This is a genomic window from Paraburkholderia sp. GAS448 (genome assembly GCF_050435685.1).
In the GTDB taxonomy this organism is placed as follows: Bacteria; Pseudomonadota; Gammaproteobacteria; order Burkholderiales; family Burkholderiaceae; genus Paraburkholderia.
This window is the reverse complement of record NZ_JBNDKT010000020.1, coordinates 57,672-158,234: the sequence shown is the minus strand read 5'-3', so window position 1 is coordinate 158,234 and position 100,563 is coordinate 57,672. Positions and strand designations below refer to the sequence as shown.

General features: G+C 59.3%; 87 protein-coding genes and 3 pseudogenes (1 of these 90 cut by a window edge). 61 read left to right on the top strand and 29 right to left on the bottom strand.

Annotation, left to right across the window (positions count from 1 at the left end; translation table 11 throughout):
• The first annotated feature begins 719 nt into the window (after positions 1 to 719).
• Entirely contained in the window at positions 720 to 1,706 is a 987-nt protein-coding gene (locus P3T23_RS30105; RefSeq protein WP_429319736.1) for a SphA family protein, read from the top strand.
• Positions 1,707 to 2,384: 678 nt separating this feature from the next.
• Here P3T23_RS30105 and P3T23_RS30100 read toward each other — a convergent pair.
• The 3 genes from P3T23_RS30100 to P3T23_RS30090 all read right to left on the bottom strand — a co-directional run bounded on the left by P3T23_RS30100 (position 2,385) and on the right by P3T23_RS30090 (position 4,843).
• The gene (locus tag P3T23_RS30100) at positions 2,385 to 2,825 is read right to left on the bottom strand and encodes a MarR family winged helix-turn-helix transcriptional regulator (protein WP_429319735.1); all 441 of its coding nucleotides are present in this window, start codon (positions 2,823 to 2,825) and stop codon (positions 2,385 to 2,387) included.
• Positions 2,826 to 3,142: 317 nt separating this feature from the next.
• Positions 3,143 to 3,511: a LysR substrate-binding domain-containing protein gene (locus P3T23_RS30095; RefSeq protein WP_429319734.1), complete on the bottom strand. Its 369-nt coding sequence runs from the start codon at positions 3,509 to 3,511 to the stop codon at positions 3,143 to 3,145.
• Positions 3,512 to 3,604: 93 nt separating this feature from the next.
• Entirely contained in the window at positions 3,605 to 4,843 is a 1,239-nt protein-coding gene (locus tag P3T23_RS30090) for a CaiB/BaiF CoA transferase family protein (RefSeq protein ID WP_429319733.1), read from the bottom strand.
• Positions 4,844 to 5,939: 1,096 nt separating this feature from the next.
• Here P3T23_RS30090 and P3T23_RS30085 point away from each other — a divergent pair.
• Positions 5,940 to 7,628, top strand: coding sequence for a flavin-containing monooxygenase (locus P3T23_RS30085; protein WP_429319732.1), 1,689 nt, complete (start codon positions 5,940 to 5,942; stop codon positions 7,626 to 7,628).
• Between the two features lie 157 nt (positions 7,629 to 7,785).
• On the opposite strand, the gene P3T23_RS30080 is transcribed toward P3T23_RS30085, so the two are convergent.
• The 7 genes from P3T23_RS30080 to P3T23_RS30050 form a co-directional block, all read right to left on the bottom strand.
• A complete protein-coding gene (locus P3T23_RS30080; RefSeq protein ID WP_429319731.1) occupies positions 7,786 to 8,973 on the bottom strand; it encodes an acetyl-CoA hydrolase/transferase family protein in 1,188 nt (395 codons plus the stop codon).
• A 111-nt stretch (positions 8,974 to 9,084) separates the two neighbouring features.
• On the bottom strand, positions 9,085 to 11,019 hold the full coding sequence (locus tag P3T23_RS30075; protein WP_429319730.1) for a flavin-containing monooxygenase: 1,935 nt from the start codon (positions 11,017 to 11,019) through the stop codon (positions 9,085 to 9,087).
• Between the two features lie 42 nt (positions 11,020 to 11,061).
• Positions 11,062 to 12,210, bottom strand: coding sequence for a thiolase family protein (locus tag P3T23_RS30070; RefSeq protein ID WP_429319729.1), 1,149 nt, complete (start codon positions 12,208 to 12,210; stop codon positions 11,062 to 11,064).
• 5 nt (positions 12,211 to 12,215) lie between these two features.
• Positions 12,216 to 12,665 carry a Zn-ribbon domain-containing OB-fold protein gene (locus P3T23_RS30065; protein WP_429319728.1) on the bottom strand — a complete coding sequence of 150 codons (450 nt, stop codon included), beginning with the start codon at positions 12,663 to 12,665 and terminating at the stop codon, positions 12,216 to 12,218.
• 7 nt (positions 12,666 to 12,672) lie between these two features.
• On the bottom strand, positions 12,673 to 13,173 hold the full coding sequence (locus tag P3T23_RS30060; protein WP_429319727.1) for a MarR family winged helix-turn-helix transcriptional regulator: 501 nt from the start codon (positions 13,171 to 13,173) through the stop codon (positions 12,673 to 12,675).
• A 34-nt stretch (positions 13,174 to 13,207) separates the two neighbouring features.
• On the bottom strand, positions 13,208 to 14,071 hold the full coding sequence (locus P3T23_RS30055; protein WP_429319726.1) for a MaoC/PaaZ C-terminal domain-containing protein: 864 nt from the start codon (positions 14,069 to 14,071) through the stop codon (positions 13,208 to 13,210).
• Positions 14,072 to 14,122: 51 nt separating this feature from the next.
• A complete protein-coding gene (locus tag P3T23_RS30050; RefSeq protein WP_429319725.1) occupies positions 14,123 to 15,022 on the bottom strand; it encodes an SDR family oxidoreductase in 900 nt (299 codons plus the stop codon).
• Between the two features lie 188 nt (positions 15,023 to 15,210).
• Between P3T23_RS30050 and P3T23_RS30045 the strand changes: the two genes are divergently transcribed.
• The 10 genes from P3T23_RS30045 to P3T23_RS30000 all read left to right on the top strand — a co-directional run bounded on the left by P3T23_RS30045 (position 15,211) and on the right by P3T23_RS30000 (position 26,092).
• Entirely contained in the window at positions 15,211 to 16,317 is a 1,107-nt protein-coding gene (locus tag P3T23_RS30045) for an acyl-CoA dehydrogenase family protein (protein ID WP_429319724.1), read from the top strand.
• A 10-nt stretch (positions 16,318 to 16,327) separates the two neighbouring features.
• Positions 16,328 to 17,581 (top strand): acyl-CoA dehydrogenase family protein, encoded by a 1,254-nt coding sequence (locus P3T23_RS30040; RefSeq protein ID WP_429319723.1) that lies wholly within the window; start codon positions 16,328 to 16,330, stop codon positions 17,579 to 17,581.
• Positions 17,574 to 18,167 (top strand): NADPH-dependent FMN reductase, encoded by a 594-nt coding sequence (locus tag P3T23_RS30035; protein WP_429319722.1) that lies wholly within the window; start codon positions 17,574 to 17,576, stop codon positions 18,165 to 18,167. Before P3T23_RS30040 ends, P3T23_RS30035 begins: the two co-directional genes overlap by 8 nt.
• Before the next feature lie 39 nt (positions 18,168 to 18,206).
• Positions 18,207 to 19,382, top strand: a complete 1,176-nt coding sequence (locus P3T23_RS30030) for an acetyl-CoA C-acetyltransferase (RefSeq protein ID WP_429319721.1) — start codon at positions 18,207 to 18,209, stop codon at positions 19,380 to 19,382.
• 31 nt (positions 19,383 to 19,413) lie between these two features.
• Positions 19,414 to 20,388, top strand: coding sequence for a phosphotriesterase family protein (locus tag P3T23_RS30025; RefSeq protein WP_429319720.1), 975 nt, complete (start codon positions 19,414 to 19,416; stop codon positions 20,386 to 20,388).
• 119 nt (positions 20,389 to 20,507) lie between these two features.
• On the top strand, positions 20,508 to 21,608 hold the full coding sequence (locus P3T23_RS30020) for a CaiB/BaiF CoA transferase family protein (protein WP_429319719.1): 1,101 nt from the start codon (positions 20,508 to 20,510) through the stop codon (positions 21,606 to 21,608).
• Positions 21,609 to 21,721: 113 nt separating this feature from the next.
• Positions 21,722 to 22,009: a 2Fe-2S iron-sulfur cluster-binding protein gene (locus tag P3T23_RS30015; RefSeq protein ID WP_429319718.1), complete on the top strand. Its 288-nt coding sequence runs from the start codon at positions 21,722 to 21,724 to the stop codon at positions 22,007 to 22,009.
• A 304-nt stretch (positions 22,010 to 22,313) separates the two neighbouring features.
• Entirely contained in the window at positions 22,314 to 23,441 is a 1,128-nt protein-coding gene (locus P3T23_RS30010; RefSeq protein ID WP_429319717.1) for an MFS transporter, read from the top strand.
• An 84-nt stretch (positions 23,442 to 23,525) separates the two neighbouring features.
• Positions 23,526 to 24,737, top strand: a complete 1,212-nt coding sequence (locus P3T23_RS30005) for an NAD(P)/FAD-dependent oxidoreductase (protein ID WP_429319716.1) — start codon at positions 23,526 to 23,528, stop codon at positions 24,735 to 24,737.
• Positions 24,738 to 24,868: 131 nt separating this feature from the next.
• The gene (locus tag P3T23_RS30000) at positions 24,869 to 26,092 is read left to right on the top strand and encodes a 1-deoxy-D-xylulose-5-phosphate reductoisomerase (RefSeq protein ID WP_429319715.1); all 1,224 of its coding nucleotides are present in this window, start codon (positions 24,869 to 24,871) and stop codon (positions 26,090 to 26,092) included.
• A 24-nt stretch (positions 26,093 to 26,116) separates the two neighbouring features.
• On the opposite strand, the gene P3T23_RS29995 is transcribed toward P3T23_RS30000, so the two are convergent.
• Positions 26,117 to 27,061, bottom strand: a complete 945-nt coding sequence (locus P3T23_RS29995; protein ID WP_429319714.1) for a LysR family transcriptional regulator — start codon at positions 27,059 to 27,061, stop codon at positions 26,117 to 26,119.
• Between the two features lie 306 nt (positions 27,062 to 27,367).
• Here P3T23_RS29995 and P3T23_RS29990 point away from each other — a divergent pair, with 306 nt between their 5' ends.
• From P3T23_RS29990 to P3T23_RS29980, 3 genes are all read left to right on the top strand, one after another.
• Positions 27,368 to 28,375, top strand: coding sequence for a zinc-dependent alcohol dehydrogenase family protein (locus P3T23_RS29990; RefSeq protein WP_429319713.1), 1,008 nt, complete (start codon positions 27,368 to 27,370; stop codon positions 28,373 to 28,375).
• 180 nt (positions 28,376 to 28,555) lie between these two features.
• The gene (locus tag P3T23_RS29985) at positions 28,556 to 29,638 is read left to right on the top strand and encodes a Gfo/Idh/MocA family protein (RefSeq protein WP_429319712.1); all 1,083 of its coding nucleotides are present in this window, start codon (positions 28,556 to 28,558) and stop codon (positions 29,636 to 29,638) included.
• 166 nt (positions 29,639 to 29,804) lie between these two features.
• The gene (locus P3T23_RS29980) at positions 29,805 to 30,356 is read left to right on the top strand and encodes a glutathione peroxidase (RefSeq protein ID WP_429319740.1); all 552 of its coding nucleotides are present in this window, start codon (positions 29,805 to 29,807) and stop codon (positions 30,354 to 30,356) included.
• A 5-nt stretch (positions 30,357 to 30,361) separates the two neighbouring features.
• Here the strand turns inward: P3T23_RS29980 and P3T23_RS29975 are convergent.
• Positions 30,362 to 30,655, bottom strand: a pseudogene (locus P3T23_RS29975) (LysR substrate-binding domain-containing protein); the annotation flags it as partial.
• Between the two features lie 445 nt (positions 30,656 to 31,100).
• Here P3T23_RS29975 and P3T23_RS29970 point away from each other — a divergent pair.
• The 17 genes from P3T23_RS29970 (at position 31,101) to P3T23_RS29890 (ending at position 48,490) form a co-directional block, all read left to right on the top strand.
• Entirely contained in the window at positions 31,101 to 31,829 is a 729-nt protein-coding gene (locus tag P3T23_RS29970) for a dienelactone hydrolase family protein (RefSeq protein WP_429319711.1), read from the top strand.
• A gap of 721 nt (positions 31,830 to 32,550) precedes the next feature.
• The gene (locus P3T23_RS29965; protein ID WP_429319710.1) at positions 32,551 to 33,102 is read left to right on the top strand and encodes a nitroreductase family protein; all 552 of its coding nucleotides are present in this window, start codon (positions 32,551 to 32,553) and stop codon (positions 33,100 to 33,102) included.
• A gap of 88 nt (positions 33,103 to 33,190) precedes the next feature.
• Positions 33,191 to 34,252, top strand: coding sequence for an LLM class flavin-dependent oxidoreductase (locus P3T23_RS29960; RefSeq protein WP_429319709.1), 1,062 nt, complete (start codon positions 33,191 to 33,193; stop codon positions 34,250 to 34,252).
• Between the two features lie 148 nt (positions 34,253 to 34,400).
• The gene (locus tag P3T23_RS29955; protein WP_429319708.1) at positions 34,401 to 35,924 is read left to right on the top strand and encodes a long-chain-fatty-acid--CoA ligase; all 1,524 of its coding nucleotides are present in this window, start codon (positions 34,401 to 34,403) and stop codon (positions 35,922 to 35,924) included.
• A gap of 18 nt (positions 35,925 to 35,942) precedes the next feature.
• Complete coding sequence (locus tag P3T23_RS29950) at positions 35,943 to 36,365, top strand: nuclear transport factor 2 family protein (RefSeq protein WP_429319707.1); 423 nt, start codon at positions 35,943 to 35,945, stop codon at positions 36,363 to 36,365.
• Positions 36,366 to 36,544: 179 nt separating this feature from the next.
• A complete protein-coding gene (locus P3T23_RS29945) occupies positions 36,545 to 37,354 on the top strand; it encodes an enoyl-CoA hydratase/isomerase family protein (protein ID WP_429319706.1) in 810 nt (269 codons plus the stop codon).
• A gap of 28 nt (positions 37,355 to 37,382) precedes the next feature.
• The gene (locus tag P3T23_RS29940) at positions 37,383 to 38,642 is read left to right on the top strand and encodes an acyl-CoA dehydrogenase family protein (RefSeq protein ID WP_429319705.1); all 1,260 of its coding nucleotides are present in this window, start codon (positions 37,383 to 37,385) and stop codon (positions 38,640 to 38,642) included.
• Entirely contained in the window at positions 38,639 to 39,445 is an 807-nt protein-coding gene (locus P3T23_RS29935; RefSeq protein ID WP_429319704.1) for an enoyl-CoA hydratase-related protein, read from the top strand. The genes P3T23_RS29940 and P3T23_RS29935 overlap by 4 nt, the downstream gene beginning before the upstream one ends.
• Before the next feature lie 311 nt (positions 39,446 to 39,756).
• Positions 39,757 to 40,992, top strand: a complete 1,236-nt coding sequence (locus tag P3T23_RS29930; protein ID WP_429319703.1) for an amidohydrolase family protein — start codon at positions 39,757 to 39,759, stop codon at positions 40,990 to 40,992.
• Between the two features lie 50 nt (positions 40,993 to 41,042).
• Positions 41,043 to 42,176 (top strand): amidohydrolase family protein, encoded by a 1,134-nt coding sequence (locus P3T23_RS29925; protein WP_429319702.1) that lies wholly within the window; start codon positions 41,043 to 41,045, stop codon positions 42,174 to 42,176.
• Positions 42,177 to 42,190: 14 nt separating this feature from the next.
• The gene (locus P3T23_RS29920) at positions 42,191 to 42,742 is read left to right on the top strand and encodes an ureidoglycolate lyase (RefSeq protein WP_429319701.1); all 552 of its coding nucleotides are present in this window, start codon (positions 42,191 to 42,193) and stop codon (positions 42,740 to 42,742) included.
• 169 nt (positions 42,743 to 42,911) lie between these two features.
• The gene (locus tag P3T23_RS29915; protein ID WP_429319700.1) at positions 42,912 to 43,382 is read left to right on the top strand and encodes a MaoC family dehydratase; all 471 of its coding nucleotides are present in this window, start codon (positions 42,912 to 42,914) and stop codon (positions 43,380 to 43,382) included.
• Between the two features lie 58 nt (positions 43,383 to 43,440).
• Positions 43,441 to 44,604, top strand: a complete 1,164-nt coding sequence (locus tag P3T23_RS29910) for an acyl-CoA dehydrogenase family protein (RefSeq protein ID WP_429319699.1) — start codon at positions 43,441 to 43,443, stop codon at positions 44,602 to 44,604.
• 12 nt (positions 44,605 to 44,616) lie between these two features.
• On the top strand, positions 44,617 to 45,636 hold the full coding sequence (locus tag P3T23_RS29905; protein WP_429319698.1) for an acyl-CoA dehydrogenase family protein: 1,020 nt from the start codon (positions 44,617 to 44,619) through the stop codon (positions 45,634 to 45,636).
• Between the two features lie 50 nt (positions 45,637 to 45,686).
• The gene (locus P3T23_RS29900; protein ID WP_429319697.1) at positions 45,687 to 46,439 is read left to right on the top strand and encodes an electron transfer flavoprotein subunit beta/FixA family protein; all 753 of its coding nucleotides are present in this window, start codon (positions 45,687 to 45,689) and stop codon (positions 46,437 to 46,439) included.
• A gap of 13 nt (positions 46,440 to 46,452) precedes the next feature.
• Complete coding sequence (locus P3T23_RS29895; RefSeq protein WP_429319696.1) at positions 46,453 to 47,409, top strand: electron transfer flavoprotein subunit alpha/FixB family protein; 957 nt, start codon at positions 46,453 to 46,455, stop codon at positions 47,407 to 47,409.
• Between the two features lie 199 nt (positions 47,410 to 47,608).
• Positions 47,609 to 48,490 carry an IclR family transcriptional regulator domain-containing protein gene (locus tag P3T23_RS29890; RefSeq protein ID WP_429319695.1) on the top strand — a complete coding sequence of 294 codons (882 nt, stop codon included), beginning with the start codon at positions 47,609 to 47,611 and terminating at the stop codon, positions 48,488 to 48,490.
• A gap of 100 nt (positions 48,491 to 48,590) precedes the next feature.
• Here the strand turns inward: P3T23_RS29890 and P3T23_RS29885 are convergent, their stop codons facing one another.
• The gene (locus P3T23_RS29885; protein WP_429319694.1) at positions 48,591 to 49,250 is read right to left on the bottom strand and encodes a TetR/AcrR family transcriptional regulator; all 660 of its coding nucleotides are present in this window, start codon (positions 49,248 to 49,250) and stop codon (positions 48,591 to 48,593) included.
• A gap of 669 nt (positions 49,251 to 49,919) precedes the next feature.
• On the opposite strand from P3T23_RS29885, the gene P3T23_RS29880 reads away from it, so the two are divergent.
• The 4 genes and pseudogenes from P3T23_RS29880 to P3T23_RS29865 all read left to right on the top strand — a co-directional run bounded on the left by P3T23_RS29880 (position 49,920) and on the right by P3T23_RS29865 (position 53,200).
• Positions 49,920 to 50,144, top strand: coding sequence for a hypothetical protein (locus P3T23_RS29880; RefSeq protein ID WP_429319693.1), 225 nt, complete (start codon positions 49,920 to 49,922; stop codon positions 50,142 to 50,144).
• A gap of 421 nt (positions 50,145 to 50,565) precedes the next feature.
• Positions 50,566 to 51,816, top strand: a complete 1,251-nt coding sequence (locus P3T23_RS29875) for a bifunctional 3,4-dihydroxy-2-butanone-4-phosphate synthase/GTP cyclohydrolase II (RefSeq protein ID WP_429319692.1) — start codon at positions 50,566 to 50,568, stop codon at positions 51,814 to 51,816.
• A gap of 679 nt (positions 51,817 to 52,495) precedes the next feature.
• Positions 52,496 to 52,675, top strand: a pseudogene (locus tag P3T23_RS29870) (long-chain fatty acid--CoA ligase); the annotation flags it as partial.
• 81 nt (positions 52,676 to 52,756) lie between these two features.
• Entirely contained in the window at positions 52,757 to 53,200 is a 444-nt protein-coding gene (locus P3T23_RS29865; protein ID WP_429319691.1) for a cupin domain-containing protein, read from the top strand.
• A 190-nt stretch (positions 53,201 to 53,390) separates the two neighbouring features.
• Here P3T23_RS29865 and P3T23_RS29860 read toward each other — a convergent pair whose 3' ends face one another.
• Entirely contained in the window at positions 53,391 to 53,861 is a 471-nt protein-coding gene (locus P3T23_RS29860) for a ribonuclease (protein ID WP_429319690.1), read from the bottom strand.
• 409 nt (positions 53,862 to 54,270) lie between these two features.
• Positions 54,271 to 55,398 carry an aminotransferase class V-fold PLP-dependent enzyme gene (locus P3T23_RS29855; RefSeq protein ID WP_429319689.1) on the bottom strand — a complete coding sequence of 376 codons (1,128 nt, stop codon included), beginning with the start codon at positions 55,396 to 55,398 and terminating at the stop codon, positions 54,271 to 54,273.
• Positions 55,399 to 55,821: 423 nt separating this feature from the next.
• On the opposite strand from P3T23_RS29855, the gene P3T23_RS29850 reads away from it, so the two are divergent.
• A complete protein-coding gene (locus P3T23_RS29850) occupies positions 55,822 to 56,262 on the top strand; it encodes a DUF1772 domain-containing protein (protein ID WP_429319688.1) in 441 nt (146 codons plus the stop codon).
• Positions 56,263 to 56,313: 51 nt separating this feature from the next.
• Positions 56,314 to 56,694, top strand: a complete 381-nt coding sequence (locus P3T23_RS29845; RefSeq protein WP_429319687.1) for a RidA family protein — start codon at positions 56,314 to 56,316, stop codon at positions 56,692 to 56,694.
• Positions 56,695 to 57,107: 413 nt separating this feature from the next.
• Here the strand turns inward: P3T23_RS29845 and P3T23_RS29840 are convergent, their stop codons facing one another.
• The 5 genes from P3T23_RS29840 to P3T23_RS29820 all read right to left on the bottom strand — a co-directional run bounded on the left by P3T23_RS29840 (position 57,108) and on the right by P3T23_RS29820 (position 61,576).
• Positions 57,108 to 57,419 carry a hypothetical protein gene (locus P3T23_RS29840; RefSeq protein ID WP_429319686.1) on the bottom strand — a complete coding sequence of 104 codons (312 nt, stop codon included), beginning with the start codon at positions 57,417 to 57,419 and terminating at the stop codon, positions 57,108 to 57,110.
• Positions 57,420 to 57,634: 215 nt separating this feature from the next.
• Positions 57,635 to 58,771: an MFS transporter gene (locus P3T23_RS29835; protein ID WP_429319685.1), complete on the bottom strand. Its 1,137-nt coding sequence runs from the start codon at positions 58,769 to 58,771 to the stop codon at positions 57,635 to 57,637.
• A gap of 41 nt (positions 58,772 to 58,812) precedes the next feature.
• A complete protein-coding gene (locus tag P3T23_RS29830) occupies positions 58,813 to 59,592 on the bottom strand; it encodes a DeoR/GlpR family DNA-binding transcription regulator (RefSeq protein ID WP_429319684.1) in 780 nt (259 codons plus the stop codon).
• Between the two features lie 620 nt (positions 59,593 to 60,212).
• Entirely contained in the window at positions 60,213 to 60,947 is a 735-nt protein-coding gene (locus P3T23_RS29825; protein ID WP_429319683.1) for an SDR family NAD(P)-dependent oxidoreductase, read from the bottom strand.
• A gap of 497 nt (positions 60,948 to 61,444) precedes the next feature.
• Positions 61,445 to 61,576 carry a hypothetical protein gene (locus tag P3T23_RS29820; RefSeq protein WP_429319682.1) on the bottom strand — a complete coding sequence of 44 codons (132 nt, stop codon included), beginning with the start codon at positions 61,574 to 61,576 and terminating at the stop codon, positions 61,445 to 61,447.
• A 150-nt stretch (positions 61,577 to 61,726) separates the two neighbouring features.
• Between P3T23_RS29820 and P3T23_RS29815 the strand changes: the two genes are divergently transcribed.
• From P3T23_RS29815 to P3T23_RS29805, 3 genes are all read left to right on the top strand, one after another.
• Positions 61,727 to 62,320, top strand: a complete 594-nt coding sequence (locus P3T23_RS29815; RefSeq protein ID WP_429319681.1) for a VOC family protein — start codon at positions 61,727 to 61,729, stop codon at positions 62,318 to 62,320.
• 249 nt (positions 62,321 to 62,569) lie between these two features.
• Positions 62,570 to 63,442 (top strand): crotonase/enoyl-CoA hydratase family protein, encoded by an 873-nt coding sequence (locus P3T23_RS29810; RefSeq protein WP_429319680.1) that lies wholly within the window; start codon positions 62,570 to 62,572, stop codon positions 63,440 to 63,442.
• 650 nt (positions 63,443 to 64,092) lie between these two features.
• A complete protein-coding gene (locus P3T23_RS29805; protein ID WP_429319679.1) occupies positions 64,093 to 65,226 on the top strand; it encodes a serine hydrolase domain-containing protein in 1,134 nt (377 codons plus the stop codon).
• A 734-nt stretch (positions 65,227 to 65,960) separates the two neighbouring features.
• Here the strand turns inward: P3T23_RS29805 and P3T23_RS29800 are convergent.
• The 3 genes from P3T23_RS29800 to P3T23_RS29790 are packed head-to-tail and all read right to left on the bottom strand — an operon-like array spanning position 65,961 to position 68,599.
• Positions 65,961 to 67,190, bottom strand: a complete 1,230-nt coding sequence (locus P3T23_RS29800; protein WP_429319678.1) for an acyl-CoA dehydrogenase family protein — start codon at positions 67,188 to 67,190, stop codon at positions 65,961 to 65,963.
• Between the two features lie 18 nt (positions 67,191 to 67,208).
• On the bottom strand, positions 67,209 to 67,490 hold the full coding sequence (locus P3T23_RS29795; protein WP_429319677.1) for an SDR family oxidoreductase: 282 nt from the start codon (positions 67,488 to 67,490) through the stop codon (positions 67,209 to 67,211).
• Complete coding sequence (locus P3T23_RS29790) at positions 67,487 to 68,599, bottom strand: phosphotransferase family protein (protein ID WP_429319676.1); 1,113 nt, start codon at positions 68,597 to 68,599, stop codon at positions 67,487 to 67,489. The genes P3T23_RS29795 and P3T23_RS29790 overlap by 4 nt, the downstream gene beginning before the upstream one ends.
• Positions 68,600 to 69,511: 912 nt before the next feature.
• Between P3T23_RS29790 and P3T23_RS29785 the strand changes: the two genes are divergently transcribed.
• From P3T23_RS29785 to P3T23_RS29775, 3 genes are all read left to right on the top strand, one after another.
• Positions 69,512 to 70,126 carry a VOC family protein gene (locus P3T23_RS29785; RefSeq protein WP_429319675.1) on the top strand — a complete coding sequence of 205 codons (615 nt, stop codon included), beginning with the start codon at positions 69,512 to 69,514 and terminating at the stop codon, positions 70,124 to 70,126.
• A 42-nt stretch (positions 70,127 to 70,168) separates the two neighbouring features.
• Complete coding sequence (locus P3T23_RS29780) at positions 70,169 to 70,309, top strand: hypothetical protein (RefSeq protein WP_429319674.1); 141 nt, start codon at positions 70,169 to 70,171, stop codon at positions 70,307 to 70,309.
• Positions 70,310 to 70,782: 473 nt separating this feature from the next.
• Positions 70,783 to 71,364: a TetR/AcrR family transcriptional regulator gene (locus P3T23_RS29775; RefSeq protein ID WP_429319673.1), complete on the top strand. Its 582-nt coding sequence runs from the start codon at positions 70,783 to 70,785 to the stop codon at positions 71,362 to 71,364.
• 103 nt (positions 71,365 to 71,467) lie between these two features.
• On the opposite strand, the pseudogene P3T23_RS29770 reads toward P3T23_RS29775, so the two are convergent.
• Positions 71,468 to 71,925, bottom strand: a pseudogene (locus P3T23_RS29770) (AMP-binding enzyme); the annotation flags it as partial.
• A gap of 732 nt (positions 71,926 to 72,657) precedes the next feature.
• Here P3T23_RS29770 and P3T23_RS29765 point away from each other — a divergent pair.
• From P3T23_RS29765 to P3T23_RS29720, 10 genes are all read left to right on the top strand, one after another.
• Entirely contained in the window at positions 72,658 to 73,818 is a 1,161-nt protein-coding gene (locus tag P3T23_RS29765; RefSeq protein ID WP_429319672.1) for an acyl-CoA dehydrogenase family protein, read from the top strand.
• Positions 73,819 to 73,972: 154 nt separating this feature from the next.
• On the top strand, positions 73,973 to 75,223 hold the full coding sequence (locus tag P3T23_RS29760) for an acetyl-CoA hydrolase/transferase C-terminal domain-containing protein (RefSeq protein WP_429319671.1): 1,251 nt from the start codon (positions 73,973 to 73,975) through the stop codon (positions 75,221 to 75,223).
• 24 nt (positions 75,224 to 75,247) lie between these two features.
• Positions 75,248 to 76,444, top strand: a complete 1,197-nt coding sequence (locus P3T23_RS29755; RefSeq protein ID WP_429319670.1) for an acetyl-CoA C-acetyltransferase — start codon at positions 75,248 to 75,250, stop codon at positions 76,442 to 76,444.
• 262 nt (positions 76,445 to 76,706) lie between these two features.
• Positions 76,707 to 76,901, top strand: a complete 195-nt coding sequence (locus P3T23_RS29750; protein ID WP_429319669.1) for a hypothetical protein — start codon at positions 76,707 to 76,709, stop codon at positions 76,899 to 76,901.
• Positions 76,902 to 76,930: 29 nt separating this feature from the next.
• The gene (gene fahA / locus P3T23_RS29745) at positions 76,931 to 78,232 is read left to right on the top strand and encodes a fumarylacetoacetase (protein ID WP_429319668.1); all 1,302 of its coding nucleotides are present in this window, start codon (positions 76,931 to 76,933) and stop codon (positions 78,230 to 78,232) included.
• Positions 78,233 to 78,402: 170 nt separating this feature from the next.
• Entirely contained in the window at positions 78,403 to 79,203 is an 801-nt protein-coding gene (locus tag P3T23_RS29740; protein WP_429319667.1) for an enoyl-CoA hydratase-related protein, read from the top strand.
• Positions 79,204 to 79,233: 30 nt separating this feature from the next.
• Positions 79,234 to 80,556, top strand: a complete 1,323-nt coding sequence (locus tag P3T23_RS29735; RefSeq protein WP_429319666.1) for a TetR/AcrR family transcriptional regulator — start codon at positions 79,234 to 79,236, stop codon at positions 80,554 to 80,556.
• A gap of 387 nt (positions 80,557 to 80,943) precedes the next feature.
• Positions 80,944 to 82,092, top strand: coding sequence for a serine hydrolase domain-containing protein (locus tag P3T23_RS29730; RefSeq protein ID WP_429319665.1), 1,149 nt, complete (start codon positions 80,944 to 80,946; stop codon positions 82,090 to 82,092).
• Between the two features lie 97 nt (positions 82,093 to 82,189).
• Positions 82,190 to 83,083, top strand: a complete 894-nt coding sequence (locus P3T23_RS29725; protein ID WP_429319664.1) for a VOC family protein — start codon at positions 82,190 to 82,192, stop codon at positions 83,081 to 83,083.
• A 1,218-nt stretch (positions 83,084 to 84,301) separates the two neighbouring features.
• Complete coding sequence (locus tag P3T23_RS29720) at positions 84,302 to 85,522, top strand: TetR/AcrR family transcriptional regulator (RefSeq protein ID WP_429319663.1); 1,221 nt, start codon at positions 84,302 to 84,304, stop codon at positions 85,520 to 85,522.
• A 20-nt stretch (positions 85,523 to 85,542) separates the two neighbouring features.
• On the opposite strand, the gene P3T23_RS29715 is transcribed toward P3T23_RS29720, so the two are convergent.
• Positions 85,543 to 85,980, bottom strand: coding sequence for a nuclear transport factor 2 family protein (locus P3T23_RS29715; RefSeq protein ID WP_429319662.1), 438 nt, complete (start codon positions 85,978 to 85,980; stop codon positions 85,543 to 85,545).
• 82 nt (positions 85,981 to 86,062) lie between these two features.
• Complete coding sequence (locus P3T23_RS29710; RefSeq protein ID WP_429319661.1) at positions 86,063 to 86,443, bottom strand: hypothetical protein; 381 nt, start codon at positions 86,441 to 86,443, stop codon at positions 86,063 to 86,065.
• A gap of 967 nt (positions 86,444 to 87,410) precedes the next feature.
• Between P3T23_RS29710 and P3T23_RS29705 the strand changes: the two genes are divergently transcribed.
• From P3T23_RS29705 to P3T23_RS29695, 3 genes are read left to right on the top strand one after another with little or no spacing between them, the layout of a single operon-like run.
• Positions 87,411 to 88,652, top strand: a complete 1,242-nt coding sequence (locus tag P3T23_RS29705) for an acetyl-CoA C-acetyltransferase (RefSeq protein ID WP_429319660.1) — start codon at positions 87,411 to 87,413, stop codon at positions 88,650 to 88,652.
• Between the two features lie 30 nt (positions 88,653 to 88,682).
• Positions 88,683 to 90,797 carry a 3-hydroxyacyl-CoA dehydrogenase NAD-binding domain-containing protein gene (locus P3T23_RS29700; protein WP_429319659.1) on the top strand — a complete coding sequence of 705 codons (2,115 nt, stop codon included), beginning with the start codon at positions 88,683 to 88,685 and terminating at the stop codon, positions 90,795 to 90,797.
• A gap of 50 nt (positions 90,798 to 90,847) precedes the next feature.
• On the top strand, positions 90,848 to 91,822 hold the full coding sequence (locus P3T23_RS29695; protein WP_429319739.1) for an NAD(P)H-dependent flavin oxidoreductase: 975 nt from the start codon (positions 90,848 to 90,850) through the stop codon (positions 91,820 to 91,822).
• 185 nt (positions 91,823 to 92,007) lie between these two features.
• On the opposite strand, the gene P3T23_RS29690 is transcribed toward P3T23_RS29695, so the two are convergent.
• Positions 92,008 to 93,141: a CaiB/BaiF CoA transferase family protein gene (locus tag P3T23_RS29690; RefSeq protein WP_429319658.1), complete on the bottom strand. Its 1,134-nt coding sequence runs from the start codon at positions 93,139 to 93,141 to the stop codon at positions 92,008 to 92,010.
• A gap of 13 nt (positions 93,142 to 93,154) precedes the next feature.
• Positions 93,155 to 93,520, bottom strand: coding sequence for a hypothetical protein (locus P3T23_RS29685; RefSeq protein ID WP_429319741.1), 366 nt, complete (start codon positions 93,518 to 93,520; stop codon positions 93,155 to 93,157).
• Here P3T23_RS29685 and P3T23_RS29680 point away from each other — a divergent pair.
• Positions 93,413 to 94,975 (top strand): fatty acid--CoA ligase, encoded by a 1,563-nt coding sequence (locus P3T23_RS29680; protein ID WP_429319738.1) that lies wholly within the window; start codon positions 93,413 to 93,415, stop codon positions 94,973 to 94,975. The two genes, P3T23_RS29685 and P3T23_RS29680, sit on opposite strands and share 108 nt — an antisense overlap.
• A 431-nt stretch (positions 94,976 to 95,406) precedes the next feature.
• Here P3T23_RS29680 and P3T23_RS29675 read toward each other — a convergent pair whose 3' ends face one another.
• Positions 95,407 to 95,688 carry a hypothetical protein gene (locus P3T23_RS29675; RefSeq protein ID WP_429319657.1) on the bottom strand — a complete coding sequence of 94 codons (282 nt, stop codon included), beginning with the start codon at positions 95,686 to 95,688 and terminating at the stop codon, positions 95,407 to 95,409.
• An 844-nt stretch (positions 95,689 to 96,532) separates the two neighbouring features.
• On the opposite strand from P3T23_RS29675, the gene P3T23_RS29670 reads away from it, so the two are divergent.
• The 3 genes from P3T23_RS29670 to P3T23_RS29660 form a co-directional block, all read left to right on the top strand.
• On the top strand, positions 96,533 to 98,230 hold the full coding sequence (locus P3T23_RS29670; RefSeq protein WP_429319656.1) for a DUF1302 domain-containing protein: 1,698 nt from the start codon (positions 96,533 to 96,535) through the stop codon (positions 98,228 to 98,230).
• A gap of 13 nt (positions 98,231 to 98,243) precedes the next feature.
• On the top strand, positions 98,244 to 99,608 hold the full coding sequence (locus tag P3T23_RS29665) for a DUF1329 domain-containing protein (RefSeq protein WP_429319655.1): 1,365 nt from the start codon (positions 98,244 to 98,246) through the stop codon (positions 99,606 to 99,608).
• Positions 99,609 to 99,778: 170 nt separating this feature from the next.
• On the top strand, positions 99,779 to 100,563 hold the 5' portion of the coding sequence (locus P3T23_RS29660) for a WD40/YVTN/BNR-like repeat-containing protein (protein ID WP_429319654.1). 376 nt of this gene lie beyond the right edge of the window; only the first 785 of its 1,161 coding nucleotides appear in the window; its start codon is at positions 99,779 to 99,781; its stop codon lies off the right edge, out of view.

Genomic DNA, 100,563 nt, shown 5'->3' with positions numbered 1-100,563 from the left:
ATTCTTGCAAATGAAGGGGGTGGTACGGATGAGTGACCTGAAAACGTTGGCCTCCAGCGTCACTTACAGGCGCAGTTGTCTGCGAACTCCAACGCGATCTGAGAATCGTTCTTCGGCATGCTCGACGCGGCGCGGCCTGTGGATCGTCGAACCGGTCGACTAGAGGAGCAAGTGCGCGGCTAACGGACGAGAAGCGGGCAAATAGTCCGCTTTTTTGAACCAGCAAGGACTTGAAGACGAGTTTCACTGTGTGAACCGTCGTGTCACACGCCTTGATTTCCATAATGTGCCATTGTACGGTGGCATACAGAGTGAGGTGACTTGCGATGCGCCGGTGAAGCACTCGTACCCGCACACCTCGGCCAAGCAGGACCAGATGCAGACGTACCGATACGCTGCTGATTTGCCATTCTCGCGATCAACGCGAGCAGGCCAATGCCGCTGCAAAAGTGCAGGGTCTGCGACACGTTCACCGAGGGGTGCCAGTACGTAGTCCAAAGAGAAGCGCCGTCAAACACGGACCGATCATCAACGCGCGGACGTCCGCCTTTCGGCGAGCGCCGCGGCTTAGGCACAAGTGGCTCTAGCGTTGCCTGAAAAAGGGGGGAAAAGCCGATCTACTGGAATTCACACATACCTGCGTATTGGAGACGATTTTTATGAGTAAGTGATTTCGACCAGACTAATAATATTGAGATTAAATTAAAAAGGAGATGGAGATGGAGGTGAAGTGCTTTTACCATGGTTTGCGCGTGAGCCAGTGGATGATTCGAATAATGGCTGCCGTTTTAGCAACGTCGATTCTCGGTTTGGGTGGCGTCGCGAAGGCGTCGGAAGGACTTACCTACGGCGGCCCGCGCGGCGGCACAGACATTAATGGTGCGTACCTGCCACAAGCCAGTGGATTCTATGGAATTGCTCTGCTATGGGGTGCTGCGCCAAATGCGTACTACGGGGATAACGGAGGTCCCGGTACCTTGAAGTTTCACGGAAAAGCTGCTGTCCCGGGACTTGGCCTACTTTACGTTTATCCATTTAAGCTCGCCGGGGGCACTCTGGCAACCAGCGTTTTACAGATATACGCTTTTCAACGCATGTGCGTGAACGGGACGTGTCTGACCAAGAAACAATGGGGCGATCTATACAGCGATATAATCATGTGGAGCAAGCATATCGGTCCCGACCCGTCACCGGGTGCCTTGCCTTATGGATTGACTGTGAAGGCCGCTCTCTCCATGCAGTTTCCTACCGGAGCATATGATCCGCATTCCCCGACGCCATCGGCTGGATTTAATATATATCGGATCATTCCCAACGTGGCGCTAACGTTTTTGACGGGGCCAAACGTACTCGGCGACGGTGTTGAACTCTCGACACAGATATTTTATGGAATGACGACGACTAACGAAGCTACCCATTATGCTTCTGGCGATACAGTCGATATTGACTTTGCGGTGTCGGAGCGGACGGGCCGTTGGCAATATGGCCTCGCAGGAGTCTATGCATGGCAGTTACAGGGGGACAAAAAGAACGGAATGGAGGTGCCTGGTGGTAACAAGATCGGGGTCGTTTCACTGGGACCCGTGGTGGCCTACCGGATTCCTGGCTGGGAGAGCGTGATTAAGGCCAAAGTCCTGCTACCCGTCTATGCGAGGAATACGGCGCACCAGGTGACAGCGGTTGTAACTATTGTGAAGGCTTTCTAGGGTTAGTAACGGTCTGTCTATGTTCGGCAGCTAGCCAGACGGCGGCTCATCACAGCTGCCGCCGCTACGGCGTTCAACAACCTGTGACAACGTCAGCGATGTGATTTTTTTCGATAAACCAGCGCTTTCGGTTCATACCGTGAATCAGACGTCCACGAATCTTGATATGGCGATTTCGCCGTAGTACGTTTGGGGCCAAACGCGAGCGGCCGTTCCGATGTAGAACTGCGCCATTCCAGGAATTATTCGTGGATCAGCGCCGTTGTCGACATCGACGATGTATGCCAAGGCCCGGCTCGGGCTGGAAGTTCTCGACGCGATGCACCGAAATGAAGTATGTCCGCCAGGGGTTGTCTCATGACATTTTCTGCGGGCGGTGAAACCGGTCTTCTCCAGCGCCGCCCGGATCGCAGGATGACAGGTCTTTACGTTGCGGGGCAGACGCTCATCGACGAAGACAGTTCCCGGCTCGCCACCGTACGCAACGCCGCCACCATGGATTTTGTCATACGAGCGCGTGGGTCTGCACATGGTCAGAATGCGGCCGCGAGACCCGTATCGTCAAAATTCGTAATCTATTTATCAAGCGCTGGGGTGAAAGCCCGCGCATGGCGTGCTCACTTGTCGAGATCGGAGAGCGGGACGAAGCGATACGAAAAAGATTGAAAAATCTCCGTATCAGCTTTCACGTGCTTCCGCCAACGAGGTATAAAGGTGGGTCAAGTCTGACAGCACGCGCGCCCGGTCCTCTTTGGAGACCAGTGATTCCAGGCAACTCAGGAGCAGCTGTTCGAAATCGTCTATTGCCTGGCGGCCTTTTTCTGTCAATAAAAGTCGCGTCACCCGTCGATCGTGGGGTTCGATCTCCGCGGTGATCCATTCATTCTCGCGAAGCGACGCAATGTGGCCGGAAATAGTCGCCTTGGTGACCAGGCTGGTGGCCGCGACCTCTCCGGCGTTGCGGGGCCCGTCTTTCAGATACAGCATCAAGCGATACTGGGTGACGCTAATCCGAGCGTCTCGAGCAACGTTGTCGAATTCGCGCGCGATTGCCGCGATTGCGCGAACGGGTGCATACCGCACGGCTGACGAAGACGGCTTTTGAGGTCTTTTGCTCATCGAATATCGGTCATAGCTTTAAAAGTCAGGCATCGTCACGCAGATGCGCAAAATTTGCAAGCGCCGCTCCGATTGCAAGTTCTGATAGTTACACGTGATAGTTTGGCTGTCAATACTATTTGGCTTGCCGAACCAAAATGTTTAGGGTAGTGTCGTTGCGTGCTGGCCCGTCGTCAGTCGACGCAGGCTTCGCGGCGATCTTCCTCCGCCAATGTCGGCAGCACATGGTTTATAGCCGGCGCTATCGGTATTGGACTCGATGTTCGACGTGTAAGCATGGTCGTTCATCGTCCTTGAATTCCGCGAACTCGCTCGACTCACGTGCGTGTGTCGATGCCGCGACCCTGAGTGTGCGCGTGCTGCCGGATCATGCGTGCGAGTTCACGTGCGTGCGATGACTGCTTGTCGAAGCGCGATCGCAACATGCTCAGAGTAAGGGGAATGTTCTCGCGCAACGGCTTCACGACTACGCCTGACCAGCCGTGCCCCGAAACAGAAAATTCGTCGACGAGCGCTATGCCTGCACCCTCGCGCACTAACGTGCACGCGGACTCCGCTCGCATGATCTCCACCGAAGGCTGATATTGCGCGCCCGCGCGATCGAATGCACTCGCCATCAGGCATCCGAACGGAATGGTGCGCGCGTACCCAATCAATAGGTAGCCGGCGATTTGGCGCAGTTCCACCTCATCCTCCGAAGCGACAGGCCTGCACAAGGCCACGATCATCCGCGCCTGCGTCGATCGGCCAGGCTTATCACCTCATTCAAATTCGCATATTCATACGACCTTCCTCGCTCGCAAGCCGGCGATTGCTTTGGGGCCCAGTTCGAGCCATTCGCTCAGCACGGCATCGGTGTGCTCGCCCAACGTGGGAGGAGGGCACCGGTACTCTATGGGTGTTTCCGACATGCGAATCGGATTGGCGACGAGCGGAACGCATCCGGCAAGCGGGTGGTCCATTTCGACGCGCATGCCGCGTGACTGCACGTGCGGGTCGGCAAACACCTGATCGATACGGTTGATCGGTCCGCATGGGACGCCAGCCCCTTCGAGTGCAGTGACCCAGTCCGCGGTTGTCCGCGATAGGGTGAGGCTGCGTAGCTGTGCAATCAATTCGTCGCGGTGCTTCACGCGCTGCGGATTCGTAGCGAAGCGCTCGTCGTCTGCCCACTTGGGCCGCCCAAGCGTGGCGCACAAGTTGGCGAACTGCCTGTCGTTGCCGACGGCGATGATCAGGTACCCGTCCGCAGTCGGAAAGTCCTGATAAGGCACAACGTTCGGATGGGCGTTGCCCATCCGTTGTGGAACATCGTCGCCGACCAGATAGTTGGCTGCCTGATTCGCCAGGGACGCAATCTGCACATCGAGTAAGGCGAGGTCGACGTGCTGCCCTTGTCCGGTACGGTCACGATGCGCCAATGCGGCGAGAACGGCGACGGTCGCGTACATGCCAGTCATGATGTCGGTCAGCGCCACGCCAACTTTCATCGGACCTTCGCCGGGCGAGCCATCCGGCTTGCCTGTGACGCTCATCAGGCCGCCCATCCCCTGGGTCAGAAAGTCGTATCCGGCTCGCGCCGCATAAGGTCCTGATTGCCCGAAACCCGTGATCGAGCAATAGATCAGGCGCGGATTGATTGCCTTCAGGCTTGCGTAATCGAGCCCGTAGCGGCTAAGGCCGCCAACCTTGTAGTTCTCGAGCAGGATGTCGGCCTTGCCGGCCAGCCTGCGGATCAGATCCTGCCCGTCCGGCAGCGCGATGTCGATCGTCACTGACCGCTTGTTGCGGTTCGCGCTGAGATAGTATGCGGACTCGCCGGTCGGCTTGCCGTGCGCATCGCTCAGCCAGGGTGGGCCCCAGGCGCGCGTGTCGTCGCCAGTGCCGGGTCGCTCGACCTTGATGACGTCGGCTCCAAGGTCGGCGAGCAATTGGCTCGACCAGGGACCAGCCAGCACGCGTGAAAGATCGAGCACGCGCACCGCGGACAGAGCACCGCACCGATTCGTCGTTTCCATATGCGATCTGAATGTGGCAATACCAGTTATGGCGCGTGCGAGGATAAGCGCCTGAGTGTCGTGAGTGCCCTCGTCGGTGTTGACGACCTCGAGGTTGACCCGATGCCGGGCGATACTCCTCCATCGACTCGAAATCAGAATTGATAGTCACACGCGATAGTTAGGCTGTCAATACGGTTTGGCTTGCCGAACCAAATCATTTGAGATAGTGTTGTTGCAGGCTGACCCGTCGTCAGTTATCGCGCGGTAGGTGTTCGCCCAGACTATCCTGACTGGATACACTCGAACACACAAAACGCACGACCGATGTCAGTGGTGGAACAGGCAACCGTGCTGGTCGCTCGCGCGATCAATTCCGCAGATGCTCGCGAAGGCGTCGTCGCATTCGCCGAAAATCGCAAGCCGGTTTGGCAGGGGAAATAGAAGCGATGGCGACCGATTCAAGATTCGATGGGCTCACTCGCGCACGCCAACGGCGGCGTATTGTCCAGCCAGGCGACCGCGATTCTCGGCACGGCCGCGACACTCTGAGTGCAATGAGTCCAGTGAGAGGGGGGCATTTGTGCCGCGAGTGAATGTCCCACCGCGGGCGAGAGAACGACTCGATCTTCGGTAAGGTGAACATGCGAGTGAACAGCGATGAAAGGTAGTGCAGCAGAGAGTCGAATTTTTGTCGTACTCGTATGTGTCGGTCTCGCGGGGCTGCCGTTAAGAATATGGGTGTGCAAGGAGATCCCTTCCTCTCTGGTCTGCCTCATCGCACCTATATGTAGCGACGTTCTGCTCTTTTTTGGCAGCGTCGGAGGCATAGGCTTGCTATGTCTAAAAGTTTTTGGTCCGGCCCAGGTCGAACGCACACACGCCTGGGTGTCTCTTGCCGCTGTCGTAGCGGCTTCGATTCTCTTTGTCTGGGGCGTGTGAAAGTACGCCGGGAACACATCAATTGGAAGGTGCCGAATCGGTTTCATGGAAGTTACCGTTATTGGAAGCGCAGTCTCTCTCGCATATTCAGCAGCGGGATTACCGTGGATTCATACGTTGAACCGCTGCAATTCAGCAACGGTAAGGCCGTGATGCGTGTAAAAGGAGCATTGAAATGAGTAGAGCCCTGGTTCGTCGTGACACGGAGGATGTGGTTATGAAGCAAGGCGTTTCTTCGCATGTAGACGCTATTGTGATAGGTGCCGGGATTACTGGTATCTACATGGTCTATAAGCTGCAAAGTATGGGATTTTCGGTGCGGGGATACGAAAAGGGCAGTGATGTCGGAGGCACATGGTATTGGAACCGTTATCCAGGGTGTCGACTCGATACGGAGAGCTTCACCTATGCCTATTTCTTTTTGAATGACATCGTCCCGGACTGGTCGTGGAGCGAGCGATTTGCCGGTCAGGAAGAGCTGCTGCGATACGTTGGCGCTGCAGCAGACAAGATGGATGTCCGCAAGAACATCCAGTTCAACACTGGCGTTGTCGGCGCGACTTACGACGATGCTCGCAATGCATGGAAGGTGCAACTGGATGAAGGGAGTGCTGCGACCTGCACATATCTCATAACCGCGGTCGGCTTGCTATCGGCCACGAGATTGCCTGAATTCGAGGGAATGGACGCTTTCAAGGGGGTCTCGTTCCATACCTCTCGTTGGCCAGCCGATCCCGATGGCGGGGTAGGAGGAGTGCGTTTCAGCTACGAAGGAAAGCGCGTTGGTGTGATCGGGACGGGCGCTACGGGTGTGCAGTTGATCCCCGAGATTGCCAGGACGGCACAAGAGTTGTTCGTCTTCCAGAGATCGCCCAACTGGTGTACCCCTTTGCGTAACTCGCCGCTCTCGAAGGAAGAGATGGAGGAGATTCGTGGGACGCGCAAGGAGTTGCTAGCACACGTAAAGACCACGCCGTTCGGCTTCATCTACTCGCCTGTCGACCGCGACGGTGTGCAGGATGCGCCCGAAGACCGTGAAGCTTTCCTCGAAAAGCTCTATTCGACTCCCGGGTATGGTATTTGGCTTGGAAATTATCGCGATATCATCACCTGCCGCGAGACAAATGATTTCGTTTCCAAATTCGTGGCGAGGAAAATCCGGCAGCGTGTGAAAAACCCCAAGGTTGCCGAGAAGCTCATTCCGAAGCACCCATTTGGAAGTAAGCGTATTCCGATGGAAACCAACTACTACGAGGCGTACAACAGAAAGAACGTACATTTGGTAGACGTCAAGGAAGATCCGATCGAGAGGGTTACGCCAACCGGACTGAAGACCAGGTCCGCCCACTACGATCTCGACATGATTATTTATGCGACCGGCTTCGTTGGAGTTACCGGCGCACTCGAGCGCATTGACTTCAAGGGGAAACAGGGAGTCAGACTAGCCGATGTCTGGGATGTCGGCCCAGTCACCTATTTGGGACTGCAAGTTTCTGGATTCCCGAATCTGTTTACCCTGGCTGGGCCACATAACGGAGCCACCTTCTGCAACGTTGGCGTCTGCGGAAATCTGCAAGTCGAGTGGCTTTGCGAGATGCTGGATTACCTGCGCCAACACAAACTGAACTTCGCGGAGGCCAATGAGGATGCGCAGGAAAAGTGGACTGCGGAGATTTACACCGACTTCGAGAAGACGTTGCTCACGGCATGCGATGATGCCTGGTGGGTCAAAGTCAAGCGTCATCCGGATGGCAGGGTGACGCGGCGAGCGCTGACCTATATCGGTGGCGGACCCACTTACCGGAAGATCTGCGACGAGATAGCGCAGAACGGATATCCCGGCTTTAAACTTGCCCGGATGTGATCAGGCGACGTTGGGTAGTCGACGGTGTTGATCGCTGTTTTTTCGCGATCGCCAGCATCGTTCCAACGCCGCCGTTTTGCGTGCGCATGCAAATTCGGACTGCGGAACTGTGCCGGGCGGCATTTTGCATCTCACCCGGCCAGGTCGCGGAAGCGCATCAACGAGCCAGGCGTGCCGCGATTCCCGCCCACGCCTGCGCAAGTTCATCGCGAAAATGCGGGGCCGAAATCGATATCAGGGCCTCGGCACGAGCGTGCACGGACAGCCCTTTGAGTGAGGCTATACCGTATTCCGTGATGACCCGATCGGCGCCATGTCGGGGAATCGCGCAGAGGCTCTCATTACCCAAATGAGGGACGATCCGGCTGGCCCTGCCATCTGCTGTCGTAGCGGGCAGCGCAATGATGGAGCGACCCCGCGGCGCCAGAATGCCGGCGGAGGCAAACGCGGGCAGTCCACCAACACCGGCAATAAGCCGCCCGCCAGCCATATCGGCGTTGATCTGGCCGAAAAGGTCCACCTCCACTGCCGAGTTGACCGCACAGAAATTCTCGATGTCCATCATCTGGCGAACATCGTGCGTCTCGCTGACCGGCCGGAAATAGAAGGCCTCATCCCTGCCAACGCGATCGTAGAACGACGAACTTCCAAGCGCTACGCCGATCTCGATGCTGTCGCGACCCGAAATGGCGCCGCTATCAAGCAGCTGCAAGACAGGTTCCGACGCCATGCCTGACCAGACGCGTAGTCTCCGATGGTTGCGAAGCGCGGCCAGCACAGCAGCTTGCAGTTTGCCTATGCCAAACTCAAGAACGTCGCCGTCACGGATCTGCGACGCCACCAGGCGCGCATGCTGCATCATCGTGTCATCGACAATCCCTGAATCGAAAGTGACCAGTTCCGATTGCTCCTCGAACGCGCCGTCGCATTCGGCGAAAGGGACGGAAGAGCTGGAGCGGGTGCGGGGCAGGGCGGGGTTGATATGCAATACGCGCCGGCGTGCACTTGCCCAGACAGCGGGATGAAAGTCGCAGCAGATTCCGGTGCTGCACATTCCTCGCTCGTCGGGTGGCGAGACTTGCAATACAGCCAGATCAATATCGGTTGCCTGAAGGTCACGGAACGCGCCGGGGTAGTCCAGCGGCACGAGCTCTACACGGCCTTGCACGATTCCGTCCCGTAACAGCGGACTCATGAAGTAAGCCCGCTGCCGGGCTCGCGGATGAATCCCGAGGTAGTCGCTGCGGTTGACGCTCGGGAAATGAACGCCGACGAAGCGAACGTCTTCGGCCCGCTCGGGAGAGGCCTGCAATGCGCGGAGAAAGCTCAGGCTCTCACCCGCCATGCCAGGTACGTACACGGTGGTATTCGGTCTCAGAGTCCCAACCACCTGGAGAGCGGTGCAAAGCCGACCCATCGTCAGCGGATCCTTTTAAAGGCTACCGATGTGTCGCGCTTATGTCTGCTGGCGTAATTCTGCCAGCACGAATACATAATCTGCGGGATTCATCTCTTTTGTCATGTTCCAATACTCGCACATGGTCCAAGGGGAGTTCTGCGTGATACGTCCCGATCGATTCTTGTACCAGTTGCTGATTCCGGGAAGCGCCCATACTGTACGATCTGTTGCCTCATCGACGCGTTGGTTGTATTCGTCGTGGACGTCGCGGCGAACGTCCATCGCCGACAGGCCGTTCTCGATCAGGTACTGGATTGACCGCATCACGTATCGGACCTGACACTCCGAGTTGAAGATGGCACTGCCGCCGTGAGCCAGATTGGTGTTCGGACCGTAGAGGACGAACAAATTCGGAAAACCCGGCACGGTAATGCCCAGATAGGCGCGCGGATCATCGTCGCCCCAGCGGTCTCGCAGATGTTCTCCGCCCACTCCCACGATGTCGATTCCTGCAAGCATGCGCTGAGCCTGGAACCCGGTCGCGTAGACGATCACATCGGCCGCGTGCCGAACGCCGTCGGATGTAACGACTCCACCGGCTTCAATCTCCTTGATGGGCGTGTCGATGAGGTCGACATTTTTCCGCCTCAGCATCTTGTACCAGTGATTGTCCATCAACAGGCGCTTTCCGAAGATCGGGTATTTTGGAATGACCTTTTTGAGCAACTTCGGATCGTCCCCTACCTCCTTCTCGATGTGACGCACAGCGAATGCACGGAACTCATGATTTTTGGCATTGGTCGACACCGTCGGATTCGGCCACTCCGGATTTACCTGCAGATGCTGGTGGAGGTTGTCGCCAAACCCCCACATCAGCAGGAAGCGATACCAGCGGCTATAGAAAGGGAGTTTTTCGAGAAGCCACTGGACGTTCGGTGTCACCGTGCGGTGGTAGTTCCGGTTCGGAATCATCCATTGTGGGGAGCGCTGAAAGATCGAAAGTCGCTCGACCTGAGACGCGATTGCCGGCCCGACCTGCATGGCGCTCGCTCCGGTACCGATGATGGCCACGCGCTTGCCCGCAACGGAAAGGCCCTCGGGCCACCGCGCGGTATGAAATGAGGGTCCCGCGAATGACTCCGCACCGGGGATCTTCGGAATGCTCGGGAGATTCAACTGTCCGACCGCCGAGATGATGGCGCCGAACGTTTCGGTGCCGAACCGGTTTCCTTTCTGTGAGCGGACTTGCCAGACGTGGGTCGCCTCATCGTAGTGGGCGGAAATCACGCGAGTCGCGAAGCGAATGTCCGACGCGATGCCATATTTGTCGACGCAGCGACGTACGTAGGCCCACAATTCGTCGCGCTTCGAGTAGTACTCGGACCATCCCGCGTGCAGATCGAACGAGTATGAGTAGAAGTGGTTGGGTGTGTCGCAGCCGCAGCCGGGATAGCGATTCTCCAACCAGGTGCCGCCAACGTCCTCGTTCTTCTCGAACAGCGCGAACGGGATGCCGGCCTGACGCAGCCGGATCGCGGCCAGCACACCTGATACCCCGGCCCCGATGATGGCGACACTGAATCGCTGTCGTTGCTCGACTGAGGCTCGAGTCGACCATTGAATCGCGGCCGGATCGCGACCATCGAAGCGCAAGTCCTCGCGCATCATCTGCGTGTAGATGGCTGGCACGGACTGTCCGACCGCGACGCTCATCATGCGTAGAAGCAAGGCATCGTCTGGTTCGCGAAGTGCGCGTTTGGAGATGGGCGGGTGCCGATCTAACAGGCAAATCAGCTTGTCGACGACTTCCTGTCGCAACGGTTGAGGAATCTTTTGTTGCGCGTCGAAGGGTCCATGGATGTATGGCGCACACCGCTCCATCAGGTCGATGTCACCGGTGAACTGCACCAGAACCATGAGAAGGGGAACGATGTCGGCTTCGTCCAGTGCTTTCCGAAGGTCTCTCGTTTCGTCAGGCAGCCCAGCTTCCAAGGCAATCTCCGGTAGAAATGGTTTTGCCACGCCAGGACGCGCTCAAGGATAGGCGCGTTCGAGGATATGCACCGAGGCCGCGCTTCCAATACCGACGACATGCGTGAGGCCGATACGGGCCCCTTGCACTTGTCGGCTGCCGGCCTCTCCGCGCAGGTGACTGACTACCTCACAGATGTTGGCGATGCCTGTGGCGCCGAGAGGGTGGCCCTTCGAAAGAAGCCCACCGGAGACATTGACCGGAATTCTGCCGCCGTTATAGGTAGCCTTGGTCTCGATGAGCGTCGCACCTTCTCCTTCTTTTGCGAGGCCCAGATTTTCGTAGTGGACAATCTCGGCGGTCGCGAAGCAGTCGTGCAGTTCCACCATATCGATGTCTTCCGGTCCCAGCGCCGCCTCTTCATAGGCGTGGCGCGCAGCGAGTCTCGTGCAGGCATTGAAGTCGTGCATGACCAGATCGCGTTCCGAATAAGGATCGCTCGTCAAGGTCGAGGCACGGATCGTGATGGCTCGCGAACGCAGGCCCAGCTCCCGCGCCTTCTTCGCCGAAGCGAGTACCACGGCTGCGGCTCCATCGACGTTGACGGAGCACATCAGCTTCGTGTTTGGATACGAAATCATTTCGGCACCCATGACTTCTTCGAGCGCGGCGGGTTTCTGATACATAGCCTTGGGATTGAACTGCGAGTGGAAGTGGTTCTTCACCGATACCTTCGCAAACTGCTCGAAGGTGGTGCCGTACTTTCTCGCGTGCTCCATGCCCACCTTGGCAAATACGGCCGGCATGGTGCCGGATCCCAACAATCCCTCCACGGGGATTCCGTTCGGCGCGGCCGTGCCTCCCAGCAGTCCTCGCCCCATTTGCTCGACGCCTACGCAAAGCACCAGGTCATAGAGCCCAGCCTTGATCGCGATCCAACCTTCACGCAGCGCGGTGGCCCCGGTTGCGCAGGCATTCGCGCAGTTGACAACCGGAATTCCGGTCTGGCCGATCAGGTGCAAAATGCGCTGCCCTGACATCGCCTTGGCTTCGAGCTGATTGCCGCAGTACAAGGCCTGAATGTCCTTGATCGACAGTCCCGCGTCTTTGAGTGCGAGTAGCGCGCCCTGAGCACCTATACCTGGAACATTCTGCTCCGGGTAGCGGCCGAAGCGGGTCATGTCAGAACCAACGATGCAGACGTCCGTCATGAGCTTTAACTCCCAGTTGATTGAGCGGGAACGAAGAAGTAACTGACATACAGGTTGCCCTCGGCGTCGGTCGCATCCACAGGTCGATACACCAGCTTCACCGGCATATCGAACTTGATCATGCCCGGATCAGGCTCGATGTCCACCAGATTGCCCTTTACAGTCCCGCCGCCGTCGAGATCGACGACAGCAGATATGAACGGAACCCGTATGCCGGGAAAGTTGCGATATACGATGGTCCAGTTGTACAACCGCCCGGTGTCGGACAGCTGAAACGGAGTCAGGTCGTCGCAGAAGCAGTGGCTGCACCTGTCGCGCGCGCCGATAAAAACGGCATTGCAGGAGGAACAGCGCAAGCCCTCGAGGTATGGGGCATCTGTTTCACCGAGCTTCAGGTACGGCACAATCGGTTTGGTTTGCTTCGTGGCGTCCGGAGGGGCAGGCGTCTTGAGCATGGCGAACTCACTTGTCGAGGTCGGAGGGTGGGACGAAGCGATAAGAGGACGATTCAGAATCGGCGTATCGGGTTTCACGTGTTGCGGAAAACGACGTACAAAGGTGGGTCAGGTCTGACAGCACACGCGCCCGGTCGTCTTTCGATATGAGAGATTCCAGGCAGTTGAGCAGCAGCCGTTCGAAATCCGCCAGCGCCTCGCGGCCTGCTTCGGTCAGCAATAGTCTCGTCACCCGTCGATCGTGGGGTTCGATCTCCGCGCTGATCCATTCATTCTCGCGAAGCGAGGCAATCTGACCGGAAATCGTGGCCGTGGTCACCAGGCAGGTGGCCGCGACCTGGCCTGCGCTGCGGGGGCCATCTTTCAGATACAGCATCAAGTGATACTGCGTGATGCTGACCGGAGCGTATCGAGCCACCTTGTCGAATTCGCGCGCGATTGCCGTGATTGCGCGAACCGGCGCAAACTGCGCATCTGATGAAGAAGGCTTTGGGGTTCTTTTACTCATCGAGTATCCGTAAGAGCTTAAAAGGAAGCCGTCGTCACGCGAACGTGCGAAATTTGCAAACGCCGTTGTTCAGCGCGACCACGTCCCGAGCCGGCGCGCGGCAGCGGAACATTGCACTCGTGCCTTCATTCCAGATATCGATGTCGAGCTGCTCGCCAGGGTAGACGGGCGACGTGAAGCGCGCGTCGAACTGCTCGATGCGAGCGTGATCGTGGCCGCAAATCGACGCGATGATCGTCTTGCAGGCGACGCCGTAAGTACACAGGCCATGGAGAATCGGCTGACTGAATCCGCCGCGCAAGGCCATCGCGGGATTGGAGTGCAACGGGTTCCGATCACCGTTGAGGCGATAGAGCAGCGCCTGACCGGGCAGCGTCTGGAACGAAACCACCTGGTCGGGTGCGCGAGCCGGAGGGGAGGGGAGCGCATCCGGTGCATCCCCTACACTGCCGATCCCGCCATCGCCGCGGGCCATTATCGTAGCGCCGGCGGTATAGAGCGGCTGACCGTCTTCGGCGTTTCGTACGCGGGTCTCGACGAAGATGAGCGCGCCCTTCTCCCGTCCTTTATCGACGACCGCCGTAACCCCATAATCGGCCACGATAGTGGCCGCCGCAGGCAGGGGCCGAAACACCTTAAGCCTCTGTTCCGCGTGCAGGACCTTCGAGTAATCGATGCCACTTTCGCGTAGCGCCGAAAACTGCGTCAGTACCGTCGCCATGGTCGGAACGGTGCGTATGACGTCTTCATTTTCGCAGACGTACGGCAGTTCGTCGGGGTTCAGCGGGTCTCGCCCAAACCCTACCGATAAGGCGTACAGGAAGCTTTCGCGGTCGGAGTACGAGAAGCGTGCCGCTTCTGCGCGAATCGCCTGCAACTGTTCAATGGTCACGGCCATGGAGGTCTCGCCGGTCAGTTATCGATGGTCGGCATGCTGCACTACGGGGACTCAGTCCAGATCGGCGCCGTTGATGCCGGCATTCTTTCTGGCGCGCTGAACCATGTCGATCAGCACCGGCCCGATGGCAGCGGGATCTTCCATCTGGTCGACCGTCGGACCGCGGTGCCACCCCTCTGCGACCGCCATGATTCCATTGCCGGATTCGATGACGCGTCCGCTGATGCCGGAGGATTCAGCGCTGGCGAGCCACGTCACGACAGGCGCAATCCAGCGTGGGTCGCGGCGCCGCTTTTCTTCCTCTGTGTATTCGCGAAGGCTTTCGGTGAGGCGTGTATTGGCGACGGGTGCGATCGCATTGACCGTGACGCCGTAACGGCGAAGCTCGCGCGAAGCGATGATCGTGAACGTGGCGATCCCGGCCTTGGCGGAGCCATAGTTCGCCTGGCCAATGTTGCCGTAGATGCCTGACACGGAACTGGTGTTGATGACACGGGCGTCAAGCGGAGCGCCTAGCCGCTTGCTCTCCTCGCGCCACCAGGCAGCAGCGTGACGGGTCGGTGCAAACGTCCCTTTCAGATGGACCTTCACCACTGCGTCCCACTCAGCCTCTTCCATATTCGTGAGCATACGGTCACGCAGAATGCCGGCGTTGTTGACGAGAACATCCAGTCTGCCGAAGCTTTCGACAGCTTTGTCAATGAGGGCTTTTGCACCGTTCCAGTCGCTGACGTCGTTGCCGTCCACAACTGCTTCGCCGCCCGCCGCTCGAATTTCGTTTACAACTTGCTGGGCGGGAGTCGCGTCTGCCCCGACGCCGTCCAGGGCGCCGCCGAGATCATTCACGACGACCTTTGCACCGTGAGCGGCGAGCATCAACGCGTATTCGCGGCCGATGCCCCGGCCTGCTCCTGTGACGATAACGACACGACCTTCGCAAAGTTTCGACATGACGCCAGTCCTCTTTCTGTTGTCCGGTTTCGAGTCTTCATGGTCACACGTGATAGTTCGGGTGTCAATACTATTCGGCACAATACAATTTGTCTTGCCGAACCAAAATAGTTGGAATAGTCTTGACTGCATGCGGACCCCATGTCACTCGACGGGGGCCAGACCGAAAGTTGGCTGCGGGAGACAAGATGGATTTCGATTTCTCAGACGACCAGAAGCAGTTGAAAGATCACGCCCGACGATTTCTCGAGAAGACCAGTTCACGTGACGTCGTTCGAGCCGTATTGGATGCAGGGCACACCCATGACCCGGAACTCTGGGCGGGATTGATCGAGCTGGGTTTCACCGCGACGGCGATTCCGGAGGAGTACGGTGGCTTGGGGCTGGGTTACCTGGAGCTCTGCGTCGTCGCAGAGGAATTGGGCCGCTCACTGGCGCCGGTGCCGTTCTCCTCGTCGGTTTATCTGGCTGCCGAGTTTCTGTTGGCGTCCGGCAGCGAAGCCCAGAAAGAGCGGTGGTTACCCCTGATAGCAAGTGGCGAAGCAGTGGGAACGGTGGCGCTGACCGAAGGCAGCGACGCTGGTGACCTGAAGGTTCACGCGAAGGTATCCAAAGGAAAGCTCTCAGGTGTGAAGATTCCAGTGCCAGACGGGATGATTGCAGATTTTGCGATCGTCTCCGCACCAGGTGACGACGACCACCCGCAGCTTTTTATCGCTGACCTGGCCGCCGAGGGAGTCAGTCGCGAGGCGGTTTCCACGATTGACCCGACCCGGGGGCAGGGACGCTTGAGCTTTGACGAGACGCCGGTCGAGCCTCTGGGGACGGGAGATTCTTCGACGATCGAAAGCGTTTTCGACCGGGCGGCGGTGTTGTTCGCCTTCGAGCAGGTCGGAGGTGCCGACCGCGCGCTCGAAATGGCGCGCGACTACTCGCTCGAACGGCGCGCTTTCGGCCGCCAGATCGGTTCGTTCCAGGCGCTCAAGCACATGATGGCCGACATGTATGTCTCTGCGACGTTGGCGCGCTCCAACGCGTACTACGCCGCTTGGGCGCTGTCCGTCGATTCGGCTGAGTTACCACAGGCGGCTGCATCCGCGCGTGTAAGCGCGACGCAGGCGTTCCGGCACTGCGCGAAGAACAACATCCAGGTACATGGCGGTATGGGCTTCACGTGGGAGAGTGACTGCCATCTGTACTACCGCCGTTCCAACCTGCTGGCGGTCAATCTGCGTGGCCCGATGTACTGGGAGGATCGCTTGATCGAGTGCATCAAAACGTCGGGCGTGATTTAGGAGCGGTGCAATGGATTTCCAGGACAGTCCTGAAGAGTCGCGCCTTCGCACCGAAGCGCGGCAGTGGCTCGATGACAATGCTCCGCATCATCTGGAAGAGGAACTGAAGGCGGCGCCGTTTGGCGACCTCAAGCTCAAGAGCATGGACGTCGTGGCTGCGTCCAAAGCCTGGCAGCGACGCAAGCGCGATGCGGGGTGGGCGTGCCTGCATTGGCCAAAGGAGTACGGGGGCCGTTCAGCGGGCCCGATCGAGCGCATCATCTGGCAACAGGAAGAGGGCGTTTACTCGCGACTCTCGCGACTGTTCGGAATTGGTTTGGGGATGTGCGGCCCTACGTTGATGGCATGGGCCACCGAGGAACAGAAACGGCGCTATCTCCCGCCCATGGCCAGTGGCGATGAAGTCTGGTGCCAACTGTTCTCCGAGCCCGCTGCCGGATCGGATCTCGCTGGTCTGCGGACTCGTGCGGAAAGACAGGGCGATCATTGGGTTATCAATGGTCAGAAAGTCTGGACCAGTCGCGCACATGTGGCCGATTTCGCCATATTGTTGACCCGGACCGACCCGACCGTACCCAAGCACGCCGGCTTGACGATGTTCTTTATCGACATGCGCTCACCAGGCGTCGAATTTCGCCCCATCAAGCAGATCAACGGCGGATCCGGCTTCAGCGAAGTTTTTTTCGACGAGGTTCGCGTCCCGGATGAGCAAAGGTTAGGCGCACCCGGACAAGGCTGGACAGTCTCGCTTACCACGCTGATGAACGAGCGTCTGTCGATCGGTGCAGGCATGTCGACCGGCTTGCCCGAGTTGATTCAGTTCTGCATGTCATACCGGATCGGATCGGGCATGGCGATAGATGACCGGTCGGTTCGCTCGAAACTCGCCGCCTGGGCCGTTCGCGAAAGCGGACTGCGTCACACCGCCGCGCGCAGCATTTCGGCTCTTTCAAAAGGCATTGCGCCGGGACCCGAAAACTCGATCGGCAAGCTGGTCGCCGGCGCAACGATGCAGGACATCGCCACCTTTGCCATCGACCTGCAAGCGCAGTACGGCTTGCTCGACGGCTCCGAGGCCCTGGATACCGGACGCTTTCAGGCCATGCTCCTGCGCTCGGCGGGGACGCGCATTGAAGGCGGAACGGACGAGATATTGAGAAACGTGATAGCGGAGCGCGTCTTGGGCCTGCCGCAGGAAATCCGTGCCGACAAGGGCATCCCCTTCAACAGTATTTCTTCGGGTAAGCGTGACGATCATGCGTGATTTTTCCTCTGGTGGGCCTTTAATCGTCGGGATCGGTGGCACCGCACAAGCGGTCTCCTCCACCGAGCAGGCTCTCGACGTCGCTTTGGATGCTGCCGCTGCAGCAGGTGCGCGCATCGAGCGATTCGGGCACCGGGAGTTGGTGGAGTTGCCGCACTTCTTGACCGTGGCTGAAAAAAGTTGCACTCAGGCGCAGCGGCTGATCGCGGCGGTGCGCGAAGCCGACGGGATCATTCTGGCGAGCCCGGGCTACCACGGCTCCATTTCGGGACTCGTCAAAAACGCGATTGACTATCTGGAATTGACATCGAAGGACGAGCGCCCCTATCTGCACGGACTGCCGGTAGGGTTGATTGTGACGGCATATGGGTGGCAAGCGACGGGGAGTACTTTGGTGGCGCTGCGGTCGATCGTGCATGCGCTGCGCGGCTGGCCTACGCCTTTTGGCTGCACGATCAACACGAGCAAAGGCCCGTTCAAGGATGGAGTCTGTCTTGACGATTCGGTCGCAGACCAACTCGCCACTGTGGGGCGCCAGGTCGTCGAGTTCGTCGGACATCGCCTTCACGGTGGGGCGCTTGCTTGAGCGAATGGCGAACTATCTTCTATTCAGGAGTGAAACGATATGAACGAAGCGTACATCGTGGCCGCAGTGAGGACGCCAGGCGGCAAGAAAGGGGGCCGTCTCAAGGACTGGCATCCCGCCGATCTCGGCGGATTCGTCATCGATGCGCTTCTCGAGCGCAGCGGCATTGATCCGGCTTTGATCGAGGATGTCGTTTTCGGATGTGTGACTCAGGCGGGAGAACAGGCTTCGAATATCGGTCGGCAGTCGGTTCTGGCTTCGTCTCTTCCCCACACCATTCCTGGCACAACTGTTGATCGTGCCTGCGGGTCGTCCCAGCAAGCGCTGCATTTTGCTGCCCAGGCCGTGAAAAGTGGTGTGATGGACGTGGTGTTGGCGGGCGGGGTCGAGAGCATGACGCGCTCGCCGATGGGATTGGCTGCGCATTTCCCATCGACGCACGGCTTCGGCCATTACCAGGGGCCACGATGCCAGGCCAGATATCCGGGAATCAAATTCAGCCAGTTCGACGGGGCCGAACGCATGATTCCCATGTACGAACTGAGCAAGCCAGAGTTCGACGAATTCGCGCTTGTGAGCCATCGCAGCGCCGCTTACGCGACCACGAGCGGAAAGTTCGCAAAGGAGATCGTACCCGTACCGGTACGGGACCCGGAATCTGGAAAGGAGTCCCTGCATGACCGGGACGAGGGAATTCGCTACGACGCCTCGCTGGAGGTGATTGCGAGTGTGAAGCCGATCTCGGAGGGTGGGATCCTGAGCGCCGCGCATGCCAGTCAGCTTTGCGACGGCGCCGCGGCGTTGCTTGTCGTCAATGAGGCGGGGCTGAAGAAAACAGGCCTGACACCTCTGGCTCGCGTGCATCACATGTCGGTATTGGGCGGCGATCCGGTGGTCATGCTCGACGTTCCTGTCGCGGCGACGCAAGCGGCCTTGCGCAAGGCCCGGATGTCGATCGGAGACATCGACCTGTACGAGGTCAACGAAGCGTTCGCGCCGATTCCGCTCGCCTGGGCCAAGACGGTCGGCGCCGATCTTTCGAAGATGAACGTGAACGGAGGGGCGCTCGCCCTGGGACACCCATTGGGAGCATCCGGCTGCAAGCTGATGACAACCCTCATCCACGCCTTGCAGGCGAGAAATGGACGGTACGGGCTGCAAACCATGTGCGAGGGCGGAGGCATGGCAAACGTCACGATTGTGGAACGGCTTTAGCCCCAAATTGAGCAATTAAAGGAGGACCCGCATGGACACAAAAGTGCAGTTGACAGATGGCACTGTTAAGGTGTCGGCCTTGGGAAAGACATTGATCCATGAGCATGTGCTCGTCGGCATGCCGGGATGGAATATGGATCTCAAGGCACCGAAGTTTATCCGCAGCGAGGCGATGGCTCGGGCTATCGATCGCATTCAGGAGCTTCATGCATACGGCTGCAATTCCATGATCGACCCTTGTCCGATGGATATCGGTCGCGACGCGGAGTTCATTGCCGAAGTCGCACAGCGCAGTGGGATCAACATCGTCTGTGCGACGGGTGTCTACAACGAGTTCGAAGGGACGCCCTATACGTTTCGAACCATGCCGGCTGAGGACATCCTCGAACTGTACGTCAAGGAAATCACAGAGGGTATCGGGGACACGGGAATCAAGGCCGGCGTCATCAAGATTGCCACCCATGGTGAGCCGACCGAGTATGAGCGCAAGATGATTTCCGTCGCCACGCAGGCGTCGCTGATCACGGGCGCGCCGATCATTTCTCACACGCAGCTGGCGAGCCACGGACACGATCAGATCGACATCGTCGAATCCTGTCATGGACACGCCAACTGCATGGTCGTTGGCCATTCCGGCGATCGCGACGATCACGGGTACCAGGCGTCGCTTGCCAGGCGCGGTGCGTTTGTCGGCCTCGATCGTTTCGGCCTGGACTTTCTGCTTCCCGACGATGCTCGCATGAAGAACCTGATGCAGCTCGTCGCGGCTGGGTTGCGCGAACACGTTGTCATCTCGCAGGACTATCCGGTTTGCCTTTTGGGGCGTTTCGGGGTGAATCTCGAGCAGATCGCGCCAAATTGGGGAATCACGCACATTTTCAAGTCGATCATTCCGCGGCTGAAGGAAATGGGGCTCACGGACGAGGACGTCGAGACCATTCTGGTCTCCAACCCCAGGCAGTTGTTCGCTAATGCCGCGGCGCAAAAGCAAGCCGCTTCGCACTGATGCGGTCATTCGACGTTTCAGCCATAGACGGCGTGCAACGCACAGCGAAGTCCTTCAATCGGACGACAAGCGAGCGGTCGACACAGGGAGCGAGTGGCATGGCGCAAGAGGAGCAGCAGATGCAAGGCGCAAACGGGCCGCTGTCGGGGATCCGTGTGCTGGAGATCGAGAGCATCGGCCCAGGGCCTTTCACTGGAATGGTCCTCGCGGACCTGGGCGCGAATGTGCTCCGGATCAGACGTCCAGCGTCCACGCAGCGCCGCTTGAATCCCGTGCTCGACAGGGGGCGAGCGGGGTCCATTACCGCCGATCTGAAGTCGGAGGCTGGGCGCGACCAGGTGCTCGCACTCGTTGCACAGGCGGATGCCCTCATCGAAGGTTTTCGTCCCGGCGTCATGGAACGGCTCGGACTAGGGCCCGATGCCTGCTTCGCCCGCAACTCGCGCTTGATTTATGGGCGCGTTACCGGTTGGGGGCGCTCCGGACCACTGGCCCAAAGGGCCGGCCACGACATCAACTACATCGCCATCAGCGGTGCGCTGCATTCGATGGGAACCGCGGAGTCGGGTCCCGTGCCGCCGCTCAATCTCGTCGGTGACTATGGCGGCGGCGGTCTTTTGCTCGCCCTCGGGATCGTGAGCGCGCTACTGGAATCAAGCCGGTCGGGACAAGGGCAGGTCGTCGACGCGGCAATGGTCGACGGCGCTGCCATGTTGATGGCGCCTCTCTATGGCGTGAAATCGGTTGGTGGCTGGGGAGCGGAGCGGGCTGGCAATTTGCTCGACGGCAGCTGCTGGTATTACACGGTGTACCGCTGCCGGGATGGCTGGGTCTCCGTCGGCCCGCTGGAGCCCGAGTTCCGCCGCATTCTGTTGGAAAGACTCGGCCTTGGCGATGAGGTGGAAACGCTGGTGTATGCCTCGGCCGGTGATCCGGCGCCGCGAGCTCGCCTTGCTACGATCTTCGCATCGCGCACGCGCGCCGAATGGTCGGCGATATTCGAGGGAACCGACGCCTGCGTCGCAAGCATTCTGTCGATGGATGAGGCGCCATCCCACCCTCAAGTGCAGGATCGGGACACGCTGCGTTTGATCGACGGCGTAGTCCATCCTGCCCCGGCACCGCGCTTCAGCCGTACACCCAATCCCGAGCCCAAACCCGCCCGCGAGACGCGAGACGAACTTCTCGGTGCGTGGGGAGGCATTGTGCATCAAGAGTGAAGATTGTCGATGATCGGGCTCTGGTGACGACTATCGCCAGGTTTCCAGTTTGACGACTCCGAAAGAGGACCAATTCAATGCCAACAGTTAAATTCATACGCTACGATGGCAGAGTGCAAAACGTCGAAGTCGATGCAGGTTCGACCCTTATGGAGGGCGCCCGGGGCATCGGAGTGGACGGGATTGACGGGGAATGTGGCGGCAATCTCTCATGCGCGACATGCCACGTCTACGTCGACGAAGAGTGGTTCGGCAAACTCCCGCCGGTTGGTGATATCGAAAATGAGCTTCTGGACGCAACGGCGTCACCACGTCGAGCGGGGAGCCGGCTTAGCTGCCAGATCTCCATGAACGAGGCGCTCGACGGACTTCGAGTCTTCATTCCCGAGACGCAATATTGATCCATAGCTGGTCAGCCGATATGGCGACGCGTCGACCTGGCTCCTCGGCAGTACACGGTGCTGCAGCCCGCGCTAGCGGCATCAAACTCGATGTTTCGACGCGCAATCACCGTGCTCGCCGTTCATCGTCACGATAAGTCTACGAGACACTGCCAGACTTCCGGGCTTTTCCGGAAAGTGACGAACGATACAACTAATGAAATTCGGATGGAGGAGCATAGCAATGGGTACGTCATATGAAGCGGCTGCTGGCGCGGAATCGTCGACGATCCGGGCGGCAAGGAGCATCGTCGCGCTTTCAGGATTGGCTCTCGTCATCACCGTACCTTTTGCGATGGTTTCGGCTCTCCCCGAAATGGCGCGCCAGTTCAAAGAAGTCGGTAACGGAACTTTTGTCGCTCAGATGGTGTTGGCACTACCGGTGCTTGCCATGTTGATCGGAGCACCACTCGGCGGTTGGATCGCCGACATGATCGGCATCCGTCGGTGTCTGCTGACAGCATTGCTTGCCTACGTAGCGGCGGGCGCGATCTGCCTCGCGGCCCCCAACCTTCCTGTTCTGATTGTCGCGCGACTATTGCTGGGACTTTGTGGGGCCGCTGCCGCGACCATGTGCACCGCGCTTACCGCCGAGTGGTATCTGGGCATCGAGCGTAACCGCATCCTGGGATACGCCCACTCCGTCGTTCTGATCTACAACATACTGATGCTGGTGTCGGGCGGCTGGCTCGTGGACCATATCAACTGGCGAGCGCCCTCAGTTTTTTATCTGGTCGGCGCACTGACTCTTGGAGCGGCTTATCTTGCAACCCGGGGCCAGAATGGGACCCTGTCGGTTCGTCGAAGTCACGCGAGCGTGGGCTCGAATCAGGTCCGGCTCTGGCCGTTGTACCTGCTGAGCTTTCTTCTCGCGTTTGGCGCGGCAGTGCCGGCGCTGCAAGGGCCATTTCTTCTGAGTGGCGCTGGCGTAACCAGTTCCGCCGCTCGAGGGCTGATCCTTGTTGTGACGATCGTTACGGGCGCATTGGCATCGGCCGCCTATGCGGCGCTGCGCAAACGCCTCCATCATTCGACGTTGATCCTGGTCTCGAGTCTGTCCATGGGAATGGGAATCGCTTTGACCGGGATACGTTCTGGTGACATCGGCTTGATTGTAGTCGGCTACATCATTTGCGGAATCGGTTACGGCCTCTACATTCCCGTCATTTCGGCAATCGTTCTCGATGCTACGCCGCCTGACATGCGTAACCGCGCAGTCGGGCTGATGAACAGCGCGATCATGTTGGCGACAATCGCCAATCCGTTGGTCGTTTCACTGTTGCGGCGTTCTTTCGAACTTCCCAAAGCACTCGTTGTTGTTGGTATTGCGCTCGCCTTTGTCGGGCCAGTGTTCGTTCTGTTCTTCCGTCCGGGCCAACGTGCGGTGGCGTGACGGGGGAACCCATCCAATCGTTCCGAGCCACTCCGGTCTAATCGTCGAGGGATCGGGTTGAGAGAACAGTGTGGAACTCCAGGGATGACTGAGACAATCATCGTAATCGGCGCCGGCCATGGCGGCGCACAATTGGTGGACTCCCTGCGCGCGGGCGGGTTCGGCGGCAATCTGATCGTGATCGGCGACGAAGTCCATCGACCTTATGATCGCCCTTCGACATCCAAGGCACTTCTGAGCGGTAGCGTGGAGCTCGAGCGAACCTTCCTCAAGCGCGAGCAATTCTATGTCGACAATAAAATCAAGCTTAGGCTCGGCACGAGCGTCAGTGAGGTCGATCGCAAGGCTCGTACCGTAAGGCTGTCGACTGGAGAGCGCCTCACGTACGACAAACTGGTGATGGCCACTGGCGCTCGAGCGCGGCGGCTGACTGTGGCAGGTGCCGACCTGGACGGCGTTTTTTATTTGCGCAGTCTCGCAGATTCGCAGGCAATCGCCGGGCGGCTGGGCGCAGGTAAAAGTTTGGCGATTGTCGGGGGCGGCTACGTGGGGCTTGAAGTAGCAGCCAGCGCCACCGAACTCGGCTGCCGAGTGACGGTCATCGAGACGCAAAAGCGGCTGCTCGCCCGCGTCGCCGGGGCCGAAATCGCCGATTTCTATTCCAAAGTGCACCGGGCCGCCGGTGTGGACTTACGCCTCGGCGCCTTGCTCGAAGGTTTCACCGGCGAAGGCTCGGTGAAGTCGGTACGACTCGCTGACGGTACGGATATTGTGGCCGATGTGGTGGTGGTCGGGATTGGCGCCATCCCCAATACGGAGCTCGCGGCCGCGGCGGGACTGGCAGTCGAGAACGGCATCGTCGTCGACGATTGCGGCCGAACGAGTGACCCTGCGATCTTTGCCATCGGCGACGCAACGAATCACCCCAACGATGTAATCGGAAAGCGGCTACGACTCGAATCGGTGCCGGCGGCGGTGGGTCAGGCGCGCGCGGCCGCCAGTGCAATCCTGGGCCAGCCCAAACCCTTTCACGAATTGCCGTGGTTCTGGTCGGATCAGTACGACATCAAGCTACAGATCGCCGGCCTGTCACAGCCGGACGACCAGGTCGTCGTCCGCGGTGACCCTGGAAGCAATCGCTTTGCCGCTTTCTACTTGCGCGAAGACAAGATCGTCGCGGTCAACTCGGTGAACTCTGCGAAAGATTTCGTGGTTGGCAAGAGACTGATTGCCGAGGGTCGCGTACCTGGCGTCGGCAGACTAGCCGATCCTGCGGTGCCACTGGCAGACGCGTGAGGAGCCGACATGGGAGCAACGTGTATGGGGCGGCACATTCGGAAAAGATAAGCTCGCGCCCATGAATCAGCGCCCAGAGACCTCAGAAGGCGTAGTGGGCGATCTTGTTGCAGTCGTGGTGGGTCCTCGGAATGAAAACAAAAAAACGGTTGACACTGCTCGGTTCGACGGGATCGATAGGCGATAGCACGCTTGACGTCGTCGGCCGCCATCCAGATCGCTTTGCTGTGTATGCGCTTGCGGCCCATCGAAACTCGGAGAAGCTCGTCGCTCAATGCTTGAAGTTTCGGCCTGACGTCGCGGTAGTCGGCGATGGCGATACGGCGGCAAGCGTCGAGGCGCAATTGCGCGCAGCCGGTTCGCTGACGCACGTCACCTACGGTCCGCAGGCGCTTCTGGACGTGTCGAAGAGCGCTGGATGTGACACCGTAGTCGCGGCGATCGTTGGTGCGGCAGGTCTCGCACCGACGCTCGCAGCGGCGCGCGCGGGCAAGCGCATTCTGCTCGCAAACAAGGAGGCGCTCGTCATGTCGGGCGCCATCTTCATGGATGCGATGCGCGATAGCGGCGCGACGCTTCTTCCTGTCGACAGCGAGCACAACGCGATCTTCCAGTGCTTGCCGCGTGAGGTCTCGCGGGGCGACGCTTCGCTGCACGGCGGCGTGTCGAAAATCACCCTCACCGCATCGGGAGGGCCGTTCCGCACACGTGATCCGGCGACCCTCGTGGATGTGACGCCCGAAGAGGCATGCAAGCACCCGACCTGGGTCATGGGGCGCAAGATCTCCGTCGATTCGGCAACGATGATGAACAAGGGGCTCGAGGTGATCGAGGCGCATTGGTTGTTCGGTTTGCCGAGCGAGCGCATCGACGTCCTCATCCATCCGCAAAGCGTCATCCATTCGCTCGTGTCCTATGCGGACGGCTCGGTGCTTGCGCAACTCGGCAATCCCGACATGCGCACGCCGATCGCGCATGCCCTCGCTTTTCCCGAGCGCGTCGAGTCGGGTGCCGGGCAACTCGACCTCGCGCAGGTTGCGTCACTTTCGTTTGAAACGCCGGATTACGAGCGCTTTCCTTGTCTTGCTCTTGCGATGCAGGCGCTCGCCACGGGTGGTATTGCGAGCGCGGCATTGAACGCGGCAAACGAAGTGGCCGTCGATGCGTTCCTTGCGCGGCGCATTCGCTTCACCGACATCGCGCTGACAGTCGCCGCGGTTCTCGATGCGCTGCCGAACCGCAGCGCGGACAGCATTGACGACGTGCTCGAGGCCGACGCCGCGGCCCGTCGCGCGGCGCTCGAGTTTATTGCTTCGCGGCTTTCGGGCCGCGGTGAGAACGGCGCGGTGCAGTGAGAGATCGATGACCCTGCAATGCGCTCATCGACCCGATGCGTCCTGGAGCGGGTTGGTGACTACCGGGCCGGGCGGGCGGTGGGTGTCCCGGACCAAATCGAGGAATTTGCGCAGCGCTGCGGACATTTGCCGGCGACTCGGATACCCGATCAAAAATCCCTCGGACGAAGGTGAGAATTCCTCCAGTACCCTCATCAATTGCCCTGAGTGCAGGAACACCTGCACTTGCGCCTCGACGGTATAAGTTATTCCGAGCCCGTCGATCGCAGCACGAACCGCCAACTCCGAGCCATTGATAATCACGTGGCTCCCAACCGGCACGCGTTGGGGCTGTCCGCCCAGAATAAACGACCACTCGTACAGGGGCTGGTCTGGCGCAAGCCGGTAACGAATACACCTGTGATTCACGAGGTCTTCAGGAGTACGTGGGTGCCCATGGTCTGCGAGATAGGCAGGCGCGGCCACGACCGCAACCTTCATCGGCCCCGTCGCCCGCATGGCCACCATGTCTGTAGCAAGGTGCTCCTTGCAGCCAATCATCGCGTCAAACCCCATCGCCACAATATCTGCTGGCGCTTGATCCACGCGCAGCTCGAGATGTACATCGGGATAGGTGGAGAGGAAGCGCTCCCAAACTGGCGCGACAACGAGTGCGGCCGCCGCGTGAGTGGCATAGATCCTGAGCGTGCCGACGGGCCGCTCGCGCTGCCGGTTCAAGTCCTCCAGTGCACCGCCGATCTGGCCAAATGCCGATTGGAGCTGATCGAACAGTCGAATCCCCGCATCCGTCAGCGATACGCTGCGCGTCGTGCGATTGAGGAGGCGCACGCCCAATCGCTCTTCCAGTTGGCGCACGGTTTGACTGAGCGCAGAAGGTGTGACGCCCAGTCGCGATGCTGCAGCGCGGAAGCTGTGCAATTCTGCGACCTGTACGAATGCCGTCAACGCGGCTACTTCTTTCGGAAGCATTGTTAAGTGTCGGTTAATACCGAATGCAAGTTCTGGCTATTTTAATCCGGATTGCTCGCGGCTACATTGACGGCTTGTTCAAAGACATCCTGAAACGCGAGACATGCCTCCAGATCCTGAGACGGTTTTGAGACGCTTGGCGAAGTCCAAAGACAGCCCGGGTTGCTCACGCCCGCAGCTGCGCCGCAAGAGTTGCCGAGTCTGCCTGATAGCCGCTCCAAGAGGTACGGCCTACAAACCACATCGAAAGGTGCCCCCAACGTTGCTTACGCCGCTGTCGAAATGCCCTGGGAGGTTTGATCATCAATGAAAGCGTTCGTCGCACATGGTTTGAATGGTCCGGATTCACTGTCGATCGATGATGTGCCCGCACCCGGCGCGCTTGGGCCCGGGCAGATTCGAGTGAGCATGCGCGCCGCGTCGCTCAACTACCGCGATCTTCTCCTGTTGTCCGGCGCACTTCCCTCAAAGCGGGACCTGATCCCCTGCTCTGATGGAGCCGGCGAGGTAATCGAAATCGGGTCTGACGTTTGGCGCGTGAAGCCTGGCGATCGTGTGGCACTTACCTTTAACCCGGACTGGATCGGTGGCCCATGGCAAGCTTCTCCTGCAAGTGCTGGGCGAGGCGGTGCGGTCGACGGCGTAATGCGCGAGCAGTTGGTCGTCGATCAGCACGAGGCGGTGCCTCTGCCGCAGCATCTGAGCTTTGAGGAAGGTGCGACGTTGCCATTGGCGGGTGTGACTGCGTGGCGCGCGCTGTGCGGTGCTGCGCCGCTGCTGCCGGGCATGACTGTTCTGCTGCAGGGTGGCGGTGGCGTCTCGGTGTTTGCTCTTCAGTTCGCCAAGCTGTTCGGCGCGCGAGTCATCATCACGTCGTCCAGCCGGGAACGGTGTGCTCGCTTAAAGACCATGGGCGCCGATGAGACGGTCGACTACCGCGAGGTCCCTGAATGGAGCGCCGCCGTACGAAAGCTCACCGACGGCGTGGGCGTGGACCTTACGGTCGAGGTTGGCGGCGCAAAGACCATGGACCAATCGCTGGCATCGACGCGGGCAGGGGGGCTGCTCGCGCTGGTTGGCCTGCTGAGCGGTCGGGTCAACAGCGGTTCTCTGCTGGCCTTAACGCATCAAGTGGACGTCACTCAGGTCAGGGCTGGCAGTCGCCAGGATTTGGAGGCGATGAACCGTGCCGTCGCATTCCACAAGCTCCGGCCGGTGATCGACAGCCGTTACAGGTTTCAGCAGCTGCCCGATGCGCTGCGCCGCCTGCAAAGCGGTCAACATCTGGGCAAGATCGTGATCGGATTCGACTAGCGATCAGCGCCTCACGCCTGGTTCCATGCACCCAAGCTCAACGGGACGACAGGTGATTCGTCTTTCTCCCAGCTCAATGCGGTCAAGCCTGCGAGCGAATCTCCTTCGGCACACGTCTACTTTCCGTCACAACGGGAACGGAAAAGAACGAACTCATTTTCTTATACATAGGTTGCAGCCATGACTCAAACAGAAATTCGCGTCGGAATCGTCGGAGCCAACGCCGACGTAAGTTGGGCGAAAGTGTCGCACGTTCCGGCGATTAAAGGGCTGCCTGGCGCAAGGCTTGCAGCTGTGGCGACGCGCAATGAGCAAAGCGCGCGGCAAGCGGCTGAAGCTTTTGGTGCCGACCGCTGGTTTTCCGATCCCTACGCAATGATCCGCGATGACCGGATCGATGTCGTAACGGTCGCCGTGAATGTGCCCGCACATCGCGACCTCGTTCTGGCGGCGTTGGACGCGGGCAAAGCGGTCTACTGCGAAGCACCGCTTGGATGCACCGTCTCGGAGGCTGAAGAGATGGCGCGTGCGGTACGTTCGCAGCATACGGCGATCGGGTTGCAGGGCCAGCTGAATCCATCAGTGCGGCGTGCGGCTCAGTTACTTTCGTCGGGAAAGATTGGGCGGCCGCTCAACGCGAGAGTTGTCTCGACTACCGTGGGTTTCGGGCCGCAAATGCCTTCCACGCACGATCTTTTCAACAAAGCATCGTCTGGCGCCAATCTGCTTACTATCACCGGGGGGCATACACTCGATGTGGTGGAAGCGCTCCTTGGGCAGATCATCGAGGTAGACGCCCGGACGGAAATCGTGTGGCCCGCGGTCAAACTGACAGACACCGGCGAGGAGCGTATGCGTGAAACTGCTGATCACGTCGACGTTCTAGGAAAGACGCGTTCTGGCGCCGTCGTTACGGCGCACATTCACGGTGGCGCAGCGCCGGAGGATGCTCGCTTCAGCTTCGAAATCAAGGGATCGGAGGGATGGCTCAGCCTGACTAGCAACCACCCCTACGGCTTCCAGGCTGGAGATCTCGAACTCAGGTCAAACGTCGCATTCGAGGCGCCCGAGCAGGCCGCGGTCTCAGGTGGGTTCATGGGTGCCGCGATCAATGTGGGAACGGTCTACGCTCATCTCGTCCGCGATATTCGTGAGGGCACCTACAACACTCCCGGTTTTGAACACGCGGTTCACAACACCCGTCTCATCGAGGCTGTAAGGCGGGCTGCAGAACGAGGCGAGCGGCAGAGCCTGACAACCTGAGGCCTTGAACATCTGAGGCGCACTTGCTGATACTGGGTGGAATGCGCGGAGACGGCGCACATTCGTGCTTCGACATGCCGGGATGAGAGCGGTTCAGGAATCCGTTAATCTACCGGCTGGCCAGCGTTTTACGCAGCCGACCCGCCCCTGTTCAAGGAGAAACTCGATGTCACAAACGCTATACGATATTGCGCTGAAATCAATCGATGGTCGGGCGACGAGTCTCGCCGCCTACCGAGGCAAGGTATTGCTGGTGGTCAACGTCGCCTCCAGGTGCGGCCTTACCCCGCAATACAGCGGCCTGGAGAAACTGTATCAGGACAGACACGCACACGGCCTTGAAGTACTCGGATTCCCTGCCAACAACTTCAAAGGCCAGGAACCGGGCACCGATGACGAAATCGCATCTTTTTGTGCCACAAGCTACGACGTGCACTTCCCGCTCTTTTCAAAAGTTTCCGTGGTTGGCGAAGACCAGCATCCGCTGTATGCGCAGTTGGTCCAGGCGCAGCCGCGGGCGACCGGAGAGGGGCCATTTCGGGAGAGGCTCAAAGGGTATGGCGTGCATCCCAAGAATCACGCGGATGTGCTGTGGAACTTCGAGAAATTTCTTATCGGGCGCAACGGCGAAGTAGTCGGTCGCTTCTCGCCAGACGTAACGGCGGAAGATTCGCGTCTGCTTGCTGCCGTTGACGCGGAGTTGACCAAGACAGCCTGATAATTCATCGCTGCCGGGTCGGCAACCAGCGCTTGCGGCACGACTTCCCGCAAGAACTCGACAAATGTCCAGACCTTGGCATCGAGGTATTGCCGCGAGGGATATAGGACGTAGGCCGTCAGCTTCTGAAGGTGATAGCCCGGTAATACACGTACTAATGAGCCGCTGCGCAGGGCAGGTACCGCTGATGACATGGGCAGGGCGCCGACCCCTTTGCCCTCCCGCGGCGCGGCGGAGAGCGCGTGCGCAAGGTTCACGTGAAAGGCCGTCGGCGGAAGCTCGAACGCCTCCGCCTGATCGAGACGCAGAAGTCCTCCCTTATGGGCTAATCCCATTTCTCACGCAAACAGCGGATTGCTCTAACGGCGAAAGCCGTCTCCGATGGTACGCGCCGCCGGTTGTGCAGGCTCGCCTCTTTAGCTTCATTGAGTGAATCGATTCATTCCATGAAATATCAATTCGCCGTACTTGCCGCTTGCCATTCGCCATAGTACGTTGGGGTCTAACGCGACAGACTATAGGGAAAGGTTCTCTGAAGACCTTATGCGCCGACTGTTTTATATGTCGGTGCCGACAGCGTACCCGGGTCTACATTGTTGACCTGTTCGATCGAACTATTCACAGTTCGCTCGGAAGGCTCACTGCCAATGCGTCCTTGAGCGGCGTCGCGGAAAATGCGTCGCAATGGTCGGCATCCAGCCACCGGGACCCACGATTCACTTTTTTGCACTCGAGGCAGAGCGAATGATCGAACGAGAGGAGATGCTGGATACCGACGAAGGAACCATGGGCGTGTTCATAGTCCGCCCGGACGGCGATGGGCCCTTTCCGGCAGTGATTCAAATCATGGACGCATTGGGCATGCGCGAAGAGTTACGCGAACACGCGCGCCGCGTGGCTTCGTGGGGCTATTACGTCCTGTCGCCGGATCTTTTCTATCGATTCGGCCTCAAGGCGCCGCTTTCCACCGATGAAAATGGCATGAAAACGATCACGGGTGCAGTCAAAGCGTTGACGGACCAACGCGCAGTGAGCGATGTCAAGGCGGTGCTCGAGCTTGCGCAGCGGGACAATGCTGCATCGCTCAAAATGATTGGCATTTACGGCTACTGCATGGGCGGCAGGCTCGCACTCATACTCGCCGAGGCCCTTGGTCCGCACGTTGCCGCCAGTGCTTCCGTTCACCCCGGATGGATCAAGGATCAGCCCAAACCGCACCTCGCTCTCGATCACGTGCAGGCCGAGCTTTACTTCGGCATTGCGGACAGCGATCAGATGGCTACGCGAGAAGATATGGCGGCACTCGAGCGACGGCTGGATGCGCGCCGCATCCGATATCAACTCGAGTGGCATCCCGGAGCATTTCACGGATTCATGATGCCCAGTCGATCCGATGTTTATGACGCGGCTGCGGCCAATATCGTATGGCGTCGAATTCAAGCCCTCTTTGCACGGACGCTCGAAGCGGCTTAGCGGATCATGTTGAAGTCGCCTGATAACGCATGATGGCAGGTACCAGGTAGGTGACCAAAGTCCGTCGTTGCATGCACGCACCAAATAGCGTTGCCCTGCCTCTGTCTGGGCGATGCTGCGGGTGCTGCGGTTGAGCAGTCAGTCGGGTACGTAGATGCGTTTCGCCCGACCCATGCCTTCTTCGTCACGGACCTTGAACAAATCCGCTTCGGCCATCCATCGGCGCGTCCGACGAATAAGGCACGTCCTTTCATAAGCGAATGTATCTCGCACGCAAATAACGGAGTAGTGGTCATGGCCAACACGGTGGTTACGGTGAGTGTCTTCGGCGCTCAGGCTCAATCGATCCGGGCGCGCAATTTTTAGTCGACCCCGGGTGGTTACTTGGCCACTTACCTCAGACCTATAAATCGATTGCCCGATATGTTGGACAAATCTATGCCTTGATCAATTTCATCTGGTGAACCGAATTTTTAGGTTCATTAGATGAACCCAAGATTCAAAGAGGTTGATATACGCGTTTAGCCATAGTACGTTTGGGTCTAACGCGAGCGGCTACAGAGAATGGTGTCTTTCCGAGGCGTTGTGCGTCGCCAGCTTTCAATGTTGATACTGGCATCGTGCATTGCTGGCCCGGGTGTGGAGATCGGCACGGCAGTTTGATTGCGTATTTTCAGCGATGGATTCTAAAAACGTTTCGACTATGAACTGGAGGAGATCGATGGAGGCTATCGATGCCATTCAAACACGCGTCTCGGCGTCGAGGTTGGATGCGCCCGGCCCAGGCGAGGAGGATTTGTCGCTCATTCTGCGTTCGGGGATTCGTGCACCGGACCATGGACGCCTGACGCCTTGGCGTTTCGTCATTATCGAAGGTGCCGCCCGCGAGACGCTCGGCAACGCCATGGCGGAGTTGCGCAAGCGCAACTTCGCTGATGCGACCGACGAGAGCCTGGAATCAGAACGGGCGAAAGCTCGACGCGCGCCCATGATTATCGTTGTGGCGGCTCGCGTCGATCGGCAAAGCAAGGTTCCCGAAATTGAACAACTACTCGCGGCAGGCGCTTGTGCCCAAAACATTTGGCTGGCGGCTCATGCTCTCGGCTATGCGGGCATGTGGAAAACCGGAGACGCGGCGTACGACCCATCCGTGAAAAAGGCGATTGGCTTGTCCGAGGATGACCACGTTGTGGCGTTTCTCTACATCGGTTCGGCTGTGGCAAAAACGCCTGTCAGGCCATTGGAAGTAGAGCGATTCGTCACGCGATTGTAGTCGCACTCGAACTATCCAGAGAAACAAACAGGTGAAGGCGCCGATACCAGCGTTGCGGCAAAGCCAAAAATCATGAGGTGTAGAAATTATGGAAGTCGGAATTCTTTGCGTTCTTCAGAACTTCGAGAATCGGATGACGGATACCGAGCTCTATGAGACGGATATGGACATCCTCGTCAGTGCTGAGAAGCTCGGGTTCGATTCGGTCGCTGTCGTCGAACATCATTTTTCGAACTACGGGATGGCCCCGGACAACATGCAGATTTTGAGTTACGTGGCAGCCAAGACGTCGACCATCAAGTTGATGACCGGCGCAGTGATTCTTCCGTGGAACAACCCACTGCGGGTTGTCGAGAAAATGATCCTTCTGGATCATTTGAGCGGGGGGCGCGCACGGTTCGGCATGGGACGAGGGTTGGCGCGCCGCGAATATGAGACTTTCGGTATTCCGATGTCGGAGGCTCGGGACCGCTTTGAAGAGGCCGCACACATGATCCTCGAAGGGTTGGAGACGGGAATCGTCGAAGGCGAGGGTCCTTACTACAAGCAGATGCGTACAGAGGTGCGCCCGGGGCCGTTGAATAGCTTCAAGGATCGCCGGTATTGCGTGGCGATGTCCCCGGAGTCGATTCCGCTGGCCATCGACACCGGCTCGACCATGTTGTCGTTTGCGCAGAAGCCTTGGGCCGAGATGGCGCCACACTTCGATTTCTATCGAAAAGGGTATGCCGAGAAGTGGGACCGTCCGGCGCCCGCACCGATTTGCGTCGACTTTGTGTTTTGTGATGAAAGCGCCGAGCGAGCCGAAGAATTGGCCCGCGAGTACATCGCGAACTACTACAAGACCATCCTGGTTCACTACGAATTCGCCGGCGAACATTTCGACAAGAAGGTCTATGGCAAGTACGCGAAGGACGCCGAAGTCCTCCGGCAGGTTGGATATGATGCTGCCGCCAAAGCTTTCGTAGACGTCAACACTTGGGGGACACCGACCCAGATCCTCGAAAAGCTCGAGCAGCGCAAAAAGGAGATCGGCGACTTCGCCCTGACGATCGAGGTGAGCTATGGCGGCATGCCCAAGGGCGTAGCGCGTCAGAACATGGAGCTCTTTGCCAGGTCTGTATTACCGGAATTGCACAGCTGGCAATAGCGGCACTGGGGGTTTGGTCCTCTGCCGAGCGATCGATTCAAGATCGTCTCCCTGACAACGACCACGACCACCTATGCGCCACCAACATGATCGGCGAAACCGAGCCGACATCGTAGACGGCGGCGCGCAAACGGATCACGAGTTAAACGTGGAAACGCTGAGCGATAAAGTGAGGAAGTGGGCGGCTACTCGGCCGGACCTCGTTTTGGTCTGGGCGGGTGACGTCTCTGTAACAAGCCGACAGCTGGATAGTCGTGCCAACCAGGTGGCCAATGGGTTGCGGCAAGATGGCGTTGCTCGCGAGGGCAGGATTGCGATTCTTTCCAAGAACACGCCGGTTTTCCATGAGCTGCTTGTTGGTGCCGAGCGCGCTGAGGCTGTTCTGGTGTCGATCAATTACCGGCTTAGTGCGAGAGAGATCCTGTTCATTCTCGATGACGCAGGGGTGGAAGTTCTATTCGTCTCGTCTGAATTGGAGCCCGTTTTCCGTCAGATCGCTGCGTTCGCCAAGACGGTCAGGAAATGCATCATCATCGATGCAGCTCAAGGGTACGAGGTGTGGCGGCGCCCTCAGGATGACCGGGATCCGCATCGGCCCGTCGCCAGCGATGCTGTGTCGGTTCAAATGTACACATCCGGAACCACCGGTAGACCTAAGGGCGTGTTGTTGACCCATGCCAATATCGTCGCTGCGCTATCGAGCGCGGCCGCTGCCTGGGGCCCTTGGCACACTCGCGACGTCCTGTTGGTCACAATGCCGCAGTACCACATCGGGGCGAGCATCTGGGGAATGATGGGTCTGTGGCTCGGCGTGCCTGGGGTCTTGATGCGCGAATTCGTTCCAGGCGAGGCCCTGCGGCTCATCCAGATACATCGCGCCACGAAGGCGCAGCTGGCTGCCGTGATGATGCGCATGATGCTTGACGATCCTGCAATGACCGAAGTCGATCTGTCTTCTCTCGAGCTGATCATCTATGGTGCGTCGCCCGCACCACTGGAACTGATCCGGCGCGCGCGCGAAGAGTTCGGTTGCGGCATCGGGCAAGGTTACGGCATGACAGAAGTCGCCGGGTCGTTGACATATCTTGCGCCGCGCGACCACGAAGAGGAAATCGGCGAACGGTTGAAGTCGGCGGGGCGCCCCGTGGAAGGCGTCGAGATCAGGATCGTCGATCCGCAGGGCGCCCCGCTGCCTGAAGGTTCGATCGGGGAAGTGGTTTGCCGGTCCGCGCAGGTTACGCCTGGTTATTGGAGGCTGCCGGATGCCACTGCGCAGTGTTTGCGCGACGGATGGTTTCATACCGGCGACCTGGGTCGTATCGACTCCGACGGCTATCTGTATATCTGCGATCGCCTGAAGGACATGATCGTTTCTGGGGGCGAGAACATCTATCCGGCGGAGGTCGAAGCCGTATTGAGCGCTCATCCGGCCGTCCAGGAGGTTGCAGTATTCGGCGTGCCCGATCAGCGCTGGGGGGAATCGCCCATGGCCGTCGTGGTGCTCAACACGGATGCCACCGCGTCGCCCGAAGGCCTCATCGAGTTCGTACGTGCACGCCTCGCCCGCTACAAGGCCCCTCGATCCATCGAATTTGTGGCTTCGCTCCCGCGCAACGCATCAGGAAAGGTGTTAAAGCGTGAGTTGAGAAAAGCGTACTCGACTGGCAGATAAGAAGTTAGGAGACAAGCAATGACTGATGCATATCAAGCGACGCGGGAAATGCTTGATCGCGAAGCGATTCGAGATCTCGTCGTCTGTTATTACGACGCGGTGTGGAGGGACGACATCGAAACGATTGTCGGCCTCTTTATTGAGCACGGCAGCATCGAGGTCCTCAATGGCCCCCTGGCCGGGCAAGACGTCTGTGGTCACGAACAGCTGCGCGCCTTCTATACGGCCGGCATCTCAAAGATGAGCCCGCGCCCTTTTGGTCATAACCACCTCGTGGAACTGCTCGACGAGGGCCGCGCCAGCGGCCGCTCTTATGTCGAATTGCGAAACTCGAAGGACTATTCCTGGATAAGCGCTGTCGTCTACACCGACAGGTATGTCAAGGTGGGTTCAAGCTGGAAGTTTTTGAAGCGGTGCGCCGAAATGAAGTATGTCGGCTAGGACTGTCTTCTTGCGAAGAAGTTGATCGTCCGGTCGCCGGACTATTACACAATCGACGAAGAACGCGACCAACGAAGCTGAATTCGGTTAGCCATCGAGTTCGACCTTGTCCGTTGACGGTCGTTCGCGAGCCGCTTGCGAACCATGATCATTGAATCCGTACATAACGCAGGTCTTGCATGAACTACACGAAATACGAAGCGCTCGAAGTAGTACGTCGTGGCAACGTTTTGCATATCACGTTGAATCGCCCCGACGCGCTCAATGCGATCGATCGCCAGAGTTTGACTGAGCTATCCACGGTGTTCATCGAAGCATCGATGGACGCCGAGGCGGACGTAGTCGTGCTGACTGGTGCAGGTCGGGCGTTTTCCGCGGGAGGCGACTGGAACTGGATGCTGGAACAGATTCGTGAACCGGACCAGTTCTACGAAGGTTTGGTCAACGCTAAGCGGATGCTTTACAGCGTCATCGATTGCGAGAAGCCCATCGTCTGCCGTCTGAACGGCGACGCCGTTGGCATGGGCTGTACGCTTGCTTTGGCTTGCGACTTCGTCATCGCCGATGATCGTGCTCGCCTCGCTGATCCCCATGTGCGTGTCGGCCTTGTGACGGGAGACGGCGGGGCAACGCTTTGGTCATGCTTCGTCGGCCATATGCGGGCAAAGAAATATCTGTTGACGGGCGACTTCATCGAAGCCGGGAAAGCGGAAGAGATCGGGCTCATCACCGCCGCGGTTCCAGCGGACGAACTCGATGTGTGCGTTGGCTCTTTGGTCAAAAAATTGGCCAGCGGTCCCACGCGCGCGGTGGCCTGGAGCAAGGCGGTCATCAATATCGGCCTGCGACAAGCCTTGTCCGCGTCGCTGGATGCCGCGCTTTCGTATGAGGCGCTGTCCAATCAGACGGCCGACCACAAGGCAGCCGTCGAAGCGTTCCTAAAGGGAGAGAAGCCTGCCTTTGCGAGCGCCGCCCGGTTCGCAGGATGACAACGCCATCGTATCCAAAGGAGTCGCCATGGATTTTGTCGATTCCCCCGAGCAGGCAGAATTTCGGGCCGAAGCACGTGCGTGGCTTGCCGGGAACGCGCCGCAAGATCTCTATGAGGTCCTGAGATCGGCGAGCTTCGGTGATGCCATTCTCGAGTCGCCCGAAATGATCTCGGCATCGAAAGCGTGGCAGAGAAAAAAACAGGCTGCCGGCTGGGCGTGCATTCAGTGGCCCCGCGAATACGGCGGACGCAACGCTACGCCGATCGAGCAGGTGATCTGGCATGAAGAGGAGGGCGTCTATGGCCTGCTGAACAAGATTGTGATGACCGGGCATGGTATCTGTGCGCCTACGCTCATCTCCTGGGCCACCGAAGAGCAGAAGCGGCGATTCCTGCCCAAGCTTGCCTCCGGTGAGGAAATCTGGTGCCAGTTGTTTTCGGAGCCGGCGGCCGGCTCGGACCTGGCGGGGTTGATCACTCGGGCCGAGCGGCGTGAGGGCGGTTGGCTGATCAACGGGCAGAAGGTTTGGACCAGCCATCTGCACTATGCCGACTACGCCATTCTCCTCGCACGAACCGATTCTTCCGTCCCCAAGCACGAAGGGTTGACGATGTTCTTTCTGGCCGTCGATACACCGGGGCTTTCTCACCGGCCAATCAAACAGATTACGGGGCAATCCGGATTCAACGAGGTCTTCCTGACCGACGTCTTTATTCCGGACAGTCAGCGGCTCGGAGCCGTTGGGCAAGGCTGGAAGGTGGCATTGACCACGCTCATGAACGAACGTCTCACCGTCGGCAACGGGGGCATGCCCACCGGATTCAAGGAACTGTTCTCATACTGCTGCACGGCGGAATGGGGTGGTGAGGGGAAGGCAATTGACGATCCGTGGGTACGCTCGAAGCTCGCGAGCTGGGCGGTTCGCACGAGCGGTTTGAGGCACACCGCGTCGCGCAGCATTTCCGCACTCTGCAAGGGCCTGCCTCCCGGTCCGGAGGGGTCGATCGGCAAACTGGTCGCCGGCACGACGATGCAGGAAATCGCGATGTTCGCGATCGATCTGCAGAACGAGGCAGGCCTGATACAGGGGAAGCAGGCGTCGGCTGGCGGTCGCTTTCAAGCCATGCTGCTGCGCTCGGCCGGCACCCGCATCGAAGGAGGAGCGGACGAAATCCTGCGCGGCATTATTGCCGAGCGGGTTCTGGGGCTGCCTCCCGATGTTCGGGCTGATAAAGGCATTCCGTTCAACAAGATTCCACGGGCCGATAGGTCTATTTACGTATGAACGCGATCACGGCGAAATTCGAACAGATCATCGTTGCTGCGCACGATGGCGTGGGAACGATCACGCTCAACAATCCAGCTCTTAAAAACGCGGCAACGCCTGCAATGGTGCGCGAAATCATTGCCGCGCTCGATGCTTTCGAGGCGCCGGACTCCGGGGTTCGTTGCGTGGTCCTGAGCGGATCGGGCAACGCATTCTGTTCGGGTGGGAGCCTGCGTCCCGGTGATAGCGAAAACACCGGGCCGGCCGACGCAGGTTACACGCTAGAGGCAACGCACAATCCGTTGATCCTGCGCCTGCGCGGCTTGATGGTGCCGGTCATTACGGGTGTCAACGGAGCCGCGGTCGGCTTCGGAGCCAGTCTCGCCCTGATGGGCGACCTGGTATTGGCCGCAAGTAGCGCATTCTTTCTTCACGGCTTCCGGAACGTTGGATTGATTCCGGATGGTGGTGCCACCTGGATGCTGCCGCGGGTAATCGGTCGGGCTCGGGCCATGGAGATGTCACTGCTCGGCGAGCGTTTGTCTGCCGCTCAGGCGTTCGAATGGGGCCTCGTCAACCGCGTATACGAAGACGATGAGCTGATCGCTCATGTGCAGCATGTTGCCGCTTCGATTGCGACCGGACCCACGCGTTCATTCGCGATCACGCGTCAGCTGTACTGGGACGGGGCCGAGCGTTGCTTCGAGGAGCAACTCGCCGCAGAGCGGCATGCGCAAAGGGCGGCGGGTGCGACCGAGGATTATCAGGAAGGCTTGGCGGCTTTTCGGCAACGCCGCGCGCCGGTCTTCAAGGGCAGATAGTGCGCGCCGACATTCAATTACGCCCTTAGAAGCATTGCGACCTGATCATCGCAGAACGATGATGATTTAATAAAAGAGGACTACGAATTAGGCTGATTTTATCGGAGGAGAGAAAGAATGGTAAAAGCAATGGCTCTTTGGCGTTAGGGGATCTTTGAGGGCGTGAGGTTTACACATAGGTTCAAAGCGTCTTGACGTTTCATACTCGGACGCGTGAGCTGAGTGTGCCTGTCCGCGCGCTCGGCATTTCTGATTGACGTCATTCGGATGGCGATGTCTTTAATCCAAAAGTGTTTTGGAGGTGAAGTGAGATGAAAATCAAATATGGTGTGGTTAGTTCCGATTCTCACGGGCAGATACATAAAGATGCCTTCACTCAGCGTATGTCGAAGGCGAAGTTCGGCGACCGGATTCCGCAGCTCGTCGAGACGAGCGATAAGGCGCACATGTCAGACCCGGTCGATCGGGTGGTCGAGCGCTGGCGCGTCAACGGGATGATCGTTGAGAAGCGCGGCGTGTCGAACTGCGCGGCGTATATGAACGATCCCATGCGCGCGACGTTCCCGCAGCACTGGGAAGAGGTGCCGAAGGCCATCTATGATCCGATTGAGCGTCTCAAGGTACTGGCTACCGATGGAATCGACGGCGAGGTTCTCTACCCGAATCCACCGATCCAGAACGCGACGTTCTTTCAGGGTGACGCGGAGTTCGAGTTGGCTTGTGTCCAGGCCTACAACGATGCCATGTACGAAGAATGGTACCAGGTCAGCAAGAACTTCATTCCCCTGGCGCTCACCCCTTATCTGGGCGGTCTCGACGTGACCATCGCAGAGGTCCGCCGGGTGGCGAAGATGGGCTACAAGGGGATCCTCATCGTAGCCGAACCGGGCGAGGTGGTCGGCAAGACGCGTGGTTGGAGCGCGAGCTCCAGCTGGGGAATCGACAACGACAACCTGAACTACAAGTTGCCGGCGTTCGCCGATCCGCATTGGTGGCCATTCTGGGAGACGTGCCAGGAATTGGACATGCCGGTTCACTGGCACGCCAATGCCGCACTTTCATTTGGCACGTCGATGTGGAAAGGTTATGCGCGCCCACAAGCCTGGGTGGCCACGGCGCCTTCCTCGTGGTCGGCCCTTTCGCAGTTCATGCCGAATCTCGTTTTCAGCGGCGTGCTCGAACGTTTCCCAAAGCTCAAGTGGGTCCTCGCGGAGTCTGGCATTGGCTGGTTTAACTACACCCTCGAATCCTTGGATCACGAATGGGAGCGCCGTTCGCTCTGGAAGCACGGTATCAAGAATCGGCCTAGCGAACGGCTAAAAGAACAGGTTCACCTCTCTTCCTGGTTCGAGGCTGAGGGCGTGAAGGCGGTACAGATCGACAAGTCGCATCTCATGTGGCAGTCGGACTTTCCGCACAACCCGTCGACCTTTCCGGTTTCCCAGCAGGTTATCGACCGATCGTTTAGGGACATTCCGAAAGAGACCCGTGACCGCGTTCTCTACAAGAATGTATTGGATCTCTATAAGGAAGAAGAAACCCGGTAGCCGGGCTTCTGCGTATTCGACATTGAACGGTTGTGGAGGAGGTGGGGATAATGTCTTTTCAAGTCATCAGTACAAACGAGCACGTGATCGAAGCGCCGGATGTATGGACGCCGCGTATGTCCAAGGCTCAGTGGGGCGATCGGATACCGCATATTCGTATCAAGGACGACGGGACCGAAGTGTGGATGATTGACGGCGTGGAGGTCCCGCTACTCGGATCGGGTTCAGCAGCAGCGTGCATGCCCGATCGCTCGGACGAACCGACCAGATGGCGCGACGTACCGTCCGTCGTCACCAACGTCACGGAACGCGCAGCCTCGATGGAGGCACAGGGTGTTGGATATGCCGTGCTCTATCCGTCCGTCGCCGGCATCGGCGGCGAGACGTTCGGAAGAATTGAGGATCCGGAACTCGAACTGGCCTGCGTTCAGGCCTACAACGACTGGCTCATCGACGAGTGGGGGGGCAATCCGAAGTTCATCCCGCAATGCATTTTGCCGTTGTCCTCGTTCGAGGCCATGCGCGGCGAGCTCATCCGTTCGGTCGAGAAAGGCCACAGGGGCGTCATTTTTCCCGGCATCCCGGACCAGGTCCGCAAGGGCGCGCCCCACATCAACGACTCAGGTTACGACGCTGTCTGGAAGGCATGTGAGGAACTAGGCGTTCCCGTGTGCTTCCACTCCGGCATCGTGCCCTCGATGGAGCTGACGCCGTACGGTGGCTACGCTCCGGCGGTGGCGGCTGCGTTCCGTGCAATTGCGCGCCCCGTGACTGGTGCGGCGATGCTGTCCAACTTTGTCATTTCGAGAGTTTTCGAGCGCTTCCCCGGGCTGAAGGTGGTGTTCGCCGAGAGTGCGATGGGACTGACGTCGTTCACCATTGAAGGCGGCGACTACGGCTTCGGCATGTGGCGCCTCGATGAGCGCTACAGCTATAAGGCCAGGCCGTCGGATCTCTTCCGTAGCAACTGCTTTGTCGTGGGCTGGTACGACCGCGTGAACCTGAAGCAAGTGACGGAATATCTGGGTTCGGACTCGTTGCTATGGACGACGAAGTTCCCGCTCGGGACATCTTCATGGCCCGACGTTCAGAAGCAGGTTGAATCGTCTTTCGCCGCGATTTCGGAGGCGGACAGGGCCAGGGTACTGTGGTCCAATGCCGCTAAGCTATACAAGATAAATTGACTTGGGGTGTTGAGATGGAAGACAACTTAGAGATCGTGCGAGTAAAAGTTCAGCCCCTGACGCGGGACGGAATGAAGCCTTACGGGGACGTGCTGGATCGCGACCATCCGATATTTCCACAGGTCGATGCCGGACATGGCGCGGTGGCAATGGAAATCAACACGCTGGAGCACAACAGCAGTGTCAGGCAGACGCTGGATCAGATGGCGATCCACGGCACTTACACGCAGAGTTTCATTGTGCTCAAGGGTTCGATGATCATGGTGTATGCGCCAGCCCCCTCCGATTTGACTGGCGAAGTCGAGAAGATGGAATTCGATTACAGCCGCGTTGGCGCCTTTGTGTTGGCAGAGGGCGATGTTGCACACATCAACCGAGGCGTGTGGCATGGCGCTTATGTCTTGAGCGGTGGCTGCACGTTCGTCAATGTGACACGCAAGGACCCCGGTGAGGGGACGACTAATGTGGTGGAAGTCGATGATGAGAAGCTCAAGTACAGCAGAGAATACATCGAGCTGGTGAATCTTCGTCGACGCGACAGGAAGCAACTCGTCCTTGAACTGTGACGCGGGTCAGTGACCGAGCAAGGGCTCGCTGGTCGCGTCACAGTACCTCTCGAGACTTGCGGCCCTGGGTTTGCGGGCGCTTTTCTGTTGTGCTCCATTCGCCAGGGATACGACGATGGCGGCGACTGCCTGCCGACGCCGCAGACTATTTGACAACTTTGGAGGAGATATGGCTCATGCGCGAGACGCACGGCAGCTCGGCCGTGGTTTTTACTGGCAGGAGATTAAGGCGGGAGATCGCTTTCGCACTTATCGGCGAACGGTGACCGAGAGCGACCTCGTGAACTTCATCTCGGCAACGGGCATGCTGGAGGCGATCTTCATCGATGCGCAGTACGAGCACGGCGCGATGCGTGGAAGACCCGTGCCTGCCGCATTGACTAGCGGATTGATCGAAGGCCTGCTGTTCCAGACGATGGTGCAGGGAACCGGCCTTGCGTTGCTCGAGTTTTCGCTGAAGACGCATGGGCCGGTGGTGGTCAACGATACGATTTACGGCGTTGTGGAAGTCGAAGAGGTGAAACCCACGTCAAAGAACAATCGAGCCGTTGTGACGAGCCGCGTCGAAGTGTTCAACCAGCGCGACGAACTGGTACTGAGCTACAGCGTGAAGCGCTTGCTGGCTGGCCAGCCGCAATGACGGTACGAACGCATGGCGATTCGATGGATTTGACATTCATGCACACGGGCGTAGCACGATGATCGATCGGTTTTCTCTTACCCGCATTCCCGCCGAGGATGAAGCGCTGCGCGCGCCAGTGCGAAGCTTCCTACGTAACGCACTCGGGGCGCTTGCGCCTGCGACGCGCGCGCGGTCATGGCTGGGATTCGATGCCGGTTTCAGCCGGGCGATGGCGGAGCAGGGCTGGATTGGGTTGACCTTGCCCAAACCTTACGGCGGCGGTGGACGAAGTCCATTTGCCCGCTTCGTGCTCGTTGAGGAGCTGCTGGCGGTCGGTGCGCCAGTTTCGGCGCATTGGATAGCGGACCGCCAGAGTGGGCCTCTGATTGCCCGATACGGCACTCACGAGCAGAAAGCGTTTTATTTGCCGAAAATCTGCGCTGCGCAAGCCTTCTTTTGCATTGGCATGAGCGAGCCCAATGCGGGCTCGGACCTTGCGAGCATTCGCACGCGGGCTGCGCAAACTGCGAATGGATGGCGCCTCACCGGGCGGAAGATCTGGACGACCAATGCAGAAAAGTCGCATTACATGATCGCCCTGGTTCGCACTTCGGGCACTCCGGAGGATCGGCATCGCGGCCTGTCGCAAGTTATCGTCGACCTTTCGTTACCGGGAGTCAGTATCGCTCCTATCGAGGACATTGCGGGGGATCGACATTTTTCCGAAGTCACGTTCGATGACGTCGAGTTGCGTCACGATGCGCTGATTGGCACGGAAGGCGCCGGCTGGGAGCAGGTCACCGCCGAGCTGGCATTCGAGCGAAGCGGCCCGGAGCGAATCTATTCGAGCGTCATCTTGCTCGAGGAATGGCTGCTTGCATTACAGGCTGCAAAGCGTGCGGGCCAAGACGTCTCACGGAGTGAGCGTAGTGCGCTCGGTGCGCTGATCGCGGAACTTGCCACATTGCGTGAGCTGTCGCTGTCGATCACCGGCCGGCTTGCGAAAGGCGAGAGTCCGGCTATCGAAGCCGCTCTTGTGAAGGACCTAGGCACGAGCTTTGAACAATCGATACCGACAGTCATTGGCGATCTGCTCGGCACGCGTCCGCTGCAGGGTATCGAGTCGAGTCTCGCGGACGCACTCGCTTACGTGACGAAGATCGCCCCATCATATTCGCTGCGCGGCGGCACGCGCGAAATCTTGCGCGGCATGATTGCTCGCGGGCTTGGACTTCGCTGAGAGGAGAGACGGATGGATGACATGCTGACCGCCTCTATTGAGCCGGTACTCGAAGAGCGGTGCACGCCGGCACTGGTGCGCGAAATGCTCGGCGCTGGCGCGGATAACGCGCGACGCGACTTATGGCAGGCGTTGGACGAGCTGGGCTTTCTCGATGCGCTGGTGCCGGAGTCGGCCGGTGGATCGGGCGTCTCACTCGATGAGTGCGCAGGTGTGCTATTTGCGTTCGGCCGTCATGCGATGCCGCTGCCCGCTGCACACACGATGATCGCTCGTCGGCTGCTCGCGGCTGCTTCGATGGCGCTCCCCTGCGGTCCGATTGCGTTTGCCGTACTAGATGGTTCAGCGTCCAATACGGCATTTGTCCCGTTTGGTCTCGCTTGCGAATCGGTTCTTGTCGAGATGAGCGACGGATTTAGGCTTATCGACATCGATGACGCAACTGTCCAGCCGCGCACTGAGTGGGGTGGACTTGACGCGACAGTTGTATTCCCTGCTGGCGTTGGGAAACATATGGGCGCGGTGTGCGCGGGCAAGGAACCGAACACGGGCGTCCTGCTCGGGCTCGGTGCACTGGTCACTGCGGCCTTCATGGTCGGCGCCATGACCCGCGTACTCGAGATGACCGTTGATTACGTGAGCGATCGTCAGCAGTTTGGGCGGTCGATCGGAAAATTTCAGGTGGTTCAGCATAACCTGAGCGTGATGGCCGAGCACGTAGCGGCCGCGCAGATCGCCGTGCAGAGCGGCTGTGCATCGGAGTCGTCGTTACGTCGTGCGATTGCGAAAGCGCGAGCGAGTCGCGCCGCGCCGCTTGTCGCGAATACCGCCCACTCGCTGACAGGTGCAATGGGAATCACCGCTGAATACGATCTGCAGCTCTATACGCGAGCTCTGCATTCTCAGCGCTTGCAGTTTGGGTCCGAGGCTTACTGGGACGAGATAGTTGGCACGTACGCGCTAGAGAATTGGTCATCGGCCGTGCCAAGTATCGTCGACCTGACGAGTCTAGCGGCGAGCGGGGCCACCTGAGCGGAATTCGCATCAGGTGGCGAGGACAGCACCCACCATCATATATATCCATGGCAAAAGTCATTGTTTCAGTCAAGAGAGTGGTCGACTACAACGTGAAAGTTCGAGTGAAGTCGGACGGAACGGGTGTCGACGTTGCGAATGTAAAGATGGCGATGAATCCGTTTGACGAGATCGCGGTGGAAGAAGCGGTGCGTCTGAAGGAAGCGGGCTTGGTGACGGAGGCAATCGCCGTGTCGGCAGGTGTTGCGCAAGTGCAAGAGACGCTGCGCACGGCGCTCGCGATCGGCGCGGACCGCGCGATCCTGATCGAATCGAACGAAGAGTTGGAGCCGCTGGCAGTCGCCAAGCTCCTAAAGGCGCTCGTCGACAAGGAGCAGCCGCAACTGGTGATCCTCGGCAAGCAGGCCGTAGACGACGATTCGAACCAGACCGGCCAGATGCTGGCCGCGCTCGCGAATCTGCCACAGGCCACGTTCGCCTCAAAGGTTACGATCGCCGACGGCAAGGCGACGGTAGCGCGCGAAGTGGACGGCGGCGCGGAAACGCTCTCGCTCACGCTGCCCGCAGTGGTCACCACCGACCTGCGCCTCAATGAGCCGCGCTACGTGACACTGCCCAATATGATGAAGGCGAAGAAGAAGCCGCTTGAGACGCTGAAGCCGGAGGACCTCGGCGTCGATGTGACGCCACGGCTGAAGACGCTGAAGGTCACGGAGCCGCGCAAGCGCGCTGCCGGTGTGATCGTGCCCGATGTGGGGACGCTCATCGAAAAGCTGAGAACCGAGGCCAAGGTGCCGTGAGGGGACAACGAACATGACAATTCTGGTAATTGCCGAACACGACAACACGTCGATCAAGGACGCGACGCGCAACACGGTGGCGGCGGCAGCGCTTATCGCGAGTTTTGTGTCGCAGGATATTCAAGTGCTGGTGGCAGGTCACCACGCTGAGGGCGCGGCGCAAGCCGCGGCGAAGATTGCAGGCGTCGCGAAGGTCCTACTCGCCGATGCACCACAGCTCGAGGCCGGTCTGGCGGAAAACGTCGAGGCGACGGTGCTGTCGCTTGTGCAAAACCCGGCGAAAAACTATTCGTACATCCTCGTTCCTGCTACCGCCCACGGCAAGAACGTCGCGCCGCGCATTGCGGCGAAGCTCGACGTCGCGCAGATCAGCGATATCACCGCGGTGGTTTCCGCGGACACGTTCGAGCGCCCGATCTACGCGGGCAATGCGATTGCGACGGTGCAGTCGAGCGATGCGATCAGAGTGATGACGGTCCGGGCGACGGCCTTCGATGCGGTGTTGGCAGAGGGCGGCAGTGCAGCGATCGAGAAGATCGAAGCGGCGGCCGACCGCGGCATCTCGCAGTTCGTGAGCCGGGAGGTAACGAAGCTCGCTCGTCCCGAGCTCACGAGCGCGCAAACGATCGTGTCGGGCGGTCGGGGCCTCGGCAGCGGCGAGAACTTCGCGCTCGTACTCGAGCCTTTGGCGGACAAGCTCGGCGCGGCGCTGGGTGCCTCGCGCGCGGCGGTGGATGCGGGCTTCGTGCCGAACGACTATCAGGTGGGCCAGACGGGCAAGATCGTGGCGCCGCAGCTGTATGTGGCAGTCGGCATCTCGGGTGCGATTCAGCACCTCGCAGGGATGAAGGACTCGAAGGTGATCGTAGCGATCAACAAGGATCCGGAAGCACCGATCTTCAGCGTGGCCGACTATGGACTTGTCGGGGATCTGTTCACGTTCGTACCGGAACTCGTCGCCGAGCTTTAATGTCGGTGGCAGCGGGTCAACACCACTTGTTCGAATACATCAAAGCATTTTATAACGATAATCGTCGTCATTCGTCGCTCGAGTTTGCTTCGCCGGCTCGGTACGGCAAGACCGGATCAAAGCACAGCGAACGGACGACGTAAAATAGGGTGGACTTGAGTTACCCGGTGCGCTGATCTGATCCGACTCGGAGTTAAAAGTGACTTCTTTCAATCCAGTGATCGCTCTCGAACGGGGGTTGGCGGTTCTGACAGTTGTGAACAGACTGCAAAGAGCCAAGGTTGCGGAGGTCCGCGCTCAAACGGGCCTGGACAAAGCAACGGTCATACGTATGCTCGAAACGCTGATTCACGCTGGCTACGTTGTCAAGGACTCGAAGGAGTCGGCCTACTTTCCCAGCGCACGAACCATGCAGCTGAGCTGCGGCTTCAATCTTCCACAACGCATAGCCGAGACCGCGGGTCCCGTCCACTCTCAGTTCCATCGTGCCGTCGGCTGGCCATCGGTCCTGACTATTCGTGATGGCGACTCAATGATCACGATCCATTCCAGTAACGAGGATGGGGTCCTGCAGCTCAATCGTCCCAGCGGGTTCCGTGCGCCGATGCTGATGACGTGCCTTGGCCGGGCATATCTGGCGTATTGCAACGATCAGGAACAGGATCGAATCATCGCGTCGCTTGCGGATATACCAGGCACAGACACTGAACTCGCTCGTGAGCCGTCCAAGCTGAAGGCTCTCCTGGCAAAGATCCGCGCTCAAGGATACGCGGTCAACGATCGAGGATACGGAGAGCGCATGCAACACAACCTGTGGGCTCTGGGCGTTCCTGTTAAAGACAGCAACAACGTCTATGCATCTCTTGCTCTGATCATACCGGGGAACCTTTTTACCCGTAAGGCCGGAATTCACAAGTATCTGCTCACGATGCAAAAGGTAGCCGAGAAACTGGCTGCGATATTTTCAGAGCAGGGATTCAATATGGCGGCTGTTGAGTTGTATAAGACATCGAGCAAAAGAGGTGGGACGCGCAGACTGCCCGATGCACAATCGCTTCCCGGCGTAATCGGCCCGCTGTAAACAGTTCGTTTCCGGGGCCGCTCGTGTCACCATATCGCGTTGGCGGCAACCCTTTGGGCGGTCCCGCAAGTCCTCCGCAACACCGCGCATGTATCTGCTCTTATTGAGGGGCTCTGCTCAATGCTTTCCAAACTGCTTTTGTGGCAACTCTTAAGGCATCCCAACCGGTCTCATTGTCGCCGCGCCGGCGGATAAAGACGACGAGACCATGCAGGTGCGAGACGATGAGCTCTGCGCGCAACGCGCATTCACCGGATGGAAGTGACGGGTTGAGCTCAGCAATAAGACCCGAAAACATATCGATGAGTTCGCTTTGGTTCCCGGCCATCAGCTCGTTCACGAAAGGCTCATGCTCGGCCAGGCTCCAGCAATGAAGCGCAAAGGCACCCGCGTGTCGCTCGGGACCTGTTAGCAGCTCGAATACTTGATCGACGATGCGCTCGAGGCGGTCCTCGGGCGATCGAGCATTGTCTCTTGCCAACTCCCGGTACTCAGCGATGTAGCGGCGAGCCAGTTCCTGGATGGCGCTTCTTAATAGCTCCTCACGCGTGCCGAAGTAATGCTGAAGCGTCCTCAACCGAATCCCTGCGTCGTTCGCAATGCGGCGTTGCGTGAAACCGACGTAGCCTTCCGTGGCAAATACGCTGATCGCCACCTCCAGAATTTCGGGGACGCGTGTGGTGCGATTACCGCGACGTTTGGGCTCAGGAGCAGGATGAGCCCCTCGAATTTCGTCAGATGTCAACTTCAGATCTTTCATCGCAGCTCATCAATGCGGGGTCGCTTCTGGTGGATTTCGGCCTACAACTGCCGAAATTATAAGTCATGTGACTCAAAAATGTTAGTCGTTGATCCTCATCATGTAACCAGATACCGACACAAGATGCCGCGAAAGCAGCTGTATAGCGGGTTTACCCCTAGCAATCTTCGATTGTGTGTTAGTCAAGCAACCACTAATATTTAGTCAAGAGACACATTTATGCTTGGTCGTAGGTACAGGGCTCGGTCGACGACACGGACAGTCCAGCGAGCGATCCCGGGAATGGGGCATCAGGAGGCGGAAATGAGTGCGGGCGGACAGTCGTTGCGTTGGCTCATCGACAAATGGTTTGGTCTCGCGGCGGGAAACGCCTATCGGCTTACGCGATCCCCGTGCGCGGAGTCGTCTTCATGCCGCTATGTCTGCCTGGAGGCAATTCGGACGGGCTGCGCGTTAAAAATCTTCTTCTTCCGCCACGAAGACCGCTCGTGGAGCGTCTTTCCTCCCGCGCCCAAGAGACCGACGCTCACTTTGGACTAAGCGGGCTTCAAAGGACAACAGCAGGCATTGTGGCCTGGCAATCGAAATCGATGCCACGCGACCGCGGGGCGCAGCTTGAGCGCTCGACGTGATTTGCCGAGGCTGCCCACATTCAGGAGGAGGTGACCTATGGACATTCTGAAAATAGCCATTGCCTCGGGGATGCACGTCACGCTTGATGGCCGTATTGGCACGCAGGAATACCGGAGCGTGCACGGCTCATTGCAGGCGTTGCGACGCTTCGCTGAGGCGGTACTGATCACGGCCCCAATCGTTGCTAAACGCCCGGAAATGACCGAAGCGGAGGGCAAAGCCGATTCGTCGAACAGCCAGGGATGTGAGGCCCAACGATGATTGCCGGCGTTATGAGCTATCGCAGCCCGTGCAGCAGGTCGGGGCAGTGTGCTGCACGCGTTGGCGTTCACATCGGGCGCAGACGAGGTGGGCACGGCAATCGCACCGGTGCGCAAGCTGTCGGTTCGCGAAGCACGGCGATCCGGATGAAGACCTGCCCGAATCGGAGGCCCCGCGAGCACAGGAGCCGGAAGCTGGGGAAAGCGCCATGAACCCTCGCCACGCTTCTTTTGCGCTCTTCCGAGCCATCGATGCTGCGCCGCGAGTTGCATGAGAACAGCGTATAGACATGCGTCGGAACAACAAGGCCGCGGAGGCGCAGTCGGCAGCGTTCTTTTATCGTCATCGGGACGGCAATCGACGCGCCACCTGATCGAGAGCGCCGTGCGGGTACAAGTTCGGGTATGGAGGAGAAAAGGACGTGAAGACGGATTCAATCGAAACTGCAATTGCCGCAGTCGCGGCGGGCCGGATGGTCGTTGTCGTGGATGACGAAAACCGTGAGAACGAAGGCGATCTGATTATGGCTGCGCAGGCTGCCACAGAGGCGAACCTTGCCTTCATGGTGCGTCACACGAGCGGAGTGCTTTGTGTGTCGCTGCCGGGAGAACGTTTGGACGCACTTTCGCTTCCGTTGATGGTGGCGAGCAATAGCGATTCAATGAGTACCGCATTCACGGTGAGCACGGACTACCGCATTGGCACAACGACCGGGATTTCAGCGGCCGACCGGGCCATCACCGTTAGGGCGCTTGTCGACGAAAAGGCCATCGCCGGCGATTTTAGCCGGCCGGGGCACATTTTCCCGTTGCGGGCAGCTCGCGGAGGCGTATTGCGACGTGCGGGACATACAGAAGCGGGGGTTGACCTCACGCGACTCGCGGGGATGGCGCCGGGCGGCTTGCTGGCTGAGATCGTCAATGACGATGGAACCATGGCGCGGTTGCCGCAATTGATGGAGTTCGCGCACATGCACTCGCTGCCCATTATCACGATCAAGGATCTCATTGCGTATCGTCGTAGGCGGGAGCGCATCGTCGAGCGCATGTCGGCGGCGCGTTTGCCCACCCGATATGGCGTGTTTACGGTATATGGGTACAGAGAAACCATTTCGGGGGAAGAACATGTTGCGCTTGTCATGGGCGACTTGGCGGGCCGCGAGGCTCCTCTCGTGCGTGTTCATTCGGAATGTCTGACCGGAGAAGTCTTCGGGTCGATCCGATGCGATTGTCGGGCACAACTTGACCTGGCGACGGAGCAAATCGCAGCGGAGGGCCGCGGTGTCGTCGTCTACCTTAAGGGACACGAAGGGCGCGGCATCGGGTTGACCGAGAAACTGCGAGCCTATGCCCTGCAAGATGAGGGCCTCGATACTGTTCAGGCAAATTTGCGACTTGGTCTTCAGGTGGATACGCGAGACTACGCGGTCGGTGCTCAGATCCTGCAGGATCTGGGGGTGACAAAGATGAGGCTGATGACAAACAACCCGCTCAAGTACCAAGGAATTTCCGAGTTCGGATTGAGTATCGAACGGCGTGTGCCCCTTGTCACTACGCCAACCAGTGAAAACGCTTTCTACCTGAAAACCAAACGGGCAGTGCTCGGGCACATGTTGGACTGCGATGGCAAAACAAAAGCTGCGGACGCTTTAGCGGGCTACAAATATCGCTGATCCGTCGCGCTGAGCAGAGCCATAAAGCTCCGATCACTGAACCCAGGCTGATATGCTGCGACCAAGGGTGTGCCCAAATCTCGCCCACAATCAAAGGGCACCACCCAGAAACCCTTGTAAAACCGTGATAGTCCCAACCTTGACCGGCGCGAGACTATTCTTTATAAATCATGGGGTTAGATTAAGTGCCAGACAAGGTGATGGCACTCCTCATCTGGTCGATCCGTCATCTTTCCAGTCCCGGGATATTCGGCCATCTGAGGCCGGTGTTCAGAGCGAACTCGGTCACGTGCCGCATCCAGTCGGTTGCCATTGCGTCAAGCAGACACCGCGCTTCTTCTGGCGTGATCCAGCGAATCCGCTTTCTTGACTCTGGCATGTCGGCAAGTTGAGGTACACGATCAATCCACGCCCACGACCTGACTGCCGCATTCAGCATTCCCCGGATTGTCGCCAGATACGGGTTTCGCGTCGCCGTGCTGACGGGTTGCTCTGACCTCCCTTTTACCTTCATCACGTCGTCGAAGTCAGGCAATTGTTACGCGTATGCGCGCTAGCACACACTTGGAAAGTAGCGACGAGAATACTGTTTGCCTCCAAATCGGTCTTGCACAACGTTGGAAGCCGCAAACGTCGCAGATTGTTTGCAGAGAGGCCTTGGCTCTCGCAATACCCTGACGGCGTCGCGGACCCACAATCCGGCGAGACGCCCGTCGCGTTCGTGGCGAAAAAGGATCCGGCGTTGACCGAGGCGGATGTGGTCGTCCTGGTGAACGATCTGCCGAAAACGCCTGTCGGCAAAGCGCTGCGGCGGCAATTGCGAGACCAGCCAGTTAAATCGACTCTAAAGATTCCGTAGGCCGACGCGCCCCAAGCGGCGCCTTCATTGCCTACAACCGTGGCGGACTGACGAAAATCCCTGATCTGGAGGAGGTTGAAAATGACTCCCAACGGCGCGCCGACAGGCGACCCAATCAAACTTGGTCAATTGCGCATCCGGTACCTGCTCGATGGAACGGCCACAGGCGGCATGGGTATTTTTGAGCTGACCGTGCCGCCCGACTCTCCAGCCCCGCCGCCACATAGCCATACACGTAACGAAGAATGCGTCTATCTCCTGGAGGGCGTGCTTCGGTGCTCGGTCGATGGAACAGTCCGAGACCTAACGCCGGGAGAATGGATGTTTAGCCCAAGAGGATCGGTCCATCACTTCAGCAACCCGCACACTGATACAGCACGCGCCCTGGTCGTCCTTACGCCCGACATCGGAGCGCAGTATTTTCGTGATGTCGGAACAATCATAAATGCCGGTGGGCCGCCCGACCGCGAAAAGCTGATCGGTGTAATGTCGAGGTACGGACTGGTGCCTGCCCAGCTTCTGTGAAATGGCGAACGGTCGTTGCCCGACAGTCGCTTCCGGCTCTCGGTGTCGAGATCGACGGCGTTATACCTTGGAAGCAGTGGCGCGGTCTCGTAACGAACGACCGTAGTCGGTCGGCGACGGCCGATTGCATCTGGCGGCGGCCGACCAGCTTCTGCCGGGAGGCCGACACATATTGCAGTTAATCCCGTCTTTATTCGGCAATGCGCTTAAAACTGGCGTAGTAATCGTCGGTGTAATAGCAGTCGCCGGTCTGCCTGCGCGGTCCGCCACATACGATCCGGCGCTGCCCGCGATCCGTCGAGCCAGGCGTGCGAACCGTGTATGTGTGGTAGTAGCCGCGCGGATGCTTCGGCAGCAAAAGCGCACTGTTACGGAACAGGACGCCGTCGTCGCCAAAAGGGAAGGGGCCGCCCGCTTTGATCAGCCGCAGTGTTTCGGCTGCTTCCCCCGGCAACTGTGTCCTGGTGACGACGCCCAGTGCGCCCGTCTGTTGCGCGCCTGATGCAGCGGGCGTTTCGCTCGCGCCCTGCGCTGGCTGAACCGGCGCCTGGCTCGCGGATGCGCCCGATGCCTCAGTCGCGTTTTGCGATCCCTCCTTACCGCATGCGCCGAGGATCGCGCTCAAGGTGACGACGCAGCAGAATGCCCACGCTCTCTTCACGAAACGGTTCTCCCCTCGTTGACCAGAATTCGACGACCAGGATCGATGTAAAGGTATCGCTAATGGCAGAGCGAATCAATGTTCGGCCAGAAATAGACACTTTTTCCACGACAACCAGGCCGATGTACCGTTTTCGGCGATCCGCACCAAGAGGACCGACTCGCCGTGAAGGGTCGGATCTCGCCATTTCGCGCACCGGTTTGAACATCGGTCCGCGACATTGAGCAAAAGCTACCGTTTAAGGGATGAGGGTGGTCACAAAGATAAGGACTTGCGTTGCGTGCCTTTCCAGCAACGATTCTGGTGCGAACGCGAGCCCTCCTTTTTATGAAATGAGTTCTATAAGTCGCCCCGCCGATGCGGTTGCAATCCAGGGGCGAGCCGTCCGCGCATGCTCCGGAAAGGCAATCTAAAGAATGCTGTCCAACGCCTTGGTGAGCCTGGCGACCGCGCCTTCGACGTCATGCAGTTTGTCCAGGCCGAATAATCCGACGCGGAAGGTCTTGAAATCTTCAGGCTCGTCGCATTGCAGGGGAACGCCGGGCGCGATCTGCAAGCCTGCATCGGCGAATTTCTTGCCGGATCGTATGCCATCATCGTCCGTGTAGCTGACCACGACGCCCGGTGCCTGAAAACCTTCGGCCGCCACGCTTTTGAAACCTTTGCCAGCCAGGAGTGAGCGAATGCGCTCGCCGAGTTCAAGCTGCTCCGTTCTCACCTTGTCAAAGCCGTATGCCTCAGTTTCCTTCATCACGTCGCGCAGCGTCGCGAGACTGTCCGTGGGCATCGTGGCGTGGTACGCGAAGCCGCCGTTCTCGTAGGCTTCCATGATCTGCAGCCATTTGCGAAGATCGCAAGCGAAGCTGGTGCTGGTCGTTGCATCGATTCTTTCGCGGGCGAGAGGGCTGAGCATGACCAGCGCGCAGCAGGGTGACGCGCTCCATCCCTTTTGCGGGGCGCTGATCAGGACGTCGACGCCGTTGGCCTGCATGTCGACCCAGATCGTACCGGAAGCGATGCAATCCAGTACAAACATGCCGCCGACGGCATGCACCGCGTCGGACACTGCGCGCAACCAGGCATCGGGCAGCATCATCCCGGATGCGGTTTCGACATGCGGCGCAAAGACCAGATCCGGCTTGTTTTCCCTGATCGCAGCGACCACTTCTTCGATCGGGGCCGGTGCATATGCGGCCTGCCTTCCTTGTTCGACCGGACGCGCCTTCAACACCATCGATTCGGACGGAATATCGCCCATGTCGAAAATCTGCGACCAGCGGAAACTGAACCAGCCATTGCGGATGACCAGACACTTCTTGTTCGTCGCGAACTGCCGGGCGACGGCTTCCATGCCGAAAGTCCCACTGCCCGGGACGACAACGGCCGACTTCGCGTTGTAGACTTTTTTCAGGGTGTCGGAAATATCGCGCATGACTCGTTGAAAGAGCTGCGACATATGATTGATCGATCGGTCGGTGTAAACCACTGAATATTCAAGGAGTCCCTCGCGGTCGACATGGGGAAGTAAACCCGGCACGCTCGCCTCCGGTAAAAGATGAACAATAGAATCAGGCCAGCAGTATTTATGATTTGATACCGCGGCAACAATGAAAATATGCTTTTTGTCTCGGTGAAAACTGATTCTAACGAAAGCCGCCTGCAGCTTGGGGCCAATTTTTGATTATTACCTGGCGCACGCATGAGGTTGAGCGGCCGCCGAACGAAGCAGAGCGCCGGCGGCAAACGAGAGCGAGATATCGACACGACGCTACCCGCTGGAGCGTCTGGCTCTCTCGACGTAACGGACCTTTCAGGGTGTCCACGGTCCGTGGGTAAGATCAGACATGCGACCTTCGCGAAGGAAAGCGGGCGACCAGACGCAGCCAATCGGCGAAAGGGCATAATGTCCATGCACGTATCAATCACAATGTTCATCGGGCGTCGCCGCGCGGAGGCTTGCATGCTGGTGGTTGCGCAATTTATCGCCACGCTGGCGTGTACTGTCTTTGCAGGCGCGGCGATCTACATCAGCCTCGTCGAGCACCCGGCGCGGATGCAATGTGACACCAGGACGGCTGCAACCGTCTGGGTGCCAGCGTACCAACGCGCGACGCTAATGCAGGCGCCGTTGGCCGTTGTAAGCTGCATTGCCGCTATTGTGGTGTGGCGGCTCGGCGGAAGCGCAAGCTGGCTAGCCGGCGCTTTGTTCATAGGCAGCGTCGTCCCGTTCACCTTGATTATCATCAGGCCCACTAACGCGCAGCTATTGATGCAAGGACGCGATCTCGCGTCGGCTGAAACGCGTGCGTTGCTCGAGACGTGGGGCAGACTTCATGGAGTTCGCAGCGTCTTGAGCCTTGCCGCGTCAATGGTCTTTCTGACGAACGTGCTGTGGGTCTGATGCCAACGCTGCCACGGCTCATGAACACCCGGACTCATGAAGGAGACGAGCATGCCCAGAGAGATCATCCGAACTGATCAGGCGCCCCAGACGCCGCCGAGCTACAGCCAGGCGGTGAGGGCGGCCGGTCTGGTCTTTGTCGCAGGCCAGGGTCCTTTCGATCCCGCCACCGGAGACGTCCCCGGTGAGACCATTCAGGAACAGACCCGTCAATGCCTGCGCAACGTGTCAGCGATTCTTGCTGCGGCAGGCAGTTCGCTGGAAAAGGTCGTCAGCGCCACCTTCATTCTCGCGGAGGAGGCAGACTTCGCGGGAATGAACGAAGAATGGGTAAGGTGGTTTCCCGTTGAGCCCCCTGCGCGACAAGGTGCGAAGCTACCGATCCGACCTAAGGGAATGAAGGTGTCGATCGCAGTTATCGCAGAGGCATGACCCTCCATTGATTTGAAACGTCGAAAGTTTCGGGCAGGTCAAGGTTTGACCTCCGCGACAGGCCGGGGTCGGCCCATGAAGGGACACTCGATTATGCGACCTACATTGTCCACAATCGACCTTCATTTCGCTGGCATACGGCGCTCGTGTCCCGGTTTGCGACGGACTTCTGGCGCTCGAAATTAAGACGCGCCGGTCCTATCAGAGCTGGTCGCCGGAAGTGGTGTGCCTCAAGATCGGTAGATAGAACTCGACCTCGAAACATCGCGAGGATCCGCTTCTATTCGATGTTAAGCGGCTTACGTTTCCCTCCGTGGGTCGTGAGCGGGCGACCCTGGATGCGTTGAACGCGGCATGCCGGAATGGGGCGATCGCCGCGCTCATCGTTGACCCTCTGATTCTCGGAGCGGGCACTATGCCGGTCTATCTAACGCCGCAAGGACGATATTGCGCGCGTGGAGCAGGACGGATTTTTGCTCGTCGGGGGAAACCTCTACGAACCCGAGTCCTCGGAGCAGAAAAATACCCTCAACAGCCAGCAGTGCGTGACGGACTTCAGCAACCTCGCCATATTCCGATCGAAGCGGATCGAGCAGAGCGCGGTAATGGCGTCGCACCGGCTCCAGCATGTCAGGGGCGTGCACCAAGGCGGTTACGAGAAAAGCCGCCTTTTGGGTCGTGGCGTCGTCCTCGTCCAGTGCTTCCTCGATATACGCGAGGACCAATTCGACCGGCCCAGTCGGTCCACTGCCCAGTCGCCGACGTACTGCCTTCTGAAAACGGGCTACTTCTCGTTCTAGCGCCGCGTGTACCAATTCATCCCTGCAAGCCTAAACAGCAGGCGACATTCATTTGGATATTGAAGCGGACCATCCAGTGTCGCCTTCCCCTTGCGAAAAGGACCATAACGCAAATCGAAATCGGTTCTCGACCAGCATTCTTATGACCGGGAAGTTGTCACCATGCGAGCGCAACAAGGAACGAGACAGAGCAGCGCAGCCAATACCCAGAATGCACCGGGTAATCCGACTCGATTGGCGACGAAGCCAACACCCGCCGGACCCACGAGACTTCCGGCATAGCCGGTAATCGTGACCGCCGCCACCGCGAGTGCGGACGGCATCGCTCGTTGCGCGCCTGCTTTGCGGAACAACACAGGTACGACATTGGATGCACCGAGGCCGACCAGCAGGAAGCCGGACAACGCGACCACGGAAACCGGCGTAGTCAACAGGATGACGAAACCCGCCGTCGCGAGAACGCCGCCCCAGAACATCACAGTGCGATCGCCTAGACGCGCCGTTATCGCGTCGCCACTCAAGCGGCCTGCGGTCATCGCTATAGAGAACAGCATATAGCCCACTCCGCCGCGAGCGGCAGCCACTAGCCCTTTTCCGGTAATGAGCAAGGCGCTCCAATCGAGCAGCGCGCCTTCGACCAGAAACGTGATGGCGGTGAGCGCTGCCAGCAACAGGACCACACCGCGCGGCATGACGAACAGAGGGGCGTCATTTTCCTGGGCGGTGTCGAGCAGCCGCGGTCGCGCAGACGTGATTGCGGCAAACATCAGGAAGGCACAGAGCACTGTGCTCGCGAGCGTTCCGATGTGCATTGAAAGTAGAAAAGTCATCAACGTCGAGCCGATAAATCCACCAACACTGAATAACGCGTGAAACCCCGACATCAAATGGCGCGCTTCCATGCGTTCGACTTCGATCGCGTGGATATTCATTGCGACGTCGAGTGAGCCAAGAGACGCACCGAACGCAAGCAGGGCGACAGCTAGCGTAAGCGGTGTACTGACCACGGTCAGTAACGGCAGGATGACCGCCAGTCCGATCCCTCCAATTGCGATGACGGGTTTGCTCCCATATCGTGCGCTGATCGCACCCGTGAATAGCATGGAAATCACCGAGCCGAGGCCGATGCAAAGCAGCAGCATGCCGAGCACGCCGTCATTGGCGCCAAGCCGATGCTTGGCGAATGGCACGAGCGGTGCCCAGCAGGCGACGCCGAATCCGGCCACGAGGAATGCAAGACGGGTGGCAAGCCTGGCTGCCGGCTGATCTGAAGTCATTTCACTCAATATTCTCGGTTGCAGGGTGATTTGCCGCCCGCCTACAGGTCGGCAGGCTTGGCCACCAGCACCTTCGGACCAGCCTTAGACAGGGATGCATGCTCCGCGCGCGGCAGATCGTGTTCGACGACAACGCATTTGATCATTCCGATGGCTGCGACGCGATGAGCTGCCCGGGTGGTGAACTTGTCAGTAGTCACCAGAACCGCGCTGCGCGCGCTAGCAGCAAGGACCGCGCGTTTGAAGGTAGCGTCGGCGAGACTGAAGGCGCTGATACCGCCTTTTGAAGATATGGCGCACGAACCAATGAAGCATCGGTCGATATTCATTTGCAAGACGCTCTGCACAGCACTGGCATCGACGCATCCGCCGACTGCCGGATCGACCGCTCCACCAATCATGATGAGTTGCAGATCAGAGCGGCGAAGCACGGAGGCGGCAATGTCGATGGAATTGGTGGCCACGATGAGTTCACTGTCTTCGGGCAGTACTTCAACGAGGGCGAGATTGGTGCTGCCGCTGTCCAGGAACAGGAGTTCGCCGGGCTGGATCAGCGCCACAGCTGCGCGAGCCAATGCCGCTTTCCTTTCACGCGCCTCATCCATCCGGGCCGCCATGGGAGCGGACGTGGGCGTGATGGGTAATGCGCCTCCGTAGACCCTGCGGCACAGTCCGTCGGCGGCGAGCGCGCGGAGATCGCGGCGGATCGCGTCTTCCGAAATATTGAATTCGACGGCGAGCGTAGCCGCTACAACCGGCTGGCCGTGGGCGAGCCGATGTGCGATCTCGTCGCGTCGTGCGAGGGGAATATTGTCGTTCATGGGCGCATCTTACCGTGCACAATCAAGAATGTAAACGTGCACAATCATGCACTAGTGGGCGACGAGAATTTCATTCGCCCGTGGCACGGTGGGCCCGCCAACCATGTCGGGCACGGCCCGCAGTGCCTGCCGGATGGGAGCCAGTCGACATATCGTTCGGCGGACTCGATCAACGGGAATACGGGGCGCTCCATGCACGTGTCGAGAGGGCAAAGCAGGCTGCACAGCGGCGATTCGAGACTGGTCCGACAGTTGTCATCCTTCCAGAGGAGCTGGTCGGCTTATGGCGACCTGCGATGCGGTACAGGTGACAGGACTATCTGCAGCGCCTGGCAGCGTCGAACAGGACGCTGATTCCTGGTGTTGATCTGGTGGAAACAGGTTCGCTTCCGGGCGGGTCGGTCGGTCGCGAACCCTTCCTGCGCTACACCGATAGTGCAGTGGTCGTCGGAACCGGTGATGGGCGCTTCGACAGCCGTCAACCCGTACCAGCGGGACTGTGGCGCCCGTGGGCCGACGGCGGCGCGTGCGGTCAGCACCGCCTCAACCCTCGCCTGGCAAGGCGGTCCTCAGTGGAGGTTTGCCACAGGTCTGCCAAAGTAGTTGAACCGCCCAGGACCTCATACCGTGACCCCTCCGTCGACCACGAGCATGTGCCCGTGAACATAGGAGGCAAGCGGCGACGCGAGGAAGACCGCGGCACCGGCCATTTCGCTCGGCTCGCCCAATCGTCTGGCAGGGATGGCAGGGAGAATTTGGCCAAGCACCGCGGCGTCCCCGGTCACGTGACTCGCGAGCTTGGTGTGGACGAAGCCCGGCGCGATGCCGTTCACCCTTATTCCTTCCGCCGCCCAGGTGCTCGCGAGGTTTTTCACCAGGCTCGCCGCCGCGCCCTTGGACGCGCTGTAGGCGGGCTGTTCGGGGGCCGTACGTATGGCCGCGGCCGAACCTACGATGATGATCGATCCACAGGTCTCGCGAAGCGCGGACCGAAATGCATTACAGCAATGGATGAGGCTGTCGAGGTTGACGGCCATCACCTTGTTCCAGTTTTTGCGCTCGAACTCTGCGCCGCCAGGCACCAGGATTCCTTGGGCCAGGACAAGGACGTCCAGGCTGCCGTGCTCTGCTGCAGCCTTTACGATTGCGTCCGCATCGCTCACATCCACGCAGCTATACTGCAGGTCTGTGAGATTGGATCCCTCAACCCCCTCATAATCGCTGGCCCGCGCACGCGTGCCCCATACGGCGACATTGGCGCCGCGAAGGCAGAACCCCTGCGCGATGCCGTTGCCTATGCCGCTCGAGCCGCCCACAACCAAAATATTCTTTCCTGTGAAGTTGGTATCGCTCACGGTTCCTCCTTTTATCTCGCTCAGGACGCCAAACGACCGCGCGGAACGGCTTGCAGCCAGGCACGACTCTGTGAAGCCAGCAAGCTGCCCACGAGACCGGATTTGATGAATTCGGCATAGTGCTCAGGCGAGCACGGCCCTCCTTATCGGGTTGGCTATATTCTGCATCATGTCGTCGACATACCTAAGTGTCAACTAAGACGCCATAAAAGTATGTATGTTTGTTCGGTAATCTACAATCAGCGAGCGGGGACTCTGAAATCCGCATGTCATGGATCGGCGTCATCGAGCCGGGTCGGGGGTGATCGGCATAATGAGGTCACTCAGAATGGCCTCGAATCTCGACTTCGAAGGGTCTCAGGAACGCGGTCTTTTGCCCGATTTGGCAACCGCGTTTTCGACCGCTTTCGGTCATCGGTTTGGGCTTGCGGGAGCTCTGGATGCGATAGGCGCCATGACATAGATGGTCGAGGGTGGCAGCACCGGGAATGCGATTGTCAGGGAACGCGTCGCCCCTCGCTGAAGTCGAAATTCGATGTCAGGATCGACGCCGCACGTTCGTACGTGGCGGCAATCAGCCCCGGTGGGACAGATGCTGCGGCGGCTTGAGAGAGTTGAGACATCGTCATGGTCGATACCTTACGCGAAGTATGTCTGACAATGCACATACCCTATAAACATACTGATTGACAATTAAGTATGTTTGATGGAGGATGTCAATGACACGTCTAAACGCGGAGGGTCAGGAGATGATTGGACAAATATCGGAAAGGAAGAACATGAACTTCCCGGTAAAAGGGCTCAGCCACATTGCCCTTGTCGTCAAGGATATGCAGAGGACTGTGGATTTCTATCAAGGCATCCTCGGTTTTCCGCTGATCAAGACGACGGAGCTTCCTGGGCGGGCCGGGCAGCATTTCTTCTTCGATCTGGGCGATGGTCAGGGATCCTTGGCCATCTTCTTTTTCCCGACGGCTAAGGAGCACGCACCTGGCGTGACGGTCACGCGGCGGAATGTCGGAGGGTTTGATGAGGACGGCTTGCCTGATGTCTGTGTCACGGATATCGGCTCGATGAACCACATCTCCTTCAACGTCGAGCCCGATCGGATCCTGGAATGCAAGGCGAAGCTCGAAGCCGCGGGCATTCCTGTCTCCGAGGTCCTGGAGCATTACGACTTCGATGCCCGGGGGAACCCGATCAAGGAGTCGCTGTGGCTGAGTTCGATCTATTTCAAGGATCCGGACGGGATTCAGCTCGAGTTTGGGGCTTGGCACCGCCCCTTCAACGAGAATGACACCGCCCATGTGGCGGCTCGGGCCGACGAAGCCGAGTCCTGGATGGAGCGGATGCAGCAGCGCGAGCTTTCCTGAGATCGAGGCGTCACTTGCTAAGTAACGCGCGCGTAAGTCTGCTTGGGGCGGGGCTTTGGTCGCTAGCCGCTTTAGCATATCTGCCCCTTTCGGTGTTCCAGATCGCCTTGGGCGGGATCGCAAGATGCGACGGTTGGGAGAGTGCGACCCGTTCCGGCTCCACTCTATCGCGACCGTCTACCGCCGCATTCTTGCAGGCGCCGATATCAAAGGCAGCAGTAGCATGACAGACTGCGACCGGAGTGGTTGATGAGCGATTTCGAAACGCTGCTCTATTCGGTTGATGAGGGTATCGCGACCATCGCGCTTAATCGCTCCACCCAGCTGAACGCCCTTAACGCGGTGATGTCACGGGAGCTCATCGCCGCCTTCGATCGAACGGACAGCGACGACGAGGTGAGGGCGGTCATCGTGACTGGCGAAGGACGCGCCTTCTGTGCCGGTGCCGATCTCTCCGGTGGGAGAGATAGCTTCGATGGCGATAAGTTCGCAGCCCTCGCGCCGGAGAACGTGGTCGATGGCGTCTATCGCGACAGCGGCGGCAGGATCACCTTGCGCATCTTTGACAGCCTGAAGCCCGTAATTGCGGCAGTGAATGGACCGGCCGTCGGGTTCGGGGCGAGCCTGAACCTGGCTATGGACTTCCGTCTTGCCTCAGAGGAGGCTCGGTTCGGCTTTGTCTTCGCTCGGCGGGGCATCGTCATGGAGTCGTGTTCCTCCTGGTTTCTGCCAAGAGTGGTGGGCATGCAAACGGCGCTCGAATGGGGCTATTCGGGCCGCGTCTTTTCGGCACAGGAAGCGCACGAGCGTGGGCTTGTGCGTTCGGTCCACGCTCCGGACGACCTGTTGCCCGCGGCTCGTGCCCTGGCACATGAGGTGACGGCCAATTCTGCACCGGTTTCGGTTGCTTTGATGCGGCAGATGCTTTGGCGCATGGTTAGCGCCGACCATCCGATGGAGGCGCATCGGATCGAAAGCCGCGTGCTGATGGAGCTTGGCCGTTCCGCGGATCCCAGAGAGGGCGTCCAATCCTTCCTCGAAAAGCGGCCGGCGCGCTTTCCAGGCAAGATATCGACTGACATGCCCGCTGCTTTTCCTTGGTGGAGAGATCCAAAATTCTGACAGGAGAAGCGGACCATGTGTGGATGCCCCAGAGTATTGCAAGGGGATTCTCCTGACTTTCTTCGGTGCAGCGCTTCTATCGGTCGTGTGTCAGGCCTCTTGCTGTGGCTTGGTGACGCCACGGGCCGGTATGCAGTTCGAACGGTACGAGCCATTTTGTCGGCCAGCTCTACGGCGACCACTATCCGGGGTTTGCGGGTGACGTGACCCCCGGTTTTCATCCAGCGGGAACCAGAGACCGACGGCTGTTGTGATGCGCGAGCGCATACGAAGCACCGGCCTGGACGCGTCCTGGCCGGTGCTTTTCGATTTCGGAGGCAGGGCCGCCGGGGTGGCATAGCCGAGCGAGGAATGCGGCCGTTCGGTGTTGCAGTCGTCGGCTCAGGCCCGGTTCACGGCGCAGGCATGGAGCAGACTGTCCGATGTGAGGCGCGGCGCAGGCGCACAGAACGCTGTTGCTCATCAATATGGCATTAACATTCTGATATGATTTATCAAGTGACATCATAGTATGTTGGATCCAGAGTTGAGACGGCTACGATGGGACGAGTGTCCCGCAATTGACTAACTGGGGTTGCTGGCAAGCTGGAGCCTGGCAGCGACATAAGGTGTCCGCGTTTGTGGCCGCCCGCCAAGATGGAGTGCGTCAAATGACCATGAATCTTTTTGAAATAGAGGGGCGCTGCGCGCCCGAGTTCGAGAAGGTACGCGAAGCGTTCATCCGTAATTTTTCTGAGTTTGGCGAGGTGGGCGCCGACTGTGCGCTCTTCGTCGATGGTGAACTTGTCCTCGACTTATATGGTGGTGCCCGGAACATCGCTGGCGATCCCTGGATGCAGAATACGATCGTTAACGTCTGGTCCTCCACCAAGGGAATCGCAGCCGCAGCTTTTGCGATGTTGGTCGATCGTGGCCTCGCGTCGTACGAAGACCCGGTATCCCGCCACTGGCCGGAGTTCGGCCAGGCCGGGAAACAGGCGGTTACGATCGGTCAGCTGTTGTCGCATCAGGCTGGACTTTCCGGCTTCAGAACGCCAACCACGCTCGAAGAGCTTCTGTCCGGAGAGGCTGCCGCTAGCCGGCTCGCGGCACAGGTGCCCTTGTGGGAGCCCGGAGCCTTTGCTGGATATCACGCTCAGACAATCGGCGTGCTTGCGACTGCTTTGTTCAGAAGGATCGAAGGACGCTCTCTAAAGCAATTCGTGTCAGACGAGATCGCCAGGCCGTTCGGCCTTGACCTGCAGATCGGTCTCGCGCCGAGCGACAGGAATCGCGTTGCCGAGACGATAGAAAATGAAGGACTTGATCCGTCGATGATCGACCGCGATGACGAGATCCGCTTCACCGCGTTTGCAAATCCCTTGACGCCAAGCTGGCTCTCGAACGACCCGACCTGGCAGGCTGCAGACTTTCCAGCGGCGAACGGGTACACGAATTCGCGTGCGCTTGCCGGTTTTTACAATCTGATGCTCGGAACATCGGCCGATGGCAGGCGCCTTGTCGGTCAAGACGCCCTCGCGGAAGCGATAAAGTGTCGTTTTGAAGGAATAGATCGCTGCAAGGGTGACTTCCACCGGTGGAGCGCCGGGTTCTGGCTCAACCATAGCAACCTTTACGGTCGGCATCTTGCGACGTTCGGGCATAGCGGATGGGGTGGGTCATTCGGTTTCGGAGATCCCGTCGCCAAGGTGGCTTTCGCCTACACAATGAACAAAATGAGCAGTGAATTCGAGACCAACCCACGGCGTCGCGGCACCATCGACGCGCTCTACGCCTGTCTCTGATAGCGATCCGTTACGCACGTAATTCAGGGCGCGCCTTTCCCCCAGCGTCGAAACACTGGTCTTGAGCTACGTGGCACATGGAACGTATGCGAAAGCTGATCCAGCGCCTGCTTGCATTCGGCGAGCGCGGCGTGACCTTCCGCTGGAAGGCGCCGATCCCGCTACTGCCTCGCGTCCCGCCTTCGTCTGCCGCCACTGTGGCGCACCGATGATCATCATCGATATCGTTGAGCGCGGCGGCCTGATACGCGGACCACCTGTTCCCCGAATCGAAACGTGAGCATAACGATTTGAGCAGCATCGTCGCGTCTGGCACGGTGCTGGCTCAATGCGAGGAGGATCTCACCATCGTCGCGCTGGTGAATTGTGTCGCAAAGTTGCTCGATCCCGCGAGTCTCTCCGACCTTTTCAATATTGGGAAAAAACGAGCAAGTCGGCGCCAGGCTGTTCGTGCTTTACGTGGCTCCAGAAAATGGATATCTACACGCCACTTGTCCGCTCGACCATCCCCAGGATGCTTCTGAAAACAGCGGCGATTGGACGAGGCGAATGGGTCGGATTTCGGTTTCGTTTTCGTGCGGGACCCGCGCGCAGACGGATCGTCCGATGGTTCGCCAGCGAGGTCGAATGTCGAGACAGAGCGATTCCGTCTCGAAGGGCTGAAGTTTCGCGACTACCCTATTTGCTGTGGATAGGTTTTCTCATCACAGCAATTCCAGCGAAACGTGTGTAGTTCAGGCGTGCTCGCCCGGATCGGCGTACTCTGCGATCTTCAGCTTACCTAGTTGCGACAGGTGAACCTCATCCGGCCCATCGGTGATGCGCACATAGCGATTACGCAGAAAAAAGTCGGCGATCGGCGTGTCCTCGCTTAGGCCCATTGCGCCATGGGCCTGAATAGCCCGATCAGCAACATGCTGCGCCATTATCGGTGCGACGATCTTGATGGCGCCGATCAGATCTCTCGCGCCCTTGCTGCCATGACGATCGATCGCGTCTGCGGCCTTGAGTGTCAGTAGCCGGGCCTGCTCGATCTCGCAATAAGACCGCGCGACATCCTGCCTGATGCTGCCATGGTCGGAGAGCTTGCGGCCGAACGCCGTGCGTTGCGTCACACGGCGGGCCATGATCTCCAACGAGCGCTGCGCCTGGCCGATCGAGCGCATGCAGTGGTGGATGCGCCCGGGACCGAGGCGCCCTTGCGCGATCTCGAATCCCCGGCCCTCGCCGAGAATCAGATTAGCCTTGGGCACGCGAACGTTCTCGAACAGCAGCTCCGCCTCGCCCCAGGGCGTATTGCGCGATCCGAGCACCGAGATTGTTCGGACAACGGTCACGCCCGGCGTGTCGCGCGGGACGATGATGACCGAATGCTGCGCGTGCCGCGGCGCGTCCAGCCTGGTCTTTCCCATCACGAGCAACAGCTTGCAGTTGGGATGCTTGACCCCAGAGATCCACCATTTGCGCCCGCTAATGACATACTCGTCGCCGTCGGGAAGGATCGTCGTTTCAAGGTTGGTCGCGTCCGACGATGCGACACCCGGCTCTGTCATCACATAGGAGGAACGGATGGTGCCATCCATGAGTGGCCGAAGCCACTCGGCCTGCTGGTCCGGAGTGCCGTATTTGGCGAGCAGCTCGATATTGCCCGTGTCGGGGGCGCCGCAGTTGAAGACCTCGGATGACCAGGGCACGCGACCCATCCTCTCGGCGAGGGGTGCATATTCGAGATTGGTGAGCCCAGGACTGAAATCGCCATAATCGCGCGGAAGGAACAGGTTCCACAGGCCTTCCGCCTTGGCTTTTGCCTTCAGCGATTCGATGAGGGGGAAAGGCTTCCACAGATTGGCCGGGTCGTCCGACCAGGCGTGGTACGCCTTCTCATGCGGGTAGATATGCTCCGCCATAAAGCGCTCGAGCCGATCTATCCACTGTTTGGCGTTGGCGCTGTGTTCGAAATCCATTCCTGAACCTCCTTATCATTAGAGAAGGCGGCCGCCATCAACGATGATGGTCTGGCCGACCACGAAAGCAGCGAGTGGCGAGGCGAGAAAAAGAGCCACGCCCGCCATGTCGTCAGGCGTGCCGAGCCTGCCAATAGGGATGCGCGCCAGGGCCGCGTCCATCCGCCTGGGATTATCGACCGTCGCTTTCGTCAGCTTGGTATCGACGAAGCCTTGGGCGATTCCATTGCCAATCCCGCTGGACCGGCCGACGACCGGCACCCTCTTGCCAGTGAAATCCAGGCTGGCGTCGATCGTCAAAGCTGCGCCCCTTCGATCCATAGCTGCGCGCGCCGAAGCAATTCCACCGCTTTCGCGTGCAGTTGGTCGCCAGTAGACCGGTCAGCCCTCCCCGCAGAGGCACGCGCGTGGGTGCCTTCGAGCAGTATCGCCAGTTTGTAACAGGCGAAGACGACGTACCAGCGGATGTCGGACAGATAGCGCGTGCTCCGCGCGGCATAGCGCTCGACGAGCTCAACCGGCGGGGGGAAGTTCTCCCACACCGGCACAAGACGACCGGACTCCGGGGGCTGCTCGGCCCAACAGGTCGCGAGCAGCCAGCCGAGATCCACCAACGGGTCACCGATCGTAGCCAGCTCCCAGTCGACGATTGCGGCGAGTTCAGGCCCGTCCCTGCGGAACATTACGTTGGCAAGATGATAGTCGCCGTGAATGATGCCGGGCGTGAAGCTGGCGGGCATATGCCGGCTCAGCCAATCCGTGACGGCATCCAGGCCGATCAGCGATTCCGGCCCAGGCCAGCCGGCCAGTTCGCCATAGCTGGCGAGCTGGGACTGCCATCTCGCAATCTGCCGGTCGAGGTAATTGTCGGGCTTGCCGAAGTCGGACAAGCCCAAGGCCTGATAGTCGAGCGCACCCAGAGCGGCGATCCCGTCTACGAGCGCGAAACCCATCTTCCGACGCATATTCGCGGAGCCCGCATGGGGCGCGGGGAGCGCTTCGCGTGCATTGAATCCGTCGACATAGTCGATGAGATAGAAGAGCGCTCCCAACACCGCCTCATCATCGCAGGCCGTCACGAGGTGAGGATGAGGTACGGCCGTACCCGTTAGGGCACCAAGCAGCCGCGCTTCCCTGCGCATCGTGACGTTCGAATTACTTCGGAGGTGGAGCGGGGGCCGACGCAGCACAAAGTCGCGGGCGTCACGGCGAAATCGCAACATGATGTTCTGCGTGCCGCCGCTTATCAAGCGGACGTCCTCGATCGGCTCGGAGCCGAGTCCTTTCCCGTCCATCCAGCGTGCGAGACGGTCGAAATCGACTCCAGGCACCGACGGACCTGGTGATTGGGCATGGTCTGAGTGATCGCGATTCATGGCTGCCTGGCTGACTTTAGTGGCGCTTTCCATCAATTTCGTCTCGAGGCCAGAACGTGAACGACATAGAGGCACCGTATGCGGGCGTCGCTCCGTAGACTTGCGGCGGAACAGATTGTGCCCCGACCACTCGTTTGGGCGTGCCCTGATGCGCCATCGCCACGTCAGAGGATGCGAGCGAGCTTACGACAATTCGTGGAACCTCTTCTCTTCACCTTTTGTTGAGCCGGCTCGATAGCGCGCTCCCGACCAAAAGTTAACGATGCTTTCGCGGCCACTGCATGGACATGATTCACCAACAATCGACCGACCAGTCAGGTGATTGCAGACAGCATAGATTGGACATTCTAATGTGTCAATATCAGTATCGAACAGGTATGTACGTGGCCGCAGGCTTCGCCTTTCGGACGCGGCTGAACGTATGCGCAGTTTCGGCGCGGCAAGTACAAGTTGTGCGTGCCGCACCACTTGGCTGGGGGCATCGGCAATGGCATCCTTCGGGTCCAGCGGGGTCGCCGCGCGCCGGAGCGCGGCGTTACGGCGACAACGGCGTCGTAGTTGGCGATCTCAGTCGACATGCTCCTGGCGTCGACCCTTGCGCCGGCAGAGTGGGCATCATCCGTGGTGGTGGCATCTGCCGGTGCTAACACGTGATCGTCGATCGCGTAGGAAAACAAAATAAATTTCGAAATGGAAGGCTCCTTGCTGATTTCCCAGCAACTCCGGAAGAGGTTCATTTGTGGCTTGAAAGCCGCTGATCCGGTTCCAGTCGCGTCTCTGGCCTCACCGCCATCGATTAGCTATATTCCTGATCAGTTGACAAAGAATAGGTGTGGCGATAGTGTGTGGTTGTCCGGCGGGCATTTTTGTCTGTGTATGCCGTTCCGGAGGCCATTCTTCGGCGCAGCGGCAATACTGCGCCTATCGATTCGGAGACTTCGACAAGTGAACTACCTTCTTACCGAAAAGAAAAACCCGGTATTCGAGATCCAGGGCCTCAGTCATGTCGCCCTCGTTTCGGCAGACATGCAGCGTACCGTCGACTTTTATCAGGGCGTCCTGGGCTTCCCGCTGATCAAGACGACGGAGCTTCCTGGTGGTGGTGGTCAGCACTTCTTTTTCGATATGGGGGATGGAAAGAGCTCGCTTGCGTTCTTCTACTTCCCGAAAAAGCATGTGGCGGAACCTGGAGTCACCGTGCCGAAGAAGAATGTTGGGGATCCGTCCAGCGGGTTTGATCCGGACAACTACACCACGGCAATCGGATCGATGAACCACCTCGCGTTCCGTGTCGCACCCGAGAAGCTGCCGGAATACAAGGAAAAGCTGGAGAGCCTCGGCATTTGGGTCTCGCCGATCATGTATCACTTCGGCAAGGACGGGGCCAGCATTGGCGCTGCTCCTGATGAGCAGCCGTGGCTTACGTCGATTTACTTTCGCGATCCCGATGGTTTTCAACTGGAGTTCGGGGCCTGGTGGCGTCCGTTGACGGATAACGACATTAATCATAAGCCCGCAACGCGCGCGGATGCACCGGCTGCATTCGATCAGAGAGGCTGACGGCGATACCGCGCAACAGTGGTGTTTCCGAAAGGGCGCCTGATGGCGGTCGAGTCGGGTCACGGGGAGAAACAAGTCCTGAACGGCGTCAAAGGCAAGGTTGTCCTGATTGCCGGAACGGTCGGCGGGCAAGGAGTTGGCAAGGCGCGGCTCCTTGCGCAGGTCGGCGAAAAGGCATTTTGACCGGCATTCGCGAAAAAGGCCGGGAGATTGCTATCGTCTTTGAGGGGCGCAATATTCGTTCAGCACGACTTTTCTAACGGGTCGCGCTGAATGAGGGTGGAGATACACCGATGATCGATGCCAACCGGCCGGAAGCGCGCGAGCAACTCTCCCCAATGATTCCGATGCAGCGTCCCGGAACTCCCGAGTAGGTCGCGCGTACTGTCCTTTTCCCGGCATCGGACTCGGCAGGGGTGTGTCACGGGTGTAGAGTTGAAGGTCGAGGGTGGGATCCGAACCAGGGCGCTCCCAGGCACTATCCCGAGATACCGGGCGCGGTGGCGCGCGGAGCCGCGCCCCGCCGCTGCGGACATCCATCATCGGTTTTGGCTTTTCTGCGGGTTTGAATTACAACGTTTACCATGGGTACGTTTCCTGACATTCCTTTTGCGAAGAGGCCCGCCAAATCCCCTGGCCGAAAGCCGCCGACCCAGATGCTCGAGCACCTGCTCGACACGGCTTTCGAGGCTTTTGCTGCGCACGGTTACGAAGGGGCATCGATGCGGCAGATCGCCACTGATGCCGGAACAACGATCCAGCGCGTGGTCTACCACTTTCCTTCCAAGGAGGCGCTTTGGAAGGCGGTGATGAGCCGCATCGTCCAGCGGTTCGACGAACGTCATCGGCGAGTGCTCAATGAGTGCCGGCGTGAGCCCGCATCGGTTAAGCTTCACCGCTTGATTGTAGACATGGTCCACTTCCTGGCGGAATTTCCAGGCGTTCACCGGATCATGACTTTCGAGGCGGCCCACCCCAGTCCGCGGCTGACGTGGCTCTACGACAACCTCTTGATGTCCCGGATCGGGGAAACCGTTGACATCATCAAGGCGGCGCAGCGCGAACGCGCTATTCGGCAGATCGACCCGGTGCGTCTCTACTACGCCATACTCTCGATCGCCGCTGTACCGTTCACCATTGCGGCCGAGTTCAAACTGACAACTGGCCGTGATCCCTTCGATCTCGAAGAAGTAGAAAAGACAATCGACCTTATCCGCGCCCTGATCATCAAGGAATGAGGGGTCTGTCGTTGTCTGGGCCGGCTCTCTGATCTGGCGCGAGGCATCATCGGGTAACGTGGTCAGTCCGGTGAACGTCGAGGGTGCGCCGGATGGTCTCGCCTGCATCAGTGGCAGCGCCCGGATGGAGCACGACGACGGCCTTCACTGCCTCGCCCCATTTCTCGTCGGGCACCCCGATTACCGCGACGTCGGCTACCGCAGGATGATCGTGGATCACATTCTCCACTTCGGCCGGATAGATGTTTTCGGCACCGGAAATGATCATGTCCTTGATGCGATCGCTGATGTAAAGATAGCCGTCCTCGTCCGTATAGCCGGCGTCGCCTGTTCGCAGCCATCCCTCGGGGTCGAGCGCGCGAACCGTGGCGTCGGGCATACCCCAATAACCCACCATGTTGGCGCTCGGAGCGCGTCATGATCGCCAACCGCACCGGGAGGAAGAGTCCGGCCCTGTTCGTCGACGACTTTGATTTCCTCACCGGGCATCGGAATGCCCGCCTCGCGCATACGCTGATTTCCCGACCGGTCATGATCCTCCGGCGGAAGTGCCAGACGTGTAAAGCTGCAGCACCACGTGTTCTTCGCTGGGCCGGAATTCAACGTCCTGGGAGCTGCTCTGGCTCCGCCAGGCTTCGAAGAGCACGGCCGAGAGGCCGCCTGGCTCAAGAGCGACCACCTCCACAGGATGCCTGACCAGTTGCAAGGCTTCGCGCACCTGGACTTCGACCTCCGGCGAGTTCCCGGCCCGCGACGCGAGGCCTGCTGGCTATCATGTGCGCTCCTGTCTTCAATTCTAGTCGCAGGTTTGTCAGTCCGGCGTTCGCATGATACGAGAACGAAAATACATTTGACAACAGCGTATCTAATGGAAATATAATGGTTCCAACCGCAAACGGTGTGTTCAGGAAAGGGATGGAATGATGGCTAGGGGTTCGATCTCCGCCGTGAAAGTGTTGGGAATCGCCGGCATCGGTCCAGGACCCTTCGCCGCGATGACATCTGAACGGCGTGATCAAACCCGCACCAGCGCCACGCTGTCCGTCATCCTCTGCGGTCCCAGACATGCCAGGGACGGGGTGCGCGAACCATTGGGTTAGTGGTGTGCATCAACGCAATGGATTGAGGAGCGCTTCTCCGAAGGGTCCTGCCGCGCGGCTATGAGGACGGCATTCGGCAACTGCCGGTTCTCCATGTCGATCCCCAGGCCGAAAGCGGGGTTGACAGCACGTCAAGTCGTAGGGACGACGTGGCGATCTAACTTGAAACGCTAAGAGAGTAAGGAATCGACCCGTGGATTTTCAGCTTAACGACGAACAGAAAGAGCTGCAGGAATCGGCGCGCAAGTTCGCGCGCGCGGAACTGATGGATTTGTCGCGGGAGATGGAGGAAAAGGGGATGCCCCTCCCCGAATCGATGCGCAAACGCTATGCCGAGATGGGATTTCTCGGCGTCAACCTGCCGGAAATCTACGGCGGACTTGGGCTCGGTCATCTGGAAGCGTTGCTGATTCTGGAGCAGTTCGCGATGATCTCCCCGGCCGTCGCGTGGCCGATCTTTGAGAGTGCGACCGGCCCCGTGCGCACGATCGAGCATTTCGCATCCGACAGCCTCAAGGTTCGTATTATCCCTCAGGTCGTTAATGGCGAAGCGATCGTCGCGGTCTCCATGTCGGAGCCATCGGCAGGCACGGCGCTTACCGACCTCAAAACCGCGGCACGTATTGAGGGCGACGAGATCGTCATCACCGGTCAGAAACGCTGGTGCTCGGGCGGCGGTCACTCGGATCTCTATATTGTCTACTCCCGTTTCGACAACGAGCCGGGCGCGAAGGGTATCGGAGCGATTCTGGTCGAGAAGGAACGCAAGGGGATCAGCTTTGGCCGTCCGGAACGGCTCATGGGCTTCCGTGGCATTCCCTCCGCCGACATCTACCTCGACGAGGTGCGCGTGCCGCAAGACAACGTCATCGTCCCCAAGGGCGGCTTCAGCAAATTGATGAACGCGTTCAGCCTGGAACGCTGCGGCAACGCCACCATGGGCCTCGGCATCGCCGCCGCTGCGCTCGAAGAGGCCACGGCCTACGCGCAGGAGCGCCAACAATTTGGCAAGCCCATCGTGGACTTTCAGGCGATCCAGATGAAGCTTGCCGAAATGGCGATGAAGGTTGAGGCGGCGCGCCTGCTCATCTATCGCGCGGCGGTCAATGCAGCCCGGGGCTTGCCTTCGATTCTCGATTCCTCGCTCGCCAAATGCTTCTCCAACGAGATGGTTGTCGAGGTCGCGTCGAAAGGTCTGCAGATTATGGGCGGCTATGGTTATTCCCAGGAATACCGCATGGAGCAGCGCGTGCGCGACAGCTATGCCTGGGGTATCGCTGGCGGCACCATCGACGTCCAGAAGACCAATATTGCCTCCGCCCTTGTCGGGCGCCGCTTCAACCAGAGAGGCTGACGGTTGCCGCAATGAACCAACGCCGCTACCGCATGAGTGCGTCATCCGCAATGTCGGGGTGTAGTACTGGCCCAGCCGCAATGTCCAACGACGCGGTCAGCGCCATCATGTTGTCGCTGGCTAGTCGAATTGGCAGGTGTACGGAACATAAGCTATGACATGCCATCTTGACGTCCTCTTGTCGGCGTTCCAGCCTGGCCGGACCATCTATATTCCCGGTGCAACCGGAGAATCTCGAGCGCTGGCAGCTGCGCTGCGGGACCAGACGGAGGTAAGCGCGGGCGTGCGCTTCGTTAGTGGCCTGGTTCCTGGCATGAACGAGACGTTGGACTATGGTGGACTCGCCCCTGACTGCACTGTCACAACCTTCATGCTGCCAGCCTGTATGCGTGACAGCTTCGCCCAGGGGCGGGTAACGCTTCTGCCGCGGACGTATTGGGGCGCAGCGCGTTATCTTCAGGCGATCGCCTGCGACGTAGCTATCGCACACGTAGCGCCGCCCAATGCTGACGGCTTGTGCTCGCTTGGCGTCGCAAGCGATTTCACGCCGCTGGTGTGGCCGAACGCGATGCTCAAGGTGCTGCTCATCAATCCGGCAATGCCCATTCTGTCGCGCGCTCGCATGCTCCCTGTCGCTGATGCCGATCTGGTGGTGACGCTAGAGGGGCCGTTGGTCGAGGCGCCGGTCGCGAGGGAAACAGAAACGGCCGCCGCCATTGCACGAACAGTTGCAGCTTTGATTCCTGACGGCGCTCACATTCAGACGGGGATCGGTAGCGCGCCAGACAGGGTCTGGACGTTTCTGCGCGATCATCGCCGACTCGTTCTGCGGTCGGGTATGGCGAATGGCGGCTTGCGCGAGCTGGCCGAGGCCGGCGCGCTGGCTGATGGCGGAGCCCATCTTGCCGGCATCGCTTACGGCTCAGTGGATTTCTATAACTGGCTGCGGGACACCGATCTTGTGGAATTCGCCACGACCCTCGAAACCCACGGCTTGCCTGCCCTGATCGACACACCACGATTGCATAGCATTAACTCGGCTTTGGAAGTGGACCTGTTCGGCCAGGTGAACGTCGAGTGGCAAGGGAGCGCCTTGTCTGGCGGTGTTGGCGGGGGGCCGGACTTCATGCGTGCAGCGACCTTCTCGCCTGGAGGACGATCAATCATCGCGCTCCCGGCAACGGCGGAGCGGGGAATGGTGTCGCGCATCGTTGCGCGCCTCGCCCGACCCAGCGTCAGCGTGGCACGCTCGGACATCGATACGGTCGTCACCGAACATGGCGTGGCCGAGTTGCGCGATAAGGGGATCGATGAGCGCGCGCAGGCGCTGATCGCAGTTGCGTCGCCCCGGTTTCGCGCGGAATTGGAAGAGGAGTGGCGTGCGCTTCGCGCGACCTTCGGTTGATATCACTGAGCAGGAGACTTTCCTTTGAGACGTGCAGCCATCGTATCTCCCCTAAGAACAGCCGTAGGCGCATTCGGGGGTGCCTTGACTCCGCTGAAGATGGAGGATCTAGGCACGATTGTGCTCAAGGCGCTGGTAGAGCGGACAGGCATCGACCCCGGACGCATCGACGACGTCATATTCGGCCACGCCTATGGCAGCGGCGAGGCGCCGGCGCTCGGGCGCTGGTGCGCGCTCAACGCCGGCTTACCGATCAGCGTCGCCGGTATGGAAACGGAACGGCGCTGCGGCAGCGGCCTCATGGCCATAACGACAGCTGCGATGATGGTGCAAACCGGCGCGGCCGATGTCGTGATCGCGGGCGGCGCTGAATCGATGAGCAATTGCGAGTTCTATTCGACCACGCAGCGTTGGGGTTCTCGCGCCGGCAGCGTCACGCTGTACGACCGGCTGGAACGTGGCCGCGTCCGGTCGCAACCCGAATGGCGCTTTGGGGTGGTCCGCAGCATGATGGAGACCGCTGACAATCTCGCGAAGGAGTTTGGGATCAGCCGCGAAGCGGCGGACGAATATGCGATGCGCAGCCACCGTCGGGCCGCGGAGGCTTGGACAGAGGAGAGGTTCTCCAACGAGCTGGTTCCAGTGCCAGTGCCGCAGCGCAAGGGCGAACCCGTTATCTTCGATCGGGACGAAGGCATTCGCGCCGACACGAGTATGGAAGGGCTGGCCAGGTTGCGTGTGGTCCATGAGGGGGGTGTCTGCACGGCAGGCAATTCCAGCCAGCAGAACGACGCCGCATCCGCTTGCATCGTCGTCGCAGAGGATCTGCTCGGCGAATTGAAACTCGACCCCATGGCGTGGTTTGTTAGCTGGGCGGTGGCGGGTTGTGAACCGTCTCGCATGGGTATCGGCCCCGTGCCGGCGACGGAAAGGCTATTTCGCAAAACGGGCCTGTCGCTTGACGACATGGATCTCGTTGAGCTGAACGAAGCCTTCGCCGCTCAGGTGCTAGCGGTGTTGAAAGCGTGGGTCTGGCACGACCCCGACAGACTTAACGTCAACGGCTCGGGAATCTCGCTCGGCCATCCGATCGGCGCGACCGGTGGACGCATCCTGGCAACGATGCTGAACGAGCTGCAGCGGCGCAAGGGCCGCTATGCACTTGAGACGATGTGCATCGGCGGTGGGCAGGGCATCGCGGCGATCTTTGAGCGCACCTGAGCGATGTTGTTGAAGGGTGCACCCGTTGTTCCATGGGAGCATGCGAGATTGACGAATGAAGTGACAAATAGGTATATATCATCGGACCAAGGCGTACCGCTTCCGCTGATCGAGCGCTGCCAATTCGCGCGAGGGCTCGGATTGAGAGGCGCTCATTCGACGAGCGGATCGTCGGAGTGGTGTTGTCACATCTAATGAGGGTGCATCCGCAGCAAATGGTGAACACGCCTTTCGCAACGGATCGCTCCAGGGTGCCTATTTGATGCTGGCCGCACGCGCGCTGGGTCTTGATGTAGGGCCGATGTCGGGATTCGACGCAGTTGGCGTAACACAAACGTTCTTCGTCGGAACAAGAATCGAAGCGAATTTTCTCTGCAATCTCGGCTACGGCACGGATCACTTGCTGTTTCCTCGCCAGCCGCGGTTAGAGTTCGCCGAAACAGCAAAGATCATCTGAATGTGGTTGCTCTACAGGGGTCCATGAACATGACATCAACAGATCGGACGCACAACCCGGACGCGGAGACGTGGGTCGACAGCGCCCGGGCTCACCGGGAATTCCCAATCCAGAACCTGCCACTAGGCGTCTACAGCATCGCGGGAGAGGAGCCGAGGATCGGATGTGCGATAGGCGATGAGATCGTGGACCTGCGCGGTCTGGCGCAGGACGGGCGACTGCCGCCGGACGTCGCTCCTTTGCTGGCCGCCGCTGAACTCAACCCTCTGTTCGCGGCGCCGGCCGCGCAGCGCCGTGCCTTGCGTCACGCGCTGTTCGACCTGCTCACCGATCCTGAGCGACAGCCGGAGGTGCAAATGCACCTTTACCCGGCCGGCGGATGCCGAATGCACGTACCTGCGCGTGTCGGCAATTTCACCGACTTCTTCGCCGGCATCCATCACGCTACAAACGGCGGCAGGCTGGTCAACCCCAACTCTCCCTTGCCGGCGAACTATAAGTTCCTGCCGATCGCCTATCACAGCCGCTCGTCCTCGATCCGCGTCTCAGGCCATCCTGTACGGCGTCCCCGCGGCCAGCGGAAGCCTCCCGATTCAACTGCGCCCGTCTTCGGCCCAAGCCAGCGATTGGACTACGAGCTGGAGCTGGGCGTCTGGATTGCCGGCGAGAATGATCTAGGCAGCGCCGTTTCGGTCGACGACGCTTTTGGCCGGGTTGCGGGATTCTGCCTGGTCAACGACTGGTCGGCGCGCGATCTCCAGGCCTGGGAATTTCAGCCGCTCGGGCCGTTCCTGTCGAAGAGTTTCCACACCACTATTTCGCCCTGGGTCGTCACGGCCGAGGCGATGATCCCATTTTTGATGCCGCACGATGCGCGCGCCGCCGACGATCCCGAACTCTTGCCTTATCTTGTCACGACGACCGGTGGAAGCGGCGACGCGCTTTCGATCCAACTGGAGGTCTATTTGACCACGGAGCGGATGCGGCAGCAGGGGCGCCCACCCTACAAACTCAGTGCTGGCCCGGCGAGCGACATGTATTGGACGGTCGCGCAAATGATCGCTCATCATACGGTGAATGGATGCAATCTGATGCCCGGCGACCTTCTGGGCAGCGGAACGATCTCATCAGCGCATCCGGGGGGCGCCGGCTGTCTTCTGGAGATCAGCCTGAACGGAAAGCAGCCTGTTGAACTTCCTTCGGGGGAGTTGCGGTCTTATCTTGAAGACAGCGACGAAATCCGTTTGACAGCCACTGCCTATGCAGAAGGTTTCCGCTCTATTGGCTTAGGCGATTGTGTAGCGATTGTAGCGGGGTGTGTGAGCGCATGATGCGGCGGGGCGCCGTGCCAGCTACGCGCCATGTGACGCGCTTTGCCTCACTCTCGTTGCTTGCGCCGCAGCCTGGTTCCCATGTGTGCGGAGGGCGATATGACACCGGCAATCATCATCGAGCGCATAGGACCTGGCGGACCTTTGCGTGACTCTAAAAGGAAGAGCAAATGTCTGAAAGTCTCGTGAATTATCAATGTGTGGACGATGTGGCGATCCTTCGTCTAAACGACCCGGGAGCGCTCAACGCCTTCTCCGATGCGATGTGCGAGCTGTTAATCGAACGGTTGCTGCGGGCCGCACGCGAAGCGCGGGTAATCGTACTGACGGGCAATGGCCGCGGCTTCTCTTCCGGTGTCAATCTCAACGTCAGCCCCGCCGACAAGCCCGCGAGCGAGCGCGACGCCGGCGAGCGACTGGAGCGACTATTCAATCCGCTGATGACGGTCATCCGCAATCTCGCAGTTCCGTTCGTGACCGCCGTCAACGGTCCTGCGGCGGGCGTAGGCTGCTCAGTCGCCTTGTCCGGCGACCTCGTTGTCGCCGCGCAGAGCGCGTACTTTCTTCAGGCGTTTTCCCGCATTGGCCTCGTACCCGATGGGGGCTCGGCTTATTTGCTGGCGAAGTCTGCGGGGCGCGTCCGCGCAATGGAGGCGATGCTGCTTGCGGAGAAAATCAGTGCGTCCCAGGCGCTTGAGTGGGGAATCATCAATCGTGTGGCGTCCGATGGGAAAGCGCTCGACATGGCGATGGACTTCGCCCTGCGTCTGGCCGCGGGGCCGACCCACGCATTGGGCCTGGTGCGTCGCGTCGCATGGTCGGCGCTAGAGGAAGGGTTTGCCGACCAGCTCGCGCTCGAGCGGCGTGTGCAGCGTGAGGCTGGGCGCAGTCCTGACTTTGTGGAAGGGGTCGCTGCATTCCGGGAAAAGCGCGCACCCCGGTTCAGGGGCGTGATCCCCTTGGACAAATAGCCTCGCAACGTAATCGCCGCGGGAATCAAAATGGCCGTGAGCCAGCGCCTCTGCACGAACGGTTCGTCGCCGAAGGGCGGGGCTTCAAGACTGTCTGGAGAAGACGAGTCACCGCGGAGGACATGGAGGCGCTCACTGAGCGATGAGGCGCGGGAGGCGCGGCATGGGGCGGTTCTCGACGAGGCGACCATAGAGTTCATGCGGGCCGGCGTTTCCAGCGCTGAACTGACGTTGATCGCGCGGCGCGTCGGCCTGACGCGAGCGGCCCTATACTACTATTGCTCGGATCGGTACGACCTCGTCCATCAATGCTATCTGCGGACATGTGCGCTCATTCACTCGGACCTCCAGCGTGCCGGAGTTGCGCATGGCCCGGGACTCGCGAAGGTCGCGACCTTTGTCGAGCTAATGAGCAGCCCTGGCCATCGTCCAATGGCTGTCTTCAGTGAGCTCGGACTGCTCTCGGCCGAACAGCACCAATCGATCATCGTCGCGCAACAGCGAAATGTGGCAGAACTGCAAACGCTGCTCACCGCCGGCGTCAAGGACGGTTCGATACGTAAGTGCAACGTCGATATCGTGGCCGAAGCCATTTTCGGCGTCTTGACCTGGGCTCCGCTTTCTCGATTGTGGTTGAACGTGTCGGATGATACCTTGACCGAACGCATGGCCAGGGCGGTGCCTCAAATGATCATTGAGGGCATCGCGGCCAATAATGAGGAGCGCCCGGCGGTCCGAAAGCGACTCGCCGACGTCGTAATGCCGACGCCCGCGACCGCGCGTGAGCAGAGGCTTGCAGAGCTCGCGCGGGCCGGATCGCGCCTCTTCAACCAACGAGGCATCGACGGGGTTTCGCTCGATGAGGTTGCGGCTGCGGTCGGTCTGACGAAGGGAGTGATCTATCACGCCTTCAAGAGCAAGCCCGAGTTTGTCGCTTACTGTTACCACCGCACTTTTGATATCCAGGAACGAATTCTCGATGCAGTAGACGACTGCGCCGACGGAATCGAATACACGCGGGCGATCGTCGAACTTCATGTGCAGCTTCAACTCTCTGATATCCAGCCTTTGTGGTTTACGACCGGTGTCGAAAATTTTCCTCCTCGTCTCAGGAAGCAACTCGTGTCAAGGATGAACATGATCCTGGACCGGACGCTGAAGCTCAGTGAGCGCGGCATCAAGGACGGCAGCCTGCGGAGATTTGACATCGCCCCGGTGCGGGTAGCTTCTGTTGGCGCTTTCGCCTACGTTTCGCGGTGGGGGGGCCCTGCACGACGCCCTCCCAGCACAATATTGGCTCGCGAAATCAGCAGTTTGCTGCTGTACGGATTGCGCAGGCCAGAAGCGGGGTAGCTGACTCTATCCAGTCGCTTCAGCCCCGTCTCCTGGTGTGGCGCGTGCCCCATGGGCTCTATCAGGGATTTTAGATAGGCGTCGTCGCCCGCGTCTGAAGGAAGACGTCCGGTCACGGGTGCTTGAGCCCCTGCGGCGAGCCGGGCGACAACGAGAACGTTGAGGCCACGCCCTGCAAGGCGCCGAGCAATATCGATTGTTTTCAGTGAAGGACCATGCGCGTCGGAGGGTCTATCGCGTCCTGTCGTCGCAAACATTCGGATCCCTCAGCATGTCCACAAAAAAATGATACATACGAACTTGTCAATAAATATGGCGATGTCGTATAATCGAGGCCAGTGACGAGATGGATCACATGCACGCGCTACCTATCAAACAGAGGTGACAGTGACGACTTCGCATGAAATGCTGGCAGGTGACGTTGTACTTCACGGTTATTGCGCGCCGAAATATGAGCGCCTGCGCGAGGCCTTCGCTCGGAATTTTCGCGAGCTCGGCGAGGTGGGCGCCAGCTACACGGTAATAGCCGATGGCGTGGTGGCGGCCAATCTCTGGGGCGGCTGGAAAGACGCTGCGCGGCAGGAGGCCTGGGGCGCCGATACGGTGGCTTGCGTCTGGTCCGTCTCCAAGGCAGTTGCAGGCGTTTGCTTCGCGATTCTGGTCGACCGGGGCCTCATTGCCTATGAGGACAAGGTGAGCACCTATTGGCCGGAGTTCGCAGCCGGAGGCAAAGGCGACGTCACCGTCGCCATGCTGCTCGCGCACCAAAGCGGCATCACCGGCTTTGACACGCCTGCCACACTCATGGATCTTTTCTCCGGTGAGCCCGCCGCCTGTCGGCTCGCGGCTCAGAAGCCGTTTTGGAATCCCGGTGAGCGAGCAGGCTATAGCAACGTTGTCGGCATCCTTGCCGACGCTCTGTTCAGGCGGGTCGAGGGCCGCTCGATCAAAAAGTTTGTGACCGATGAGCTCAAGGCCAACCTGGGGCTGGATATTTCCGTCGGCCTTCCGCCTGCCGACCGGTCTCGCGTGGCAGAGCTTGTCGAATCCAGGAAACTGGATGCGACGAAGACCGTGCTGGTCGCTAGCGAGGCGCAGCGAGCGCTGGTCAATCCTGTTGTAGACGTGCCGCTGCAGGCGACACCCGAATTTCAGGCGTCGGAGTTCTTCGCCGCCAATTGTTTCGCCAACGCACGAAGTCTGGCGAGTATGTGCGCCCTACTGCTGGATACGGGTCTTGACGGCACCCGACTTGTGAAGCCAGAGGTCATTGCTAAAGCTACGGAGTTACGGTTTGACGGGATCGACGAAGTGCGCCAGATGCGGCGGAGTTGGTCCGCCGGGTTCCTGACCAATGACGTCGGCGATTTTGGGCCGAACACGGCCGCGTTCGGCCATGGTGGCTGGGGAGGGGCCTTTTGCTACGCTGACCCGGTTGCCGGCGTCGCCGTCGGTTACGTCATGAATCACATGAGCGACCAGATGGAACGCAACCCGCGTCGCATCAATCTCGTCAAAGCGGTTTACGACATCTGATGCGGTGCTGCGCGGAGAAGTGGAACTGCTAATCTTTATCTGCCGCGTGCCATAACCCTTGGGTAAGTGCACGATGGCGCACGTGAGGAGGAAGCTGATGGCCAGAAAGGATTATGGTGTCACCGAGCTTGGTTATCTTGGCATCGGTGTGAGCGATCTTGCAGCTTGGCGGCATTATGCGACGAACGTTCTGGGAGTTGACTGGATCGACGAGCCGGGTGGGGCGCGGCTGCGGATCGACTATTGGCACTATCGCATCCGCGTGCATGAAGACCCTTCCGACGACATTCTTTATGCGGGCTTTCGCGTGGCCGGCCCCGAGGAGTTACAGGCGTCGATCAATCGTCTCGAAGAGTTGGGAATCGCTTTCGAACGTGCGACGGCGTCCGAAGCCGAGCAGCGCTGCGTGCTCGATTATGTGCGACTAAAGGACCCCGCCGGTCTTCCTGTAGAGATTTTTCATGGACCACTCGTCGATGCGCACCAGCCCTATCGACCCGGCCGCGGGATGCATGGCAAATTCAGGACCGGCGCTCTCGGCCTCGGCCACATGATCGTGCGGGACGTTGACGTAGAGGCCTCTTACCGCTTTTACCGCGACGTAATGGATTTGCGCGGCAATGTGGAGATGCGCTTCGGGGTGGGGGAAAGACGTTTTGAATTGACATTCATGGCCGCCGAGGGGGGGCGAGACCATATGGTGGCGTTTGGTGCAGGCAATACGCCCAAGCGGATTCATCACCTTATGATCGAAGTCGAACAGCAGAACGACGTTGGTCTTGCCTATGACATTGTCCGGAAAGAGAAAATACCTATCCTGAACGATATCGGGCGCCATATCGATGACAACATGTTCTCGTTCTACATGAGTACCCCATCAGGATGGTTCTGCGAGTATGGTGCGGAGGGCTCTTCGCCAACCTGGCAATCTGAGTATCACACTGTCGGCGACTATTGGGGCCACATGTTTGCGACCGACTTTGTGGACTGAGCAAGGAGCGTCGCACGTGACGTCCCCATGGGCGCCGACTTACCCGCCGGGAGGCTGCTATTGATCAGCTTGTGACCATCGCATTTGCCGAGGCCATGGCAGGCACGTCTCTCAACCGACTGGCGAAGATGAACGCGCTCAGTGCTACGGTGTGCGACGCCATCGTCCCTGCGGGTGGGACTATATCGGTTTGTCGGCATTCCAAACGTGACCCGGTCAATGTCGATTGTATGCATCACGCCGCAGTTGCAGCGTGAAATCTCCACATCGAAGACTGATGAGCCGCCAGCATCTGCGTGTCGGCGACTTCGATATCGTCGAGATAAACGAGGCGCTCCGCCTATCCAAGCCTGGTTTTTATCTGGTTACAGCGTTCCGAACTGAACCTGCGCTTGCCGGATCGGCCTGCGCGGTAGAGTTCTCGAAGCCTTCGACGACATGAGTGACCGGCTTCAGCCGGCCCTGGAGAATAAGCCGGCAGAGATCATCCTCGGCTTTGCGTCTTTCATGATAGAAAGGATCAACGATCCATGCCTCGGACTTGATCTTCCGCTGTGACAGAACCTCCTCGTTCTCCCACGTGATGCCTGCCACCCGGCGAAGCAGGTTTGGCGCGCCATCTGAATAGAGGGCAGCAGCGGCGCTGAATGAAGCATGCGGCCGTGCGTGTCCATCAGATGCACCGCAGCCGTGGTCACGCGACCGCCAACGCCCTCCGAAAACACGTCGATGCCTTCCGGGAACGCTCGCTGCAGCCGAGTTGGTTGGGTTGGTTTTGCAGTTCTTCGTGGCGCCGCTAACCGTAAACTGGCGCGCTGCGGAGTGGATGTTGACCAGGATGCGATGCGGACCAGCCCTTGTCCCCGCGCAGGCTCAGGCAGCAGCGCCCCGCGCAGTTCGAAGTGATCGTGTTCGAGCGAACTGTTCGGTAGTGGATTTGAGAATACCCACTCGCGAAAGGTTTTGGTCAATGCGGCCCGTTTCGGGGACGAATCGTTGCGGTATGATATCTCTCCGGTGCCAGCATATGGCCCGGAGCAGCCAGTGTGAAAGCTGCAATGGTACACTAGAAACCGAGTCGTCAATTTCAATGTCACATATGTATGCATTTTGGACCCAATTCGCAGTTGTCAATAGCGACCCCGATGTAGTACGTTCATCGCAAATTTCCCGTTCCGGATGTCATATGCCTGGCGATTCCGTTGCCGATGAGAGGTCATGATGCGCTCACTGATGGCTGAAGCGCGTGCGGCGCGTCACATTGCGGTTATCGACGAAGCGACATTGGAATTCACCCGTGATGGCGTGGCTGGCGCGAGCCTGAGTTCGATCGCCAAGCGGGTGGGCCTGACGCGCGCGGCGCTGTACAACTACTGCACGGATCGCCAGGACCTGGTTTTCCAGTGCTATCGGCGCGCCTGCTCACTCACCCAGAATGACCTGTTGCGGGCTTACCAGACGCCGGCGAGTGGAGCCGAGCGACTCGGCATGTTCCTCAAGGTCTCAGTCGATCTCGATCACTACCCAGTGGCTGTCTTGAGCGAGATCGCGGTACTCAATGACAAACAGCAAGCGACCGTTCGCAAGGACCGGGCGAAGAACGTCGAACTCCTGAAGACCTTGCTGCGTGAAGGCCAACAGGACGGCTCGATCAGGGACTGCGATCTGGACGTTGTCTGTCAGGCGATTTTCGGCGTATTGTCATGGGGGCCGCTGGCGCGGATCTGGTTGAAGAAGGACGAAAAGGAGTTCGCCGGCAGAATGGCTGCGGCGATCCCGGACATGGTCATGAACGGTGTGGTGCCGCTAGGCAACCGGTTTCCGACCGCCCATCGTCGGATTGCGGAAATCCTGGACGATACGCCGCGGACGGAGCGGGAGCAGCGTCTGGAGGAGTTCGCTCGGACGGGGTCCAGGCTGTTCAACCGTCGCGGCATTGCGGGCGTGTCCTTTGACGAAATCGCATTGGAAATGGGCGTGACGAAGGGGGCGCTTTACCATCATTTCGAGAGCAAGCCGGAGTTTGTCGCATTTTGTTACGCGCGCGCATTCGACATTTACGAGCGCGTCATGGATGCGGCCGAGGCCTGCGAGACAGGCCTTGAAGCGACAATGACGGCGATCGAGCTCGACGTCGAGGCGCAGCTCACGGATATCTATCCGCTATGGCTTACGACGGGCCTTGGAACCGTCCCGGCGAAGATGCGGCTGAAGCTTGCGAAGCGAAACGAGCGTCTGGCCGCACGATCGTTTGAGCTTGCACGCCGAGGGATCGCAGACGGCAGCCTGCGTCCCTTCGATCTCGAACCGGTAAAGCTGGCCGCGCCGGGTAGCTTTACCTATCTTTCGACGTGGCTGCCTCCTGCAGATGAACGACGTGCTGCGCAAATCGCTCAGGAAGTCAGCCGCTTCCTGCTCCTGGGTCTTCGGCGGCGCTGATCGAGGAATTCAGCAATGCCTTACCAACTCGGCTTCTCACGCTTCCAGTAGAGGCGTGCCTTGTCGGCGCTGGCATAGTCTGGGTCGAGGTAGACGAACATCCGTTCGATCAAGCCCTGTTCGTCGAAATCGAAAATGCTGCAGAATCTGCCGCCGGGGGTATCGCCGCCTTTCCACGCGACACCCTCGCTGCTGGTCCCACGGGTTGCGCCCTCGACAACGACATGCCGGTCCGTTTCGATGAAGCTGAACGAGTCGTGGCAATGGCCGACCTTGTTGCCGCTGGCGACCATTCCTGCGGCAAGTTCCCCGAATTCCACTGGACCGCGTCCGACGCCAAACTTCGGGAAGTAGAAATCGAAGTCGGGCGTGAACAGTCGATCCGGAAAGCGGCCTTCGTCGATCTCCTGAAAATAGGACTTCACGATGTCAATTCTGCTCTTCGACGATTGGGTCATACGATCCTCCTGGGGATATGGCGGCGCGGGTCATCGCGGATGCTGGCAGTCGTCTGCCTTGATAACGGCACCGGTTACGAAGTCACTTGGTGGGGATGCCCGATAGAGATGGGTCCCGCCAATAGCAGCGGGCGGCCCATGGGATTGCGCGGGATCGGTCGGCGAACTCGCCAGTGCGCTTGATCATCGCATCCATCATCTCCAAATAGAAAGCGCCCGGCGCGATCGCGTTGACGTTGATGTTATGCCCCGACCATTTCACGGTCGTGTCTTGCGTCCAGGGCCGCGTGCGCGCGGGATCAGCCCAACCGATCCATAGATCGGTAACCGTTTCCCCGCCCACGATCAGGGCGATTCTGGCTCCGCTTTCGCGATCACCCGCCAAATTCCTTACGAAAGTATCGCGAAGGAGCGCGAACGCCGGCGAACAATGTCCGTGGATGGCAATCGATCCTGTTGTCATCTAGCGCTCCGAATAGCGTGTCAAGCATTCTTTGGCTCGGCAATTCCCACCGCTCTACGCGCTCTGTTCGGGCATTGCGGCAGCCGGTGCATGCGCGTTTCCCATGGTGTTCCTGGAGGACACCGCAGCACTGCGCTTTGCGTATTGAGACTCGTAACATACCACAATGTCAAGAGAATAATCTTTAAGGTATGTACTATGATTGGGCATCGTGCGCTGGACGCCAGAGGACGCATGTGAGGGAGATAACGATGGACCTGATAGTCCGGATGAGCAGTGGTTTCAGGACCGGGTGTGACCGTTCCTGCGCGATAAACTGCCGGCGCGATTAGCGAGGAAGGTACGTGACGGACTGCGAATGTCGCGAGAGTACAGGGCGTCGTGGCATCGCATCCTCCCGCAGCAGCGGCTGGCAGGACACCGACCGGCCGAAGGATTTCGGCGGAACTGGTTGGTCTGTTGTGCAGCGCTTTATCTTCTGAAATAACTCGGCCCCTTGCCTTTGTGCAGCGCATCGTTCTCTACGGATTCGAGTTGCCCGGACCCGTGTTCACCAGGTTCGGGACCGCAGCATAACGAAGTCATTGGCTGCCGCGCGTGCTCGACGGTCGAGACTGGTGGGCGCAGGGCTTCTCCAAGCCCGCCGCCGATTCGGAACTCCCTGCACTTGGGAGGCGCGCAATGCGCGGTGGCGAAAGGGTTCATCCGTCAATGGCCAAAATACCTGGACCATCCTGGGTCGGCACGCCAACATGATCTTCTGCCATATTCGGACCGATTCTTGACCTGCGCACGCCTCAATTCATGATGGCACGGCATCGCATGGCATGTCAGGGTAACCCGCCGCCAAGCTTTCGCAGACTCTGGTATTGCTTTTCTATGCGACATCCTGCAGAGTAATGCACATTGACGAGTGAGTATGTTGTCGTGTGTTTTGTTACATACCTGTAAACGAGGAGTTCTCGGAATGACCGAAGCAATGATCATCGACGCGTGCCGCACGCCTCGGGGCACCGGCAAAATGGGCAAGGGCGCCCTTTGTGAAATTCACCCGCAGCGACTCGGAGCAACGGTGCTCAGAGCAATTGCGGAGCGGACCGGAATCAACACTGCTGACGTCGACGACGTTATCTGGGGTGCCAATACGCAGCGCGGCAAGACGGCCAATGATCTCGGTCGAATGTCCGCGCTCGATGCCGGATATGACTTCCGCTCCAGCGGAGTCACGCTGGATCGGTTCTGCGGGTCGGGGATTACGGCCGTCGCTATCGCGGCAGCCTCGATACGCGCGGGATTCGAGGATCTTGTAGTTGCCGGTGGTACCGAGATGATGTCGGTAAACACCGCCAGCAAGCGCCCCGACGATGGTCCTAACGTCTTCGACAACGGCAACCTGCATCTGCGCGCGCTCTATCCGCAATCGAATCAGGGCGTTTGTGCCGACGCGATCGCCACGCTCGAGAGGATTCCGCGCAGCGATCTCGACGCACTGGCCTATGAGAGCCAGCAACGCGCAGCCAAGGCGATCGAAGGCGGCCATTTTTCTCGAAGCCTGGTTCCCGTCTATCGTGATGACGGTACGCTTGCCCTTGACCACGAGGAGTTTCCGCGACCGCAAACGACGTTGGAGGGGCTCGCCCTGCTGAAGCCGGCATTCGAGGCGCTCGCTGACGTGGCCGTCGACGCGACCGGTAAGACCTTCCGACAGCTTATCAACGACCGGTACACTGATCTGGACATCCAGTTCGTGCATCACGCGGGCAACTCTTCGGGCGTGGTCGACGGCGCCGCGGCCCTGCTGCTGGCGTCGCCGTCCTATGCTGCCGCCCACGGGCTTAAGCCGCGCGGACGCGTTGTTGCAGTGGCCAATGTGGGCGATTGTCCTACGCTGATGCTGAATGCACCGGTGCCCGCGACCTGGAAGGTTCTCGCGAAGGCCGGGCTCACACTCGACGATATCGACCTGTTCGAGATCAACGAGGCCTTCGCCGTTGTTGCCGAGAAATTCATCCGCGACCTCAAGCTCGACCGGGACAAGGTGAATGTGAATGGCGGCGCCATGGCGCTTGGCCACCCAATCGGTGCTACAGGGGCCATCCTTGTCGGCACCATGCTCGACGAGCTCGAACGGAGAGACCTCCGCCGCGGACTGGTCACCATGTGTGCAGCGGGCGGCATGGCACCGGCGATCATCATCGAGCGCCTCTGACCGCGGCCCGGATTTATTTGAGGAATACCAATGGCTGCCATCAACGAAGTTGTCGATCTAAGCCCGGAACGCGACATTGCGATCGTTACAGTGAACTCGCCGCCGGTGAACGCACTGTCGGCCATGGTGCGCGAGGGGCTGTATAAGGCGTTTACCAGGGCGAATGCTGATACGTCGGTGCGAGCGATTGCGCTCATCTGCGAGGGGAGGACCTTCATCGCGGGTGCGGATATTAGTGAGTTTGGTAAGCCCAGCACTGGCCCCACGATTCGCGAAATCCAGGACCTGCTGGAAGGTGCAGCGAAGCCGGTGATCGTGGCAATCCACGGCACGGCCCTGGGCGGCGGGCTCGAGATCGCCCTGGCGGCGCACTACCGGGTGGCGACGAAAAGCGCCAAAGCCGGACTTCCAGAAGTGAACATCGGGCTGGTGCCGGGGGCGGGCGGCACGCAGCGGCTGCCGCGGATTGTTGGCGTTGAAACGGCGCTCGATCTGGTGACAAGCGGCCGCCATGTGCCGGCACAGGAGGCGCAGCGCATGGGCCTCTTCGATCTTCTCGTCGATGGCGACCTGCGCGAAGGTGCGATCGCGTTTGCGCGCTCGGTAGTGTCGGAAGGTAAACCGCTGCGTCGCATTCGCGACAACAACGAGAAGCTCGACGCAGCCAGGAGCCACCCTGAAATCTTCGCCGAGTTTCGAAAGGCCAACGCCAGGCGCTTTCGAGGTTTTGACGCGCCGCAAGCCAATATCCAGGCCATCGAGGCGGCCGTCAACGAATCGTTCGAGGTGGCGATGGAGATCGAGCGCGGCCTGTTCCGCAAGCTCGTGACGGGCACGCAATCCGGCGCGCAAAGGCATGTGTTTTTCGCCGTGCGCCAGGCATCCAGGATTCCCGACGTGCTGGAGGACACTCCAACGCGTCCGCTCAGGAAGGTAGGCATCGTGGGTGCGGGCACCATGGGCGGCGGTATTGCGATGAATTTCCTGAATGCCGGCGTGCCCGTGACGATTGTCGAGGCTGAACAGGCTGCCCTCGATCGCGGCATCGAGACAATCCGGCGCAACTACGAAAACACCCTGAGCAAGGGTAAGCTGAAGCCGTCGGATGTCGACGCCCGGATGGGCTTACTGACCCCGTCCCTGCAGTTCGGCGATCTGGCCGACTGCGACCTGGTCATAGAGGCCGTCTTCGAGCGGATGGACATCAAAAAGGAGGTTTTTGAAAAGCTCGACGGTATCGTCAAGCCGGGCGCCATCCTGGCCTCCAACACCTCCTATCTTGACCTGGATGCAATCGCGGACGCGACGTCTCGTCCGCAGGACGTGATCGGCCTGCACTTTTTCTCACCGGCGAACGTCATGACATTGCTGGAGGTGGTCCGGGGCAGCGCCACCGCAAAGGATGTAATCGCGAGCGCGATGATGCTGGGCAAGAAGATTGGCAAGGTTCCAGTGCTGGTTGGCAATTGCCACGGTTTCGTCGGCAACCGGATACTGGCCCAGCGACAGCGCGAGGTGCAGAAGTTGCTGCTGGAGGGCGCGAAGCTTTGGGATATCGATCGCGTGATCTACGACTTCGGGATGCCGATGGGGCCGTTCGCCATGAACGACCTCGCGGGCATCGACCTCGGACTCGACCCGGACAACAAGACACCGAACTCAGTGCGGGAGGTCCTCGTCCACATGGGGCGGCGCGGACAGAAAACCGGCGCCGGCTATTACGACTATGACGGCAATCGCAACCGATCGAACTCGGAGCTCGTCGAGCGGGTCGTTCGTGACTTTGCCGCCCAGCGCGGAATCACCCAGCGCGAGATCGGCGACGAGGAGATCCTCGAACGCTGCCTGTATCCGATGGTCAACGAAGGCGCAAAGATCCTTGAGGAAGGGATCGCGTTGCGAGCATCCGACATTGATGTCGTCTGGGTGAAGGGATACGGCTGGCCAGTGTATCGCGGTGGCCCGATGTACTGGGCGGAACTGGTGGGGCTCGAAAAGATCCTGGGTCGCTTGCGTGAACTGCAGAAGGTGCACGGCGACGACTTCAAACCGGCGCCGTTGCTCGAAAGGCTGGTGGCCGAGGGACGGGGATTCAAGACTCTCCAGGAGCCCACGAATCTCATTCGATCAGGAAGCAGCCTGTGAAAACCCGTGCGGCACGCGTGTGCCGTCACGCAGTGACGGGTGACGACAACATGAAAACGCGCATTACCGAATTGCTGGGCATCCGCTACCCGATCATCCAGGGCGGCATGATGTGGGTGGGCCGGGCGGAACTTGCCGCGGCTGTGTCGAACGCGGGCGGTCTCGGCATCGTGACGGCGCTCACGCAGCCGACGCCCGAAGCGCTAGCGCAGGAAATCGAGCGCTGCCGTGAGTTCACGGACCGTCCCTTCGGCGTGAATCTGACGATGCTGCCGTCGATCAATCCGCCGCCCTACGAACGCTATCTCGACGTGATTCTCGACTCAGGCGTGCGCGTGCTCGAAACCGCGGGTAACAACCCGCGCCGGTTCATCGAGCGTGCGAAGGCCGCGGGCGCGACTGTGATCCACAAGTGCGTCGCGGTCCGGCATGCCCTGTCGGCGGAGCGCAACGGCGTCGATGCGGTGTCGATCGATGGCTTCGAATGTGCAGGCCACCCGGGCGAGGACGACATCTCCGGCCTCGTACTGATTCCAGCCGCCGTGCGCAAGCTGCGCGTGCCGGTGATCGCATCCGGCGGCATCGCGGACGGACGCGGCCTCGCGGCGGCACTCGCGCTAGGCGCGGAGGGTGTCAACATGGGTACGCGCTTTTGCGCGACTCGCGAGGCGCCGATTCACGACGCGATCAAGGCGGCGCTGGTGGGCGCGAGCGAGCGCGATACGCGTCTCATCTTCCGCTCGATGCAGAACACTGCACGCGTGCTGCGCAACGCGATCTCGGAAGAGGTCGTCAGCATGGAGCGGCGCCCGGGCGGCACGACGTTCGAAGAGATCCGGCCGCTGGTCGCTGGCGCGCGCGGACGCGCAGCGCTCGAAGCGGGCCAGGTGGATGGCGGCGTGATCACGGCGGGCCAGTCCGTTGGTCTCGTCGACGACGTGCCGACCTGCGCGGAACTGCTGGAGCGCATGGTCACCGAGGCGCGCGAGCATATCGCCGCCGCTGCGACACGTCTTGCGGCGTAGCGTCGGCGCGGACTGCAACGCGGTCCTGGAAGCGTCCGGATCACAGATCACTGAACTGCCGAGTCGGCTCTCCACCCGCTCGCGCACTGTCTCAATGTGGTGGGCGAGCCCCAAAAGCGCCACCCGCAGATCGGGTGGTCGATGCTGTCAATGCAACAACTCGAGCGGCGTCGGGTCGAATCCGGTCATGGAAGAATCCCCCCGGAAACGAGCTCCTCGATCCGGCGCGTTGAAATTCCCCAGTCCTGCAACGTCTCCGTTGCCCCGTAGCGGCCGGTACGGGGGCCGAACTGGATGGTGGACGGCGTTGCCGAAAAGCGGGGTGCCGGCGCTGGTGTGGTCACACCGTCCAGTTCTACGAAGGTTTGGCGCGCGATATTGTGAGGATGACGTGGCGCCTCGAGCAGTGACAGGACAGGCGCGAAGCAGACATCGGTGCCCTCCATGATCGCGCACCATTCATCCCGGGTTTTCGTCCGGAAGATGCCGGCGAGGGCCTCCTTCATCTCCTGCCAGGCGGCACGTTCCATCTGCGGCTGGGTCAAAAGCCCGGTTGCGCCTGACTTCTCGAGCAGCAGCGCGTAGAACTGGGGCTCTATGGAGCCCACGGAGATCCAGTGTCCGTCGGCGCACTGATAGGTGTCGTAGAAGGGGGCGCCGCCATCTAGCGTGTTGATGGCGCGCTGATCGGTCCATCGCTTCCCTGCCAGCATGCTGTAACACAGCGTCAACAGATAGGCGGTGCCATCCGTCATCGCAGCGTCGACGACCTGGCCCTGCCCGGTGGCGCGTGCATGGATGAGGCCGGCTAGCAGACCCGCGATCAGGAACATTGCGCCGCCGCCAAAGTCGCCAATCAGGTTCAGCGGCGCGACCGGCTTGTCCGTCGTGCCGATCGAATGGAGCGCGCCGGTCAAGGCGATGTAGTTGATATCGTGTCCGGCTGCCTGGTTCAGAGGGCCGAACTGGCCCCAGCCCGTCATCCGCCCGTAGACCAGCTTCGGATTGCTTGCGAGCACAACCTCGGGCCCAAGTCCCAGCCTCTCCATCACCCCCGGACGGCCCCCTTCGATGACGATTTCGGCGGACGCACAGAGCTCCAGGCAGAGCGCAACAGCGGCTGCATCCTTCAGGTCGAGAGTGATCGTGCGACGGCCGCGCAGGTCGATCCGATCGGGCGTTGGGTCCATTGCACCCGGACGTTCGATGCGAATGACGTCCGCCCCCATATCGGAGAGCATCATCGCCGCGAATGGCCCTGGGCCGATACCGGAAAATTCGAGCACTTTTACACCAGAGATTGGACCACTGACTGTCATTTTCATCCTCCTGTTAGCCCTTCCGGGCAGCGGTCTGATAGTCTGTTCGATAAGATACCTTGTTGTCAGCATAAATGTCTATGAGGTATGATATCGTCATGGCGGGTTGGACGGATGCGGAGGAGAGAAACAGCATGATGACAAGCCCTTGTCGTAAGGCCATGAAGGGTGCCTGGCCAGCGCTTAGCTTCGGAAAGCAGGTCGTGGACTGGCGTGTGCTCTTTGCTTTCGGGCCGAAGCCATGATGGGTGAAGCCGTCGACTTCGACGCCATGCGAACGCTTGGCGATATCGCCCGATATCATGCGCAACATCGTCCTCTGGCCGTGGCGCTCAGCTTCGAAGGGCGTGAAACCGACTATGGAACGTTCGAACGCCATTCGAACCAGGTGGCGAACAGGCTACTCGCCCAGGGCATTTCGAAAGGGCAACGCATCGCCTATATCGGCAAGAACAGCGACTATTTCTTCGAGATTCTGTTCGGTGCCGCGAAGATAGGCGTCGTCCTGACTCCCATCAGCTGGCGGCTCGCACCGGCCGAGATGGCGTTCATGCTGGAAGACAGCGGGGCCGCGCTGATCTTCGCGGGGCCGGAAGTCGAGCCGCAGGTGCAGCAGGCCGTGCGCCTGCTCAAACAACCCGTGGACGCGATCGCTCTCGAGCCCGGCGGTGCCTGGTCCGAACTTTACGAGAACTGGCGAAGCGAGGGAAATCCCCGGGACGTGGAGTTCCGCCCGGACGAAGAGGACGTTGTACTGCAACTCTACACGTCAGGCACGACGGGGCGCCCGAAGGGTTCAATGCTGGCACATCGAGGCATCCTCGGCGTGCGCCGCCAGGCCGCCGCAGCCGGTATGAACTGGAACAGATGGAGCCCGGACGATGTCAGCCTCGACGCGATGCCGATATCCCATGTCGGTGGCAGTGTCTGGGGTGTCGTCGGCCTCTTCTTCGGCGCCAGGACGGTAGTCGCCAGGGAATTCGACGCGCTGAAGGTGCTAGATTTCATCGAACGGGACGGAATCTCCAAGATCTTCATGGTTCCGGCGGCGCTCCGGATCGTGGCGAACCAGCCGCGTGCGCGCCAGGTGGACTTCAGTCGGCTGCGCTATATCATCTATGGGTCTTCGCCGATGCCGCTCGATTTGCTTCGGCAATGCCTGGACGTCTTTGGCTGCGGTTTTTGCCAGACCTACGGGATGACGGAGACATCAGGAACAATCGTTTACCTTCCGCCGGAAGATCACGATCCTGCGGGCAACCAGCGCATGCGCGCGGCCGGCATTCCGATGCCCGGTGTAGAGCTCAAGGTCGTCGACGAACAAGGCAACGACCTGCCTCCCCACACCGTCGGGGAGATCGTTACGCGCTCCCAGGCCAACATGGTCGGCTACTGGGGGCTGCCGGAAGCCACGTCTCGCACGCTCGATGCCGACGGCTGGTTGCGCACAGGGGATGCAGGGTATCTGGACGAGGACGGCTACCTCTACATCAGCGATCGCATAAAGGACATGATCATCTCTGGGGCCGAGAACATTTATCCAGCCGAAGTGGAGAATGTTATTCACGATCATCCAGCAGTGGCCGACGTCGCGGTGATCGGCGTTCCAGACGAGAAATGGGGGGAGGCCGTCAAGGCGATCGTCGTGCTACATCCCGGCGCCGCAGTTGATGCAAGCGCAATAATTGCATTCGCCAGATCACGCATGGCCCACTTCAAGGCGCCCAAGAGCGTCGATTTCGTCGATGCCCTTCCCCGCAATGCGGCGGGCAAGATTCTGCGCCGCGAGCTGCGCGAACCGTACTGGGTGGGGCGCGAGCGGCGCGTGAACTGAAATCACAATGATGCGTTCATTCTTGATCTGTCACGGATCTGGGCTTTGGCTGAACTCAATTCACTTCCGCGATCCCGAAGGGATTCGAACAGAGGTAAGGTGCCTGGTGGCGTTCACTATTGGAGAATGACGCCAGTCACAAGCATTGCGCGCGCGGACGCGCCACGCGCACTCGACTCGTTCCTCAGAGCGCACTTGTTCAGCCGAAATACCTGGGCGCGACTCGGCGTCGACTTTTGCTACATTCGAGCAGTGGGCTCAAGCCCAGCGCCGAGCGCATTGCAAACATAAAGTTGTGCTCGGCGCCCGGCAAGTTCAACCTGAAGCGCTACCGGCGATGAGCATCGTGAGTACCAGCGCAGCCGCGATCCAATCGGGATGGCGTGCACAGGGCCGACAGGATCGCTCAGATTGAACACTCGTCGCCTGCCTCACGCAAGATTGGCAGCTATTCCATAAGTGGGCGTAATTTCGGTCATGGTCCAGCCGATGATTCCCTTCTTGAAAAGAGGCGCATCGTTATAGATCGCCTTCGCTGCCTCGACCGAAGGTGCCCGGATGATCGCCAAACCCTTGCCTGGCGACTGTGGAAGGACCGCCGCCAAAAGGAGCGAGCGATCGTTCGCAATCCGTTCCAGAAAGGCGCGTTGCTCAAGAAGATCTTGTTGCTCCGCAGCGGCCACGAACTGGATTTCGACGAGAAAATGAGCCATAGCATTCCCCTCCTGTCAGTCATCGGTTAAGTGTCGATCCGAGTATACCCATTTGTCAATCATATCACCAAGTAAGGATGTGGAGAGAGCATGGACACTCCGATCGGCGTGAGGAGGGCGTACCCATTGATCAATGCTATGGCATGTAAGAATGTACTGTCGATATGCGATGTCGAGGCCGGGAGCGCGCCGATGCGCTCCATGCGAAGCACATCCGTTCCCATATCGCCGGCATCGGGCACGCGAATAGATACCCGCAAACTCAAAAACCTTGACGCCCTTTCGGCGGCCCGGAAGTTGCCATAGCCTCATCTTTTCCTGGTAGTCGGTGTGAACAACATACTAAAGAGACGAAAAAAATCACAAGATAGTATGTATGTTCGATGTGCGTGACAGACCGAATGGGGGTATCAAACATATCCCTGCAATTATCCGAGGCGTTTGCCGGAAATGAAAACTGGCGACAGGTGCGGGCATACCCGAATGTCATTGATTATGGCAGTGTAGTACCTTGAATCCGTGGCCCGTACCAATGCTCCTTTTGGAGGCTCCGAAGTCGTCGAAGCATGTCTGCGATTGCAAGGTGGTCATGGCTACACCGCGCCCAATCGGGTGATTCGCTGAGGATTCGCAGGGCGTCGTTGTTCGGTCGTTCAATAACGCATCTGAGGAATCGATTAAACGAGCTACTTACAAAACAAACGGGTGAGCCGGGGTGTTGGAACATCCTGCGGCCACCAACCCGAATTGATAGACCATCGCCGTCTCGGTATGGCTGTGCCTGGATGGAATACTGGCTCGTGAAGACTGGATCAGAAATAAGGCTTGGTAGCCTGGAGGAGTCATGCATCACGTTAAATGCCGTTTGAAGTCGGCAAACCGGACGCTTGGGGGCACTGCGGCATGCGTGCTGCTTACCTACACTGCATCCGCGTACGCATTTCCGATCACGAGCGTGCCAGACTGGCAGATCAATTGGGACAACACGATCGCTTACAACCTCGGCGTTCGCGCGCAAGGGATCAATCCTGGCATTGGCAATAACCCGCTGTATAGCGAGTCCGACTACAAATTCCCACACGCTGGCAACGTGGTCACCAATCGCGTGTCGGATTTGATGGAATTTGACGCCAACCACGAGAATCAGTACGGGTTCAGGCTAAGCGCCTCTTTCTGGAAGGACTTCGCTTACGGTGGCGGGGTGTCAAATCACCCTGGTGATGCGGCTTTCGGAGTGCCATATTCAGCGTTGGGATCGTACTCCGGCAACCAATTCAGTAGTTACACCACGCGGTACTATCAACTGGGTGGAGAGCTCCTCGATGCCTTCGCGTTCTGGAATTTCAAGTTAAACGGTCAACCTGCGTCTCTAAAGGTTGGACGCCTGACGCAGTATTGGGGTAACACTTTGTTCTTTGGTACGCAGGGTGTCAGCTATGGGCAGAACGCTTCGGACGGCATCCAGGGGGCGGCAACCCCCGGGACCCAGGCGAAACAGCTCGCGATTCCACGCGGCCAGGTTTTGTTCGAGACACAACTGACTCAGACAACAGCGGTTGCAGCGGAGTACTTTTTTGAATATGCCGCGAGCCGCTTTCCTGAAGGTGGAACGTATCTCGGCACTGCGGGCTTCCTGTTCAACGGCCCTAATCAGCTTTTGGGAAGCATTCCGCGAGCCGGGGACGTTAAGCCAAACAACGGTTTTCACAACGACTATGGCTTTAAATTCTCGTGGTCGCCCACTTGGCTTCCGGGTGGAACAATGGGATTTTATTATCGTAACCTCACGGAAACATCGCCGTGGGTACTGGCGGGTGCCAATCCCGCAACGGGCGCGACGAATTATCACCTGGCGTATGCGCCTAACGTCAAGCTATACGGATACAGTCTCGATTTGCCGATAGGCGATTACAGCGCCGGCCTCGATGTGACGTATCGGCATAACACCGCGCTGAACAGTGGTCTGGGCCCGTTACCCAGTGACCCGAGCGGGCAAGCTGGCGCACGTGGTGACACGCTGAACATCGTCGCCAATGTCCTTGCCGGCCTGAGTCGATCGCGCCTTTGGGACACCGGCACCGCCATCGCCGAGGTCGCGTTCACCCAGAGACTACGAACCACAAGCAACAGCGCTCTCTACAATGGGGTTGGAAACGCTGCCGCATGCCCAACGGGCAATAAATGGAGCGGGTGCTCGACGAACAATTCGGTTGCTGCCGCGATTTCCTTCGACCCCCAGTGGCTACAGGTCGTTCCAGGCGTTGACCTCGACATGCCGATATTCGCTGAATATGGAATTTTCGGCAACACCCCAAGCCTGAACGGCACATTTCAGGGCGAACTGATTTACACGGTAGGTCTGCACGCGCTGATTCAGCAGAAATACAACGTGACGTTGCAGTATAACGGCTACCACGCTCACACAAGCGGAGGCATGACGGCGTTCGGTCCGGGCGGACCAGCGTTCTACGCCGGCGGAAATGGACCGTTTTTCTATAACGACAAGGGATGGATTTCTCTCACGTTGTCTGCCCAATTCTAATCGGAGACAGAAGATGCGACTCTTGCAAAAGCTTATTTTCGGAACGGGACTCGCACTTGCCGTCGGCAGTGCATTGGCCGGTGTGTCCCAGCAGCAGGCGGACCAGCTCGGCAAATCGTTAACTCTGTGGGGCGCGGATCCAGCAGGCAACGCCGACAAGACCATCCCCGCGTATACCGGAGGCTTGCCGACCACTACCGCCTCTGAGGGATGGGTCAAAGGAAGCGGGCGATATGACGTCGGTCCCTATGATGGCGAGAAACCATTGTTCTCGATTACTGCGAGCAACTACGAAAAATATGAGGGTCGTCTATCGGCCGGCGCGATCGCGATGCTCAAGAAATATCCGCAGTTTCGAGTTGACGTTTATCCGACGCACCGGAGCGTTGCGCATAGTAGTAACTGGCTTTCTCATTGCAAGACTAACGCGGTCGAGGCGAAGCTCAGTACCACGGGGAATGGATTCAGTGGTGCGTATTCGTGCGTGCCGTTCCCGATTCCGGTGTCAGGGGCGGAGGTCATGTGGAATATGGCAACCACGGATCTCTGGGGGGTCGACACCGCTATCCGACAGTCGACGTGGTATATCGATGCCGACGGGCATCTGACAGATGTCGGCCAATTAGACGCCGAGTTCGCCCAACCTTACCAGGATCCGAAAAAGGACGCACTGGACGACGGAGCGTACAGATTGCAGGTCGGGACCTGGATCGGGCCACCTTCACAAGTCGGCCAGAAAATCCTTCAGCGGGTTCCCGTGGACTATGACAAGACAGGGACGGTTACCTGGGTGTATTTCCCCGGCCAAAGGCGCACACGGGTGGCTCCCGATTATACCTATGACACGCCGATCGCACCGGACGGTGGAGCGATCAACTATGACGAGCTATTCGGATTCGCCGGTGCACTGGACCGGTACGACTTCAAGCTTGTCGGCAAGAAAGAGATTTATGTCATGTATAACTCAAATCGCATGATCTTCGCACCGGTCGACAAAATGCTTGCGAAGAGCGTGATCAATCCGGACGTATCGAGGTGGGAACTTCATCGCGTCTGGGTGGTGGAAGCGACACTCAAGGCGGGCAAACGACATGTGCAGCCTCGAAGGACACTGTACATCGATGAAGATACCTGGGCTTGCGTCGCAACCGATGCCTACGATCAGGGCGGGGCGCTGTTCAAGGTCGGCTTCTATCCGCTCCTACCGCTTTGGGATGAACAATCCTTTGGCCAAGGCATGATTTTTTACGATCTCAGCAAGGGTTCTACATACATCGAAGGGCACGCACGACCTAACGATTTCATCAAGGGTTCTGAGCATCTGGACGACATCAATAAATTCACACCCGCGGCGTTGACATCGAGTGGCTTGCGTTAGCCGAACCGGTGCAGCGAACTGGCGCTGGTGGCACCGGTGCGGGAATATCGAAAATGGCTTGCGATTGCCGAACTCGATATGCCGTGCCGGTACCAGTGATGCCGGGTAGGGGATGTCGCGGATGTTCGACGATTGCGTCGGACGTTTGCAAACGTAGGGCTACCGAGACGATGGATCTTTCCGAGCTTTTCAAAATGCGATTCCTGTTCGCCTGCGTGTCTGTAACCATGACGTTCCTTTGCATGGCAATCGAGGGACATGCTGCGGGCAGCACCTCGAGCACCGTATTCAAAGATCCACTCGTGACGCCAGCCGATGTCCGGGCTTCCGTTACGGTGAATCTTTCCGCACAGCCGATCCTCGCGTTGGCAAAGGTCAATGAAGGTTCGCGTGAACGGATCATAGCTGCAGGACTGCATGGCGTCATTCTGTTCTCGGATGACGGCGGAACGCACTGGAGGCAGGGCCTTGTTCCGGTTCAGTCAGACCTCGTATCACTGTCGTTCGTATCGCCAAAACAGGGGTGGGCCGTCGGCCACGAAGGGGTGATTCTTCATACGGACGACGGCGGCCAGACCTGGAAAAAGCAGTTCGACGGCGAAGTCGCTCAAGACACCCTCGTAAGTTCCTATAAGACACGCATTGCCAATGGTGAGAAGGGACTACAGCCATACCTGGACGAGGTCGAGCTGAACACGAAAAGTGGGCCGACCTGGCCATTCCTCAGTGTCTATTTCGAAAGCGACCAGATCGGCTATGCGGTTGGTTCCTTCGGCATGTTGGTAAGGACAGTGGATGGTGGAAAAACATGGCAGCCCTGGCTTGACCATATCGATAACGCAAATTTTCTGCACCTGAGCGATATCCGCAAGATCGGTCACGATATTTATATTGCCGGCGAGCAGGGGACCGTTTACCGCCTCGACCGCGAACAACAACGCTTCATCGCTATATC

Bases quoted from the DNA above. Each gene is read 5' to 3' on its own strand.
- P3T23_RS30105 (WP_429319736.1), top strand. From the start codon at position 720: ATGGAGGTGAAGTGCTTTTACCATGGTTTGCGCGTGAGCCAGTGGATG.
- P3T23_RS30100 (WP_429319735.1), bottom strand. From the start codon at position 2,825: ATGAGCAAAAGACCTCAAAAGCCGTCTTCGTCAGCCGTGCGGTATGCA.
- P3T23_RS30090 (WP_429319733.1), bottom strand. From the start codon at position 4,843: ATGGAAACGACGAATCGGTGCGGTGCTCTGTCCGCGGTGCGCGTGCTC.
- P3T23_RS30085 (WP_429319732.1), top strand. From the start codon at position 5,940: ATGAGTAGAGCCCTGGTTCGTCGTGACACGGAGGATGTGGTTATGAAG.
- P3T23_RS30080 (WP_429319731.1), bottom strand. From the start codon at position 8,973: ATGGCGGGTGAGAGCCTGAGCTTTCTCCGCGCATTGCAGGCCTCTCCC.
- P3T23_RS30070 (WP_429319729.1), bottom strand. From the start codon at position 12,210: ATGACGGACGTCTGCATCGTTGGTTCTGACATGACCCGCTTCGGCCGC.
- P3T23_RS30065 (WP_429319728.1), bottom strand. From the start codon at position 12,665: ATGCTCAAGACGCCTGCCCCTCCGGACGCCACGAAGCAAACCAAACCG.
- P3T23_RS30060 (WP_429319727.1), bottom strand. From the start codon at position 13,173: ATGAGTAAAAGAACCCCAAAGCCTTCTTCATCAGATGCGCAGTTTGCG.
- P3T23_RS30055 (WP_429319726.1), bottom strand. From the start codon at position 14,071: ATGGCCGTGACCATTGAACAGTTGCAGGCGATTCGCGCAGAAGCGGCA.
- P3T23_RS30050 (WP_429319725.1), bottom strand. From the start codon at position 15,022: ATGTCGAAACTTTGCGAAGGTCGTGTCGTTATCGTCACAGGAGCAGGC.
- P3T23_RS30045 (WP_429319724.1), top strand. From the start codon at position 15,211: ATGGATTTCGATTTCTCAGACGACCAGAAGCAGTTGAAAGATCACGCC.
- P3T23_RS30040 (WP_429319723.1), top strand. From the start codon at position 16,328: ATGGATTTCCAGGACAGTCCTGAAGAGTCGCGCCTTCGCACCGAAGCG.
- P3T23_RS30035 (WP_429319722.1), top strand. From the start codon at position 17,574: ATGCGTGATTTTTCCTCTGGTGGGCCTTTAATCGTCGGGATCGGTGGC.
- P3T23_RS30030 (WP_429319721.1), top strand. From the start codon at position 18,207: ATGAACGAAGCGTACATCGTGGCCGCAGTGAGGACGCCAGGCGGCAAG.
- P3T23_RS30025 (WP_429319720.1), top strand. From the start codon at position 19,414: ATGGACACAAAAGTGCAGTTGACAGATGGCACTGTTAAGGTGTCGGCC.
- P3T23_RS30020 (WP_429319719.1), top strand. From the start codon at position 20,508: ATGCAAGGCGCAAACGGGCCGCTGTCGGGGATCCGTGTGCTGGAGATC.
- P3T23_RS30005 (WP_429319716.1), top strand. From the start codon at position 23,526: ATGACTGAGACAATCATCGTAATCGGCGCCGGCCATGGCGGCGCACAA.
- P3T23_RS30000 (WP_429319715.1), top strand. From the start codon at position 24,869: ATGAAAACAAAAAAACGGTTGACACTGCTCGGTTCGACGGGATCGATA.
- P3T23_RS29995 (WP_429319714.1), bottom strand. From the start codon at position 27,061: ATGCTTCCGAAAGAAGTAGCCGCGTTGACGGCATTCGTACAGGTCGCA.
- P3T23_RS29990 (WP_429319713.1), top strand. From the start codon at position 27,368: ATGAAAGCGTTCGTCGCACATGGTTTGAATGGTCCGGATTCACTGTCG.
- P3T23_RS29985 (WP_429319712.1), top strand. From the start codon at position 28,556: ATGACTCAAACAGAAATTCGCGTCGGAATCGTCGGAGCCAACGCCGAC.
- P3T23_RS29980 (WP_429319740.1), top strand. From the start codon at position 29,805: ATGTCACAAACGCTATACGATATTGCGCTGAAATCAATCGATGGTCGG.
- P3T23_RS29970 (WP_429319711.1), top strand. From the start codon at position 31,101: ATGATCGAACGAGAGGAGATGCTGGATACCGACGAAGGAACCATGGGC.
- P3T23_RS29965 (WP_429319710.1), top strand. From the start codon at position 32,551: ATGGAGGCTATCGATGCCATTCAAACACGCGTCTCGGCGTCGAGGTTG.
- P3T23_RS29960 (WP_429319709.1), top strand. From the start codon at position 33,191: ATGGAAGTCGGAATTCTTTGCGTTCTTCAGAACTTCGAGAATCGGATG.
- P3T23_RS29950 (WP_429319707.1), top strand. From the start codon at position 35,943: ATGACTGATGCATATCAAGCGACGCGGGAAATGCTTGATCGCGAAGCG.
- P3T23_RS29945 (WP_429319706.1), top strand. From the start codon at position 36,545: ATGAACTACACGAAATACGAAGCGCTCGAAGTAGTACGTCGTGGCAAC.
- P3T23_RS29940 (WP_429319705.1), top strand. From the start codon at position 37,383: ATGGATTTTGTCGATTCCCCCGAGCAGGCAGAATTTCGGGCCGAAGCA.
- P3T23_RS29935 (WP_429319704.1), top strand. From the start codon at position 38,639: ATGAACGCGATCACGGCGAAATTCGAACAGATCATCGTTGCTGCGCAC.
- P3T23_RS29930 (WP_429319703.1), top strand. From the start codon at position 39,757: ATGAAAATCAAATATGGTGTGGTTAGTTCCGATTCTCACGGGCAGATA.
- P3T23_RS29925 (WP_429319702.1), top strand. From the start codon at position 41,043: ATGTCTTTTCAAGTCATCAGTACAAACGAGCACGTGATCGAAGCGCCG.
- P3T23_RS29920 (WP_429319701.1), top strand. From the start codon at position 42,191: ATGGAAGACAACTTAGAGATCGTGCGAGTAAAAGTTCAGCCCCTGACG.
- P3T23_RS29915 (WP_429319700.1), top strand. From the start codon at position 42,912: ATGGCTCATGCGCGAGACGCACGGCAGCTCGGCCGTGGTTTTTACTGG.
- P3T23_RS29910 (WP_429319699.1), top strand. From the start codon at position 43,441: ATGATCGATCGGTTTTCTCTTACCCGCATTCCCGCCGAGGATGAAGCG.
- P3T23_RS29905 (WP_429319698.1), top strand. From the start codon at position 44,617: ATGGATGACATGCTGACCGCCTCTATTGAGCCGGTACTCGAAGAGCGG.
- P3T23_RS29900 (WP_429319697.1), top strand. From the start codon at position 45,687: ATGGCAAAAGTCATTGTTTCAGTCAAGAGAGTGGTCGACTACAACGTG.
- P3T23_RS29895 (WP_429319696.1), top strand. From the start codon at position 46,453: ATGACAATTCTGGTAATTGCCGAACACGACAACACGTCGATCAAGGAC.
- P3T23_RS29885 (WP_429319694.1), bottom strand. From the start codon at position 49,250: ATGAAAGATCTGAAGTTGACATCTGACGAAATTCGAGGGGCTCATCCT.
- P3T23_RS29880 (WP_429319693.1), top strand. From the start codon at position 49,920: ATGGACATTCTGAAAATAGCCATTGCCTCGGGGATGCACGTCACGCTT.
- P3T23_RS29865 (WP_429319691.1), top strand. From the start codon at position 52,757: ATGACTCCCAACGGCGCGCCGACAGGCGACCCAATCAAACTTGGTCAA.
- P3T23_RS29850 (WP_429319688.1), top strand. From the start codon at position 55,822: ATGCTGGTGGTTGCGCAATTTATCGCCACGCTGGCGTGTACTGTCTTT.
- P3T23_RS29845 (WP_429319687.1), top strand. From the start codon at position 56,314: ATGCCCAGAGAGATCATCCGAACTGATCAGGCGCCCCAGACGCCGCCG.
- P3T23_RS29835 (WP_429319685.1), bottom strand. From the start codon at position 58,771: ATGACTTCAGATCAGCCGGCAGCCAGGCTTGCCACCCGTCTTGCATTC.
- P3T23_RS29830 (WP_429319684.1), bottom strand. From the start codon at position 59,592: ATGAACGACAATATTCCCCTCGCACGACGCGACGAGATCGCACATCGG.
- P3T23_RS29820 (WP_429319682.1), bottom strand. From the start codon at position 61,576: ATGACGATGTCTCAACTCTCTCAAGCCGCCGCAGCATCTGTCCCACCG.
- P3T23_RS29815 (WP_429319681.1), top strand. From the start codon at position 61,727: ATGAACTTCCCGGTAAAAGGGCTCAGCCACATTGCCCTTGTCGTCAAG.
- P3T23_RS29810 (WP_429319680.1), top strand. From the start codon at position 62,570: ATGAGCGATTTCGAAACGCTGCTCTATTCGGTTGATGAGGGTATCGCG.
- P3T23_RS29805 (WP_429319679.1), top strand. From the start codon at position 64,093: ATGACCATGAATCTTTTTGAAATAGAGGGGCGCTGCGCGCCCGAGTTC.
- P3T23_RS29800 (WP_429319678.1), bottom strand. From the start codon at position 67,190: ATGGATTTCGAACACAGCGCCAACGCCAAACAGTGGATAGATCGGCTC.
- P3T23_RS29790 (WP_429319676.1), bottom strand. From the start codon at position 68,599: ATGGAAAGCGCCACTAAAGTCAGCCAGGCAGCCATGAATCGCGATCAC.
- P3T23_RS29780 (WP_429319674.1), top strand. From the start codon at position 70,169: ATGGCGGTCGAGTCGGGTCACGGGGAGAAACAAGTCCTGAACGGCGTC.
- P3T23_RS29775 (WP_429319673.1), top strand. From the start codon at position 70,783: ATGCTCGAGCACCTGCTCGACACGGCTTTCGAGGCTTTTGCTGCGCAC.
- P3T23_RS29760 (WP_429319671.1), top strand. From the start codon at position 73,973: ATGACATGCCATCTTGACGTCCTCTTGTCGGCGTTCCAGCCTGGCCGG.
- P3T23_RS29750 (WP_429319669.1), top strand. From the start codon at position 76,707: ATGCTGGCCGCACGCGCGCTGGGTCTTGATGTAGGGCCGATGTCGGGA.
- fahA (WP_429319668.1), top strand. From the start codon at position 76,931: ATGACATCAACAGATCGGACGCACAACCCGGACGCGGAGACGTGGGTC.
- P3T23_RS29740 (WP_429319667.1), top strand. From the start codon at position 78,403: ATGTCTGAAAGTCTCGTGAATTATCAATGTGTGGACGATGTGGCGATC.
- P3T23_RS29735 (WP_429319666.1), top strand. From the start codon at position 79,234: ATGGCCGTGAGCCAGCGCCTCTGCACGAACGGTTCGTCGCCGAAGGGC.
- P3T23_RS29725 (WP_429319664.1), top strand. From the start codon at position 82,190: ATGGCCAGAAAGGATTATGGTGTCACCGAGCTTGGTTATCTTGGCATC.
- P3T23_RS29720 (WP_429319663.1), top strand. From the start codon at position 84,302: ATGATGCGCTCACTGATGGCTGAAGCGCGTGCGGCGCGTCACATTGCG.
- P3T23_RS29715 (WP_429319662.1), bottom strand. From the start codon at position 85,980: ATGACCCAATCGTCGAAGAGCAGAATTGACATCGTGAAGTCCTATTTT.
- P3T23_RS29710 (WP_429319661.1), bottom strand. From the start codon at position 86,443: ATGACAACAGGATCGATTGCCATCCACGGACATTGTTCGCCGGCGTTC.
- P3T23_RS29705 (WP_429319660.1), top strand. From the start codon at position 87,411: ATGACCGAAGCAATGATCATCGACGCGTGCCGCACGCCTCGGGGCACC.
- P3T23_RS29700 (WP_429319659.1), top strand. From the start codon at position 88,683: ATGGCTGCCATCAACGAAGTTGTCGATCTAAGCCCGGAACGCGACATT.
- P3T23_RS29695 (WP_429319739.1), top strand. From the start codon at position 90,848: ATGAAAACGCGCATTACCGAATTGCTGGGCATCCGCTACCCGATCATC.
- P3T23_RS29690 (WP_429319658.1), bottom strand. From the start codon at position 93,141: ATGACAGTCAGTGGTCCAATCTCTGGTGTAAAAGTGCTCGAATTTTCC.
- P3T23_RS29680 (WP_429319738.1), top strand. From the start codon at position 93,413: ATGCGAACGCTTGGCGATATCGCCCGATATCATGCGCAACATCGTCCT.
- P3T23_RS29685 (WP_429319741.1), bottom strand. From the start codon at position 93,520: ATGGCGTTCGAACGTTCCATAGTCGGTTTCACGCCCTTCGAAGCTGAG.
- P3T23_RS29675 (WP_429319657.1), bottom strand. From the start codon at position 95,688: ATGGCTCATTTTCTCGTCGAAATCCAGTTCGTGGCCGCTGCGGAGCAA.
- P3T23_RS29670 (WP_429319656.1), top strand. From the start codon at position 96,533: ATGCATCACGTTAAATGCCGTTTGAAGTCGGCAAACCGGACGCTTGGG.
- P3T23_RS29665 (WP_429319655.1), top strand. From the start codon at position 98,244: ATGCGACTCTTGCAAAAGCTTATTTTCGGAACGGGACTCGCACTTGCC.